Source organism: Sulfurospirillum sp. SCADC, from assembly GCF_000743525.1.
Taxonomy (GTDB): Bacteria; Campylobacterota; Campylobacteria; order Campylobacterales; family Sulfurospirillaceae; genus Sulfurospirillum.
In genome coordinates, this window is the sequence record NZ_JQGK01000010.1 from 1 (window position 1) to 103,436 (window position 103,436).

Consider the following 103,436-nt stretch of genomic DNA (forward strand, 5'->3'; position numbering starts at 1 on the left):
ATGTATTTTGATGGGGGAGTAATAAGTGCGATATTTTTTACTCAAATTTATAATAAGTCTTATTTTTTTAACAGTCAATCTTTATCTTTCTTTTGCGATTGCAGACATTTTTTTAGAGATAGATTTGCATTATTCTTTTTTTCACTATAGCTGGATGATTGTTATTTATTTATTAGGTTATTTTTATTTGCGCTTGATGACCAATCGAATGGTAACGGTTAATGCCATTACGTTATCGCTCAAAGCAAACTTTTTTGCATTAGCAGTTATTTTGATCGTGATTGCACTTGCAAAAATGAATGATACAACTTCACGGGCAATAGTATGTATATTTTATCTTCTTAACAATTTGAACGCTCTATGGTCTTACTATCTTAAAAAAGTTTTTTTTAAATTTCACTATTTTAGGCTACCTGTTTTTGTGATTTGCGATGATCTAGGACTGAAAAACATTCGAAAATGGTTTGCAAAGGGTAATCCCTTTGGTTACGATATCCAAGAAATCATCAATGTGACGCAACTTTCGCCTCAAGCGGTCAATGATGCGATAGACCAATTATTAGAAAAAAATTATTATGATTCTGCCGTTATTGATTTGGAAGATAATTCATTTTTTGATCTCAATGTTTTGGTTAATCATATTCAACGGCGTGTTCGTAAAGTCATTGTTTTGCCCAAAATGACAAAAGTTCCTATTATTAATGGAGAGCTTATTAGTTCGATTTATCATAAAGGAATGGCTTTTTATATAAAAAATAACCTTTTGAGTCCTGTGGAGCAAACGATTAAACGACTCTTTGACATGAGTGTCGCTTTTGTTGCGTTATTGCTAACAGCTCCTTTTTTAATATGGCTCTACAGCGTTGTGTATGTGGCAACCAAAGGTCATCCTATCTTTGCACATGAGCGTGTTGGTTTGGGGGGGGCGAAAGTTTAAAGTTTACAAGTTTCGCACGATGCACATTGATGCGGACGATCGCCTTGAAGAGCTCTTAGAAACCTGTGAAGAAAGTAAAGAAGAGTGGGAGAGAGACTTTAAACTCAAAGATGACCCACGCATCACCAAAATCGGTCAATTTTTACGTAAAACTTCGTTGGATGAACTTCCCCAACTCATTAACGTGTTAAAAGGGGAGATGTCTTTGGTAGGGCCTCGTCCTATCACAGAGGCTGAGATCCAAAAATACGGTGAGTATTTTGAGTATTTTACAGCAGTCAAACCTGGTATCACGGGTCTTTGGCAAGTGAGTGGGCGCAATGACATTGACTATGATGAGCGCGTTCAGCTCGATGTTTGGTACGTGAGAAATTGGTCTATAGAGCTTGATATACAGATATTGATTAAAACGGTTCTTGTTGTTTTGGGTAGAAAAGGGAGTTACTAAGAGCTCGGAAAGAATCATACGAAATCTTAGAAGTGTTTTGCAAAATTATTGATTTTTAAGAAATGAAGTTTGGTGGTGGCTGGAGACGGAATCGAACCGCCGACACGGAGATTTTCAGTCTCCTGCTCTACCGACTGAGCTATCCAGCCACGCTTTGAAGAGTTGAAATTATAGCTTAAAAACTTTAAGAGTAGCTTAGCCCTAGGCTAAAGCCAACTCTTTAAAGCGATCACCTCTGTGAGCGTAGGATTTGAACTGATCTAGGCTCGCTGCTGCTGGAGAGAGTAGGGCTACGGTTTTGGTGGTGTGCACGGCGTGAATCTGTTTCATTGCCTCTTCGATGACGAAGCATTTATGAAGTTGTATGCCTTCTTTTTCCGCAAAGGAAGCAAGTCTTTCGGTGTTCGTGCCAATGGCAAAAATCGTTATATGTAAAGGCTTCATAAAATCAAAAAGCTCTTGTAAATCAACGCCTTTGTCATCACCCCCTAGGACAATGAGGATTTCATCGTTTTTGTAGCGTTTGAGTGCTTCTATTGTGGCATCGACATTGGTTCCCTTGGAGTCATCGACCCAAAGACGTCCTTGTGTGTCATGAAACTCTTCGATTTTGTAATGATCGATTTTAAAGGTGTTCAGAAGTTCGTAATCGACGGTGTCTAAAAGAATTTTTTGAGCGCAGGTTGCAAGAACAGCATCGAGTAAAAACGGTGTTTTAAAACGTATGTTTGCGATGTCGATGTCCATCTGTTCTGCTAAATCTTCTTCGGTGTCGTACGCAATGACATGTGCGAGTGTTTTGAGATTCGCGTACGCTTTAGGAAGGATGGCAACACTGCCTTCGCGCATACGCGCAAGCGGAGAAAGTTTGGCGTCGATGTAGGCTTCCATACTTCCGTGCCATGTTAAATGGTCAGGTTTGATGGGAAGGAGCAAATAGATATCAGGTGCCGTTATTTTGGTGTAGTGAAACGTAAATGAACTGGTCTCCAAGACCCAAATAGGCGCGTTTGCGTCAAGCTCTGCTAGAGGTGTTCCGATATTGCCACCGGCTTGCGCACCTTGTGCTTGCAAAAGAAATTCGCACATTTGCGTTGTGGTCGTTTTCCCATTGGTTCCGCTGATCCAAATGGAAAATGGCATCGATTCTTTAAAAAAATCGTATTCACTGGTGACGTGAAGGGCTTTTTGAATGAGAGGGTGATGGGCCGGAAATCCAGGACTGGGGATCTCGACGCTACTGCTGTTTGGATCGAATTCTGAGGGAGGTAACAAGAGGTTACCCAACGCGTCTGTATTTTTACATGTAAAGTTGTCGTCAAAAATTTGACATTGCCCTGCAAAGCGTTTTGCGATGGCTTTGGTTGTTTTTCCGTGTCCGAAGAGTGTTATCATCTGATTTTGAGTGCCGTAAGTGCTAAAAGATTTGACATGAGCGCGATAATCCAAAATCTCACGATAATCTTGTTTTCTGGCCAACCTTTCACCTCAAAGTGGTGATGGATCGGCGCCATAAGGAAGATGCGTTTTTTGCGCGTTTTAAAACTTCCTACCTGTAAAATAACCGAAACCGTTTCTAAAACAAAGACAAAACCGATTAAAAGCAATAAAATTTCATTTTTAGAGATGATCGCCATGTAGCCGATGAACGCACCAATGCTAAGGCTTCCACTGTCGCCCATAAAGATCTCCGCTGGGTAGCAGTTAAACCATAAAAAGCCAACCAGTGAGCCCATCACAGCGGTTGCGACGATAACCACTTCACCACTGCCACCCACTTTTGGAAGGAGTAAGTAGCTGCTTAAAAAGGCGTTACCGCCCACGTAAACAAACACAGCCAGTGAGAGAATCGAAAGGATGGAAGGAACCGTTGCCAAACCATCCAGTCCATCTGTGAGGTTGACCGCATTGCTGGCTGAGATCATCACCAGTATCCAAAATCCAAGGGCTAGAAGTTTCATATCAAACAGCGGAAATTTGTAAAAAGGGACAAAAAAGGTGGTATCAAGGTCAAGCGCTATGTACAAAATCAATGCGATAATAGACGATGCGAGAATCTGTAAGCCAAGTTTTGCGCGAGGTGTCAGTCCTGCGGTGTTGCTTTTACCTAAAATTTTGGCAAGATCATCTTTCATCCCAATCAGTCCAAAAAGCAAAATACAAGCAAGGGCTGAGAGTACGAAAAGATTGTTCATACGCGCACACATCAGAACAGAAAGTGTTGCGGCACATAAAAAAACAATACCACCCATCGTTGGCGTCTTACTCTTTTGCTGATGAGTTTGTGGGGCGAGCGAGTAGATCGGTTGATTGGCATTGCGTGATTTGGCCCATTTGATAAATTTTGGCATCAAATAGATGGTCAAAATAAAGGCTAAAAAGAAGGCGACGCCTGCACGTACAGTGATGTATTGGAAAAGATTAATGGAGGTGAGTTTGTAAAGAGCATATAGCATGAATGTTACTTCCAGCTTCTAAGAGATATATTTTTATAAAAGCAACATTTTAGTAAGATATTGCTTATAAGCTTATAACAAAAGGTACCATTTTGAAACCAGAGGTTCAGAAAACCGTATTGATTATTACCGATGGCATTGGACACAATGTGAGCCAAACCGCCAATGCTTTTGCCGCCGCGCATAAACCGACGTATGACACACTTTTCAAGGATGTTCCTTACAACTTTATCGCTACTTCTGGGCTCAGTGTTGGGCTTCCTGATGGGCAAATGGGTAATAGTGAAGTGGGACACATGTGCATCGGCAGTGGGCGTATTTTGTACCAAAATCTAGTCAAAATCTCTTTAGCGGCAGCGGATGGTTCGCTTGCGACCAATCCAGCCTTAACCAAGCTTTTACATGTAAAGGGTGCGATTCACATTATTGGGCTTGTCAGCGATGGTGGCGTGCACTCGCATATCGATCATATCATCGATCTTGCGAAGATTGTGCAAGCGCAAAAAAAACGTGTGTATCTGCATGTGATCACCGATGGGCGCGATGTTTCACCTACTTCTGGGATTACGTTTTTAGAGCAACTCTTAGCCATTTGCAATGAAAATATTAGCATCGCTTCGATTTCGGGGCGATTTTTCAGTATGGATCGTGACAATCGTTGGGAGAGAGTTGAGCAGGGATACCGCGCGATGGTCGACGCGAAGCCTCAAACGGCTTTACATGTAAAAGCATATTTACAAGGCATGTATGACCAAGGTATCACCGATGAGTTTGTGGAACCTGTGGCATTTGAACCTTATAATGGCATGCACCGTAACGATGGTGTGATCTTTGCCAACTTTCGCAATGACCGTATGCGCGAGCTCTCGAAGGCGATTGGGTTTAGTGAATTTGGAGAGTTTTCGCGTACCCTAAACGGTGTGGCGTCCATCACCATGACCGAGTATGACAGCAGTTTTCCTTTTCCGATTATGTTTCAAGCTGATACGCCACACAATACACTGTGCGATGTGATTTCGCGCTTCGGACTAACGCAGTTTCATACCGCTGAAACTGAAAAATATGCGCATGTCACGTTTTTCTTTAATGGTGGCGTCGAAGAGCCAAAAGTGGGTGAGACCAGACTTCTGGTTCCCAGTCCTAAAGTCAAAACGTATGATTTGCAACCACAGATGAGTGCAGCTTTGGTCGGTGACGCGGTGTTAAAAGCGATGGATGAAGCGTATGATTTTATCGTGGTGAATTTTGCCAATGGCGATATGGTGGGACATACAGGCAGTTTAGAAGCGGCAACGCGCGCCGTGGAAGCGGTGGATCATGAGCTTGGAAGAGTGTTTAGGAAAGCGAAAGAGGCTAACTATTCGATCGTATTGACCAGTGATCATGGCAACTGTGAACAGATGTTTGATGATACGGGCGCTAGATTGACCAATCACACAACGTTTGAAGTGTACGGTTTTGTCATGGATAAACGCGTTCAAAACGTGCAAAAAGGTGGGTTGAATAATATAGCGCCGACCGTTTTAAAGATAATGGGACTTCCCATTCCAAGCGAAATGGATCAACCTTTAGTCGAGTTTTCTGGCTCGTAAGAGCCAAGCTTTAGTGCATAACGCAGCGTAGCCAAAAGAGCTTTGCTTTTTTGGCGTGTAAAAAATAAATTACATGTAAAAAGGAAATAAATGAAATTTAGTGGAAAAAATGTTTTAGTCACCGGTGCTGCGAGTGGCATTGGTAAAGAGATCGCCGTCACATTGGCAGGGTATGGTCTTAAAGTGTGGATCAATTACCGTTCACGCCCAGAACAAGCGGACGCCATTAAAGCAGAGATCGAAGCCAACGGTGGCGTAGCAGCTGTCATTGGTTTTGATGTCGCCGATGAAGAGGCGTTTGTGGAAGGTATTAAAACCATCGTTGATGCGGATGGGGAGCTCTCTTATTTGGTCAACAATGCAGGCATCACCAACGATAAACTCGCGATCCGTATGAAAAAAGAGGACTTTACCTCTGTCATCGACATTAACCTCACGTCTGCGTTCATTGGGTGTCGTGAAGCGCTCAAAGTAATGAGTAAAAAACGCTTTGGCTGTGTGGTGAATATTGCTTCGATTGTCGGTGAGACGGGCAATGCGGGACAAGTGAACTACAGTGCCAGTAAAGGCGGTTTGATCGCGATGACCAAAAGTTTTGCACAAGAAGGCAGTGCGAGAGATGTGCGCTTTAACGCGGTGACGCCTGGGTTTATTGCCACAGAAATGACGGATAAATTAAGTGATGAAATTAAAGAATCGTACACCTCAAAAATCCCACTCAAACGTTTTGGAAGCCCTAAAGACATTGCAGAGTCGGTTGCTTTCTTGCTCAGCAATAGTGCCAGTTACATCACCGGTGAAGTTTTAAAGGTCAATGGCGGCATGTACATGTAAACGGGAGTTTACATGTAACAAATTCAAATTAAAGGTTTTTTTGATAAAATAGTGGAAATTTTTTAAAGGAGCTAGTAAATGGCACTATTTGATGATGTAAAAGCGGTGGTTGTTGAACAATTAAATGTCAATCCTGACGAGGTAAAAGAAGATTCTAAATTCGTAGAAGATTTGGGCGCAGATTCTTTAGATGTTGTAGAGCTCGTTATGGCACTCGAAGAGAAATTTGACATTGAAATTCCTGACACTGACGCTGAAAAAATCGTCACTGTTAAAGATGCTATGTCTTACATTGAAGCACATAAATAATTTTATAACACACACAACCCGCCAAGGCGGGTTCTCCCTTCCCCACAAAGATCACTAAAGAGGATAAAAATTTGAAAAGAGTCGTTGTTACTGGTATAGGAATGATTAATTCATTAGGTTTGGATAAAGAGAGTTCTTTTAAAGCTATCGTTGAAGGTCAATGTGGCATTAAAAGCATTAGTTCGTTTGACACAGCCGAGCATACCGTAAAAATTGCTGGCGAAATTACTGATTTTGATCCGAATACGATTATGAATCCCAAAGAGGTTAAAAAAGCGGATCGTTTTATTCAACTAGGACTCGCTGCTGCTAAAGAAGCGATGGCGGATGCAAAGTTTGATGCAGCCTATGAAGCTGAATCCTTTGGTGTCAGTTCTGCTTCGGGAATTGGTGGTTTAGTGGTTATTGAGAAAAACTCCGTGATCGTTAATGGTGTAGGCCCTCGCAAAATTTCTCCTTTTTTCATTCCTTCAGCGCTTATCAACATGCTTGGTGGCATGGTTTCCATTGAATACGGACTTAAAGGACCAAACCTTTCATCCGTTACGGCATGTGCAGCGGGAACGCACGCGATCAGTGATGCAACCAAAACGATATTGACCGGTGGCGCTAAAAAGATGCTGGTTGTGGGTGCGGAAGCGGCGATTTGTGCTTCAGGTATTGGCGGCTTTGCTGCGATGAAAGCACTCTCTACCCGTAATGATGACCCTAAAAAGGCTTCTCGCCCGTTTGATGCAGAACGCGATGGCTTTATCATGGGCGAAGGTGCAGGCTCACTGGTATTAGAATTTTATGAGGATGCAGTAGCCCGTGGAGCTCACATTTACGCTGAAGTCGTTGGCTTTGGTGAGAGTGGTGATGCAAGCCATATTACTTCCCCAAGTTTAGATGGCCCACTTCGCGCGATGAAAGCAGCCTATGAAATGGCAGGTCGCCCGAAAATTGATTATATCAATGCGCATGGAACCAGCACTCCTGCAAACGATAAAAATGAAACGGCTGCCATTAAAGAACTTTTTGGTGAGAATGTACCACAAGTCAGTTCGATTAAAGGTCAAATTGGACATTGCTTGGGTGCCGCTGGAGCGATTGAAGCGGTTGTTTGTTTGATGGCAATGCGTGATGAGCTTTTACCTCCAACGATCAATTATGAAAATCCAGACCCCGATTGTGATTTGGATTATATCCCTAATGTAGCGCGCAAATGTAGAGCAGAATATACCATGAGTAACTCGTTTGGCTTTGGTGGAACGAATGGCTCTGTGATCTTTAAGCGTGTGTAAGGAATTGTAGTGGCGACTTATTTGGATTTCGAGAATGGGATTAAGCAGATTGATGAGGATATTTCCAACGCCAAAATCAAAGGCGATAGCCATGCTGTCGAGATTTTAGAAAAAACGCTCTCTAAAGAGATCTCTAAAACGTATAAAAATCTCAGTGAATACCAAAAGCTTCAGCTTGCGCGTCACCCTGATCGCCCTTACGCCTTAGATTATATTCGTGCTCTTTTACACGATAGCTATGAAATTCATGGCGATCGTAACTTTGCCGATGATGCCGCGATTGTCTCTTATATTGGGTACATTGGTGAGCGTAAAGTCGTTTTAATCGGTGAACAAAAAGGCCGTGGAACCAAAAATAAAATCAAACGTAACTTTGGTATGCCACATCCCGAGGGGTACCGTAAAGCGCTTCGCATTGCTAAAATGGCAGAAAAATTTGATCTTCCAATTCTTTTTTTGATTGACACTCCCGGTGCTTACCCAGGTATTGCAGCAGAGGAGCGAGGGCAGAGTGAAGCGATTGCAAAGAACCTTTTTGAACTAAGTCGCCTCAATACAAAAAGTATCTCTGTCGTTATTGGCGAAGGTGGAAGTGGTGGTGCTTTAGCAATTGGTGTCAGCGATAGGGTTGCAATGATGCGTTACTCTGTCTTTTCCGTTATTTCACCGGAGGGTTGTGCTGCTATTTTATGGAATGACCCTAGTAAGCAAGAAAATGCGACCAAAGCGATGAAAATTACAGCAGAAGATCTGTATCAGCTTAAACTGATCGATGCGATCATTGATGAGCCCCTCATTGGTGCGCACCGTGATAAAGAGAGTGCAGCCAAAGCACTGGGGGATTATTTCTTAAAATCTTTAGAAGAGCTTGATCAACTGAGTAACGAAGAGCGTATGGCGAAACGTTATGAACGCATTATCTCTATTGGAGCGTATGAAGAGCGCTAAGAGATAGATCTCTTAGCGGTTTAAAACTTTCTTTTTCTGCTATTTTACCAACCACGAACAAGCGTATGGCAATCGGTACAGGCATTGACGATATCTGAAAAGGCACTGTGTGCTTTTTTCATCTGTTTAAGCGCCAAATAGCTTTTCATCTCATCGGCAGCATTATCAATACGTTTTGAGGTAATGAGTGCTAGATTTTCCATCTGCTTTTTATTTTCAGGCAAAATAGACTTCAAAACATCGCGATTATGGTAGGCAGCGTTTTCTTTTTGCACAATGTTAACACCGTTTTGAATCAGCTCAAGATTGTTGTACAAAAATCCTTTTTGAATATTGGAGAGACCATTCTCCATGCTCAGCATTGCGATGGCATTCACTTTTTCAGTCTCAGAGGCGTAAAGAGAGCTGCAAAGAGCAAGGGAAGTGAGTAGTAGTGTGTAGTGTTTCATAATTTCCTCCTTTTAATGTTTTACATGTAACTCTCATTGATCGTAGCGGTTGCATATAGAAGGCATGGACTCCTAGGCGTATTCGTACCTAAGAGTCCCAAAGAGGCAATAACGTTTTTAGTGAACTTCTCTCCAGATTTTCACTTTCCAAGCATAGGCAAGGAGTGTAAAGAGCACCATATAGCCAATGAGTTTATACCCAAGGTCTTCTCTCTCAGCTTTTTTGCGATCACCCACTTTTTCCATATAGGCAATGACTTGGCTTTGAGCTTTTTCAGTCAAACCAACGCGAGGCATAGAAGTGCCTGCAAGTTGTTTTTGTGGATTGTTGATAAAGGTTGAAAGATACTCAGCACCTTTAGCACGAATCATGATAGAAAGATCAGGTGGTACGGTTCCCATATAGGCCATTAATGCCGCTTTATCGGTCGTACTCATCAATTTGTCATACTTCATATCATGGCATCGTTGGCACGCATCTGCATAGACTTGTTTGTCATCCATTGGAGCAACAGGAGCAATGCTTTGAAGGTACGCAACAATGTCTGCTACTTCTTGATCAATATCGCCACCCAAACCAAAGAACGCGATCATCGGGTGAGGACGAGACTCATTAAACTTATGCTCGACTTTAAGCGCTTTGGTTGGATCTTTAATCAACGCTGCGAGGAAGTTTTTATCATAGATCGCACCTGCCGTGCTAAGATCAGGTGGTACAACACCAAAGCTCGCAGAAGCACTGGCATTATCCATGGGTGCTGCCATACCTTGTGAACTCACACCATGACAGCCAATACAGCCCGCATTTAAGAAGGTTTCAGCCCCTTTGGCTGCATCGCCTTTTTTTGCAGAGACACCTAGGTCTTTAAAGGCAAAATCAGCGGGTGCTACATGAGGGTGCATTTGGGAATGCGCAAAAGGTTCAACACCCCAATAGACCACCGCCGTAAAGAAGATGACAACGGCTAATATCTTTAACTCTCTCATTTGCAACCTCCAGTATTACATTTACAGTTCGCTTCCATTTTCGTAATGATTGGAAGCAGAATAAATAAGACAAGAAACGTAATGGTCGCACCAAAGCCAACCCATGCGTTGTTACCCGTTGGAGGAAGTTTGCCATAAACGGTTAAAACGATCATATCGATTAACAGTAACCAGAACCAAACAAAAAAGAGCGGTCGTTTATGGGCAGGTGCGGTATGTTCTGTATTTCTATCCAAGAAAGGAAGCAACATAAAAATCACGTTTGCAAAACCAAACGCTGCTAAACCAATGTCCATCGCCGCAACGCCACCAATATCAAAGAAGAAACCACGAAGCACTTCATAACTCCATAAGAAGTACCACTCAGGGTAGATGTGCGCAGGTGTTTTCATATTGTTTGCAGGTTCAAAGTTAATAGGATCCATTGCAAAGTTAAAGTGGAAACAGACCAAATAGAAGAAAATGGTGAGTGCTACACCTACAACAAAGAAATCTTTGGAGAGGAACACTGGCCAGAATGGAACCACTTTAGATTCTACTTTTTTACCATCAAGGTATTTTTTAGCTTCTACATCAAAATCTAACTCTTCAGCCTCTTGGTTATTGACATGAGGTATTCTTAAAGAGTAGAAGTGAACGGCAATGAGTAAGAGAATAACCAGTGGCAATAAGAGTACATGTAACATGAAAAAGCGTGTTAATGTAGCATCTGCAACCAAGAAGTCACCTCTGATCCAAATAACTAATGATTCACCAATGAAAGGGATACCGCCAAAAAGGTTGGTAATAACTTGGGCTGCCCAGTAGCTCATCTGTCCCCATGGAAGCATATAACCGCTAAACGCTTCTGCTGAGAACATACCAAAAAGTGCCATACCGGTTAACCAGATAATTTCACGCCCTTTTTTGTACGAGCCATAGTAGATACCTGTAAACATATGGATGTAAATCACAAGGAAAATAGCAGACGCTGCAACACCGTGCATATGTCTCCATAACCAGCCATACTCTACCTCTTGCATGATGGTGTAGTTAACACTGTCAAAGGCGAGTTTAATGTCTGGTTTGTAGTACATTAAAAGGAAGATTCCTGATACGATAAGAATCATAAAGAGAACCATTAAAACAACACCCATTGCCCAAAGGAAGTTGATGTTTTTAGGAATCCAATACTCCGTCATCATCACTTTGATGAATTTATTAACGGCTAATCGTTGATCGAGCCAATCGATAAAGCCTGTCGCTTTTTTAATTTCTGCCACGTTTGTCTCCTTTACGCTTTCTTAGCTACCAGTTTTTTATATTCTGGTCCTTCTTCACCAAGAACAAGCTTCGCTCCATCTATTTTAAACGGAGGAATGTCCATTGGTCTTGGTGGTGGTCCAAACGTATTGACACCACTGGCATCAAACTCGCCACCATGACAGGCGCACTTAAATTGTTTTGTGGAAGGTGTCCATGTTGGAATACATCCTAGATGGGTACAAAGTCCTATCATTACGGAATAGCTACTACCACCAGCAACAACGTCACGTTTCTCATTTTTTGGCATATCCGCACTTTTTTTCAAAATGAAAATCGGCTTGCCCCTCCATTGGATCGTTTGGACTTCTCCCTCTTTCATAGGAGAGAGATCAACGGTGATGAATCCAGCAGATTGTACACTTGGAAGTGGGTCCCAAGTCTTTTTCATAGCGCCAAGGGCTATAACACCACCTGCCGCTGCAAAACCGCCGAATGCCATGCCTATAAAGTCTCTTCTGCTTGTTTCAACAGCCATTCTTTTTCCTTTCGTGTAGTTTAATTTGTGACAATTTTATCGCATCATTTATTAAGAATCTATGACATGTGTCAATTATGACAGATTTACGTCAATCTTGCGTCAATTATTTTTTTTATTATGTATTTTAATATATACATGTAAAATATCTAAAGCCGCGGGTGTAATACCGCTGATCTCACTGGCAGCAAAGAGTGTGGGAGGGCTGAAGCGTTGTAACTTCTCCACCACTTCGTTACTCAGCCCTGAAATCGAACTAAAATCCATCATCGCAGGAATCTTAACGTTGATCATCTCTTTCATCGTATCGATTTGATCTTTTTGCTTCTCAATATAGTTTTTATACTTCGCTTCGATGAGAATTTGCTCTTTTGCATCTTCGTTAAATGCGCTGAGCATCGGTGCTAACTTTTCGAGCTTTTCTACGGTAAATTCAGACCTTGCCACGATCTTTTGAAGTGTGACTTTATCGGTGATTTTCTCCTCACCAATACTCGCTAAAAAGGCGTTGTTCTCATTGGAAGGCGTGAGCGTCGTCTCTTCAAGGTAGGCAAGTCCTTCATTTAACTGCATCTGTTTTTTGACCACGTGTTCATGCGTTTGTTCATCGATTAGGCCAATTTTATAGCCATACGGTGTGAGCCTCAAATCAGCATTGTCTTCACGAAGCAGTAAACGATACTCCGCGCGCGACGTAAACATACGGTACGGCTCTTTCGTGCCTTTAGTGACCAAATCATCGATCAACACACCGATATACGCTTCATCGCGTCTTAGAATCAACGGCTCTTCTTCTCGTAAGCTCAATGAGGCATTAATGCCTGCCATCAGCCCTTGCGCCGCCGCTTCTTCATAACCTGTCGTTCCGTTAATCTGACCTGCGCAGTACAAACCTGAGACTTTTTTAGTCTCAAGCGTATGCCTAAGCTCGGTTGGATCAACATAGTCGTACTCAATGGCATACCCAAAGCGAACTATCTTTGCATTTTCCATTCCTTCAACCGAATGGATCATCCCCAGTTGTGTATCGGTTGGAAGGGAGGTGCTAAAACCATTGATGTAATACTCGGTCGCTTCACGTGTGTGGGGCTCAATAAAAAGATGGTGACGCTCTTTGTCACGGAAACGGTTGATCTTATCTTCGATGCTAGGGCAATAACGTGGACCTATGCCGTTGATTTGCCCTGTAAACAGAGGGGCACGGTGGAAATTGCTCTCGATGATCGTGTGCGTCTCTTCGTTGGTGTAGGCGATGTAACAAGGGAGTTGAAACGGTTTAAAGCTTGCGCGATCGGTTCTAAAGCTAAATGGCAGGGGATTCTCATCGCCTGGTTGAAGCTCCATTTTGGAAAAATCAATCGTTTTCGCATCGATGCGCGCACAGGTTCCTGTTTTAAGGCGTCCCATCATGATGCCCAGTGAACGGATAGAATCAGAGAGCTTGATGGAGGGAAATTCTCCGACACGACCCGATTCGTGTTTGTACTCGCCAATGTGAATCAGTCCTTTTAAAAAGGTTCCCGTGGTGATGATGATTTTGTGTGCGTGGTAGTGGTTGCCCATCGCCGTAATAACGCCGGTGACTTTTCCCTCTTCGGTAAGAATTTGCTCGGCAACTTCTTGAGCGACACTGAGATTTTCAGTGTTTAAAATGATGGTTCGCATATAGATGCGGTATCTGTCCATATCGATCTGCGCGCGACTGCCTCTGACCGCTGGACCTTTGGAGAGATTGAGCGTGCGAAATTGAATGCCCGTAGCATCGGTTGCGAGTGCCATTTGTCCACCAAGTGCGTCGAGTTCTTTGACCAAATGACCTTTGGCGAGTCCTCCAATAGCAGGATTACAACTCGCGGCGCCAATTTGTTCCGCTAAAATAGAGATAAGAAGGGTCTTATGCCCAAGCCTTGCGGACGCTAAGGATGCTTCAATGCCTGCGTGTCCACCACCAATTACGATAACGTCATATTTCATAATACTTATACCTTCAATACATACATAGTTTGGATCATTATACTATGAATTGACTGTATATTAGGCGTAGGGTTCACGTTAAAATTGCTACAATAGCTTAAAATAAATATTGGGTCAATTATGTTTGAAGAGAAGCATTTAGCAAAACTTATTTTTCTAACGCCTATTGTGACCATTGGGCTCTTAACGCTCTTTACACTCTCTTTTTTCATCTCAATAGAGCGTGCCAATCTGAATGTAGAGAGTCAGGCGTTAGAGCAAAAACTGTTACAACAGCAAAAAACGGTGTTGGTCAATGAAATTCAAAAAGTATTTCAATACTTTGAATACCACTTGGCAATGATGCACCGTACGATTGATTTGGAGTTAAAAGATCGCGTGGATGATGTGCATATGATGGGGATCAATCTCTTTGCGAAAGGCTCGCAGAACAAGTCCTTGCAGGTCTTGCGACAAGAGCTTTTGCTGATGCTCTCTTCTTTACATGTAAGCGGTCATCGAGGGTACTATTTTGTCTTGGATGCGAAAGGAAATATTCTTTATCCTTTAGAAGAGTTGGGGGATCGCATAGGACTTCAAAGTGCAGTCCATGAGGCTTTAAAACAAGAAGGATATGCTACCAGCGAAGTAGGGCGACCAAGGCGTGTGTATGTCAAACCATTAGCGCCTTATGGATGGAGTATTGGGGCGGCAGAGTATCTGGATATTGCGACTTCAAGGCTGAAAGATGAGATGATCTCGTGGAGCGAGTCTTTACGGTACGGTGAAGGTGGGTATATGTGGATACACACCACAACCCATACGCTTTTAGCGCACCCTTTTAGAGCAGAGAGTATTGGAAAAGATGACACACTGCTCAAAGATCAGTCTGGAAAAATGATCATCCAAACGTTTGTCAAAACAGCGTTGGAAAAAGAAGAAGGTGGTTTTGTAGAGTATTTTTGGCGTAAACCTTATGCGGAAACTCCGTCTAAAAAAATCTCGTATGTGGCACAGTTTAAGCCGTGGCATTGGGTGGTTGGGACGGGTGTGTATGGGGATGATGTACAAAAAGAGATTGCTTTGAAAAAAGAAGAGATGAAAGCGAAGATGGATCGCTATATCTTTGGTGTGATTGTGATAGCACTTGTCTCACTGCTGTGCGTGGGGTTTCTCTCTTTCTTGGTCACGAAGCAGATTAATCGTGCCCTTGAGAGTTACCGTGAACGGGTGCGTCATAAAACCGAAGCGCTCAAAGAGTTTAATGCCACACTGCGCTTTAAGATCACCAAAGCTCTCGAAGAGTCAAAGCAAAAAGATATGGCACTGCTTCAGCAGTCGAGGTTAGCGCAGATGGGTGAGATGCTGAGCATCATCGCTCATCAATGGCGGCAGCCTTTGAGTGAAGTTTCAGGCATTTTTATGGAGCTTGAAACCGCTTCAAAATTTGGACAAGCCGATACCAAACTGATCCAAGAGAGTGCCAAAGAAGCGGATAAACTCTTAAGCTATATGTCCCGGACAATTGATGATTTTAGGCATTTTTTTAAACCTTCCAAAGAAAAAGAGAGCTTTTGGATTCAAAAGGCGTGTGAGGAGGCATTTAGCTTAGCGCAAGCGGTTTTGAAAAACTCCCATATTGCTTTACATGTAACGATTTTTGATTCGCCTAAAATTGAAGGATACCCCAATGAATACGCCCAAGTTATTCTCAATTTGATCCTCAATGCGAAAGATATTTTGATGGAGCGAAAAATAAAGGAGCCGCAGATTTGGGTGGAGATAGGCCGCACACCAGAGGGCAACGCTTTGGTCTGCGTGATGGACAATGGAGGCGGCATTAACGAAAGCCATCTCAAAATGGTGTTTGAACCCTATTTCTCAACGAAAAAAGCTTCAAAAGGCAGTGGTCTGGGACTTTACATGGCAAAAATGATTATTGAGCAAAGTATGGGTGGAAAGATCGAAGTGGAAAATGACGCTTTTGGGGCAAAATTTAGGGTAGAGGTGTCGTGATGGAAGCATCCTTAGAAGCATTAAAGTCTATGAGCGTTTTATGTGTGGAAGATGAGGAGGGCATTCGTGCACGATTGGCAAAAACCCTCTCCTACTATTTTGGAACCGTCTATGAAGCCCGTCATGGATTGGAAGGGTTAGCGCTTTATGAGGCACACCATCCCGATCTGATCATTAGCGATATTGGGATGAATGGCATGAGCGGCGTGGAGTTGGTTGCAGCGATTCGCCAAAACGATAAACAAACCCCTATTATTATGCTCACGGCGTACAGTAAAGAGGAGTATTTGATGGAGCTCATTAATCTTAAGATTGATCATTTCATTCTCAAACCTGCCAATGCGGAGCGCCTTTTAGAAGGGATTACAAAAGCACTGGATGGCAAATTGCTTGGGCGCATCAAACTGGGGCGTGATCTTTTGTTTTCTCCCTTAGAGCGAAAACTGTTTTTGAACGAGTTTGAAATTAGCCTCAACAAGCGTGAAAAAGATTTTTTACTGTTACTGCTTCACAATCAGAAAAAAATCACAACCTATGCACAGATCGAAGATACCCTTTGGGATGGAAAAGTCATGAGCAGTGAAGCCCTTAAAACATTTATTAAAGAGTTGCGTAAAAAGGTAACAATAGAGTTTTTAGAGAATCTCCCACAAGAAGGGTATCGGCTTATTTTTTAAGCAATGTAGCTCTTTTTTCCCCACTTTTTCCCCACCACACTCTGTTAAGATGTGTTCAAAACTTTTTTAAGGAGTGCAGTATGTTACGAAAATTGGTTCTTCTTTCATGTACGGTTGGCGCCTTGATGGCGGCTACGATTAAAATGGATCTTAACGCCATTTATGGGGCAAACAACGTCCATACAAAAGGTGCTGAACAGTTTGCCGCGTTGGTGGATGAGTACACCAAAGGGAGTGTGAAAATTACGGTTCATGCGGGAGGTTCCCTCGTCAAAGGTAGTCCGCTTCAAGCGGTCAAAGATGGCACGGTTGCCATGACCGATATGTTTATCCCTTTCACGGCAGGTGGCGGTAAAGTGTTTGGCATTTCTGCGTTACCGTTTGTAGCAAATTCGTATGATGATGCGTATAAACTCTACCAAATATCAAAACCTGCGTATGAAAAAGCCGCCGCCACATGGAATCAAAAAATGCTCTACGCTGTCTCTTGGCCACCGAGTGGGCTTTACACTAAAAAGCCGATGAACTCTAAAGCAGATTTTAGTGATCTTAAAACCAGAACTTACGATAAAAACTCGGCTGATTTTATCACCATGGTGGGGGGAAGTTCTGTGGCATTGCCTTGGGGTGAAGTCTATTCCGCTTTGAGTACGGGTATGGTGAACTCTGTGGTGACATCATCAGCTTCAGGAAAAGATGGAAAATTTTGGGAAGTTTTGAGTGATTTTACGAAGATCAATTATGCCTATCCATTGCAAGCCGTGACGATCAATTTAGACTACTGGAAAAGCTTAGATAAAGCACAACAAGACGCACTTCTGAAAGCGGCTGAGACAATTGAAAAAGCGCAATGGGAAGCGAGTAAAACAGAAGATGCTGTAGCATTAAAATTGATCTCCGATAATGGCATTAAGATAAAAGAGGCAAGCCCTGAGCTTAAAAAAGAGTTGGATGTTGTTGCTCAAAAAATGCTGGATGCGTATCTGAGTGATGCCGATCCAATGATCAAAAAAATCTTTACTGAGTACAAAAAGCAATGAGACATCTTTTTATTGAGATAGCACGGAAGCTCTCCCTTGGGGGAGTTTTCGTTGCTTCAATTCTGTTAATTTCTCTTGTAGTTCTCATTTTGGTGGAGATAACCTTGCGCTATTTTTTTAACACCTCGACGATGCGTGCGGATGAGTACAGTGGGTATCTCTACTTAGCCCTTGTCTGTTTTGGTTTTGGGCACACGTTTTTACGCGATGGGCATATTCGTATTACCTTTTTGACGGCGAAGTTATCGACTAAAGCCTCTTCATGGGTTGATATGTTTGCAGGTCTTGTGAGTGTGGGGTTGCTGTTATTTATTTTTTATCGTACGGCATTGCTGACATGGGATTCCTACCAAACTGGCGTTGTGTCTGAGGGTGTATCGGCTACGCCACTTTTCATACCCCAACTGGCACTACCACTTGGTTTTGCACTGTTTAGTCTTGCTGTGATTGCATTTATACTGCAAAGGATGGGACCTCATGATTGCTGATCCACTGTTATTATCCGCTGTGCTGATTGGTGTGATGTTTCTCTTTTTACTCTCATCCATTTGGATTGGTGCGTCGCTTTTTCTCACCGGTATTTTTGGAATGCTTATTTATGATCATCACCTTCCTCCTGCGATTAGCATTATCAACAAGATAGGCAATTTACTGGCGGGTTCTATTTATGACTCTATGAATTCATGGTCGCTTGCCTCATTGCCTATGTTTATTTTAATGGGTGAGATTTTGCACTACTCCTCTATCTCCAATAAACTTTTTAACGGGTTAGTTCCTTGGCTTAGCAATGTTCCTGGGCGATTACTGCACATCAATGTCGCAGCTTGTTCCCTCTTTGCCGCAGTTTCTGGCTCATCGGCGGCGACTACGGCAACGGTTGGAAAGATTACATTGGATGAATTGCATAAAAGAGGCTATAGTAAATCTCTTGCCCTTGGCTCACTGGCTGGCAGTGGAACGCTAGGTTTTTTAATTCCTCCTAGTATCATTATGATTATTTACGGCGTTTTAGCCGACGTCTCCATTGGTCGACTGTTTATCTCAGGCATTATTCCTGGTCTTTTGCTGGCAACGTCGTATTCGCTTTATATTATGATGATAGCATTTTTGGATAAACGCGTTGTTCCTGCCGGCAAAGAACATTTCACCTGGGCGCAAAGAGTAGCCTCTCTTAAAGAGCTTTTCCCCGTACTCCTCCTCATTACCGTAGTGATTGGCAGTATCTATGCAGGCATCGCGACACCGACGGAAGCAGCGGCACTTGGCGTTTTCTTTTCAATGATCCTTGCGCTCTATTTTAAAAGCTTTAGTGTTGCTATTTTTAAAATAGCGCTTGCCAATACCATTAAAACCACGGTAATGATCAGCTTCATCATCGCAGGGGCAGGCTTTTTATCGCAAGTCGTCGGTTTTTTAGGCATTGCGCGTGCTATCAGTGAATTTATCGCTTCTATGGGATTAACGCCTTTGATGCTTATTGTGGTTATAGCGATCATGTATATCATTCTTGGCATGATGTTAGATGGCATCTCCATGGTGGTTATGACGCTGCCTATTGTCCTTCCTATTGTCACGTTAGCAGGGTTTGATGCGCTTTGGTTTGGGATCTTTTTAGTGTTTATGGTCGAGATGGCACAGATCACGCCACCCGTCGGTTTTTCACTTTTTGTCATTCAGAGCATCTCTGGTGAAAAAATAGGCTTTATTATTCGAGCAACAATTCCCTTTTTCCTTATAATGGTTTTAATTACGGCTATGGTAACATTGTTCCCAGAAATAGTCTTTTATTTACCCAATAGGATGATCGGATGAGTATAAAATTAAACTGTGATGCGGGTGAGAGTTTTGGCTCTTGGAAAATGGGGCTTGATGAGGCGATAATGCCTTTTGTGGATATGGCAAATTTTGCGTGTGGGTTTCATGCGGGCGATCCTTTGATTATGGATCGTTCTATTAAGTTGGCGCTGAAACATGGCGTGAGTATTGGTGCGCACCCTGCGTATCCTGATTTAATGGGATTTGGTAGACGAAGCATGGTTTGCTCTTTGGATGAAATCGAAGCGATGGTGATTTACCAAATTGGAGCCCTTCAAGGCTTCGTCACTGCCAATGGCGCAACACTTTCGTATGTCAAACCGCATGGCGGACTGTACAACGATATGATGAAAGATGAGCGCATTTTTAAAGCCGTCGCAACAGCCGTAGCGCGGGTAAATCCAAAACTAAAACTGATGATTCTCTCGATGGTGGATACTTCCAAGCAAGAAATGATTGCTAAAGAGCTTGGTTTAGAGCTGATCTATGAAGTCTTTGCCGATCGTGCGTACGATGAGAGTGGTTTGTTGGTGCCACGTACGCAAAAAGGTGCTGTGTTACACGATGTTCAAGCGGTGATCGAGCGGTTGAAATTGCTTCAAAAAGAGGGGCTTTTAGAGACTATTACTGGCAAAAGAATCGCTCTGAGAGCCGATACCTTATGTGTTCATGGCGACAATGAAGCTGCGGTTGCCATGGTAGAAACCCTTAGGAAAAGCATGTGAGTAGACGTTATGCCATTGCCTCAGAATCGTCCGTTATTGTCTATTTTGGAACCTCCATCGATCCTGTGATCTCCCAAGAGGTGCAAAAAGCCTATCATGCGCTCAAAGCCAAGGCTCAGGAGAGTTTTTACGAGATCATTCCTTCTTACGCATCATTGATGGTCAGTTACGATGTGATGCGTTTTAGCTTTGATGCGGTGTGTGAGATCATCGAAAACAGCATTCATCAAGCAGAATCCATCGCGGTGAGTGAGCCTAAAATTATCACGATTCCAGTCTATTATGGACGCGAGGTTGGGCTTGATTTGGAGCTATTGGCGCAGGAGAAAAACCTCAGTGCGGAGGAGATTATCGCTTTACATGTAAACGAGGTTTACACAGTCTATGCGATTGGGTTTGCCCCAGGCTTTGCCTATTTGGGTGAGATCGACGCGCGTTTAGCCACGTCTCGTTTAGCGAGTCCGAGAAAGGCAGTTCCCAAAGGCAGTGTCTCCATTGCTGATCGCCAAACCGCGGTGTATCCTACCCAAAGTCCAGGAGGCTGGAAAGTGCTGGGGCGAACACCCACCGCGATGTTTGATGCTTCGTATGATGGGCTTTCCCTTTTACATGTAGGCGATCACGTGCGTTATCAATCCATCTCCAAAGAGGAGTTTTTAAGCTTAGGAGGTGAGCTGTGAACGGTTTTATCGTTGAAAACGGTGGACTTCAAAGCTCGATTCAAGATGCAGGGCGCAGAGGTTTGAGTGACATTGGCTTGACGCAAAGTGGTGCGATGGATGAGATGGCGTTTGGGTATGCGAATTTTCTTGTGGGCAATGCGTTTAACACACCTGCCATTGAGATCGCCATGGGCGGTGCTTCGTTTAAAGCCAGAAGCGAGATGTGCATCGCTATTTGTGGGGCTAATATGCAGCCTACCTGTAACGGCCACAGCATCGCTTTGTGGCAGACCCATCTGCTGAGGCGTGGGGATGTGATTGCCTTTGATTTTGCCAACGAAGGGCAATTTGCCTACATCGCCGTTGCGGGAGGATTTCAAACGCCTTTTGCGTATGGAAGCTATTCTACCAGTTTGAAAGAGGGGCTAGGTGGGCTTGAGGGGCGTAAGCTCAAAACGGGAGATCTGTTGCACACTTTGGGAAATAGGTGTCCTATGGACAGACGAAAACTGGAGCGAAAATTTATCCCTAAATACCCTGATTCCATTACCGTGCGTCTGGTCAAAGGCTACCAAGAAGCGATGTTCGATACCAAAGCACAAGAGACATTTTTCAACAGCACTTACACGTTTAAAGGCGAGGGTGATCGCATGGGATACCGTCTCAGTGGCGAAAAAGTTGTGCCTTCCTCTACAGGCATTCTCTCTGAGCCTATCTGTTATGGTGCGGTGCAAGTGCCCAGTCATGGCGAACCGATTGTGCTCTTAAAAGAGCGACAAACGATTGGTGGGTATCCTAAAATGGGTTCTATTATCGCCGTGGACTGTTTTAAACTTGCCCAACTCAAAGCAGGTGGAAAAGTCAAATTTAAAGAGGTAAGTTTGAAAGAGGCGCAAAGGGCAACAAGAGCTTTTTACATCTTTTTTAAAGAGCAAGAAGCGTAATGCTTCTTGCCATTAGGTTCTAAAATTTCCTAAAACGTTGTTGAGTTTTTCGGTGAGGGCACTGAGATGTTCGGTCGCACTGCTGACCTCTTCCATGCTGCGTGTGTTGCTAACGGTAATCGTGTTGATCTCTTCGATTTTAATGACAATATCATCGATTTTCTTGCCCGTGTTAATGTAATCGTGCACGGTATTTTCACTTGAAACGGTTGCATTGTCCATAATCACGGCTGTTTCGTGGATGTTTTTTTCCACTTCCGTTGCAATCTTGGTTAGATTTTCCATGCTTTGTGAATTGATCTTCATGTGATCACTGGCGTCATTAATCGCTTGGACAATGACATTGATCGTCGCGTTAATTTCTGTCAGGCTTTTTTGCGTGCGCTCGGCTAAGTTGCGGACTTCATCGGCAACAACGGCAAAACCTCTTCCATGTTCACCGGCACGTGCGGCTTCAATGGCGGCATTGAGGGCGAGTAAATTGGTTTGATCGGCAATGTCGGAGATAACGCTCAACACCCCTTTGACTTGGTCGGCATCATTGCTCAGTTGTAAAATTTTATGTGCCAGTTCCACTTCCGTGCTTGCACTGGATTCTACCTGATTGGCAAGTTTTAAGATCTGATTTTTGGCATTGGTCAGCTTGGCATGCGCTTCGGCGATCTCAACTTCAGACTGTTTCGCCTTTTGCAAGGAGAGGGAGAGCTCTTCTTTGATGGTGCGTGACATGTCATTCGTTGCATTGACGATCAACGAAGTCTTTTCTGCACGTTTTCCTACTTCAAGGGCGGTGGAGCTAAGCTCATTGGCAACGGAGGCATTCTCATTACTCGAAGATTTTGCGATGCTCACGGTGTTTCTCACTTTATCGATGAAAAGGTTAAAGGCAATGGAAGCTAGACCTATTTCATCACCACTTTTGATCTCCATTTTTTTGGTGAGATCGCCATCGCCACTGGAGAGGTTCTCAGCACGCATCTTAAGCTCTTTGACAGGGTCAATCACCGATTTTTTAAGTGTAATAACCAGCATCGCCATAACCAGTATCGTAATGATGGACATCGTTATAATGAGTTTAATGACAGCCGATTGCGCTTCATGAACAACCGCTTTGACTGCTGTGATCTTTTTAGCGATTAAGACTTCGCCTGCTTTGCTTCCATCGAAGGCTTTTAGTTCATCTCGAACCACAAAGTAAGAGGGGGTAAAGAAACGACTCCCTTGGGTGGTGAGATCAAGATCTTTGATCTCTTCAAAGAGTTTCATGTCGGTGATCTCTTTTTTTTGTGAAAGGGCTGTATCTTTGGCAAGCAGTGCATCTTTAGCCGTTGCGCTGAGATTGAGCTGTTTTTTCTCGGTCAAAAAAAGCACGCTCGCCCCAATATCGTCTTTGGCGTTTTGAACCGCGGCATCAAAGGTGTCGATAAACTCGACTGAACCCAAGTATTCGCTATCTTTAACGATAGGCGCAACGCCTCGCAACGACATGCCTGCAACGCCCATTTCGATAGCGGTGAGTGGCTGTTTGGTCTCTTTGACTTTTTTGATGGTATGACGAAAACCAGAGAGATCATCGCCAAATTTTTTAGGCATCCACTCTCTGAGAAAACTTTTGATGTCGTGTGTGTGAATGTGAATCTGCGCCTCTTTAAAATCGGTCTTCTCTTTGTAGAGTTTGGTCAGCTCTGCTAAGCCTTTGATGGCAATGTCACGGTCCTTGTTGAGAAGCGCTTCGATGACGTAATAATTAGACGCAATCGTAATCGCGTTGGTCAGTGCAACGTCGTATTGAGTTTCGAGTTGGTTTTTGACATAGACACTCAGCTCTCCTTGCTCTTTAGCATACACATCTTTCTCGATGCCTTGAATGCTTAGATAGGAGGTAAAAAGTATGAGGATAAGCCCAATCAAGAGCCCTCCAAAGAGAGGAATGTAAATCTTTTGCGCAATGGTCCACTTCTTCATAACGGCATCTCCTGCAAGAACATTTTAAGTGATTATACTCATATTTTTTTAAGAAAATCTTTTTGAAATGCCTTTTTTAGGGCTTTTGCTCCCTTAGAATAGTTCAATGATAAAAGCGTTATAATAGACTATAGAAATAGTAAAAAGGTGTTTACTCATGTTTACAGGGTTGATTCGAGAATTTGCCGAAGTGGTTAGCTATAACGCTCCTCTTTTAACACTTCGTGCGACGTATAAGCCAAATATTGGCGATAGTATCGCGATTCAAGGTGCATGTTTGACCGTTGTCTCCCTTTTTGCTGGCGGTTTTAGTGTGGAGCTCTCGCACGAGAGTCGCTCTTTGCTGGCGGTTGAAAACCTCAAAGGCAAGGTGCACATTGAGCCAGCGCTTGCTTTAGGAGACCGTCTGGATGGGCATATGGTACAAGGTCATGTGGATTGCGTGGGTGTGATTGAGAAGCTGAATCAGAAGGAAAATGGGCTGGACATTGAGGTGAGTATTCCTTCTAAACAGCTGATTTATGTGATCCCCAAAGGGAGCATTACCATCGATGGCGTGAGTTTGACGGTCAATGATGTGAACGAAAAAAGTTTTCGTTTAACGATCATTCCTCACACCTTAGCGCAGACATTGATTGGCACCTATAAAATCGGACGCAGAGTCAACGTCGAGACCGATATGTTTGCGCGCTATTTGCATCATATGTTCTCTCAAAAAGAGGGACTTGACTGGAACAGCGTGGATCGCATTATGGCGATTTACTGATGCAGCATTTTTTTACCAACCGTTTTGAAGGGGTGAGCGAAGCGCCGTTTGCGAGTCTCAATCTGGGGTTACATGTCAACGATACGGCTTTACATGTAAACCAAAATCGCGCGAGAGTCAAAGCAAAACTGGGCGTTCCAAAACTGGTGTTTATGGATCAAGTTCATGGCGATAGGGTTGTGCAGATCCACAGTGGTGATGAATTGCCCGTGTGCGATGCGATGATCACCAATGTTTCAAACATCGCGCTTGCGGTGATGGTAGCAGATTGCATTCCTATTTTGTATTATGATGAGGTGCATCAGGCGATTGGCGTGGCACATGCAGGGCGTGCTGGAACGCTTTTGCAGGTTGGGCAAAAATGTGCTCGTGCGATGACTGAACACTTTGGTACGCGCCTGCAAGAGCTTAAAATTTGGATGGGACCTTCGATTCGTTCGTGCTGTTATGAAGTAGGATATGAGGCAACCCAAGGGCTTGAATCTTTTTTACATGTAAAGAATGGAAACTACTTTTTGGATTTGCAAAACGCGAATTTAGAGGCGTTTTTAGCGATGGGCATACCGAGGGAACATATCAGCCTCTCAGAGGTCTGCACCTGTTGTGACCATGCCTATTTTTCCTACCGAAGGGATAAAATCACAGGACGTTTTGCAGGAGTGATCGCGCTATGATCAACAGAGGATTATCGCACTACCAACGTGTGCAAAAAAGTGTTACTGAGCTTGAAAATAGGGCTTTTTTGGAAAAAATGATGGAAAAAGGAGCGCTGTATAACATCGCTTTTTTACAGAACAGGGCGTTGATGGAGATGATTTTAGCACTGCCTGAAGAGAAGATCGATGCGCAGCGTGTGGCTCACCTCAAAAAGCTCCTCTCGTGGCTTTGTCAGACACAAGAGGAAGCCAGAATTAGCTAATTAGCGTGCGCCACAACCGCATGTGTGTCCGCCACTAGGCGCTGCCGCTTCTTTAAGTGCGCAGAGAGCACCTTCGTAGTTTGGCTCTTCGGTAATTTCAGGGCAGATCTCTTTGTAAATGACTTTTCCCTCTTTACTGACCACAAAAATAGCGCGTGCGCTTAAGCCTTTAAGTGGGCCATCTGCGATTAAAACGCCATAAGCGCTGGCAAGTGCTTTGTCTCTAAAGTCACTACCGACTTGAAGGTTTTCAATGCCCTCTGTGGTACAGAAACGTCCCATCGCAAAAGGAAGATCCATGGAAGCAACGATGACGGTTGCATCAGAAATAGCCGCAGCTTTGGTGTTAAACGTACGTGTCTCTTGCGCACAGACGGCTGTGTCCAGTGAAGGAACGATGACGATGATTTGTGTTTTCTCGCTTGCGCCACCGACTTTGATCTCACTGAGGTCTTTTGCGACAAGTGTCACAACGGGTGCTTTATCGCCAACGTTAATGTCTGCGCCCAAGAGTGCGACTGGATTGCCTTTAAGTTTGGTTGATGCCATGGTGTGTCCTTTAGAAAAGATATATAGATGCGAAAATTATAGCTAACTCGGATAAATCAACTCTTAATTTAAAAAGTTAGAGAATTTGACTGAGAAAGCAATAGACTTTTTGCAAAACAGAAATAAAAAGCACCAAGGGTGCGTGGGCATTGCGCCAAGCATTACTCAGTGTTAACGTAGTTTTTAAAGCTTTGCTTTAAAAACGTGTCACAACGAGATTGAGCAGTACGCTTCGACTTTTGCTTCAAGGCTTTTTTCCAACTGATAGGTTTCCACCATCTGTGCCAGCAAAGCAGACGCTTCTTCCCTCTGCCCACGCTCAAATGTGGTGGCAATGGTTAAAATAAAAACATCTAAGGGCATGGATGTGTGGGCACTTAGGCGAGAATACGCTTTGGTGTGTGATGGCGTGTAGTGCATGGCGACGATCTTTTTAATGGTTTCAAACCCTTTGATCTGCCCTAAAATAATCTGCGCATCAAACCCTTGTCGCCTTAGATGAGAAGACTCTACATCATTCAGTGGTGCTGTTTTGGTGGCAATGTCATCGGGGATGCGCAGTTTCCCTAGGTCGTGCAAAAGCGCTGAGAGTTCAATGCTCTCTTGATCACGCAAGGAAAGTCCTGCAAAATGGGCAATATAACGCGCAAGGGAGGCTACATGTAACGTGCGCTCTTTGTGTATGGATTCTTTGGCATCGACGATTCCTGCAAACATTAAGGCTATTTTTTTCAGACTATCAAACGGAACCGCTTGAATATCGCCTTGATCAACCCAATCTTTGAAGTAATAAGGCAGCGCTGATGATTCTAAATAGTACCAAAAAAATTCCATCTGAGAAGCCTCTTTGAACGCATCATACAGCTGGGGTGAAAACATCGAAGGTGTGTGCTGTTGAATGATGGCGCGAATCGTCTCTTTTTCGTGATGCAGGTGCGCTCCAAATTGCGAACGCAGTGCATCGATGCGGTCTGAGAGGTAAATGAGATTGGCGTACAGTTTGATCTCTTCATCGATATGCGACGAAAATGCTTCCCAATGGGTGTGATGAAACGCGATAACATCGACAAAATCGCTGTATTGAGGCACTTCTTCAAGCAAACTAGCCCCTTTGGCGCAATGCACATACGAATCTTCCCAGTCCAATTGGCTCACAATCGCATGATGCACGTCCGTGGAAGAGACCCCACAATCATGCAGCATCGCCATCAGCATCACTTTATCCAGCTTTGATTGTCTCCATCCCAGTTGCTTACCGATTTCACAGGCAATGTACGCGACACGTTTACCATGCAAGATGTCATCAATTCCTACATAATCGAGTGCTTCTGAGAGAGCGTAGGTGAGTTCTCTTAGATTGAGTTGGTACAGCATCATGGCTCCTTGAAAGATCTTTTTAAAAGTCTATCCCTGTTGTGTTGCAATGGCGTTATATTTGTTATAATCACGCTTCATAAAAAGGATGCAAATGTACGTTTATCTACTTTTGGTGTTGTGTGTACTTTTTTGGTCTGCCAACTTTGTCTTAGGACGTTTTGTCGCAGGCGCCATCGAACCTTTGGAGTTGGCTTTTTTTAGATGGTTTGGGGTTTGGCTCATCATGCTTCCGTTTTTACTCTTACATGTAAAGAATATTTGGGCAGCGCTTCAAAGCCATTTTGGCATCTTAGCTCTTCTCTCAGCCCTTGGTATCGCGAGTTTCAATACACTTTTGTACGTGGGTTTACAGCACACGAGCGCAACCAATGCGCTGCTGATTAACTCCTCCATTCCCATCATCATTCTGTTTCTCTCTTCGCTGATTTTAAAAACCACCATCTCGCGCAAACAGATGCTTGGCATCGTGCTCTCAACGCTGGGTGTGATCTTTTTAGTGCTCAAAGGCAATGTGCTGAGCCTTCGCTCTTTAAGTCTCAATCCAGGCGATTTTTGGGTGATCGCCTCTTCTCTTTGTTGGGCGAGTTACAGTGTTTTGGTCAAGTTTCGCCCTCAAAGCTTAAGCAGTATGGAGTTTTTTATCACCACGGTGAGTTTGGGTGTGCCCATGTTGTTACCTTTTTACGTGGCGCAAGGGTATAGTTTCGAGCGTGAAATGGCGATTATCACACAGTACACGTGGGTGATTGCCTATGTGGTGATCTTTACATCGATTGTTTCGTATTATTTGTGGCACAAAGGTATTGCGTACATTGGAGCGTCTAAAACGGGGCAATTTACCCATTTGATGCCACTGTTTGGCAGTTTTTTAGCCTATATTTTTCTTGGAGAACGCTTGGAGTGGTACCATTTAGGTGGCGTTGTTTTGATCTTTGGTGGGATTTATCTCTGTTTACATGTAACGAAAAAAGAGCGTGTTACGCATTGATCGGAAGTTTTGGGTTGGGTTTGCCGATGTAAAAGCCTTGTGCATAATCAATCCCAATCGATTCAACACATTCAAGAACCTCTTTGGAGTGAACATACTCTGCAATTGTTTTGATATTGAGCTCTTTGGCAAAATTGACAATGGTTTTAACGATAATCTTGGTCTCTTCGTTTTGATGGATATTTTTAATCAAGCTTCCATCAATCTTAATAAAATCAACCCTAAGCTCCGTCAATCGTTCAAAATTGGAGTAGCCTGAGCCAAAATCATCAATCGCAATCTTCGCCCCATACGACTTTACTTGGTCAATAAATTTGGCAATCGCTTCATAGTTTTCAATACCATCGCTCTCCAAAATCTCAAAAATAACCCAAGGTCCTACATTAAACTCTTCGAGTTTTTCGATGATAAAAGTGGTGGTCACCAGGTTGGTCATATCGAGGTAAGAGAGGTTGATGGAGAAGCTATTGGAGGAGATTTGAAAGGTTTCAAATGCCTTTTGAATCAATGCCATCGAGAGTTTTGAGTAGATTTTTGAGTGCTTCGCAACGTCTAAAAACTCAGCCGGCATATAGTAGGTTCCATCCTCTTTTTTGATGCGCATCAGTGTTTCAAACTTCTCAATCTCATGGGTGTGAAGGTTCAAAATAGGCTGGAAAAAAGGGATGACATAGTCTTTGGCAAGTGCTTCTTTAAGGGTGTGGTTCATCATCATATTGTGATGGTACTCTGCTTCTTTGAGGCTGCTTTTTTCGTAAATCATAAAAGGCAAGCGTTTGTTTTTAGCCTCTTTACAAGCGATGGAAGCGAGTTTGAGGATATTCTTTTTACCTTGATGCGCGCCGATGGAAAGCGTTGTGTCGACTTCAACCTCTTCACAAATGATGCGATCTTTGGTGATTTTCATTGAGATTTTTTTGAGGTATTTTTTGAGGTTGTATTCACTAAAAGGCACTCGAATCAAAATGGCGTAAATGTCGGCTTCAAATTTATAGAGGGTGGCATCTACGGGTGGAAGATTGTTGAAAAGCCACTCACCGATCACTTTAAGAAAATTGTCGCCAAAATTGTGACCGTAAAAGTTGTTTGTGTTTTGAAATGAGTCAATATTGATAATAATCAACGTCGAATCAATGTTAGGGTCGAGCTTTTTGTTATCTTTTAAGAGTTTGAGTCGGTTGGGGAGTTTCGTGTTAAGGTCAATGTAGAGATTTTTGCGTAGCTCATTTTGTAAATGGGCATTGCTCTTTTGTAATTTTGTAACAAAAAAGAAGCACAGGGTACTAATGACACTCAAAAGTGCATAGGCAAGAAAGGTATAATGATACGAGATAGCGATATAAATAGGGCATAAGATTAGTGTTAGGAAAAATCCTGTTTTAAGATAGAGTTTTTTAGTATTCTCCAAACGCCTTCCCTTGACCCAATGATGCGTACACTTACATGTAGGGACGCACTTTAGCACAAAGGTTTTGAAAAAAAAATAAAGCCAACCGTTCTATCAGGTTCATCACAAAAAAGTCACGCTATAATAATATTTAATGACAAAAAAAGTTTCTGCCTTAATATGAGGCAAGCTTCAGTACCATAGCGGTTAGCGTAGTTTTTCAAGCTTTGCTTGAAAAGCGTGTAAAAAATATGAAAGATTAATATGAATAAACAACGTTGCGATCACTGCCATTTAGAATATGACGCCTCCGTGTTACTTCGCGATACAACTTTTGAAACTCCCAAATTTTTTTGTTGTAAAGGATGTCAAGGGGTTTATCACCTTTTAAAAGACGAAGGACTCGATACGTTTTACGCCAAAATGGGCGATGAAACAACCTTGGAGCCTCCCAAAATCAATTTGGATGATACCAGCCGTTTTGATTTGGAGGGTTTTATCTCCAAATACGTTAAAACCAATAAAGAGGGGTTGAATGAAATTGCCCTCATTATCGAAGGTATTCATTGCAGTGCGTGTGTTTGGTTGAACGAAAAGGTGCTCTCCAAACAAGAGGGCATTGTGGAAGTTTCCATCAACTACACCAATCACAAAGCCAAGATCGTGTGGGATGGCGCGGTGATTAAGCTCTCCCAGATCATTGAAACGATTCGGAGCATCGGGTACAACGCTTACCCATACGATCCTAAAAGTGGGGAAGAGCGCGCTACGGCCCAACGCAGAGAGTACTACTCCAAACTGCTCGTGGGTATTTTTGCGACGATGAATGTAATGTGGATCGCCATTGCACAGTATGCGGGGTATTTTACAGGCATGGAGCGTAATGTCAAAAGTATTCTCAATTTTGCGGAGTTTATCCTCGCCACGCCCACACTCTTTTACACGGGTTCGGTCTATTTCAAAGGGGCATATTATGGTTTGAAAAATCGTTATATTACGATGGATTTTCTCGTCGCCACGGGTGCGACTCTGACCTATGTTTTTTCACTCTACGCGATGTTCACACGCAGTGCTGAGGTCTATTTTGACTCGGTGACGATGATCGTCACTTTTGTCTTTGCAGGCAAATACTTAGAAGTGCTCACGAAGAAAAAAGCGGTTGATACGCTGGATGCTTTTGGGAGTGCGATGCCGAGCGAAGTGACCCTGATCAAAGGCGACGAGAAGATTTTAAGCAGTGTGGACTCGGTTGAAATTGGCGAGATCATTGAAGTTAGAGCCGGCGATAAAGTGGCAATTGATGGGGTTATCTTGGAGGGAGAAGGCTCGTTTGATCTCTCAAGACTTAATGGCGAATCGATCCCTGTTTTATCCCAAAAAGGCGATAAAATTCTCAGCGGTTCTATCTGTTTGGACAGTGTCATTCGCTACCAAGCGACCAATACCTTCTCCTCCTCAATGCTCTCCAAACTGGTTACCTTACTTGAAGATGCGATGAATAAAAAGCCAAAGATCGAAAAATTGGCGAATCAAATTTCAGGGTATTTCTCACGAACCATTCTTTTATTAGCGTTTTCAACCCTGATCTTTTGGTTTTATCAGAGTGGCTCTTTTGAGACAGGCTTGATCGTTGCCATTTCGGTGATTGTGATCGCGTGCCCGTGCGCACTCTCTTTAGCAACGCCTGTGGCAACCTTGGTAGGACTTGGTTTGGCAGCGAAGCGAGGCATTTTATTTAAAGAGGCGGGATTTATTGAGAGCATGGCAAAATGCGATACGCTCGTTTTGGATAAAACCGGCACGATTACCAAAGGCAAGCCTGAAGTGGTTGAAACCGCGTATGTGCAAAACTTTGATCGTTCCCTTTTGTACGCTTTGGTTTCTAGCTCCACGCATCCCATTAGCCAAGGCATTGTAAGCTTTCTGAAAGAATCCGCTGAGCCTTTACATGTAAAGCATTTAGAGCAGGTCAAAACCGTAGAAGCCAAAGGGGTGAAAGCTCTTTTTGAAGGCCATACTCTTGTGGGTGGCAATGCTAAAATGATGCACGAAGAGGGTGTTGAACTTCGCATCCCTCCAACACTTGAATCCTTAAGTCACTACTTTTTTGCCATCGATGGCGTTTTGGTGGCTATTTTTGGACTCAGGGATAGCTTGAAAGAGGGTGCACGTGAGAGCATCGAGGCGCTTAAAAAACTGGGTCTTGAGATCGTGATGCTCAGTGGCGATCATCTCAGCGTGACGCAAACGATTGCCAATGAAGTGGGCATCGAGACGTATGCAGCCGCTCTTTTACCGCATGAAAAGGCAGCCTACATCGAAGTGTTGCGCCAAAAAGGCAAAAAAGTGGTCATGGCAGGCGATGGCATCAATGACACGCTAGCCCTCTCTCAAAGTGAGATCGCCATTTCCATGGGCAGTGGCGCGGATGTTGCAGTCGATGTGAGTGATGTGGTGCTGACCAATGACAGTGTTAAGAGTTTGTATGAAGCCTTTGTGATAGCGCGCAAGAGCCTTCGCGTGGTCAAAGAGAATCTACTCTTTTCCTTGCTGTACAATGTCATCACCATTCCTTTAGCCATGAGCGGACACGTCATTCCTCTTTTCGCAGCACTGTCGATGTCGCTGAGCTCTTTGGTGGTGGTTGGGAATTCCATGCGTATTAAAAACGTTTTAAAAAGGTCGTAGCGATGGATGGTTGGGTTGTTGGTATGATGTTGGGAGCTTCCACACTCTTAGGCGCATTTGGTTTGTGGGCGCTTTTGTGGGGCATTCGTAGTGGTCAATTTGATGATCATAAAAAATTTATCGATGGTGCGCAGTTTGACAGTGAAGAAGCGTTGAGGGATGCGGTCATGATGGAGCGTAAAAAAGCGGATATTTTAAAAGAGAAGAAGCAGCGAGAGAGCAAATACGCCCCACCTGATTAATGGATAACTACAAGAGATTTGTTTTTAAGTGATTGATAAAAAGGAAGTTGAAATTCTGCCTCAAAGAGGCAAGCTTTAGTGCCTAGTGCAACGTAGCTACAAGAGCTTTGCCCTTGTAGCGTGTCATAATAGGCTTATTTATAGGAAGAAATCGTCGCAGCAACGGCTTTAAGATCGTCTTCGCTTAGACCACTTGCGATGGGTTTCATAACACCTTTCATTGGGCCACCCTCGCCATTTTTATACCCATTAACCGATGCAATAATTTTTGCTGCATCCCAACCGGCAATAATTTGTGATTTATTTAAAGCTGCTTTAGAAGCTTTGTCTCCATGACAGGAAAAACACTTCGATTTGTAGATCGCTTCGCCATCGGCTGCCATCAAACTTGTTACTGCCGCAATTGCTAAAATTGTGCAAATTTTTTTCACGTAGATACCCCTTTTAAGTTGTGTGTGAAAAATTATAACCAACCATACTTTAACCCTGCTTAGTTTTTCCCTGCGTATCGAAAGTTCTATTTTCATTTCTGTAAAAGTTGGGTATAATCGAGTCCATCTTACAGTGCATAGAGGTTCATGTGTTTCGAGGGATAGTCGTATGGATCTGTGTTTTAAGCGGTTTAATGGCTGCAACGCACAGTGTGTGTGAAGTGGAACGCACGGATACACAAAAGGCAAAAGAGTCGATTGAGATCATTCTTGCCAGTGAACCAACTAACACAACGTGCATGCTTCAGCTTGCCAATATTTACCTCAAACTTGGCAAAATTGCTAAAGGATTTGAAATCTTAGTGGATGCCTATTCGATTGATCCGCACAATGTTCAAAACAGCCGCATCGCAACGGTACTTCCTTTTGCGCTTAAAGTGACCAACCTTAAACAGCAAGCCGCAACAACCAACGATAAAGAGATTTGGAATAAATTGGGGGATGGCTATTATGAAATGGGCATTTTCAACGAAGCTGCGCAAATGTATAAAAAAAGTATCCAAGTGGATGGACTGCAACATATGATACGTCTTAAACTTGCCCTTTCCCTTCAAAAAAACTTACAAATTTACACCGCCATTGAAGAGGTTCAAAAAGTACTTGTCAAAGAGCCAACGCACCTTTATGCGAACTATTATATGGGAAAATTTTTAGCATACGATCTTAAAAACCGCGAAGAGGCAAAGCTCTTTTTTGCCAAGGCCAAAAGCTCATTGATCGCCCAAAAAGATGCTTTTGATTATTTAGAATACACCAATTTGCTCAGCGATATTACGAAAGAGTTGGGAGAGTAAGTGCAAAAGGCGGTTTTCCTAGATCGTGATGGTGTGATTAATGTCGATAAAGCGTATGTGTCAAAGATTGAAGATTTTGAGTTTTGTGAAGGTGTTTTTGAAACCTTACGCCATGTTCAATCGTTGGGGTATCTGCTCATCATCGTCACCAACCAGTCAGGCATTGGGCGAGGGTATTACAGCGAAGAAGACTTTCAAAAACTAACGGCTTGGATGCGCGAAAAGCTTTTACATGTAAACATCACAATCGATGCAGTTTACCACTGTCCGCATACGCCTGAGGCGAATTGTACCTGTCGAAAACCCAAAAGTGGCATGTTTAAAGAAGCCATTAAAACTTTTGATATTGATGTGACACATTCATGGATGATTGGTGATAAACCCAGTGACATCGAAGCGGCACATGGTGCTGGGATTGAGCAAACGATCCTTCTTGGAAATGCCCAATCGTCTCATGCTAAATATAGGGTTAATTTTCTTTTGGATACAATTAATTTCATTAAATAATAGGGTTAAACATGCATTATTGCGAAACAGATTTCAATCATAAAAGTATTTTGATTACGGGTGGGGCTGGATTTATTGGCAGTAACCTTGCTTTTTATTTTCAAGAAAATTATCCTACATGTAACGTCGTTGTCTTTGATATTTTTAGGAGCGAAGCTACATTCTCCAATGGCAATCTTAAAAGTTTTGGGCATTTTAAAAACCTCATAGGTTTTAAGGGTGAAGTTATAAGCGGTGACATCAATGATGAAGAAGCATTAAAAAAACTTGCCACGTATCAATTTGATTATATTTTTCATGAAGCAGCCATCTCCGATACAACCGTTTTAGATCAAGGCACTATGATCAAAACCAATGTGAATGCGTTTAAAAATATTTTGGAACTCGCTCAAAAAAGTAACGCAGTCGTGGTATATGCTTCCAGTGCTGCAACGTATGGGGATGCCGCCTCTCCTCAACGTGTTGGGTATGAGCAACCTCAAAATGTGTATGGGTTTAGCAAACTCGCTATGGATCATTTAGCCCGTGAATTTTCAAAACAAAATCCAACTATGAGTATTATAGGACTTCGTTATTTCAATGTTTATGGCCCAAGAGAATACTTCAAAAATACAACAGCTTCCATGGTTTTACAGCTTGGTCTTCAGATTTTAAGTGGTAGAACACCGCGACTTTTTACAGGGTCTGATAAAATTGTACGCGATTTTATTTACATTGACGATGTTATCCAAGCCAATATTAAAGCAGCAACATCGGGCAAAAGCGGTGTTTACAATGTGGGAACAGGAAAGCCTAGAAGTTTTCAAGACATCGCCGATATTTTGCAAAAAGAGTTAGAGACGAAGCTTGGAACAGAGTATTTTACCAACCCCTACAGTGCATATCAGATGCACACGGAAGCGGATATTTCCTTTACATGTAAAGATTTGGGCTATGCGCCACGGGTTAGTTTGGAAGAGGGTATTAAAGCGTATGTTCCTGAGATTCAACGTATTTTTAAAAGCGAAGTGAACCATGGATAGATTAAGAACGTACCAGCCTTCTATTTTAGTTATTGGTGATTTAATGCTCGATCATTACCTCTGGGGAAAGTGTGAACGTATCTCTCCTGAGGCACCGGTTCAAGTTGTAGATATTCAAAACGAGAGCACGGTTTTAGGCGGTGCGGGTAATGTGGTCAATAACCTTTTAAGCCTTGGTGCTAAAGTCAATGTTCTGAGTGTGGTGGGAGAGGATGAAAACGGCAAAGAGTTATTGTGTATGCTTGAAACCTTAGGGGCAGTTGTTAAAGGTATTGTACAGCAAACAGGACGTAAAACCAGTAAAAAAAGCCGTGTGATTGCCTCTCACCAACAAGTCGTGCGTTACGATAGCGAATCCAAAGAGGAGATCACTGAAACTTCAGCAGAAGCCCTTTTGGCGCAATGCATTGCTTGCATTCCCTCGGTCGATATTATTTTGCTCTCCGATTATGGCAAAGGTGTTTTGACACCAAGTTTTACATGTAAAGTGATTGAGTTGGCTAAAAAACATCAAAAGCCTATTTTTGTCGATCCTAAAGGGGATGATTACCACAAATACAGTGGAGCGACGCTGATTACACCCAATAAAAAAGAGGCGAGTATCGCAACCAAAATTGCCATAAACGATGATGAAAGTCTGCAAAAAGCAGGAAGACTTTTGAAAGAGAGTTTGGGTCTGGAATATGCGATCATTACACTCTCGGAAGATGGTATGGCGATTTTTGGTGAGCAATTTCTCAAAATGCCAACCGTCGCCCGTGAAGTGTACGATGTTACGGGTGCTGGCGATACTGTACTGGCAGCTTTAGGGTATGCGTATGCTTCTGGGCAAGGTATTCAAGAAGCAGCTTCTTTTGCCAATAAAGCCGCAGCCGTGGTTGTGGAAAAACTTGGAAGCGCAACGGTGACACTGGATGAAATTGATGCGTATGAGCATAGCCTTAGAAGTGCAACGGCTGAGAGTAAACTTAAAAGCATCGAAGAGATCACACGCCTTCTTCACACCAAAAAACATCAAAAAATTGTATTTACCAATGGCTGCTTTGACATTTTACATGTAGGGCATGTCAAGTACCTTGAGATTGCTAAAAGCTTTGGCGATGTTCTCATTGTTGGGCTTAATTCGGATGATTCGATCAAGCGCCTTAAAGGGCAAAGTCGTCCGATCAATCCGCTGGAAGATCGAGCATACATTTTAGCAAGCCTTGAGTCTGTAAGTTATGTGGTTCCTTTTGAAGAAGACACCCCACTTGAGCTTATTTCTGTCCTTAAACCCGATATTTTGGTTAAAGGGACTGATTACGAAGGCAAGGAAGTTGTGGGAAGTGACATTGCTAAAGAGGTGCGATTGGTTCAGTTTGTTGAGGGCAAAAGTACGACTAGAATCATTGAAAGGATTCAACAAAAATGATGGAGATGATTTACAACGAAATTCAGGCGCATAAAGAGGTCGTTGAAAAAACACTTGCGAATTTACAAAGCCATATTTATACCGCCTCTATCATTGCGATTGAAGCACTGAAAAATGGCAATAAAATCTTACTGTGTGGTAACGGTGGAAGTGCTGCGGATGCGCAACATATCGCAGCAGAGCTCAGTGGACGTTATAAAATTGAGCGGCGAGGACTTGCCGGAATTGCTCTGACAACCGACACTTCTGTTTTAACGGCCGTTGGAAATGACTATGGATTTGATCGTATCTATGATCGTCAAGTGGAAGCGTTAGCCAAAGAAGGCGATGTCCTCATTGGTATTTCGACCAGTGGGCATAGCAAAAATGTCGTACGAGCGCTCAGCCTAGCCAAACATATGGGGTGTCGAACTATCGGATTCAGTGGACGAGATGGAGGTGTCATGAGTGAATTTTGCGACATAAATATCATTGTCCCCAGTGAAGATACACCTCGCATTCAAGAGATGCACATTATGATCGGGCATATTATGTGTCAAGCAATCGATACCCATTTTAAAACAAATGTGTAGGGTGGACAAGCATTGCAAACCTACATTCGTGTTAAGATAACAGAACGAGGAAGTCGAAACAATCAAGAGAGTACCTTTAAAAAGCAGACACCTCACAGTCATGCTATTTGGGGAAAGTGCCAGTTTACGTTTGATCCACTCGATCAAAATTATGATTGGATTGTTGTCCTTGATGATATTGCTAGCATAGTCCCTCATAAAGTTGAGTCCTTACAGTGCCCTAGAGAAAATACCATTTTTGTAACGACGGAGCCTAGTTCCATTAGTTACTATGGTAGAGCATTTGCAAGACAGTTTCACTATCTCATCACCAACCATAATGCCAAAACATTACCGCATCCCAATGCAATTCGTTCACAAACTGGCAATACCTGGTTTTATGGCAAAACGTATGATGAAATCCTTCTTGTGGCAAACCCTGCTAAAACTAAAAAAATATCAACGGTCTGTTCCAATAAGCAACAAGGGCATACCATGCACAAGTTGCGGTATGAATTTACCCAAAAATTGCAAGAGGCGGTGCCTGAACTTGAGCGTTTTGGCAAAGGATTTAAGTGGATTGATCTCAAAGCAGATGCACTGGATCCGTATCAATTTCATGTTGCCGTTGAAAATCATATTGAAAAACATGTTTGGACCGAAAAGCTTGCCGATGCGTTTTTAGGATGGTGTGTCCCTATCTATTGTGGATGTCCTAATGTGTATGACTATTTTCCTAAAGAGAGCGTGATTCAAATCGATATTCACGATATGGAAGCCTCCATTGCAACCATCAAGGAAGTCATAGCGCAAGAGGGAGAATATGAAAGGCGTTTTGAAGCGGTGAAAGAGGCTCGAAGAAGGGTCATTGAGGAGTATAATTTACTTGCAATGATCGATAAAATCGTGCAAAACTCGGAACCTTCCATCTTTGTGCCTAACCAAAAAATCTATTCAAGAAGAGTGATGAGAGTGCGACACTTGAGCGACTTGATGCGATTCTTTTGGTTTAGAGCAAAAGGTTTTATGAAAACAATTCGTGCCTAAATAAGCGATTGCTTACACAAGATACGCCGACAATGTGACTAACGCTTGATCGATACAGATGTGATCAAAATAGTTATTGTGTTCCATTAAACTTTTCATGGGTGGTATGGGATTTGCATAAAATTGCGTATCATACACCACCGTTGACCACGGTCCATAAGGAGCTGTTCTTATCCAGTTCGTAGGTCCAAAAAGACCAATGGTCGGTGTTTTTTGAACAGCGGATAGATGCATCGGACCAGAATCGGTGGAAACCGTTAAGAAAGCCTCACTGAGAATTTTTTTGAGATCTTGAAGCGTCGTATTCCCTGCAACACTCTTTTTCTCTCCGACGATTGATTTTAATATCTCTTCAACGTATTCCTTCTCTGACAGGTCACCCGTTAGGATAAAGGGTAGATGAAATCGCTCATAAAGTAGGGCACTGATCTCGTGCCATTTATGGGCTGGAAGACGTTTGGAAGCCCACTTGGGGCTTGAACCACAATTTAAGACAATGTAAGAGCGCTTTTTAGGCACAAAGGTCGTATCTAGTGGGTTAACAAGCGACGTTTTTTGTGCAATTTCATATAAAATTGTGTTAATGTTTTGTGTCAGTACAATGTTGTCATGGTTGGCAATATGTGTAGCATTGGAAAGGTAATCAATCAAACGACTTCTATCGTTGTTTTGTAAATCAATCAACCAATCAAACTTCTGTTTTCGAATCTTCCAAATCAGTTTGGCCAGCGTGAGTGCTTTTTTATTAGATAAAATCATAAAATCATCAAATTCATCTTGAAGCAAAGCTTTGCCAAGAGGCGACGTAATAATGGTTGGCGTCTGTTTGAACGCTCTTAAAACAGGTAAACTCTCAGCAATATCGCCAAGAGCACTAAATTTGATAACAGCTAAATTCATCGTTTTAAATACCTTTAGAGTTGGTTAAGATTGTCGAAAATTGTATTAAATCAAACGTTACATGTAACGTTGATAGAATCATTTGGGTTATGAATCTAATGACTGATCTATCGTGTGAATAAAATGCTCAAAACGTTTTTGCGTCTGTTGATACAGCTCGCTAAAGGCTTGGTAGCCATTGGTTTGATACTGTTGCAATAATGCCGTGTCGTGGATCAGTTTTTTCATCGCCTCTGCCAAAGCTTCGGGGGTATTTGGACACATGAGGATTTCATGATCATTAAAAAATTCATACATCGTAGGGGTCGTCATCGTAATCAATGCCTTTTGACATGCAAGTGCTTGGTATGCTTTATTGGGAATCACTGAAAAAGCTTTTTGGCTATGGCCAAAGATACCAAGAACAATGTCGGCTTTTCGTATCTCATCGACCAGTGCTTGCTCATTCATAAAAAGACCATCCATTTTGACATTGCAAAGATGAAGGTTTTCATGTAACGCTTTCATTGCTGAAAACATTTGCCCTTTGCCAATGACCTGCGCTTGAAAAGCAATCTGTTCTTTTTCAAGCAGTGCGAAAGCTTTTAAGATAACATCAATACCATGTAAAGGGATAAAGGAGCCATAAAATAGAATACGTTTTGGTTCATCTATGCGCGGGTCTTTCGCAGGATAGTAAAGCGAGGTATCGGCTAAAACTGGTAATACAAAATGCTCTCCTTTAAAGGCTCCAAAGAGTTTTTGCCAATAGTCAAAATGTGCTTGTGTATCCGAAAGAAGATATTTTGAAAATCTAAAATTAACCCAATCTTGAAGGTATTTCCACCATGCTCTTGGATTGTATTTGCTAATTTTTTCTCTATCGTAGACGTAGGTGTCATAGTTTGAGATAAAAAAATCATTGACAATGCGGTTACGTTTAAAAAAATGTTTGAAAAACTGGTTCTTGGAAAAAGGCAATAACATAAAAATATCATTTTTACATGTAACATCGTTTAAGAGATGTTTAATAATATTAAAACGTGAATAATCTTTATTGTGTCTAAAAAGGTAGTGAAGCATGAACTATCTCCGATAAAATAAGCTTAGAGTTCCAAGTATAACCCATTTTGAATGATAACGACCTAAAATAAGTGCGCAGAACATTTGCAGGAGGTTTTTCAATCTGCTATAATTCCTGCACACAGTTAACGTGGCATAAAGGATACACATGGCAATAAATCGCGATAAAATTTTAGAATATCTGTTTTACCTACTCTCCCTTAGCTTTTTCATTGGAAAGTCTTATAAGGCTGTGACGGGGGTGATCGTTTTGGTTTTTTTGATTGATGTGATTGTAAAAAGGCGTTGGGATGTTTTTAATGATCCTATTTTTATTGCCTTGGCATGTTGGTGTTCATACATCTTTAGCAGTGCACTGTGGGCCGTAAATCCCTACAGTGCTATGCGTAGCGCACTTCAAGTTTTTTTATGGTGTTTACTTTATGTTGCCATCAAATCAACGTTTATAACCAAAGCCTATATCGATCGCTATATACGCGTACAAATGATCGTTATTTTGTTTATTGTGGCGAATGCCCTTATGCAATTTATCATTGGTTTTAATCTTTTTGGTACACCGATCCAAGCCTCACGTGTTACAGATTTGTTCGGGCACAACAGAATTTTTGCTTATAGCTTTCCTCTTTGGATTGGTTTTTTTGGTGCTTTATTGGCACTGAAGGGACAGAAAACAAAAGAGTACCTTCTTTATGGTGTGGTACTGATGGGTATGCTTTTGACAATGCCTTTATCGGGAGCACGAGGGCCACTTCTTTTACTTGCCATCTTTTTACCGTTCATTGCATGGGTCAGCCCGTATCGTAAATGGGCCTTTATGGCATTAGGGAGTTTTTTAGTCATCTCAGCGGTTGTCGTTTCGATGACGCCTCAATTGCAAGCACGCATCTTAACATTGGCTCATCCCTTTGAAGATCAAAAGCATACACGTGTTTCCATTTGGCTCACAGCCTTTGAAGAGTTTAAAGATAATCCCATTTTAGGGGTTGGTTTTAAAAATTTCCGCGATAGACAGTTTGAATATTACAAAGACTCTTTTGAAAGTCATGAGATCAATCCCAAAACGGGAGAAGGGCAGTTCCATGCGCATAGTCCGTGGATGGATATTTTAGCAGAACAAGGTCTTGTAGGAATTGCATTTGCTTTTTTCTTACTTTTTACAATTGCAAAAATAGTCTACCGCTCAGGTCCAGTTGTCTTAATTGGAAGTATGGGCGTGTGGTACTCTTTCTCGCTACTCAATAGCGGATTTTCGCTCTCAAGTGGAACATGGTCCTTCTTTATGATCTTATCGATTTCTGTTTTTGCGATGATTTTCAATTATCAAAAGGCGTATTTGCAGGAAAAGAGACCTTTATAAAGCCGAAGAGAATGTGGTGTAAATCGCCACATTTTTTTCCACCATTTGCTCCAATGAAAAATGTGTTTTGGCAAAAGCTTGAATCTGCTCTTTATCAAAGGGGTGGGTAAGCGCTTTTTGCATCAAAATGCAGAGTTCATGCGGCGCTTTGGGAGCAAAGAAAAATCCCGTTTCGCCTTCTTTGACATAATCTTGTGTTGCTCCAATCGGTGTTGCCAAAAGCGGTACGCCCATCGCAAGACTCTCCACATTCGCGCGTCCAAAGGTTTCAGGTTTAGTGGAAGATGAAATTGTAAGATCGGCTAGGGCATAGAGCTCTTTCATCTTGGATTGGCTTCCAAGAAAAACAATATCTTCCGCAAAGTCAGAATCAGCTACTAAACGTTGAAGCTCCTCATAATACGAGATACGCTTAGGATCAATACCGCCCACAAAAAAGAGTTTGATGTCATCTCTTTTTGCGCGAAGTTCTAAAAAAGCACGAATCGTCGTGGCTTGATCTTTCCAGTGCGTAATGCGAGCTACATGCAACATAACACGCTTTTGGGCTAACTGATGCTCGTGTTTAAAGGTCTCCATAAACGTTGTGTCTAATTCATGGGTGTTGAAGTAGTCAAAATCAATGCCTCTAGGAATGAGATGAATTTTAGAAGGCTCAGCATGAAAATGTTTGATGATGTGATCGATTAAAAACGAGCTCGCGCAGATAATCTGATCCGCTTTAACCATAATGGCGCTGTAGCGATTGACCGAGTTAAAGCCGTGTACGGTTGAGACAACGGGAAGGTGCAACAGTTTATTGGCAAAAAAGACCATCCAGGCGGGCACGCGACTTCTTACATGTAAAAGGGTAGGGTTGATTTTTTTAAGGGCGCAGTAGAGTTTCCAGATGCGCCAAGGAGCGCTCAGGATATTTTTTGAGCAGACATTGACCTTTACATGTAACGATCCATCTCGTTCTAATGGTTCGACCAATTTGCCGCCATTGCTGATCACAACACTCTCAAACCCTCGTTTGACCAATTCGCGTGAGAGCTCAACAACTCCTCTCTCTACGCCACCTTCATTGAGTTCGGGGATGAGTTGAACGATTTTCATGCGTTTACCTTTTGTGCGTAGTGGTGAAAGTCTATTTTTCGACTATTATGAGCGAGAGTGCCATCAAACAGATGCAGGTATTCTTCTTTTTCAAGGGTTTGGGTCATCGTGAAAAATTTATTGTTTTGCGTTTTTCCCAGTGGCAGTATCTCAACGCATGACGTTCCGTAACTGATTGCTTCGCTGATCATCGATGTGGAGTCAATCGTGATAAAAACGACCTCACACTGCGCTACAAAATCGGCAATGGGATTGATCTTAGTGTTTGAAAAAATCACACTGTACGCAAACGGGTAGTTTTCCACTAGCCTCTCGATCTCTTGGGGCGTTCTTGGCGATGTGGTGACAGCGATTTCATAGCCTTGAAACTGTTCAAAGATAAAGTCCAACTGGCTTTTGAGAAGAGTTTTATCCATCTTAAAAAGCGCGTTGTTCCCCCCGATAATAATTCCCACGGATTTGCCTTTAGGTACGAAAAGTCCTTTAGGTTCCACGTAACTAAAATTGGCAGGAAGTGCGATGATATTCTTTTGCTTAGGAGGATGGTCGTGTGCTTGCGCAAAGATCAGATCAAAATCATAACGGTAGCTTTGCGGCAACATCATTGTGACGGATTTAATGCCCAATGTTCGAGCGAGCGTTTTGTTCGCATAATACGTGCTTGAACCTGCAGAGACGAGGAAATCGTAACTTTGCTTTAGAGGCTGATCCAGTTTAAACAAAAAAGTCGTGTAGATTTTGAGGCGATCCAGTAGGTAAGAGAGCAGTTTGTACGCTTTACATGTAAAGTGCACAGAGCGTATCTCGTAGTGAGCTCCTAGGTGTTTGGCAAGGGCTATAGACTGGTTGAGGTGTCCCATGCGCCCATCACTTAATATGAGCAGGGTCACTTAAAGAGTCTCCATCGATCATGCATCCAAAACCACTGTTCGGGATACTCTTTAATGACCGCTTCGATGATGTCGTTGTAATGTTGAGTGAGACGTGCTATTTTTTCCACTTCGCTGAGCTCTTCTGGCAAAGCAATCTCTTGGGTTGAACCGATGATAAGCTTGTACCGTCCATCGCTTTGGCGAGCCATAAAGAGCGGAACAACGGAAGGGTTATAGCGAAGTTTAAGCAGTCCAATCGAGTTGATGGTATCGGCAGGATGTCCAAAAAAATTGGTTTTAATGCTACTGGCACCACCTGATTTTTGATCGATCAGCATCCCTGCGATTTTTTTTTGCGTAAATGCCTTTACGATGGCTATCATAGCTTTGCTTTTATGAGCCAGTGTGTTGCCATAACGTGTGCGAAAAGGGGTCGTGATGCGCTCTTCAATGAGGTGATTATTGCCTTTTCTCCCGATGACGACCATAGGATAGCCATGTTTAGCCAGAAAGTGTGCCAGCAATTCCCAGTTCCCAAAATGTGCGGTAAGAAGGAGTTTGCCTCTGTTGGCATCGTCAAAATAGAGCTTTAACTCATGAAGTGCTTCTTCATAGTTTGAAACCATGTCATCAATGTCGAGCCGTTGGTGCATCATAAGCAGTATTTCTGCAATGCTGATGGCAACATTTTGATAAATAGTTTTTGCCAATGTGTAGCGTTCATGTTCTGTTTTGTGGGGGTAGGCAAGGGCTAAGTTTTGAAGGGTAATGGCACGTCTTCGCTTATCGAGCGTAAAAAAAAGTGCTGCTAGGAGCTTACAAAACCCATAAATCAAAGGTATGGGCAACAATTTGGTTAAGAGTAGAACACCTTTGAGGGCGTAGTATTCCAAAAAAATTCTCATCTCATCACTTTCAAAATTGAATTAAGGTAAAATTAGACTTCTTTCATCACCCTTGAAAAGATAAAGAGTTTGTTCAGAGTGATGTGCTATGGACATGACTCTTTTTTCAATGGGTGATTAAAAAAGTCTATTCTATCTAAACTGAGCCAAAGAGGTACTTAATGATCTGTGTATTCGATATAGAGACCATCCCTGATACCACGCTAATTCGAAGTGTCCTAAGCCTTGAAGGAGACGATCATGAGGTTTCGCTTTTAGCGCAAAGTGAACAAGAAGCAAAGAGTGGAAGCAGCTTCTTACCGCTTTGCTTTCATAAAATTGTAGCGATTTCGGCTGTGATTGCTGATGATTTTGGCATCTTTCGCAAGGTGAGTAGCATTGAGGGAGTCAGCGAACATGAGATGATCAAAAGTTTTTTAGGCTTCATCAACAAACACAATCCAAAGTTAGTCAGTTTTAACGGGCGTAGCTTTGATATGCCACTTCTCATGCTTCGTGCTATGCAATACAATCTTACATGTAACGCGTATTTTGAGCAGGATAACAAAGAGCTCAATAAAAACAAATGGGAAAATTACCGTGCGCGCTACAGTGATCGCTTTCATGTGGATTTACTCGATCATCTGTGCGAATTTGGCGCCGTGCGTGGGCTTAAACTCGATCACGTCTGCTCGATGGTCGGACTTCCTGGCAAATACGATGTCCATGGCGATCAAGTGATGGAGCTTTATTATGCGGGTGAAATCGAAAAAATCAAGGAGTATTGCGAAAGCGATGTGCTTAACACCTATTGGCTATTTTTAAAGTATGAACTCTTAAAAGGGAACCTCATTATAGAGGATTATCAGCGTGCATTGGTTACAATGCAGGAAAATTTGCACGTCGATAAGTCTTATACAGACGTCTTTGGCATCGCAATTGAAGAAGAATTGTACAAGGAGAACCATTGAAAACGATTTTTAGAGAGTATGACATTAGAGGCATTTACGAAAAAGAGTTGAATGAGCAAACGGTTAAACTCATTGGGTATTTTTTAGGAAAGCAGATTGTCAAAGTGGGCAAAAATGTTGCGATTGGCTATGACGCGCGTTCACATTCACCGATTTTGTGCGAGTATCTTACGAGTGGTTTGAACAAAGCAGGGTGTAAAGTTTTGACGATGGGACTGGTTGCAACGCCGGTCAATTACTTTAGTAACTTTCAAAACTTCGATGGTGTGAACCCTAACGCTTCTATTATGATCACCGGTTCTCACAACCCAAGTGAATACAATGGTTTTAAAATCACGATTGATAAAAAGCCCTTTTTTGGCGAAGATATTTACGCGCTGGGTCGTGAAATTATCCAAAATTACGAGTTGGAAATCGAAGATGATTTAAGCTCTGCGTTTATCAATGCCAAAGAGCGTTATATCGCCTATCTTATCAAAGAGTTTGACCATCTTAAAGGCTTTAAACAGCCGTTTGTCTATGACTGTGGCAATGGCGTCGCAGGCGTTGTGGTGCAAGATGTTTTCAAAGCTTTAGGCTTTACATGTAAAGGTTTGTACACAGACCCAGATGGCACGTTCCCAAATCACCACCCCGACCCAACCGTAGAGAAAAATCTCAAAGATATTAAAAAAGAGCTTGAGGGTGAGTATGCGCTTGGGTTTGCGTATGATGGCGATGCCGATAGATTGGCGTTTTTGACGAAGCACAATAATGTCAAGGGTGACATTATGGCAATTCTTTTCTCCAGTGCTATGAAAAACCCAACCGTTATCGGTGAAGTGAAATGTTCGCAAGTGATGTACGATGAGATCAACAAGCGTGGCAAAGCGATTATGTATAAAACAGGGCATAGTAACCTTAAAGTGATGATCGCTCAAACCAATGCCGATTTTGCAGCGGAAGTCAGTGGTCACCTCTTTTTTAATGACCGTTATTTTGGTTATGACGATGCGATTTATGCAACACTTCGTATGATTGAAATGGTAAAAAATGGTTTGGATGTCGATGCTGAAATCGCCAAATTACCTGTGGTTTACTCCACCGAAGAGCTTAAAGTCGAGACCAATGAAAGTGATAAATTTCCCCTCGTTGACAAGGTCAAAGAGCTTCTTAAAAACCCTCCAAAAGATTTTCCTGCTATTAAAGAGATTGTCGATGTCGATGGTGTCAGAGTGATCTTTAACGATGGTTGGGGATTGGTCAGAGCGAGTAATACAACACCCGTTTTAGTGACTCGTTTTGAATCGACCAATGCGGATAACGCGAAATTGTATGAGAAAAAGTTGAACGAGCTTATTGCAACGGCGAAAGCAGAGCTTCACTAAAATGAAAGGCATTATCCTAGCAGGAGGAAGTGGAACGAGACTTTATCCTGTGACGCAAACGATCAGCAAACAGCTGTTGCCCATTTACGATAAACCGATGATCTATTATCCGCTTTCTGTCTTGATGTTGGCAGGAATTCGTGAAATCTTGATTATCTCAACACCTCAGGATATTGGCAAATTTGAAGAGCTTTTTGGTGATGGAAGTCATTGGGGACTTTCCCTTTCCTATAAAATTCAGCCGAGTCCCGATGGGCTTGCGCAAGCGTTTCTTTTAGGCGAAGCGTTTATCGGAAACGATAGTGTCTGCTTGATCTTGGGCGATAATATCTTCTACGGGCAAGGCTTTACCCCACTGCTTCAAAATGCAGCCAAACTCGAAAAAGGTGCGATTGTGTTTGGCTATCAAGTCAAAGATCCGCAACGTTTTGGTGTCGTGGAATTTGATGAAAATCAAAAAGCAATCAGCATCGAAGAAAAACCTAAAAATCCCAAATCTCCTTTTGCCGTCACGGGGCTTTATTTCTACGATAATAGTGTGATTGAAATCGCAAAAGCGGTTAAGCCAAGTGAGCGTGGCGAGTTAGAAATTACCGATGTGAATGATGCGTATTTGAAACGTGGAGATTTACAGGTAGAAGTATTAGGACGTGGATTTGCGTGGCTCGATACGGGAACGCATGAGAGTCTGTTGGAGGCTGGTTTATTTGTCCAAACGATTGAAAAACGCCAAGGTTATAAGATCGCTTGTTTGGAAGAGATCGCTTACAATTATGGCTGGATTAGCAAAGAGCAAATTTTAGAGATCGCTAAGCCTCTGAGTAAAAATGGATACGGTGAATACCTTAAGGAGTTGGTTAAATGAGTCAAAAGTACATCTTAGTTACCGGCTGTGCAGGGTTTATCGGCTCCAACTTTGTCCCTTATTTCTTAGATCAATACCAAGAGTATCACCTCATTAATTTAGACCTTCTCACGTATGCTGGAAATGTAGAAAACCTTAGCGAAGTGGAAGATGAACCGCGGTACACCTTTGTACAAGGCGATATTTGCGATCGAGCTTTAGTCGAATCCTTGTTTGAAAAATATTCAATCCAAGGTGTGATTCACTTTGCCGCAGAGTCGCATGTGGATAATTCCATCAAAAATCCAGGTGTGTTTATCGAGACCAATGTGAATGGAACCTTTACCTTGATTGACGTGGCGTATAAAACGTGGATGGAAAAACCCTTTGTGCTTAAAGAAGGATATGAGGAGTGTCGTTTTCATCATATCTCTACCGATGAAGTCTATGGAACATTAGGGGCTACGGGACTTTTTACAGAAACAACCAGTTACGCACCTAATTCTCCTTACTCCGCGTCCAAAGCAGGAAGCGATATGATCGTACGAGCCTATCATCACACCTATGGGATGAATACGGTCATCACCAATTGTTCCAATAACTATGGTCCTAAACAACACGATGAAAAACTCATTCCTACCATCATACGAAAAGCGCTAAGCAATCAACTCATTCCCATTTACGGTGATGGTCAAAATATCCGCGATTGGCTGTATGTCTTAGATCATTGCAAAGGCATCGACCTTGTTTTTCATGAGGGAAACAGAGGCGAGACCTACAATATCGGTGGACGCAATGAGCGCGATAATCTTTATATCGCGCATAAAATCTGTGAAATTTTAGACACTTTAAAACCCAAAGCGACCTCGTACAAAGAGCAGATCAGCTTTGTGGAAGATCGAGCAGGGCATGACAGGCGTTACGCCATTGATGCGACGAAGATTGAGACCAAACTGGGCTGGGAAGCGGAAGAAAATTTTGAATCGGGCATACTTAAGACGATTCAATGGTATTTGAAAAAATACAAAGCAGAGGCATAAATGAAGCGATTGATTCTCTCTTGGCTCGTTTTAATCAGTGCGCTGTTCGGTGCCAAGCCTGAGCTGATGCTTTTGCAAGAGTTGAAGGATCAAAATGTCTCTGGGTGGTTGATGAGTGAAAAGATGGATGGCGTGAGAGCCTATTGGGATGGGCAAAAACTGATCTCACGTGGTGGTATTGAACTCTCTGCTCCTGCTTGGTTTACCGAAGGATTTCCTCCTTTTGCGGTGGATGGCGAGCTTTGGAGCAAACGAGGCGATTTTGAAAACATCATCTCCATTGTCAAGAAAAAAGAGCCCCACGATGGCTGGAAAACTATCGCGTTTTACGCCTTTGATGTTCCCACTGAAAACGGTGGTTTGATCCAGCGTTTAGGAAAGTTAGAGTATTATCTCAAACTCAATCAAGCGGATTATCTTAGAATTGCAAAACAGTTTACATGTAAAGATAATGATGATCTCAAACGCTTCCTTACTGAGGTTGAAAAAAGTGGAGGAGAGGGCATTGTCGTGCGCAATCCCGATACCAAATACGTCGCCAAGCGTGACCCAAATAGCCTGAAAGTGAAAAGCTTTCAAGACGCCGAATGCGAAGTTGTGGAGCATCACAAAGGTGAAGGCAAGTACAAAAACAGCTTCGGCTCGCTTACATGTAAAACGGACAAAGGTGTGATGTTTGACATCGGCTCAGGTTTTAGCGAATCTGAGCGTAAAAATCCTCCTGTCATTGGCGCGAAGATTACCTATAAATTTCAAGAGATTACCAAAGGCGGAAAGCCACGTTTTCCTGTGTATATAAGAATGAAAGAAGAGATATAAGGATGAGAATTTAATGAAAATAGCCATAGTTGGAACAGGGTATGTCGGGCTTTCAAACGGTATTTTATTGGCACAACATCATGACGTGGTAGCCCTTGATATTATTCCTGAAAAAATAGAGATGATTAATGCCAAAATCTCTCCGATTGAGGATAAAGAGATTGAAGCGTATTTAAGAGAAAAACCACTTCGTTTTAGAGCAACGCTGGATAAAGAAGAGGCGTACGCAAATGCCGAGTTTATTATCATCGCAACACCAACAGACTATGACCCTGAAACCAATTACTTTAATACCAAATCGATTGAGAGTGTCATTAAGGATATTTTGACCTATAATCCGAGCGCAACGATGGTGATCAAATCAACCATTCCTGTGGGTTACACCAAAAGTATACGTGAGCGTTTCAATACTCAAAACATTATTTTTGCTCCTGAATTTTTGCGTGAAGGCAAAGCGTTGTATGACAATCTCTACCCTTCACGCATTGTCGTGGGAGAAAAGAGCGAGAGAGCACACACGTTTGCAGCCTTACTGGTTGAAGGTGCCATTAAAAAAGATATTGCCGTTGAGTTTACCGAATCAACGGAAGCGGAAGCCATCAAACTGTTTGCTAACACCTACCTTGCTATGCGCGTTGCCTTTTTTAACGAGCTTGACTCCTATGCGCAGATTCATGGACTGAACACCAAAGAGATTATCGAAGGCGTTTGTTTAGACCCTCGCATTGGGAATTTTTACAACAATCCTTCTTTTGGTTATGGTGGATACTGTCTGCCCAAAGACACCAAACAACTTTTAGCCAACTACAATGAAGTGCCCAATAATCTTATTCGTGCCATTGTGGATTCCAATAGTACGCGTAAAGATTTTATCGCAGATTCTATTATCAAAAAGCATCCAAAAGTCGTAGGCATTCATCGCCTTATTATGAAAGCAGGAAGTGATAATTTTCGAACCTCTTCCATTCAGGGTGTAATGAAGCGCATTAAAGCCAAAGGGATTGAAGTCGTCGTGTATGAACCTGTTTTAGAAGAAGAAAATTTTTTTAACTCTCGCGTAGTAAAGAATTTGGATGAGTTTAAAAAAATATGTGATGTCATTGTCTCAAACCGCCTCTCCTCTGAACTTGAAGATGTTGAAGAAAAAGTGTATACGAGAGATTTATTTGGTAAAGATTAAAAGGGAAAAATGTGACTAATTTAATACTCTGTGGTGGAAGTGGCACAAGGTTATGGCCACTCAGTCGTACGCTCATGCCAAAGCAATTTGTAAAATTATTCGAGCATAAGTCTCTTTTTCAGTTGACGATTGAGCGTAATAGCACTCTTTGCAGCGAGCAATTTATAGTTTCTAACAGTGAGCAATATTTTTTAGCACTCGATCAACTCGAAGAGCTTGGAAAATTCAACAATCGCTATTTACTCGAACCCATTGGTCGCAATACGGCTCCTGCTATTGCGCTTGCTTGCATGGCTTTAGATAAAGAAGAGATCGTACTGGTAACGCCAAGTGATCATTTGATTAAAGATCAAAAAGCCTATAAAAAAGTGATTGAGGAAGCTAAGATTTTAGCCAAAGAGGGTTTTTTAGTGACCTTTGGTATCAAACCCACCTTTGCTGAGACAGGATTTGGATATATAGAAGCAAGTGGCACCGATGTGAAAGCTTTTCATGAAAAACCTGATTGTAAAACGGCAGAGGCGTATCTTAAAGCTAGAAATTACTACTGGAACAGTGGTATGTTTTGCTTTAAAGCCGGTGTTTTTTTGAGTGAACTTGAAGCGTATGCACCGCAAATTTTTCTTACATGTAAAAAAGCGTATGAAAATGCGAAGAGTGATGGCATGATTCGTATTCTTCATGATGATATGCTTTCTATTCCTGAAGATAGCATTGATTATGCAGTGATGGAAAAAAGTCAAAAAGTGAAAGTGGTTCCTAGCGATATAGGCTGGAGTGATGTAGGAAGCTTTGATGCGCTTTGCCAAGAACTGGACAATGATGCGAGCAATAATTTTATTATGTCCTCTAAACATGTAAGCCTGATTGATGTGCACGATTTGATTGTGATCGATACCGAAGATGCACTGTTGATTAGCCATAAAGGGAGTTCTCAAAAGGTCAAAGAGATTGTAAATGCGCTTAAAAAAGAGAATGTTGAACTCACGACAACGCATAAAACGACGCATCGTCCTTGGGGAACATTTACCGTATTAGAAGATAAATTAGGCTATAAAATTAAAAAAATTATGGTGAAGTCAGGCAAACGTTTGAGTCTTCAAAAGCACTTTCACCGAAATGAACACTGGATCGTCGTGAGTGGAACAGCAACGGTTCAAGTCGAAGAGAAGATCTTTCTTGTGAGAGAAAATGAATCGACTTATATTAAGGCTGGAGAGATTCACCGTCTTGAAAATCAAGGCAAAATCCCACTGATTCTTATTGAAGCACAAGTGGGCAGTTATACAGGTGAAGATGATATTGTAAGAATAGAAGATGATTATAAAAGGGGAAATGTATGAATCAAAAAGTTGCACTTATTACAGGGATCACAGGGCAAGATGGCAGTTATTTAGCAGAATTTTTGCTCAAAAAAGGCTACATCGTTCATGGTCTAAAACGACGAAGTTCACTTTTCAATACTGATAGAATCGACCATCTTTACCAAGACCCCCATGTTGAAAATAGAAACCTTATTTTGCATCATGGCGATATGACCGATAGTATGAATTTAACGCGTATCATCCAAGAAACGCAACCTGATGAGATTTATAATCTTGCGGCGATGAGTCACGTGGCTGTTTCGTTTGAAACACCTGAATACGTAGCCAATGCCGATGGTACAGGAACGCTTCGTATCTTAGAAGCGGTGCGTCTTTTAGGGTTAGAAAAAAAGACAAAAATCTACCAAGCGAGTACCTCAGAACTCTATGGTAAAGTGCAAGAAACGCCTCAAAAAGAAACCACACCGTTTTATCCGAGAAGTCCTTATGCCGTAGCTAAAATGTATGCCTATTGGATTACAGTAAATTACAGAGAAGCGTATGGGATGTTTGCCTGCAATGGCATTTTATTTAACCATGAAAGTCCTGTACGTGGTGAGACCTTTGTCACCCGTAAAATCACACGTGCGGCGAGTAAAATCGCCCTTGGATTACAAGATAAACTCTACCTTGGAAACCTCAATGCCAAACGTGATTGGGGGCATGCAAAAGATTACGTGCGTATGATGTGGATGATTCTCCAAGCAGACGAACCCGAAGACTGGGTAATCGCTACTGGTCAAACAACAATGGTGCGCGATTTTGTGCGTATGGCATTTGGGTATTGTGGCATTGAACTTGAGTTTAAAGGCGAAGGTGTCAATGAAATGGGTGTCGTAAAATCGTGTTCCAATCCACTTTATCAAGTAGCAATTGGTAAAGAGGTCGTGGCGGTTGACCCACGCTATTTTAGACCAACCGAAGTCGATCTGCTTTTAGGAGACCCCAGTAAAGCAGAGCAAAAATTAGGATGGACAAGAGAACACAATCTTGAAGATTTGGTTAATGACATGATGAAAAGTGATCTTAAATTGATGACCAAAGATGTTTACCTCAAAGAGGGTGGCTATAAAATTATGAGTTATTTTGAGTAATGAGTAAGATGATGGAAAAAACGTCTAAAATTTACGTCGCAGGGCATCGCGGTCTTGTGGGTTCTGCTATTGTTAAAAACCTTACATGTAAAGGGTATACAAACATCATCACCCGAACCCATGCTGAGCTTGATTTGACCAATCAACAGGCCGTTTTAGAGTTCTTTGCGCATGAAAAACCTGAGTATGTTATTTTAGCTGCTGCCAAAGTAGGAGGCATTGTTGCGAACAATACGTTAAGAGCTGATTTTATGTATGAAAATATGCAAATTCAAAATAACGTGATTCATCAAAGCTATGTACATGGCGTCAAAAAATTGCTCTTTTTAGGCTCTACATGTATTTACCCTAAAAATGCACCACAGCCAATGAATGAAGACGCTTTGCTCACAAGTGAGCTTGAATATACCAATGAGCCTTATGCAATAGCCAAAATTTCAGGTATCAAAATGTGTGAGAGTTATAATCTTCAATACGGGACCAACTTTATCTCTGTTATGCCTACGAATCTCTATGGGCCTAATGATAATTTTGATCTTCAAACATCGCATGTTCTTCCTGCACTTATTCGTAAAATTCATGAAGCAAAACAAAAAGGCGATAAAGAAGTCGAGATTTGGGGAAGTGGAAAGCCAAGACGAGAGTTTTTATACTCTGAAGATATGGCAGATGCGTGTGTTTTTATTATGGAAAAGGTTGATTTTAAAGACGTTGTGCAAGGTAAACAAGAAGCTCGTAATACACACATCAATATAGGGACAGGCACAGATGTCAGCATTCAAGAATTAGCGGAATTGATTCAAAAAGTTATTGGATATGAAGGAAAGCTTGTTTACAATACCTCAAAACCAGATGGAACTATGTTAAAACTCTGCGATTCTTCAAAATTGCATGCTTTGGGATGGAAGCATAAGATGGAATTGGAAGAAGGTGTCAAAACAGTCTATGGGCTTTTTGTATTGCAAGGACTACAAAAATGAAAGTATTACTATTAGCAGGTGGATTTGGTACGAGACTTTCTGAAGAGACTGATATTCGCCCAAAACCTATGGTAGATATTGGGAGTAAACCCATTTTATGGCATATCATGAAAATATATTCTCATTATGGTTTTAATGAGTTTGTAATACTGCTTGGCTACAAAGGTTATTACATTAAAGAATTCTTTGCAAATTATTTTTTACACCAGAGTGATGTTACGATAGATATGTCTGATGGATCTATGCAAGTACACAATAATTCCAGTGAACCATGGAAAGTCACACTTCTTGATACAGGACTAGATAGTATGACGGGTGGACGTGTTAAAAAAGCTCAAGATTTTATTGGTAATAAGCCTTTTATGCTGACCTATGGTGATGGTGTTAGTGATATTAATATTGAAGAACTTGTCAAATTTCATAAATCTCATGGGAAAGCCATGACAATGACAAGTGCACAACCAGATGCACGTTTTGGCGCTCTCAATATTGCAGACAATAGCCAAGTAACACATTTCCTTGAAAAACCAAAAGGTGATGGTGGATGGATTAATGCAGGATTTTTTGTATGCGAACCTAAAGTATTTGATTATATTACGGAGGGAGATAGTACTATTTTTGAGCAGTCTCCTCTTCAAAACTTAGCTAAAGATGGTGAAATTTTTACATTCAGGCATAATGGTTTTTGGAAACCAATGGATACTTTAAGAGATAAACAAGAATTACAAAAGCTTTGGGATAGTGGCAAAGCCCCATGGAAAGTTTGGTAATGCAACATCTTTTTGGTGGAATTTATAAAGATAAAACTGTTTTAGTCACAGGGCATACAGGCTTTAAAGGTTCTTGGCTTGTTTACTGGCTAAAACAAATGGGGGCTAATGTTATAGGCTACTCTTTATCTGCTCCTACAACTCCCAATCATCTTGAACTTTTAAATTTGGATATAGTCTCTGTTCTAGGAGATATAAGAGATTTAGAAAAGCTTGATCACACATTTGCAACCTACAAACCAGATATCGTTTTTCATCTTGCTGCACAAGCACTGGTCAGACCTTCTTATTCAAATCCAATAGAAACCTATGAGACTAATGTCATGGGTACCCTTAAAGTCTTTGAGGTGTGTCGTAAACATCAGGTCAAAGCCATTATGAATATCACGAGTGATAAAGCCTATGAGAACAGAGAGTGGGTTTGGGGATATCGAGAAAATGACCCAATGGGTGGGTATGATCCTTATAGTGCATCAAAGGGGTGTGCCGATTTGCTAGCAAACTCTTATCGAAACTCCTATTTTAATATCAATGACTATAAAAAATCGCATCAAACACTGCTTGCAACGTGTCGAGCAGGGAATGTCATTGGTGGTGGAGATTGGGCTCAAGATAGGCTGATGAGCGATATTATGCTCTCTGTTTCACAAGGGAAAAAAGTGAGCATCCGCAATCCGAAAGCGACCAGGCCTTGGCAACACGTGCTTGAACCACTTAGCGGCTATTTACAGGTAGGGCAAAAACTGCTTGAAGAGAAAGTAGCATTTGGAGAGGCTTGGAATTTCGGACCAAGTGATGAAGGAAGTATTTGCGTTGAAGAGGTTGTTTTACATGTAAAACAGCATTGGGATAAAATTGACTATGAGATCAATCAAGTACCGAATCAGCTTCATGAGGCTAATCTTTTGAAATTAGATTGTTCAAAAGCGCATATAAAGCTTCATTGGAAGGACGTTTGGGAGAGTGAAAAAACATTTGAGAAGACTGTAAAATGGTATAAAGCCTTTTACGAAAAAAATGAAATTTTGACGCAAGAAGATTTAGAGAATTACATTAAAGATGCTACATGTAAAAAGATTGAGTGGACATTATGAAAATTAATGACACATTCATAAAGGGTCTTAAAATTATAGAGCCCAATATTTTTCGAGACAGCAGAGGTATGTTTATCAAAACATTTACCGATAGCTTTTTTCAAGAGAATGGATTAGTCATTGATATTAAAGAGACCTATTATTCTATTTCGCATCAAGATGTTATAAGAGGGATGCACTTTCAAATTCCTCCTCATGAACATATTAAACTCATTTATGTACCTTGCGGCAGTATTCTTGATGTTGTTTTAGATATTAGAAAAAACTCTCCGACCTATGGTCACTATTTTTCTACAGAGATCTCTGCCTCTAATGGAAAGGTTTTGATCGTACCGAAAGGTTTGGCGCATGGTTTTAAATCTTTAGAAAATAACACCAATGTTGTGTATATGCAAACCACAGGTTATAGTCAAGAACACGATTGTGGCATCAAGTACAATTCCTTTAATTTTGACTGGAAATGTACTGATCCAAAAATGTCAGAGCGCGACAATGCTTTTGCTCCCTTTGACGCATTTGAGTCTCCTTTTATCGACGAGTAGTATGGTATGAAAATTTTAATAACAGGTGTCACGGGTTTTATAGGGCAGAACTTGACAAAATGCTTACTAGCGCATAATAATTATAATTTATATGCGCTTGTTAGGTCTCAAAGTGATATTTTACAGATAGATAAGAGAATTACATTATTTGAATACGATTCAGATATAGAAAAATTGATTGCTTTTTTTAAAGATGAAAAATTTGATGGAGTTGTCCATTTAGCCTCATTGTTTTTGGCAACACATCGCCCTTGTGATATTCATCCGTTGGTTCACTCCAATATTCAATTTGGCACAGAACTATTAGAGGCTTCAAAAGCCACTAATGTGAAATGGTTCATTAATACAGGAACATTTTGGCAAAATTATCACGATGAGCCTTATAACCCTGTCAATTTATATGCTGCAACAAAAGAAGCATTTTCAATGATAGCGAAGTATTACACTGAAACTTCAAGTCTTGTTTTTTCAACACTTAAGTTATGTGATACATTTGGTAAAGATGATACCCGAAATAAAGTATTTAATCTTTGGGATAAAATCTCAAAAAATGGCGATACTTTAGAAATGTCAAAAGGTGAGCAGCTTATTGATATATCGTATATTGATGATGTCGTGTATGCGTATGAGCTTTTAATTGGGCATTTAAATTCTGATAACTGCCAAGAGTTTCAAAATAAAACATTTGCAGTGACATCCAATGAAAGAATGTCATTACACGATATCTCAAAACTTTTTGAGGAAGCAACCTCAAAAAAACTCAATATCGTTTGGGGTGCTAGAGATTATCGAGAGAGAGAAGTGATGATACCTTGGACTCAGGGAGAAGTTGTTCCTGGTTGGATACAACGTCATACGTTACGAGATGCAATTAAAAAAACAGTTGGGAATAATTAGAATGACGAAAGAACAACAGCTAAAACATGAGATTTTAGAAAAAACAAAAGAATATTATGAACTTGTGCATAAAAAAAATCAAACTAAACCGTTTGTTGAGGGAGAAAGTCGCGTTAATTATGCAGGTCGTGTCTTTGATGAAAAAGAGATGATCAATCTAGTTGATAGCTCGCTTGATTTTTGGTTAACGTATGGGGATTACTCTAAAAAGTTTGAAAAAGAGTTAGCAAAGTTTTTACATGTAAGATGGGCATTCTTAGTCAATAGCGGCAGTTCTGCTAATTTGCTCGCCTTTTATGCACTCACGTCACCATTGCTCAAAGAGAGACAAGTCAAAAGAGGTGATGAAGTCATCACTGTAGCTGCTGGGTTTCCTACAACTGTAGCTCCGATCGTCCAATATGGTGCAGTACCTGTATTTGTAGATATGGAACTCACATATGCAAATATCGATGTCACAAAACTTGACCTTGCCCTTAGTCCAAAAACAAAAGCTGTTATGATCGCCCATACTCTTGGAAATCCATTTAATCTAAGAGCGGTAAAAGAGTTCTGTGACAAACACAACCTTTGGCTTATAGAGGATAACTGCGATGCTTTAGGCTCTACTTATGAGGGAAAACCTACTGGAACTTGGGGAGATATAGGGACAAGTTCATTTTATCCTCCACATCATATGACGATGGGTGAAGGTGGAGCTACTTATACGGACAATCCTCTGCTCAAAAAGATTATGCTGAGTATGAGAGACTGGGGGCGTGACTGTTGGTGTGAAAGTGGTGTTGACAATACTTGTGGATGTAGATTTTCTCAAAGTTTTGGGACTTTGCCAAAAGGCTATGATCATAAATACGTTTACAGCCACTTTGGATTTAATCTAAAAGTTTCAGATATGCAAGCAGCGGTTGGTGTGGCTCAGCTCGAGAAATTCCCAAGCTTTGTGATAAAAAGAAAAGAAAATCAAAAGAAACTCTATGATGGACTTAAAGACTTAAAAGAACTCCAACTTGTAGAAACGCAACCAAACGCAGACCCTAGCTGGTTTGGATTTATGATGACACTTGCAGATAATGCAAAATTCACACGAAATGAGATAGTAGAGTTTTTAGAAGACAACAATATCCAGACTAGAAACCTCTTTGCGGGAAATATGACACGACACCCGATGTTTGATAGCATGGTGCTAAACACAGATTATAGAATAGTTGGCGAACTGAGTGTGACCGATAAGATTATGACTGATAGTTTTTGGATAGGTTTGTATCCTGGTATGGGTGATGAGGCTATAGGGTATATGGTTGAGAAGATTAGAGAGTTTGTAAAAAGCAAGTAAAGGCAAAAAGATGATAAAGCAATTTTCATTTGAAAAATTTGGACCACTTAGCGAAGTCAAAAGTAGCTCACTATCAAATATAAACTTGATAATCGGTTCAAATAGTGTTGGAAAAACATTTTTACTCAAATCTTTATATTCTCTTGTTCGTTCGCAAGAGGAGTATAATAAAGGTGATGATAGAAGAGAATTTGATGAAGTATTGAGCGACAAGCTTTATTGGACTTTTCAAATCGAAAAATTGAGTGATTTAGTTCAAAAAGGTAGCGGAAGTAGACTTAAAGCATCTGTGACTATGAGTGATAATACTAGCTTAGCTTTTGAAATAGGACAAGACACAAACAAAAAAATATCATCACTTCATAATAATCTTTCAAAAAGAGAAGCGAACTCAATTTTTTTACCTCCAAAAGAAGTTCTAACACTTTCAAAAGTGATACTAAAGTCAGGATTGCAAGATAAATCTTTTGGATTTGATGCTACTTATGTTGATTTGGTTTTGGCTTTACAAAATCCAACTCAAATGGGAAGAAACTACGAAGCATTTAAAACTTCAAGAAATAGTCTTGAAAAAATGTTTCAAGGTAAAATAGAGTTTGATACAAGTAGCGACAAATGGATATATAAAAAAGGGAATAGTAAGTTTTCTATCAATACAACAGCAGAGGGAATTAAAAAAATTGCCATACTAGATACTCTGCTTGGAAATAGATATTTATCTCCATCATCTGTGATATTTATAGACGAGCCAGAATCGGCATTGCATCCTGTAGCGATAAGCCAATTGCTAGAAATAATTTCTATCTTGGCAGAAAAAGGGATACAGTTTTTTATGGCTACACATTCGTTTTTTGTAGTCAAAAAACTTTATCTAATCGCGAAGAAAAAGAATATAGATTTACCAATATTTTTACCCAATGAAGATGATGGATGGAAGCAAGAAAACCTCAAAAATGGAATTCCAGACAATGAAATAATAAACGAATCCATAAGGTTGTTTGACGAAGAGCTAGAAGTTGGAATAGATGGATAGAGTTAATATCGTAGAATCTGGAGTGACTTTTGGTGCATTTAAGCAAGATAATGTATTTCTAATAGAAAAGGTTCTAACAGATCTGGACTATGGTGATGGTATAAATAAAGTAGAATTTATTCTCAAACATAAAACTGGTACATCTTCTGTGATTTTTTTAGAAGCAAAAAGTTCTATCCCAAAAGAGTCTGATGGTTTTTTTGAGGAGATTAGACGTAAGATGATTCACTCTTTGACTCTATGGGTTAGCACTATTTGTGGAAGACATTCTTCTCTTAAAAACTCTTTGGCAAAAAACCTCAAGAGTAAAGAAGATTTATTGTTGCCGATTAAACTAATACTGGTCATACCAAAACTTCCAGATGAATTGTTAGAACAAATAAGTCAAAAATTTAAAAAGTCTTTGGAGATAGAGCGAAAAATATGGGATATCAATTACTCTCATATTATGGTGTTAAATGAAAGCAGAGCAAGAAAATATAAGTTGATAGGAGCAAATATATGAAATACTTAATAACAGGTGGATGTGGATTTTTAGGTTCAAACATTGCAAGTAAGATTTTAGAACAAGGCGATGAACTTATAGTGTTTGATAGCCTTTATAGATATGGTAGTTATCAAAACAAAGAGTGGCTAGAGAGTCAAGGTAAGTTTATCTTCATTCATGGCGACATACGAAACACTAACGATGTTGAGCGAACTATAAAAACTCATAAACCTGATGTGATCTATCATCTCGCGGGTCAAGTGGCGATGACTACCTCTATAGCTGATCCTAGAATGGATATGGAGGTAAATGTAGGAGGAAGTTTTAATCTCTTAAACGCAGTGAGACTCTATAGCCCAGAGAGTACAATTATCTACTCGTCTACAAACAAAGTCTATGGAGACTTAGAGCAATTCACATACAAAGAAACGCAGAGTCGATACGAATGTATAGAGAAGCCAAATGGCTTTGATGAGAGTGTAAATCTTGACTTTCACTCTCCTTATGGAACTTCAAAAGGAAGTGCAGACCAGTACATGCTAGACTTTGCAAGAATTTATGGCATCAAAACAGCAGTGTTTAGACACTCATCTATGTTTGGAGGAAGACAGTTTGCCACTTATGACCAAGGTTGGCTTGGATGGTTCACTCAAAAAGCAATTGAGATAAAAACAAATACTCTAAAAGAACCATTTACAATTTCAGGAAATGGGAAGCAAGTAAGAGATTTACTATATGCAAGTGATTGTGTAGATTTATACTTAAAAGCTTCACAAAAGATAGATACCATAAAAGGACAAGCTTTTAATGTAGGTGGAGGGATACAAAACTCATCTTCACTTCTTGAACTTTTTAGTTTCCTAGAAACGGAACTAGATATCAAGATGACCTATACACAACTACCTCCAAGAGAATCAGACCAAAGAGTATTTGTAGCAGATATATCAAAAGCAAAAGAGTTAATAGGTTGGGAACCAAAAGTTTCTAAAGAAGAAGGTGTGAGAAAAATGATTGAGTGGGTGAGCAAATGAATAGTGAAATTCCATTAGTTACTATTGCGATTCCAACATACAATAGAGAGATTCTATTAACAAAACTTGTAAATTCAATACCAAAAGACATTAATATATCTATTAGTGATAATGGATCTTTCTTGCCTGATAAGTTCAATGAGCAATATGAAAACATTTCTATTGTTAAAAATGAAATTGTTTTAGATATTTTTTATAATTGGAATGCATCGATAAGAAATATTGATGAAAGTTGCTATCTAGCTATTCCGTCCGATGATGATTTATATAATATTGGATCTTTTGAATTTATTAAACAAACTATCAATTCTTTAGATGATATAGATGTGTTTATTTTTGGAAATAATTTTATAGATGAACATGATAATGTTATTGGTAGTTATTGCCCAAAAGAATTAAAAGTTTATGATTATCCAGAAGGATTGAACGAGTTTTTATACGGTGTTAATGTAAGAATGCCTAGTGTGTTTTTTAAAAAAAGTTTTCTAGATAAAATAGGTTATTTTGATGAAAAGAATTTTACTCTAACTGCGGCAGATAGTGAATTAATTCAAAGGTCATTATTGCTTGGCAAGGTTGCTTTTATTCCCAAAATAGTCTCTTCTTATAGAGTTTGGAATGGAAGTTTAACTGATCAAAAAATTGCAACTAATCATTGGATGAATGAGATTGATATTTGGACAAATAAAATAATTGAACTTGCAAAGAGTAAACTTACAGATGCTCAAAATACTTTTGATTGGGGAAAATATAAAGATGAAATTTATGCTAGAAATCTTTTAGCAGGATTAAATAATTTATACAAAAATAAAAAATATTCAAAAGTTTCTGATTACTTTTTATCTTGTAGATATCCTAAGAATGCAATGTTTAAAACAAAAATAAGAATTTTTAAGACATTGATATTATCAAAAATAAAGGCTTTGTTTGTTAGCTAAAAATTTTTCTTATTCAATAATATACAAGATATTAGGATTATTAATTTCTCTAACACTCGTACCATTATTGATTAATGTTTTAGGTGTGGAAAAATATGGACTCTGGGTTGCATTTACATCTTTACTAGTATGGATTGGTCTGTTTGATTTTGGACTAGGTTATGCTTTGAAAAATACGGTTTCTAAATCATTGGCTAATAACACAATTGAAGAAGCACAGCTTGAAACATATCAAGTTTTAAAAATTACATTCTTTTTTTCATTTATTCTTTTGATGCTTTTTGTATTTTTATTTTCATTTATTGAGATTTTAGCTGATAATATTTATCTTTCATTAATCCTATTTATTCCATTTATTTTGATGTTTCCTATTAAACTAGGTAGTCCTATATTGCAAGGGGCGAGAAAGATTGCTTTAGAATCAGGACTTTTGTTTTTAAGTACTTTATTGTTTTTTATTGCTATTTTAACAGTAAATTTTTTTGAATTAAAACTAGAAATAGTTTACCTAGCTATTTTATTTGTTGCAAGTTATATGTTATCAACCTTTTTAATTTGGTTATCAGCAATGAAGATTGTCGAAATTAGTTGGATTGATTTTAAGTATATTTCAAGGAGTAAACTTAACTTTTTTAGAATCAAAATGGGCATCAAATTTTTCGGTTTACAACTATCTTCTTTAGTTCTTTATTCAATGGGAACAATAATCGTTTTTGCTTATTTAAATGCAATAAGTGCAGCACATTTTGATGTAATAAATAAAATATTTCTTGCAGGATTGGGTGTTTTTAATATAGGTATAGCAGTGTTTTGGCCTGAAATTAGCCATAATTTTGAAAAAAAAGATTTTCATACAATTCTAAAATTATATTTTATCATGATTGGGTTAGCAATTATTTTTTTCATTTGTAGCATTGCGTTCTCATTTGTAGCTCCACAAATTATTTCACTTTGGACAGATAGTAAAATAAATGTATCCCAAAGTGAGACAATTTGGTTTGCTTTGTTGGTTTCTATTCAGGCCATTGCTTATTGTGGCGCAGTTGTTTTGAATTCTTTTGAAAAAATTACATATCAACTTTTTATATCAATAGCAGCAACAATTATAATGCCACCTTTATCAATATGCTTAATAAATAGCAATTATGAAATTTCTTCTATCCCAATTGCTGCGTTTATTTTAACAATACCTGCAGCACTATATTGCAATATACATGCATATAAATTAATTAAACAAGGAATATTACTAAATGATAAAACAAATATTAAATAAACTTTTTTATAATCCATATCGATTTATTAAAAAATACCAAAATATTCTGCTTGCTGAGAATACAATTCTTTTGAAATCGTGTACATTTAGGTTTGATGGCAAAGACAAACAAAATAAAGTAAGTATTGGAAATAATACTATGGTTGGATGTAGTTTCATTTTTGAGTCAGATGAAGGTGAAATAGAAGTAGGAAACAATACCTTTATCAATGGTGGCACAAGTTTAATTTCAAGAAGTAAAATCACCATCGGAAATAATGTGACAATTGCATGGGGATGTACTTTGTATGACCATAACTCGCATTCGCTAGATTATCGTGAACGACAAAAAGATATAGAACGACAAAATGATGACTATAAAAACGGTAGAAATTTTATATATTCTAAAGATTGGAATGTAGTCAAATCAAAACCAATACATATAGAAAATAATGTTTGGATTGGTTTTGATAGTGTAATATTAGCAGGTGTTACGGTAGGCGAAGGAGCAATTGTGGGAGCTAGAAGTGTTGTTCGGCAAAATGTAGAACCATGGACAATGGTAGCTGGAAATCCAGCAGTTATTGTTAAAAGGCTTAGAAATGAATAAAAAAATATTAATTACTGGAGCTAAAGGTTTTGTAGGCTCAAATGTAGCTAAACATTTTAAGGCTTTAGGATATGAAACTTATGGTATCGGTCATGGTGGATTATCTGTAGAAGAGTCAAAAGAGATAGGACTTGATTTTTGGAAAAAAGATAATGTATTTATCAAGGCTATTTTAGAGTTTGAACAAACTTTTGACGTGATAGTTCATTGTGGGGGTAGTGGTTCTGTTGGTTTTTCGATTGACTATCCTTATGAAGATTTCAAAAAAACAATAGATGGAACTTTAGAGGTTTTGGAGTATATGAGAGTGTATAATCCAAATGCTCATCTCATCTATCCATCAAGTCCTGCTGTTCAAGGTGAACATCCTGATACTCCAATACAAGAAGATTATATTGGAAAACCAGCATCGCCATATGGTTATCATAAAAAAATTGCAGAGGATTTGTGCCAGAGTTACTCAGAAAAATATAATTTAAAAGTATCGATCATAAGACTTTTTTCAGTGTATGGAAATGGACTTAAAAAGCAGTTGCTTTGGGATGCTTGTCAAAAGATAGAAAATGCTAAAGAAAAAGTTATTTTTTGGGGAACGGGTGAAGAGACAAGAGATTTTATCCACATAAATGATGTTTTATTTTTATTTGATATTTTATTGAAAAAAGAAGATAGATTTGTACTTATAAATGGTGGAACAGGTAATAAATATAATATTAAAAATGTAGTAGAAATGATAAGAGATCAAATAAATCCATCAATTAGTATAGCGTTTAATAATCAAGTAAATACAGGAAATCCAATATATTATTGGGCAGATACTCAAAAACTTAAAAACTATGGTTTTAAAGCAGTTAAAGGTTTTGAACAAGAGATAAAAAATTATGTAGAGTGGGCAAAGGATTTAAGTGATTAACGTTGGATTTATAGGTGCTGTTTCAAAAGAGTGGATGGGCGGATTTAATTATTTTAGAAATTTACTTTTTGCACTTGATTCTGTTGAAGAAAAGAAATTAAAAATATTTGTATTTATAGGAAAAAAAACAGATACTGAAATTAAAAGTATGTTTAAAGAATATGCTACTGTAGTTGAAGATAGAATGTTTGATAGAAAAAGTCTAAAATGGTTTATGATGAAGATAGAGCAAAAAGTATTTAAAACTAATTGTTTACTTGAAAATGTATTAAAAAAATATCGTATTCAAGTACTTTCACATGCATCAGTTACAAATTTAAAAGATATAAAAACAATAAATTGGATACCAGACTTTCAGCATTTACACTTGCCACAAATGTTTTCAGAAAAAGAAATAAAAAATAGAAATATAAATTTTAGGAAGATAATAACAAAAAGTGATGCAGTTATCCTTAGCAGCTATGATGCTTTAGAAGATTTAAAAAATTTTGCACCTAGCCATGAAAATAAAATAAAAGTTTTGCAGTTTGTTTCGCAACCAGACTCAAGGTATTTTGAATTGAATGATGATGATAAAAAACGTTTATTAAATAAATATGACATAGAAGATGGCTTCTTTTATATGCCAAACCAATTTTGGAAGCATAAAAATCACATGGTTGTTTTTAAAGCTATAAATGAACTTAAAAAAGAACATATAGAAATTTGCCTTGTATGTACAGGACATTTGGATGATTATAGAAATAAAACTCATATTGATGAAATAAAAACATTTGTAGTAGAAAATGATTTAGAAAAACATATTCGATTGTTGGGTTTGATTGATTATGAAGATGTATTTTCACTTATGAAGTTTTCTAAAGCGGTGATAAATCCATCTCTTTTTGAGGGATGGAGTTCTACGGTGGAAGAGTGTAAAAGTGTAGGAAAAAATATGATTTTATCAGACTTGGATGTGCATAAAGAGCAGTATCCCGAAGCAATATTTTTTGAAAGAAATAGTGTCGAAGATTTAAAACATATTTTGATGAATTATAGCATCCAAAATATTAATAAGATAGGGAGTTTAGAAGAAAGAACTAAAAGTTTTGCTGAAAAATATGTCAATATAGTTGAAGGAGTTTTATTCAAGAGGTTGTTTGATTAAGATGCATAAAGATATCAAAGACTCAATAAAAGCCAGACTTTATGATATAAAATACACTCCTTTTTTGGCTTCGTATTTTTTCTTTTTTGTCTATTTTAATGCAAAGTTGTTTTTAATATTTTTTGATCCAGAGTTAGCTATAACACAAAAAATTGAGATGATGAGTTATGATATCGTAGATAGATATACTCCACTGTATTGGGCATTGGGATATACATTGGTTTTTCCATTGGCTCAGGCTGTTTTTTATTGGGCTACTTTACAATATAGAAGACTTATGAACTATATACAGCAACAAATTCAAGATAAAACACCGCTTCTTCAAGAAAGGGCGAATGAAATACTAAGAGAAAATGCAGAGCTACAACTTCAACTAGATAAAAAAATTGAAGAATTAGATACTATCAAAAAAAGATACGAGACAAAAGAAGCTAGTTTAATCAAACAATATGAAGATAAAAGTAAAGAGTTAGAAAGTGGTTTTGAAAAAAGAATAGCACAAGATAATGAAAAACTAAAAAGTGAACTCATCGAAGCACAAAAGAAAGTAGCTGATAGAGGTGGAGAAATAGAGCAGCTTAAAAAGCAAGTTGCAAGTTTGGAAGCAAAAGTAAACCAGACTCAGAAGCATGCAGAAGCAACTAAAAAGCCAAAAACTGGCTTAGAAAAAATAGTAAATGATGTTCAAAATAGACAAGAAGATGAATTTTATAAACTAATATCATTGCTTGAAGAGGATGAAAAAATTATCTTGAAGTCTTTTTTTGAAACAGATAGCAAGATGAATAAAAATCAGTTTAAGGAAATGGTTTTTAAAAATAAAAATACTAAAAAAGTTACTTCAGAAAAAGCGATACAGTCTTTAGTTGCCAAGAAAATTATCTTAGACAATTTTGGTGATGTTGGTTTAACTGAGCTTGGACTAAGAGTGGTTGATGAGCTTTTTAGAGAGAAATCCCAATGAATAAAACTCAATACAAAATATTTTTAAGCAGCCATCAAAAAGAGTTTGGGAAAGAACGAAAAGCTCTTAAGGCGTATATTGAAGGCGATGTATTGCTTAGAAAGTTTTTTGATATTTTTATTTTTGAGGCTTCACCAGCAGTGGATAGTACTTCGCAAGAGCTTTATCATAAAGAAGTAGAAGCTAGTACTATATATATTGGTCTTTTAGGAGATAGATATGGGGCACAAAATTTTATACTAACGGTGCAAAGTGAAGTTGTAAGAAAACGATTTGAAAGCATCGCAGAGCTTATAGCTGAAGTATATTCTAGCTTGATCGCATTTTTAGAGAGCATGGGTAAACTTGGCAATGTGCCATTTGATAAAGCTTTTTGCGATGGAGCTACATGGGATGATATTGATTCAGATAAAGTTGAAACATTTCTTGAAAAAGCAAAAAATGCTAGAAAGTTTGCTATTTCATCTGCTAATCCAAAAGAAAAAGTTTTGAAACAAATGAATTTAGCATATGAAAATCGATTGACAAATTCTGCTATTTTGCTTTTCGGTAAAGCACCACAGCGATTTTTCATAAGCTCAGAAGTCAAATGTCTTCATTTCCATGGTAAAAATGTAGCAAAGCCTATCCCATCGTATCAAATTTATAAAGGTTCACTTTTTGAGCTTGCAGATCAAGCACTCGATTTTGTTATGTCAAAACTCAATCGCAATATTGGGACAAGAGAAAAAAGTAACGATGTTGCCGTAAACTATGAGATACCAGCAGCAATTTTAAGTGAAGCCATTATCAATGCTATTGCGCATCGAGACTATACGAGCAATGGCAGTATCCAAGTGATGGTATTTAGTGATAGAGTGGAGATCTGGAATCCTGGGTATCTCCCTCCAAATATGACGATTGCGGATCTTTTTTCTGAACATAGCTCTATTCCCGCAAATCCTCTTATCGCAGAGTCATTATTTTTAGCACACTATATAGAAAAAGTAGGGAGCGGAACAGTTGATATTATAAGAATTTGTAAAGAAGTTGGACTTTCTTTACCAAAATTTCAGATACAAGGTGGGAACTTTGTATTTATCGTTTATCGTCCAAGTATTGAGGCCCAAGTTGAGGCCCAAGTTGATTGCAACGAAACAGAAATAAAAATTTTAGAATTTTTAAAAGAAGAAAACCTTTCTTCCGCTCAGCTGGTAAATAAACTAGGTTTAAAAAGTTTATCTGACGGACTCAAGCAAGCTCTAAAACATTTACTAGAAATGCAACGCATAGAATTAACGATTCCAGATAAACCAAAAAGCTCAAACCAAAAATATAAAATGAGAAAAAGAAATGACTGACTTAATTTTAAATGAAAAAGAAGATAATTCAAAATTGTTTTTATCCGAGGGTGAAAATAGAAAAGGTGAGGGTGGACAAAGGACAAAGGGGCATTTTAAAAAGTCATATGAGAAGAAGCCACTTATCTCTGTCATAACAGTGGTTTTTAATGGTGAAAAGTATCTCGAAGAGACTATAACAAGCGTAATAAATCAAACTTATGAGAATGTTGAATATATTATTATTGATGGGGGCTCAACAGATGGGACTTTGGATATTATCAAACGATATGAAGATAAAATTGATTATTGGGTAAGTGAAAAGGATAATGGGATTTATGATGCTATGAATAAAGGGATAAAACTATGTCAAGGCGATATTATCGGTATAGTGAACGCAGATGATTTTATTTACACGGATACTTTACAAAAAGTTGTAAATGAATTGAAGCTCAATGATAACTTTATGTTTACATTTTCCGATTTGGATTTAATAGATGAACATGGACTCAATAGTGGTAGAGTAAATTCGCTTGGTGTGGAACATTGGAAGTATAAATTATTTGGACATATGCCATTTTTACATCCAACAATGTTCATTAAAAAAGAGATTTACCAAAAAATTGGTCTTTATGATTTATGCTACAAATTAAGTGCCGATTATGATTTTACGTTGCGATTAATAGAAAATAAAATAAAGTTTAAAAAACTAAATTTTGCAACTGGAGTGTTTCGTCTTGGCGGACAAAGTGGTGGATTGAAGTCATATGTTGAAAATCATAAATTGCTTTTAAACCATAAAGTTAATCCAATTCTTGTATATATAAATACAGCTATTTTATTGATAAAACTTTATTTCAGAAAGATATTTCATTAATGGTGTCTATAATAATTCCCTGTTATAATTCCGAATTTACAATTTTAAGAACTTTAGAATCAGTAATCAACCAAACATATCAGCATTATGAAATTATTATCATTGATGATGGAAGTGTCGATCAAACACGTAGTGTTGTAGAAGAGTTTTTTGAAGGGCAGAAGCAGTCTTATCAGTATTTATATCAAGAAAACACTGGTCCATCGGCTGCTCGCAATAAAGGAATAAAAAACTCCAAAGGTGAATATATAGCCTTTTTGGATGCGGATGATGTTTGGCATCCAGAAAAGTTAGAGCTATGCCTAAAGGTGTTTGAGACTCAGCCTATAGGTGTTCTTGGACATACGTATAGTTTATCGGACAATTTTGGTAGAAGATATTATGGTGAAACTATTGAAAAAATATCTTCGCTCAATTTACTGCTTAAAAACTTCGCAGTTACCCCTAGTATCATTGTTAAAAGAGAAGCGATGCAATTGTTTGATGAAACGATGAAATATGCAGAAGACCATGAATTGTGGCTAAGAATCTCATTTATAAATCAAGTAGGTTTGCTTGATTTGCCTTTAGTTAAGCTAGGGAGAAAACCTCTCTCAGATGGAGGATTGAGCTCCAATAGATGGGCTATGAGAAAAGGTGAGCTTAGAATGTATTTTAAAGCTTCAAAATATAAAAAATATTTATTTTCAATATTGCCTTTACTTTTTTTATTTTCTTTGGCAAAACATCTTAGGAATATTATCAAAGGTGGTTTTTAATGCAAATTAGCAGAGAAAATAATTTTGATTTAATAAGATTGATTTTGGCAATTTTGGTTTTTTTTGCTCATTGGAATATCCTAACAGCTCAATCATTTAGTTTAATCATTTTTCATTTAAGCGGGTATGCTGTAGATATGTTTTTTATAGTGAGCGGATTTTTGATTTTTTGGAGCTTTGATGTCGACCAAAATAAAAAACACTTTTTCATAAAACGTTTTTTTAGACTTTTCCCATTGTATGCTATTTTAATTTTTTCTCAGGCTCTATTTTTTTTGTTTTTTGCCGACAATAATGTTGTGCAAATAGCAAAGTATTTTTTCTCAAATATTCTATTTTTAAATTTTTTGAATCCTTCGGTCGGTGATATGCTAAGCCATTTGCAAGTAGATGCAATTAATGGCAGTTTATGGACAGTGAAAAACGAAGTTATCTTTTATTCGTTAGTTCCGATGATTTTTGTACTTTATAAAAAATTTGGTACATATTTTTTGATTTTTTTATACCTATTGTCAGTTATGTATCTGTTGGTTGTTGATTATTTTGGTAATGTGAAACTTTTGGTCCAATTTCCAGCGCAACTTCGTCTTTTTATAACAGGAATTCTATTATATATTTTTTTTGATACGATTAATCGCAAAAATATTTTTATTTATTCAGGAACAAGTTTCATATTAATAGTTTTATTTGGAGAAAATTCATATTTTCATTACTTATTTTATCCAATATTTTTAGGGTGTCTAGTGGTATTGCTTGCTTTTTTTCTTAAAACTTTTGAAATACATGTTGATTTTTCATATAGTTTTTACATTTTACATTTTCCTGTGATACAAATATTTTTATATTTTAAAATTAATTCAGGCAACCCACTATTTTCTTTTATGACATTATTTGGCTTGGTGCTATTTTTATCATATATTTCAGAAAAATATATAGAAAAAAGATTTATTCAAATTGGAAAAAATATTATTCAAAGAAATTCCCATGGTCCAAATTAATGCCTCAATAGTTCTTTATCATAATGATAAAATTCAGCTCTTGAAGGCTATAGAAAGTTTTTTAAATACGAGTTTACATGTAAAACTTTATTTGATAGATAACTCTTCAGACGATAACTTAAAAGAGCTGAAAAATATAGATGAACGTATAGAATATATATTTAATAATGCCAACGTTGGTTATGGTGCTGGGCATAACATTGCAATGCAACAATCTATCAAAGATTGTGTTAGCTATCATATCGTATTAAATCCAGATATTTATTTCCAAAAGGGTGTATTAGAAGGACTTTATGAATATATGCAAGAAAATAAAGAGGTGGGACATGTAATGCCAAAAGTGGTATATCCAAACGGTGAACTACAAAAACTTTGCAAACTTTTACCCACTCCACTTGACCTTTTTGCAAGAAGATTTATACCTTTGAAATCTGTCATACAAAAGATAAATTATCGCTATGAGCTTGAGTTTTTCAATTATGAAGAAATTGCGGAAATACCTTTTTTATCAGGCTGCTTTATGTTTTTTCGAACCGACATTTTAAAGCAAAACTGTTTGTTTGATGATGATTTTTTTATGTATCTTGAAGATGCGGATCTCACAAGAAGAATTGCTCGACTCTCGAAAACCATCTATTATCCAAAAGTGACTATTACCCATGAATACCAACGAGGTGCACATAAAAGTAAAAAACTTTTATGGATTTTTATTAAATCAGTATTTATTTATTTTAAAAAATATGGTTGGGCTATTGATAAAGAGAGGGAAATAATGAATGAAAAAACTTTAAAAGTCTTAGGGTATTATAAAAAATGAGACTGCTTTTAACTGGTGCAAATGGTTTTGTCGGTAGCTATTTTTTCAATAACTATAGTAGCACATATGATATCCTTAAATTTTCTTTTTTGAAAGACGACTTTGAGTCATTACATATAAAGGAGATAGAAGTCGTTTTACATCTTTCTGCATTAGTGCATCAGATGGATGGGGCAAGTGCGGATGAATATGAAAGAGTCAATGTTTCTAATACACTTAAGTTAGCAAAGAAAGCAAAAGAGTTTGGTGTGAGACAGTTTGTCTTCATGAGTACGGTGAAAGTGTATGGAGAAGAGAGTGATGAGGTGTACACCGAAAACGTTACATGTAAACCACAAGATGAATACGGGAAAAGTAAACTAAAAGCAGAAAAAGAGCTTCAAAAATTAGAAGATGATAATTTCAGAATTTCGATTGTACGAACACCTATTGTTTATGGTTATGGTGTGAAGGCCAATTTAAAAAACCTGATGGGTTTGGTGGACAAGGTTCCATTATTGCCTTTTGGAGGCATTAACAATAGACGAAGTTTAACCTATGTTGGCAATCTTTGCGCATTACTAGAGTGTATCATCCAAAAAAGACAACGTGGTGTTTTTCTGGCAAGTGATGACAAAGCACTCTCGACAACGCAGCTCATAGAAGCGATTGCAAAAGTTAAAAAAAGAAGCTGTTGGCTGGTTACACTCCCTTTTTTCCCTGAGCTCTTAAAATGGCTAAAACCTTCATTTTACAAGAGACTATTTGAAAGCCTTGAAGTGGATAACCAAGAAACGAAACGCCTTCTCTCATTTGAAAATCCTTATACTGTAGAAGAAGGAATAGGTTTTATGGTGCATGGAGAAAAACAGTGATTTATGGAATACTTTTTTTAATGTCGCTTGCTTTGACCTATCTTGTTCGTATCATAGCATTAAAAAAATCACTGTTGGTAATTCCAAATGAGCGTAGTTCACACTCTAGCCCTACACCACACGGGGGAGGAATAGCGATTGCGATCAGTTGGTTCCTTGGGCTAATGTATCTTTTTACATGTAACAAAATAGAAGCATCGCTTTTTTATGCGCTCATGGCAGGAAGTGCGCTTTGTGTGGTGAGTTTTTTAGATGATATTTATGAGCTTTCTCCCAAAGTTAGACTCTTTGTGCAAGCTAGTGTTGCGCTTTTTGGATTGTACATGCTTGGGGGACTCTCTCAAATCGATAGTGGGATTTTTATACTTGAAAATCAGTTTTTCACCAATACTTTTGCCTTTTTAGGCATTATGTGGTGTATCAATCTTTACAATTTTTTAGATGGAATTGATGGCTATGCCGGAAGTGAAGCTATTTTTTTAGGTACCGCAGGTTGGCTTTTGTTTGGAGGAGACCATTTTTTAGTTTTAGTAGCTTCTGTTGCTGGATTTTTAGTGTGGAATTGGCATAAAGCAAAGATTTTTATGGGAGATGTAGGGAGTACGCTTTTAGGATATACGATAGCAATTTTTGCTTTGTATTATCAAAACAAGGGTGTTTCTATTTTTATTTGGCTGATTTTATTTGGTCTTTTTTGGTTTGATGCCACACTTACGCTTTACCGAAGGTATAAAAACGGTGAGAGGCTAAGCCAAGCACACCGCAAACATGCCTATCAGCGTCTGGTGCAAAGTGGTTTAGGGCATGATAGCGTTGTTTATTTTGCACTGAGCATCAATCTTGTTTTATTGATTTTAGGGTATAGTGCATCCATTCAACCGAGTAACACGATGGGGTATTTTATGGTCGCATTTTTAATACTTTACGGTGCTATGAAAATGGTCGATAAACGAAAGAAATTTGCATAATGTTTGCTGCTGATAAACGTATTTTAAATATTTTAGTCATCATTGTCCTAACGTGCATCACGTTTATTTGGACGTATTGGATTTTTCACAATGACGTGCAATTTGAAGTCATCGGTGGGGTTGTCTTTGTGCGCATTTTAGCTTCCATCTTTCTTTTTAAAGATTATTCGCTCTCTTGGTCTAAAGTGACGCAAAAAACTTTTTTACTCAAAAGTTTGGTCTATATCGCTGCTTTTTGTGTCTATGCACCGCTTTTTTATACACATGTTCGCATAGCACTGATGCTTTCAGAGCTTTTCTTTTATCTTTTCTCCATTACGTTTGTTATGTATGCCTACTACTTTTTGATTAACCGCAGTCGGGTTGAAAAAGACAAATCACTCATCATCTACGGTGCAGGAAAGTCTGGCCTAAAACTGGAAGAAGAGTACCGCAATAGTTCATACCAAATACGCTATTTTATCGATGACGACAAGCGGTTGCAAAAACGTAGTATCGATAGTGTAAAGATTATCTCACAACAAGAGCTAAAAGAAAAGTTGGGTGAAAACAAATATGACCTTCTCTTGATTGCTATTCCATCAGCGAGTCCTAAAATCATCAATGCCATTTACGATGAATGCAAGCCATACTTTCACGAAATAAAGATTTTACCATCTTTAGATACCATCCTCTCCGATACTTTTTTATCCAATCAACTCAAAGAGATGACCGTTGAAGACCTTTTAGCAAGACATCCAAAAGATCTTGACAAGGTTAAAATTTCAGAGTTTATTCATGGTAAAACTATTTTGATAACAGGGGCTGGTGGGAGTATAGGAAGTGAGATTGTGCGTCAATGTCTCAAGTATAATGCCAAAAAACTCATCTTAATCGACCATAGTGAATTTAACTTGTATCAACTCCTAGAAGAGCTTAAAAGTAATAAACTTATACCGGTGATGCAAAGTGTTTTAAATGAAACTTTGATGGACAAAACTTTTGAAACACATAAGCCAGACATCGTTGTGCATGCTGCAGCCTATAAACATGTTCCTTTGGTAGAATCCAATGTGGAAGAGGGCATTTTAAACAATGTCTTAGGAACCAAAATTTGTATTGATCTTTCGATCAAGCATGAGGTTCAAAAATTTATTTTAATCTCTACCGATAAAGCGGTACGACCAACGAACGTTATGGGAACGACCAAACGTATTTGTGAACTGTACGCTCAAAATGTGGATGCCAAAGAGACACATATCGTCGCGGTTCGCTTTGGCAATGTCCTTGGCAGTAGCGGTTCAGTTATACCCAAATTTAAAGCGCAAATCGAAAAAGGCGGTCCCATTACGGTGACGCATCCTGAAATTACGCGTTATTTTATGCTCATTCCCGAAGCGTGTGAATTGGTACTTCAAACAGGGGCTATCGGCGAGAACGGAGAGCTTTTTATCTTGGATATGGGAGAGCCGGTTAAAATTGCAGATTTGGCACAAAAAATGATTGACCTCTCAGGTAAAAAAGAAATTTTAATTGAATTTACAGGGCTTCGTCCTGGCGAAAAACTTTACGAAGAATTGCTCATCCATGAGAGTGATAAAAAGACAGCGTATGAGTCGATTATGGTCACAAACAAAACACCGTATGCGATTGAAAAACTCTGTATTGATATAGAAGAACTCTTTACATGTAACGATAAAATAGCCAAACTCAAAGAGATTGTTCCTGAGTTTAACCATAATGCACATTAGGGATCGGTATGAACTATTTAAGTAATAAAAAAGACGTCTACATCATCATAAGTCTCATTATATTGGCTTTTGCCTTTAGTTTTTGTGTGCGTTTGATTTGGGTCTATCAATTTAGCGACTATGAAAGTTTTAAATTTGCTGGGCAGTTTATGATTAATACGAACGATGGCTATTTTTGGGCGGAGGGGGCAAGAGATCTTTTGAGTGGCATTTTTACAAAGCATGATCTCTCCCCTATTTCAGATGCAACGCCTTGGCTTACCTATCTTGCCGCAAAGATACTGCCTTTTTCATTGGAAACGATCATCTTTTATATGCCTGCAGTACTAGGTTCTTTCATCGTGATTCCTATCATTCTCATTGCTTACCATTTCAAAATGATCGAGATGGGGTTTTTAGCAGCGCTTCTTGCGTCGATCGCGGTGAGTTATTACAACCGAACGATGATCGGCTATTACGATACCGATATGCTCAATATTGTTTTCCCTACATTTCTGTTGTGGTCACTGATTTTAGCCTTGCGGACGCAAGAAGAAAAATACCTTTTAATCACAGCCTTAGAAATTATTGCTTATCGTTGGTGGTATCCTCAAAGCTACTCGTTGGAATTTTCTTATTTTGGCTTGATTTTAGCGTATGCGTTGATTTTTGATCGCAAGAATCTTTTTAATGTTAAACTCTTAACGATGATGCTTTTTGCGATGATGGGATTACCAAGTTTAGTACGATTCGTGATCGTTATGGGCGTTTATGTGAGTTTTAAAAAGAAGCATTGGGATAAATATAGTGGGTATTTTCTAGCATTAGCGATAGGACTCTTTTTTCTAACAGGAGGATTTGCACCGATTTGGGGTCAGCTCAAAGGCTATATCTTTAAAGATGCAATTGAGCTGAATACCGATGTGCTACCACTGCACTTTTTCTCCGTCATGCAAACTGTACGCGAAGCGGGGCAAATTGACTTTGTGACCTTTGCAGAGCGTATTAGTGGACATACCATCACGTTTATCCTCTCTCTTGTTGGGTACGTTTTGATGGTGAAAAAATACCCTGCGATGCTTTTAGGCTTGCCACTGTTAGGACTTGGCTTTTTAGCCCTTTGGGGAGGTCTGCGTTTTACGATTTATGCTGTGCCAGTGTGTGCCTTGGGTATGGCATATTTGCTGTTTACATGTAGCGCTTATATCACAAGAGTATTTAGCAATGAAAGGCTTGGAGGGCTTGTTAAATCGAGCTTTGTAATTCTCACCAGTCTTGGTGTTTTATACCCAAATCTTTTACATGTCATCGATTATCGTGTGCCAACGGTGATGAATAAAACCGAAGTAAAACAGCTTGATTCGCTTCGCAAAGTTGCGAGCAGAGAAGATTATATCGTTGCATGGTGGGATTATGGTTATCCCTTGCGTTACTACACGGATACTAAAACATTGATTGATGGGGGTAAGCATAGTGGTGATGTCAATTTCCCTGTGAGTTTTATGTTGACCCATGATCAAGAGAGTGCGGCAAGACTGGCGCGTTTGGAAGTAGAATACACCGAAAAAGCATTTATCACAGCCGAAGAGAATGAGACCAAACCTAAAGAGCAACACTCTAAGATTATCAATAACACGGCTCAAATGACCTTAGATTATGGTTTTCGTGATGCCAATGATTTCCTTGACGCGCTTCAAACGCCGCTTGCATTACCCACTAAAACACGTGAAGTCTATTTTTATTTGCCATACCGTATGATGAGTATTTTCCCAACGGTCGCGCAATTTAGTAGTATGGATCTAATGAGCGGAAAGATGACGCGCCAGCCTTTCTTCTTTCAAACCTCACAGTTTAAAGACACAGGTTCTCTGCTCAATTTCAGCGGCGGTGTTGTCTTAGATAAAGCCAAAGGAATGCTTAAAATTGGCAACCAAGAAGTGCCTGTTAAAAACTTCATCCAAACAGCGTATACACCTGAGTTTAAACTCATTAAAGAGCAAAATATGATCCATCCCGATGGGCTTTTTTCGATTATTTACATGCAAGCGTACAATACGTTTTTGATTCTTGATGAAGCGATGTTTCATTCGACCTACATTCAACTCTTTGTTTTGGAAAATTATGACGAACGATTTTTTGAACCGATGAGTTTAGAGGCATACGCTAAAGTGTATCGGCTCAAAATTTAGTTACAATACGAAAAAAATAAAAGGTAAGCGAGATGGTTATTCGTGAGATTCAGCAATTTTCTGAAGTGAGAACCAGAGCAAGAGCGTATTTGTGCTATCTTTTTACGCGCAATATCCCTAACCGTATGCCTGAACCCAATTTGGAAGTCATCAGTGCAAGTTTAGATAAAATCGTCCATGAAGTCGAAGAGTTTGAAGCCCTTTATTTGCTGGATAACAAAGGCGATCAGGTCATCAATAACATCACCGATGATCCGCACCGCAAAGGAGGACTCGGTCAAAATCGTAGTGGAAAGTCCTATTATTACCGAGCTGTGCGCGAAAAACGCTGTGTCTTAAGCGATCCCTATCCTTCCATATTGACCAATGATTTAACGGTGACAGCGTCGTATCCTATTTATGATGAACAAGGAATTTTAAAATTTATTGCCTGTATCGATGTCTCGTTGGAGCATATCTTAAAAATTGCCCACCCTTCATCATTGCAGTCTGTTTTTGGAAAAAGCTCCCAAGTGATCTACACTATTTTTTCCCTCTCTTTGCTTGCAATCGCGCTTCTATTGCTTTTCAATGGAATGCGCAGTCTGTTTATGCACGGATTTCAATTTGATCTTCTTGATATTAAAGCGATGTTTGAATCCACCATTTTAGTGACACTCTCTTTAGCCATTTTTGATCTCGTGAAAACGATCTTTGAAGAGGAAGTTTTAGGTCGCAATGAAAAAGATGAGAGTGGAGGCATGCACAAAACGATGGTGCGTTTTTTAGGCTCTATTATCATTGCTCTTGCGATTGAAGCTTTGATGCTCGTCTTTAAATTTGCGATTATTGACGCGGCGCATATTTTGTACGCGGTTTACCTGCTTGGAGGCGTGACATTTCTCCTCTTTGGACTTGCATTTTACCTTAAATCCATTCCGCAAAAGAGAGATTCATGATAGGTTTGATTGATTACCATATGGGCAATCTCAGAAGTGTGACCAATGCGTTTGAAAAGCTTGGTGTCGCGGTTGAAATTGTCAAAGATGTCGATGCTGTGTCGAAGTTCGATAAGATCATTTTACCAGGAGTCGGTGCCTTTAAAGATGCGATGGACTGTCTCAAAGAGCGAAATCTTGACGAGGCAGTAAAAGCATTTGCCGCTTCGGGTAAACCCCTATTAGGCATTTGCCTTGGGATGCAACTGCTGTTTGAAAGCAGCGTTGAGTTTGGCGATTGTGCAGGGCTTGGTTTGATCGAAGGCGAGATCGTGAAATTTGATACGTCACGGTTTGATCAGCGCCTTAAAGTACCTCATATGGGTTGGAACCAATTACATGTAAAGAAAGAGACTCCTTTGTTTAAAGGAATGCCTGAGTCGTTTTACCTCTATTTTGTGCACAGTTTTCATGCGCGCTGTGATGATCAGTACACGATTGGAAAGACCATGTATGGCTATGAATTTCCCAGTGCCGTCCAAAAAGAGAACGTTTTTGGCTTTCAGCCTCACCCTGAGAAATCCCATGCCAATGGGTTAGCAATTTTAAAGAATTTTGTGGAGTTATGATGGATATTTTACCAGCGATTGATCTTAAAGATGGCAAAGCCGTACGCCTGACCAAAGGGCTGATGGAGAGTGCTAAAATTTACTCAAATGAGCCTTGGGAAGTGGCAAAAGTGTTTGAAGAGATGGGCTCACAATGGGTGCATCTGGTCGATTTAAACGGAGCTTTTGCTGGCGAGCCTCAAAACCTTGAACAGATCGAAAAAATCCGTCAAAATTGCCATTTAAAACTGGAACTGGGTGGTGGAATCCGCGATGAGGAGACGATTCGTCGTTATGTAGATTTAGGGATTGACCGTGTTATTTTAGGTTCCATCGCCTTGAAAAAACCCGCTTTTGTCAAAGAGATGGCGCAAAAATACCGTGTAGTGGTTGGAATTGATGCCATTGATGGGTATGTCGCGGTAGAAGGTTGGGCTGAAAAATCCACGATGAAAGCGACGGATCTGGCACGTGCATTTGCAGATGTTGGCGTGGAAGCTATTATCTGTACCGATGTAGGACGTGATGGAATGCTTAGTGGCGTCAATCTTGAGTTTACACTTTCAATTGCAGAAGCTTCAGGTATTGCCACGATTGCGAGTGGAGGATTAAAGAATTTGGACGATATTATAGCGTTGAAACAGAGCCAAAAGGTTGCTGGTGTCATCGTAGGAAAAGCATTTTATGAGGGGAGCTTAGATTTGCGTGAAGCTTTTGCGTATACCGCTAAAGAATCACTTTAAACTAAGTTCAAACTAAACTTGGTTAGAATTTAAACCATAGCAATAACTTAAACGATAAAAGGAGTGACATTGAAGCTGCTTGTAGTAGATGATAGCTCGACAATGCGCCGTATTATTAAGAACACCTTACAACGATTAGGATTTGATGACGTTTTAGAAGCAGAACATGGTGTAGAAGCTTGGCAGATCATGGAACGAACTCCTGATATTAATGTGCTGATTACTGATTGGAACATGCCTGAGATGAATGGGTTAGATTTGGTTCGTAAAGTTAGAGCTGAAAAAAAATATGAAGGTATGCCAATCATCATGGTCACAACCGAAGGTGGTAAGGCAGAAGTGATTACAGCGCTGAAAGCGGGAGTCAACAACTATATCGTTAAGCCTTTTACCCCACAAGTTCTTAAAGAAAAACTTGAGGATGTTTTAGGTTAATTTGAATGGAAAAAACCTATAACGAACTTCAAATCACCCCTAGCAGTGAATACTCACTTTTTCTTGATTTTATTCTAAGCCTCAGCGATGAGGCTATTGAAGAAGCCAATGGTACGATTATCGTACGCAGTGAGGAAGACGTAGCGATGCTTCTTTTTGGCGTAGAGACGTTTTCCAAAGAGCTATCCGAAGCATTAGGCAAAGAGATCACACTTGATACGCATCTTTTGGTAAAAGAGAATGAAGATTGGATAGCGCAGTACCGAAACTCGGTACAACCTTTACATGTAAACGATTTTTACATTCATCCAAGCTGGGTGGAGGGCATTGCGGACAAGAAAAATATTATTATTGATCCTGCGCTTGCATTTGGTTCAGGACACCATGAAACAACGTATGGTTGTTTACTGTTATTGCAAAACTATGTCAAAGAAGGCAATGAACTTTTAGATGTGGGATGTGGTAGTGGTATTTTAAGTATTGCGGCACGCAAATGCGGTGCCATTGTGGATCTGTGCGATACGGATGAGCAAGCGACCGATAGCGCAACGGAAAATTTTAAGCTCAATCACGAAAGTTTTCATCGCATTTGGACCGGTTCGGTTCAAAAACGCGACAAAGAGTATGACATTGTTGTTGCCAATATTATTGCAGATGTACTTATTATGTTAGCCAGTGACTTGCAAAGAGCAGTCAAAGAGGGTGGATTATTGATCCTCTCTGGCATTTTAGATAAATACGTCGATAAAGTAGAACATAGGTTTTCTTCGATGAAATTGGTTGAAAAGTATCAAAAAGAGGAGTGGTTTACACTCGTGCTACAAAGGAATTAGATGAGTCAAAATAATCAAAACGATAACAAGAACGAAAAGAAAAATAACTTTTTTAATCAAAATCCGCTTTTAATGTTCGCAATTTTTGCGATTGTCATCGTCGTTTTATTTAAAAATTTTACGACGGTTTCTGACCCTGCTGTGGGTGCTACGTTTAGTGGTCAAAACAGCGCGACTAAAAACATTAGTTATTATGAGCTCAAAGAGCTGATTCGCAATAATCAAATCAGTTATGTTGCCATTGGTCAAACCACGATCAAAGCCTTTTCGCCTGAAGGTGCACAAAAAACAGTGTATGTCGTGAAAAAAGTAGGCGAAGATAGCACCCTTATTCCATTAATGGATGAGAAAAAAGTGGGCTATGGCGGCTATAATGAATCGAACATTCTCACGGAAATTCTCTTTTCATGGGTTTTGCCTGTCTTTGTCTTTTTTGGTATTTGGATGTTCTTGGCAAACAAAATGCAAAAAAATATGGGTGGCGGAATTCTCGGTATGGGAAGCAGTAAAAAGCTTGTCAACTCTGAAAAACCAAAAGTGAAATTTGAAGATGTTGCCGGTGTGGAAGAGGCAAAAGAGGAGGTCAAAGAGATTGTTGATTTCCTTAAGTTTCCGGATCGCTACATGAGTTTGGGTGCAAAAATTCCTAAAGGTGTCCTGTTAGTAGGCCCTCCAGGTACGGGTAAAACCCTGCTTGCCAAAGCGGTGGCAGGAGAGGCAAGTGTGCCTTTCTTCTCTGTTTCAGGTTCAAGCTTTATCGAGATGTTTGTGGGTGTGGGTGCAAGTCGTGTAAGGGATCTTTTTGAAAATGCTAAAAAAGAGGCGCCTGCGATTGTCTTTATCGATGAGATTGATGCGATTGGTAAAAGTAGAGCCGCGAACGGTATGATGGGTGGGAATGATGAGAGAGAACAAACCCTCAATCAACTGCTCGCTGAGATGGATGGTTTTAGCTCCGATAAATCACCGGTTATTGTCCTTGCCGCAACCAATCGCCCTGAAGTGTTAGATGCAGCACTTCTAAGACCAGGTCGCTTTGATCGACAAGTTTTGGTAGACAAACCTGACTTCCAAGGAAGACGTGATATTTTAAAAGTGCACAGTGCAGATATTAAATTGGATAAAAATATTAACCTTGAAGAGATCGCGCGTTTAACCGCAGGTCTTGCAGGAGCAGATTTAGCCAATATCATTAATGAGGCTGCCTTGTTGGGTGGTCGTAAGAAAAAAGAGTATGTTGAGCAGATCGATCTTGTTGAAGCGGTTGAGAGAGCCATCGCTGGTTTAGAGAAAAAGAGTCGCCGTATCAATCCTGAAGAGAAGCGCATTGTAGCGTACCATGAAAGTGGTCATGCTTTGATTGCTGAGACGACCAAGGGCGCAAAGCGAGTTTCGAAGGTTTCGATCATTCCAAGAGGACTTGCAGCCCTTGGTTATACCCTCAACACACCTGAAGAGAATAAATTTTTAATGCAAAAACATGAGCTCATTGCTGAAGTTGATGTCCTTTTGGGTGGTCGTGCGGCGGAAGAGGTTTTCTTGGGTGAAATTTCAACCGGTGCTGGCAATGATTTAGAGCGAGCAACGGATATTATCAAATCCATGGTCAGCATTTACGGTATGAGTGATGTGGCAGGACTGATGGTCCTTGAAAAACAACGTAATGTCTTTTTAAATGGTGGAACAACCAAAGATTACAGTGACAAAATGGCTGAAAAACTGGATGAACACATTAAAGAGACGCTTCAAGCGCGTTACGTGATTGTGAAAGAGCGTTTGGAAGAGTATCGTGAGTGTATTGAGCGCATTGTGGCAAAACTGAGTGAGTATGAGACGATTGATGGCGTTCAGTTGCGTGAAGTCATTGAGGCATTTGAAGTGGAATTTAACATTCCTTCAAAGCTCAAAGCTCCCCTCGTGAGGCACGAGTCAAAAATTTCTGAAGAAAAATCTAAGACTGATGCGTAACGGGTCGTTTACTTCAACACATATTATTGCGAAAGAGGGATGGAACCAAGTCGTTTTAGCGTTTATGGTTTTCCTCCTTTTTTATGCACTCTCGTTTTTATCATGGGTGTTTTTTTTGATTTTTGCAGGAACACTTTATAGCTACCGCAATCCTGAACGTATTGCTGAAGAAGACGATGTGCGCTGTTTAATTGCGCCATTGGATGGTAAGGTCACTGACATTTCAAAAATAAGTTTGAGTGATGGCAGTGAAGCATTGCGCCTTGTCATTCGAAAATCCTTTTGGGATGTGGGTGTTTTACGCGCACCGCTTGGCATGGAAATTTTAGAGGTCAAAAAACGTTTTGGACTCTTTATGCCCTCCACATCGCCTCTTTTTGCCTCGATGGCTGAACGTAAAGGGCTTACATGTAAAAGTGCTTTTGCTCCTATCAAAATGGTGATAAGTGCGGGTTTGTGGAGCCAAAAGATTACACTGTTTTCCAAAATAGGCGCCTTTAAAGCGGGTGAACGATTGGGCTTTTTACGCGATGGAGAGGTGGCACTTTTACTTCCGCTTGATACGCGCATTAAAGTTTCATTAAGTGATGAAGTCAAAGCAGGGTCAAGCGTATTAGGCTATCTTGCGTACAAGGATACCGATGATCGACAATAGCAATGGCAATAAACTCCAACTGATCTATATTTTCCCCAATCTTTTTACCGCAGCAAGCGCTTTTTTAGGGGTGATTAGTATTATTGCTTCCGCCAATGGACAGTTTGAAAAAGCCGCCGTTTATATTTTGCTCTCTCTTATTTTTGATGGACTGGATGGAAGAGTTGCTCGTATGACCAATGCGACGAGTAAATTTGGCGCTGAGTTTGACTCTTTGGCGGACATTGTCGCTTTTGGCGTAGCACCAGCCATGCTGTTTTACTTCAGCGTGGGGCATATGTATGGGAAACTGGGTTCTTTGATGTGCGCGATGTATGTCGTGTTTGGCGCGATTAGGTTGGCTCGTTTTAACATTATGATTGGTGTCTCCGAGCCTTCTGTTTTTATCGGCGTTCCCATCCCTACGGCGGCGGTTGTTGTTTCCATGTGGATTTTGCTCTACCGTGAACATACCTTTATGCACGGCATCGAATGGATTATGCTCATTGGTTTGGGTGTGCTCTCGTTTCTCATGGTGAGCAATATTCGCTACCCAAGTTTTAAAAAGATCGATATGCACAAAGCGCATTTGATCAAAATTCTGGTCTACTTGATTCTTGTTTTTTCAATGCTTTATCTCTATCCGATTGAGGTCGGAACGTTCTTAATTACTGCCTATTTAGCGTATGGGTTGACTCGTGGTATTTATAACTTCGTCGTTGCCAAATTTCATAAAAATTAGTATAATACGCGTACTTTGAGGTAAAGTTACTTTACCTCGCGTATCTTACTTGAAGGAGCGGCGATGAACAGCGTTGATGTTGGCATTATGAAATCGATCAAAATTTTACCCAAGATAGAGATTAAAAACGCTCTCCTGCAAAACCTCCTCTGCTTCTAATCCCTTTTTTACTTTTCTAATTTTTCAAACAAATAGACTAAGGAATAACCTATGAGTAACCCTAAAATTATCATTTTTGATACCACTTTACGTGATGGTGAGCAGAGCCCTGGGGCTTCTATGAATACCGAAGAGAAGATTCAGATTGCATTGCAACTTCAAAAATTGGGTGTGGATGTCATCGAAGCAGGATTTGCTGCGGCGAGTCCTGGCGATTTTGATGCGATTGCACGCATCAGTGAGGCAGTTAGCAAGAGTCGTATCTGTTCACTTGCTCGCGCACTGGATCGTGACATTAAAGCAGCCGGTGAGGCGGTCACCAAAGCGAAGCTGAACCGCATTCACACTTTTATTGCAACCAGTTCGATTCATATGGAATACAAACTCAAAATGACGCCCGAACAAGTGATCAAAAAAGCGGTGGAAGCGGTTCAGTATGCCAGAACATTTTGTGACGACGTCGAGTTTAGCTGTGAAGATGCAGGACGCAGCGATGTAAGCTTCATGAAAGAGGTGTTAGATGCCGTCATCAACGCAGGTGCGACAACGCTGAACATCCCTGATACCGTTGGATACCGCTTACCCACAGAGATGGGAGCCATCATCAAATCGTTGAGCGAGTTTGTAGGGGATCGTGCCATTATCTCTGTGCACAATCATAACGACCTAGGTCTTGCTGTGGCAAATTCGTTAGCGTGTATTGAAAATGGTGCGCGTCAGGTGGAGTGTACGATCAATGGCTTGGGTGAGCGTGCTGGAAATGCGGCGTTAGAAGAGATCGTGATGGCACTTCGTACGCGTAAAGATCATTTCAGTGGCTACGAGACAAACATTAACATCAAAGAGATTTACCCAACGAGTAAGCTCGTTTCATCGATTACGGGTATTGAGCCTCAACCGAACAAGGCGATTGTGGGTAAAAATGCTTTCTCGCATGAGAGCGGCATTCACCAAGATGGCGTGTTAAAACACACTGAAACCTATGAGATTATGAGTGCCAAAGACATTGGTTTGGATAAAAACTCAATCGTTCTTGGCAAACACTCAGGGCGTCATGCGTTTAAAGATAAACTAAGTACGCTTGGATATGAACTGAAAGATGAAGAGATCAATGAGGCGTTTGAGCGTTTTAAAATCTTAGCCGATCAGAAAAAAGAGATTTTTGATGATGACTTGCGTGCACTTGTCGCGGAGGAGATCACAAAAATTCCTCAGGTCTTTGACTTGGTGCGCTTACAACTCTCTGATTGCGCACCTGGAGGTGTTCCGAGTGCGGCTGTGACTATTTTACATGATGGCAAAGAGATCACCGACGCGGCGATTGGCAATGGCACGATGGACGCGATCTTTAAAGTGATTGATCGTGTGTGTGGGGTGAGTGGTGAGCTTAAAGATTATAAAGTAGACGCCGTTTCACAAGGCAAAGATGCGATGGCAAGAGTTTTGGTTAAGGTTGTGTTTGATGAGAGTAAACCTGCGATTATGGGGCATGGTTTAAGTGTCGATACGATGCTAGCAACCGCTAAAGCGTACATTGGCGCACTCAACAGTTATATCTCGATGCGAGATAACTTACGAACCCTTAAAATGAGTCAAGAAGAGGGTATTTAGCCTCTCAAAAATCTTTACATGTAAAGGTTTTTTCCTTTACATGTAAGCTTATCGTTGAATCGCAAAACTAAAATAATCTGAGATAAAACCAATGTTTCCGATGCTTCTATACTGCGCATTGGCGGCTTCAAAATTGCCTACTTCTTGGTAAAGCAATCCAAGGGCGTATTTACTCTCCACATTGCTTGGATCGGTGAGCTTTGAGAGTTCCAAAAGCGCAATCGCATTTTCACTGTGCCCTGCACCAATCGCTGCAACCGAGGCTAGAAAAATCGTATGGGTGTCTTTTTTATGATAATCATCAATGAGTTTATTGTAAAGGGCAAATGCCTCTTCAAAATTGTTGGTGTAAATCTCCATGTACGCCAGTGTTTGCATGATGGAGGGAATATCGATAAGCTCTTCTTCCATTTTCACCCTGACACTGTCGCGTTTTTGATGCAATAATCCTCCAATTTGAAGCAGTTTGATGTACTGCTCTTTCACAATTTTAGGACCAAAATAGAAGGCATCATAGTCCAAAGGAAGGCGATTAAACTCCATTTGAATCGCTTTAGCATAATTTTTAATATCTTGTTTTTGATGCTTCACATTAAACGCAATGATATTGGAAATAATATCTTTGGGAAGCAGTGCTTGAAGTTTTTGCGTACCTAAACGGTAGATGCGCTCATTATTGAGTTTTTGTGCGGCGATGATGTTGAGCATAAGACTCAGCGGACTATCTTCTTTCTCTTTTTCAATCCAACGTGTGAGGGAAAAGTGGTTGCCATCGGTGAGGTGAATGAGTGAGGCGTACAGGTTATCTTTTTCCAGTGTCTGATTTTTGTTAATACTCTCTTTGACATCTTCCGAGAGTTTGGTGATGTCCTTACCGATTAAATTTCCACTCATTAAAGCAAAAACACCGGCAAGGTAGTTGTTGCTATCAAGATGGTAACTTTTAGAGAAGTTTTTATAGGCTGCAGCATAATCGCCCATTTGTGCGTAGGTAAGGGCTAAATTGTAGTGCAAAATGGAGTGATTTTTATACTCTTCCACCATTTTTGCAAAAATATCATTGGCTTCGTAGACATGAAAATCGAGTGCTTTTTTAATCCCTTTACTGATCGCAATATTGACTTTAGAGATCGTAGAGCTCGCTTTAAGATAAGAGAGGGCGGGTCCGATTTCATCAATAAAAATATTCATACTGCCCTTACGAATGTAATCAATCGTCTGCTTCGCATCAAACACTTTATACGGAGCATAGTAAAAAATAAGGCTATAGGTATTTTCATCATTGAAAAAGAGCTCTTTTTCAAACTCAAGTTGCGCTTTGTCCACATCAAAGAGCGACGGTTTTAAAATAGCGTGCATTTTATAGATGGGTTTGGCATCTGTATCACGCACTTTATAAACTTCACCCATCAGCGAAGCGACATTGCCGAGGTTGCCCATTTTATTTTCAACCATCGCCAATGCCATTTTAATTTTGGGATTTTCGCGGTCATTTTGCAGCGCTTTGAGCAAGGATGTTTTCGCTTTTAAAAACTCGCCTAGTTTGGCTTGTAAAAGACCAAGGGTAAAATAATCGCTCATTTTTTCGATCTTTTCAAGCGTGGAGAGGGCATACGCATTGTAATTGAGCGACGCTAATATTTTAGAAGAGAGGTACTCTTGATCTTCTTTGTAAAAATCATTGCTTGGATGCGATACAGCACTCAGTGCCTCATAGTAAAAATCTTTATAGTAATGCACCAGTCCTACATAATAGGAGTAGAGTGGGGCGTTACTCTCCTCAGGAAGATACGCAAATGCAAGATCGATGTAATAGGTAAAAAGTGTATTATCTTTCATCTCCAGTGCACATACGGCAGCATTAATCGCGCTAATGGTACGGTGTTCTTTATTTTGAATCGCTTTTTTAAACGCTTCTAGGGCTTCTGGAAAGTTTTGTTCTTTCAGTTTTGCGACACCGATGTTGTAGTAAGAGATGGCTTCATTGAACGTGGCAATTTTTTCATAGATTTTAAGAGCGTCATCTTTATTGCCTTGCTCATACAGAAGATGCGCTTTTTTGATCATGCCTTCCAATTTTGAGGGCGAAAATTGTTCTTTAATCGCGGGTTTTTCCACCACTTGCGCTATAGCTACAGGTGCATTGGCAGCTCTGTTTTTAGTGTTGATGATGATCACGATGGCAATGATGATTCCAAGAAGAAGTAGCGATCCCAAAATAAGTAAAATCAGCAATTTTTTCTTGGATTTTCTTTTTTGCTCATCCTCTTCATTTTGGATGACAGAAGCGGTAGCTGTTTCTTCAGCACCTTCCTCTGTTATCGGCGCAAATCCCTCATCTTCGCTTGTGCTTAAGGGATCCGCTTCGAGGATAACGACTTCTTCTGCCATCTTACATGTACTTTTTCAAAACGTCTGGGATGGAGACAGTACCATCTTCCATTTGGTAGTTTTCCATAATCGCAATCAACGTTCGACCCACTGCTAAAGAAGAGCCATTGAGGGTGTGTACTAAACGGTTTTTACCCTCGTCTTTAAAGCGGATTTTCGCCCGTCTGGCTTGGAAATCAAAGGTATTCGAGACGGAGCTAATTTCACGGTAGCGGTTTTGCCCTGGAAGCCAGACCTCAAGATCTACTGTTTTGGCGGCACTAAAGCCAAGATCGCCACCGCAAAGCATCAAGTGCCGGTGTGGAAGCCCCAGAGAAGTAAGCAGGTCTGAGGCGCAGGAGAGCATCTCTTCAAAAACGGCTTCACTCTGTTCAGGTGTCGTGATGCAGACCAGTTCTACTTTATCAAATTGGTGTTGGCGAATCATACCGCGCGTGTCTTTACCCGCACTGCCAGCCTCTTTTCTAAAACAAGCAGAATAGGCAGTCATTTTAAGAGGAAGCTCTTCTTTGGTTAAAATCTCATCTCTAAAAAGATTGGTCACAGGCACTTCCGCCGTTGGAATCAAAAAGAGCTCTTCGCCATCGATTTTAAAGAGATCATCTTCAAATTTAGGCAGTTGTCCTGTTCCCATAAGCGTTTCACGATTCACAATGTAGGGGACAGCAACTTCAACGAAGCCTCGTGTTCGGTTAAAATCAAGCATGTAATTAATCAAAGCGCGTTCAAGTCGTGCAGCTTCATTTTTCAAAACACTGAAACGACTCTTTGCCAGTTTAACGCCACGTTCAAAATCGATCCAGTTTTGCGCACTGTCAATATCCCAATGCTCTTTGGGTGTAAACGAAAACACTCTTGGCTCAAGGACGCGCTTAAGTTCCACATTGTCATTCTCATCTTCACCCTCAGGTACCAAAGGGGAGGGCATATTGGGGATGATAGTGGCTAACGCTTCCAGTTTCTCTTCTAATGCACGTACGATCTCTGTCGCATCGGCTATTTTTGCTTTATTTTCTGAGAGTTCCGCTTTAAGAGAGCTCACATCTTTTCCCTCTTTTGCGTACACACCAAAGAGTTTACTTTTAGAATTTTGTTCTGCTTGAAGCGGCTCTAAAACAAGACGCGCACTTTTAAGTTCCAACGAAATCGCGCGAAGCTCTTCTAAAAGGCTCTCGTCCACTTTTTTCTTTCTGAGGCTTTGTGCAACGCTTTCAAAATCATTTTGTATGAGTTTAATATCTAACATGCTTTCCCTTAACGATAAATTCCAACAAGATCACGAACCACACGCATTTTCTCAGAGGCAATGGCGCGCGCTTTACGGGCTCCCTCATCCAAGATAGCGAATACTTCCTCTTTATGCGCGACATAATAGGCTCTTTTTTCACGTGCTTCAGCAAAATAATCCCAAATGAGTGCACTGAGGTACGCTTTAAAGTGTCCATACCCTTCGCCACCTTTTTGGTAGCGCGCCTGCAATGCAACTACTTCGTCCTTTTCCAAAAAGAGTTTAGCCAACGCAAACACGTTACATGTAAGATAATCTTTAGGCTCTTCCATTGGTGTTGAGTCAGTCACAATGCGTGACGTCGCTTTTTTGAGCTCTTTTTCGGTGCAGAAGATGTCGATCGTGTTGCCATAGCTTTTGCTCATTTTAGCGCCATCAAGACCTGGGACGGTTGCGACCGTGTCATCGACTTTGAAGTCAGGCACTTTAAAGATGTCTCCAAACTCATTGTTAAATTTAATCGCGATATCGCGCGTAATTTCAACGTGTTGAATCTGATCTTTACCCACAGGAATCACTTCCGCATCGTAAAGCAAAATATCCGCTGCCATCAAAACAGGATAGGAAAAGAGTGAGTGATTGGCGGCGATGCCTTTAGCGACTTTGTCTTTGTAGCCGTGTGCGCGCTCCAACAGACCCATCGGCGTGTAGCCTGAGAGAATCCAGTAAAGTTCTAACACCTCTTTGACATCGGACTGTGCCCATAAGGTCGCTTTGGTCGGGTCAATTCCCAGACTCATAAAATTAATTGCCGCATCAAGGGTGTTATTTTTGAGTGCCACGCCATCTTTTAACGAGGTGAGGGCGTGGTAGTTGGGGATGAAGATAAACAGATCGCTCTTTTCTTGAAGATCGACCATTTGTTTGATCGCACCAAAATAGTTACCTATGTGAAGTGCACCAGAGGGTTGAATGCCTGTTAATACTCTCATCAATCTGTCCTACTCTTTTTCTGTTTTTAACTTTAGTACTGCAATGATCTCTTTGACAATCGCTTCAATGGTTCGCTCTTCCACATCGATGATGATGTCCGCTTTATCTTCGTACAACGATGAGCGATCTTTAAAGAGCGCTCTGGCTTTAGCTTCATCACTCAATAAAGGGCGTTTTGCCAGCTTAAGATCGGCATTTTCATGTTCACGAAGGCGTTTGAGAATGCCATCAAACGAAGAGCGAAGGTAGATAATCGTTCCAATGTCATCTAAATTATCGACCTTGAAAAAACCGCCACCGGTTGAGATAATGGCATTTTTGACATTTTTCTCCAGCCATTTAGCCGTTTTTTTCTCCAGTTTCCTAAAGTATGCTTCGCCATCTGTATCAAAAATAGTCTTGATTTTTCGGTTTTCCATACTCTCAATCAAATCATCGGTATCCAGCCCAAAACGTTTGGTTTTTTTGATCAGCGCTCTGGAAATGGTACCTTTGCCCACACCCATAAAGCCAATCAAAACGACATTTTTATTTTTAAGATTCAGCACCGCTATTTTCCTGTTCGTTATCTCGCTCACCTTTAGCTCGTGGGTAAAGCAAAATAGGAGAGCCTTCTAGATTGAAATTCTCACGCAATTTGTTGGCAAGGTAGCGTTTGTAGCTAAAGTGCAAGGATCGTGGTTTATTCATGACCAAAGCGATGCGCGGTGGTTTGGTGAGGTATTGGGTTGCAAAGTAAATTTTAACGATTTTGGAGTGATCACTAGGTATCTGATGCCGAATCGTTGCATTTTTGATGACCTCATTGAGTTGACGCGTTGGGATATGCTGTGAATAATTTGCATAGACCGATAAAATCATATCTTTGATTTTTGCAACACGTTGTTTACTTTTGGCGGAAACGGTGATTAAGGGCGCGTAAGAGAGAAACTTAAAACGGTCTCTGACTTCGGCGGTGATTTTTTCAAAATCGGCGAGGGGATTGTCCCATTTATTGAGCACGATGATACATGCCAAATGGTTCTCTTCGACAAGGCCTGCGATGCGCTCATCGAGCTCTAAAAAAGGCTCACTTGTATCTAAAACAAGCAGGGCAATGTTCGCACGCTCCAACATCTCTTTGGTGCGCATCAGGGCAAATTTTTCAATGCCTTCGATTTTTCCACGACGACGCAGTCCTGCGGTATCGACAAAGTTGAGGATTTTATCTTCATATTCGATGCTCTCATCCACAGGGTCAATGGTTGTTCCTGCCACACTGCTTACGACGGCTCGTTGTTTTCCAACAAGGGCGTTAAGCAACGAGCTTTTACCGACATTGACACGTCCGATGATTGCGATATTGATTTGATTGGTCTCAACCTCTTCTTGGATTGCTTCAAGCAGAGGCTCTTCTTCATCGTCAACGACGCCTTCATTGTCCCAGTATTCATCCTCGTCATCAAAAGCATCCTCTTCGCTCTCCTCTTCTGCTTCGCTAGGAGGTGGGATAGCGCCTTCAACTGAGGGAAGAAGCTCGCCGATCCACTCCAAAAGGGCACTCACGCCACGGTTGTGTGAAACAGAGATGGGGAAAACACATTCGGCTCCAAATTCGTCAAACTCCCACGCACGCTCCATCTCTTTGTCATTGTCAATTTTATTGATGACCAAAGCGATCGGTTTTTTACGCGCTTGAAGGGAGTAAAAGATTTTTCTCTCTTCATCACTGGGTCGCATTTTGCCATCAACAACCATGATGATAATGTCGGCTTTCTTAGAGGCTTCCATCGACATAGTATGGACATTTTCAAAGAGTTCTGTGGATTTATCAAGTCCGCCTGTGTCTAAAAGAAGGCATGGTTTTTCGGTGATATAGACTTGATGCGATTTGATGTCGCGCGTTGTTCCGCTAAAATCAGACGTAATCGCGATGCGTTGTTTCGCGATACGGTTAAATAAAGAGCTTTTTCCCACATTGGGCAGCCCGATAATGGCAATTTTTTTCATAGTAACCTTTAGTACATAATTGACTTGATTATATCCTGTGTTTGCTGTTATTTTGGTAAACTCTCGACATAGAGCGTCTAAGAAGGGAAGGCGAACGGTGCACCGTTACGTGCGATGATCTCCATGATTTTAAAATTGGCATTTTAGTTTACATGTAAAGTGTCGTCCAATCATGGCTGAAGATTCATCTACGCTCCCTCATCAAGATCGAAAAATCAACGGATTTTAACACAGAATTGATTAAGATAACACACTTAGGATCGATCGGAGTTAGTTTGAGACAGTTTATTGGCGGTATAAACAAAGGTGTTTTGTTTATGCTGATCTCCTCGTTTAGTTTTGCGTTTGATGGTGCTTTTGCGAAGGTACTCAGCCAAAGTATGGATTCAGTGGAAGTGGTCTTTTTTCGCAATGGCATTACCATGTGTATTGTGGCACTGAGTATCATCAAGCTTCCCATCAGGCAAGTGGGTGGAAAGCCTTGGTTACTCCTTTTTCGAGCCCTCATTGGGTTTGCTTCCATGTTGGTTTTCTTCTACAATATCGCTCATATTCCTCTCGCCGATGCGATCACGTTTTCCAGGACCGCACCTATTTTCACCGCTATTTTGGCGTTTTTCTTTTTGAAAGAAAAAATCGGTTGGAAAGGATGGGTGGCGGTTTTTATCGGCTTTATTGGCATTGTGTGTGTGATGAAGCCCAACGGTTTGATGTTCTCTAAAACCGATCTTTTTGGACTGTTTAGCGGTCTTGGAGCCGCTCTTGCGTATACGAGTGTGCGAGAACTGAACCGCGTGTATGACACGCGCATCATTGTCTTAGCCTTTGTCTCAACGGGAACGTTTTTCCCTGCACTTTTTATGGTGTTAAGTGAGTATTTTCACACACCGATGTTTGATTTTATGTTAGGAACGTTCATTGCGCCTGTAGGAATAGAGTGGCTTTATATTGTGTTAATGGGCTTTTCAGGTGCCATTGGGCAAGTCTATATGACCAAGGCGTTTGCGACCACGAAAGCGGGAATTGTAGGAGCTGCTGGGTATTCGATTATCTTCTTTTCGCTGATTATCGGCATGATTTTAGGAGATGGTTTACCTGATATTATTGGACTATTTGGTATACTCTTAGTCGTTTTAAGCGGAATCATCGTAGCAAAGGAGAAAGAGTGATTTTAATCGCAGGACCATGTGTCATTGAAAGTAGAGACAACCTGTTTAGGGTTGCGGAAAAATTAGTAGGGTATCACGAAGATCCAACCATTGATTTTTACTTTAAAAGCAGTTTTGATAAAGCCAATCGTACGAGTATCGATAGTTTCAGGGGTCCTGGAATGGACGAGGGGTTGAAACTTTTGGATGAGGTGAGAACGCAGTTTGGCTACAAACTCTTAACCGATATTCACGACTATACTCAAGCTAAGCCCGTGGGCGAAGTCGTTGATGTGCTTCAAATCCCTGCATTTTTGTGTCGTCAGACTGACCTTTTAGTCGCCGCCGCACAGACCAAATGCGTGGTCAATGTTAAAAAAGGGCAGTTTCTAAATCCTGCGGATATGCGCTATTCGGTCAAGAAAGTGCTTGATACCAGAGGTGTGAAAGAAGAGGGTTATGAAGCCGCTAAAAAAGCAGGCGTGTGGCTGACAGAGCGTGGCAGTACGTTTGGATACGGCAATTTAGTCGTTGATGCGCGTAGTTTTGGCATCATGCGTGAGTTTGCTCCTGTCATTTTTGATGCAACCCATTCGGTGCAAATGCCAGGAGCTGAAGGGGGTAAAAGTGGTGGAAAACGTGAGTTTGTCCGTCCGCTTTCACGTTCTGCCGCAGCGGTTGGCGTGGATGGTTTCTTTTTTGAAACCCATTTTAATCCGTGCGAAGCGCTGTGCGATGGACCTAATATGCTAGATCTTGATGATTTGGCTTTGGCGATTAAAGATATTAAGGCGATTCAAGAGAGTTTAAAGGCATAAGATGCAACTGATCCCAACGCGCAACATCCTCCTTAATCAAGGAACAAGCGAGCAAAAAAGGCAAGAAATCAAGGAGTATTTTCTCAAAACCTACACGGTGTATGAGAAGCTCTTTGAACTAATGAGCGATGATGAGAGTTATTACCTTACGGCTGACCCATTGCGTCATCCGCTTGTCTTTTATTTTGGTCATACGGCGACCTTTTTTATCAATAAACTCGTGCTTGCCAAATTAATTGATAAACGTATTAATCCGACATTCGAGTCGATTTTTGCGATTGGTGTGGATGAGATGAGTTGGGATGATCTGAACCAAGCGCACTACACATGGCCTCGCATTGCTGAAATTAGGGCGTATCGAGAGCAGGTCAAAGCTAAAATCTTAGAACTCATTGACACGTTGCCACTTTCCATGCCTATTTCGTGGGAAAGCCCGTTTTGGGCGATTTTGATGGGGATTGAGCATGAGAGGATTCATCTTGAGACGTCATCAGTGTTGATTCGTCAATTACCCCTTGAACATGTTGTACCAAACGACTTTTGGAAAGTCTGTCCGCTAGATACGCCTGTTGTGGAAAATTCGCTTTTACATGTAAAGGGAACAACCCTTCGTTTAGAGAAGAAAAAAGACGATGCGCTGTACGGTTGGGATAACGAATACGGTTTACATGTAAAAGAGGTCAAGGACTTTAAAGCGTCGAAATTCCTTGTCTCAAATGCTGAGTTCTTGGGCTTTATCGAAGACAATGGTTATGAAAATGAAGCTTTCTGGAATGAAGAAGGGTGGAAGTGGAAAACGTATAAAAATGCCACGATGCCTCTGTTTTGGCGCAAAGATGATGCAGGTTATAAACTTCGTTTAATGGCGGAAGAGATCGCCATGCCGTGGAGTTGGCCAGTGGAGATTAACTACCTTGAAGCCAAAGCGTTTTGCAATTGGAAAAGTGCGAAAGAAAGTAAGTCTATTCGCCTTCCAATCGAGGAAGAGTGGTATGTTTTACGTGATTTACATGTAAAGGTTGAAGAGCCGTTTTGGGATAAAGCACCTGCGAATATCAACCTAGAATATTTTGCCTCAAGTGTGCCCGTAGATACCTTTGCCTTTGGCGATTTTTACGATGTGATCGGCAATGTATGGCAATGGAGTGAGACGCCGATGAATGGGTTTGATGGCTTCGCTGTTCATCCTCTTTACGATGATTTTTCTGTCCCGACGTTTGATGACAGACACAACATCATCAAAGGCGGTTCGTGGATCAGCACGGGCAATGAGATTATAAGAGCTTCACGTTACGCCTTTCGTCGTCACTTTTACCAACATGCGGGTTTTCGCTATGTCGAATCCAACGAGCCTGTGGAAACGCATTCGGTTTTTTACGAGACAGATTTTGCACTCTCAAAAATCTGTGATGCTCATTTTGGAGACAAAGAGAACAACTACTACGAAGCAATGGCTCAGTTTTGCATCGCGCTTGGTGGAAACAAAGACAAAGCCCTTGAAATTGGCTGTGGAGTGGGTCGGGGAACCTTTGCACTTGCGCGTCATTTTGCAATGGTTCATGGCATTGAATTCACGGCACGCGTTGTCAGACTTGCAACCAATTTTAAAGAGAGTGGCAAACTCAAATATGCTTTAAAAGAAGAGGGTGAACTCGCTCTTTTTATCGAGAAAAATCTGAGTGATTTTGACATTGTTCCAAAGATTCAAAAAGTAGAATTTTGGCAAGCCGATCCGCACAATATGAAACCGTATTTTGATGGTTACGACCTCATTTTAGCCAATGACATACTCGATACCTTGTACGATCCTGCGCTTTTTTTGGAGAAGATCAAAGAGCGTTTGAACCCTCAGGGATTTTTGGTCATTGCAAGCAGCTACGATTGGGATGAAGCCAAAACACCTCGTGCTAAATGGCTTGGTGGCATTAAGAAAAATGGCGAAAAATACAGTACATTTGACGCTTTAAATGAGCATTTATCGCCCTTTTTTGATTTACATGTAACGCCTGTGGAGATGCGCTTGAGTACCCATGAAAGTGCGCGAAAAGAGGTTGTTAAATCTTTACATGTAAGCGTGTGGAAGAAAAAGTAAATTGTCACGCGATTATTAGAATGTTAGACTACAATTCTCTCTTTATTTTAAATAAAGGGAGAGGTATCGTGACGCAAGATATTCAACGCATTAAAACTATTGTTGCCGACCCAACGCCACTAGGTCTTTTTGGTTTGGCTATGGTGACACTGGTTGCTTCATCGCAAAAATTGGGGTTGACGCTTGGTCTTTCGCTCGTCTTACCTTGGGCTATCTTTTTAGGCGCTTTTGTTCAGCTTATTGCCTGTTTTTTTGACTTTAAACACAATAATACGTTTGGGGCGACTGCCTTTGGTGCGTATGCGTTTTTTTGGTTTGGCGTGGCGTTTTCGTGGATGGTTAAACTGGGACTTTTGGGTGAGGTTCTAGCGTCTCAAGCCGATGGCAAGCAACTGGGTGTTGCGTTCGTTGGGTATCTCATTTTTACACTTTTTATGACCATTGGTGCGGTAGAGACCAACAAGGTTTTACTTGCGATTTTTGTTTTGATCGACCTTCTTTTTTTAGGGCTGATTGGTGATACTTTTGGCTGGTTTCATGGTGCGCATACGCTAGCCGCTTATGCAGAACTTGGCATTGCATTTCTCTCGTTTTATGGCTCTGGAGCAATTTTACTCAATCATCATTTTGGAAAGTCATTTTTACCGATTGGTAAGCCTTTAGGCATCTTTAAATAGTCTATAAACCGCTTCTAATCAAAGTGTAACGAAAAATAGTGTATTATGAGAGAAAGTAAAAAAGGAACGTTTATGAATATTATTGAAGGAAAACTCTCCCTAAATGGTAAAGAAAAAGTGGCGATTATCAACAGCCGATTTAACCATATTATCACCGATCGTTTAGTTGAGGGTGCGAAAGATGCGTTTATTCGTCATGGCGGCGATGAGAAAAATTTAGACCTTATTTTAGTCCCTGGAGCGTATGAAATTCCTTTGGCATTGGACAAAATCTTAAGTAGTGGCAAGTATGACGCTGTTTGTTGTGTGGGTGCGATTATTCGTGGCAGTACGCCTCATTTTGACTACGTTGCAGCAGAAGCAACCAAAGGCGTTGCTAATACCGCATTAAAGTACCAAAAACCCGTCACCTTTGGTGTTTTAACCACCGATAATATTGAACAAGCGATTGAGCGTGCGGGCAGTAAAGCCGGCAATAAAGGCTTTGAAGCCATGACAGGTTTGATCGAACTCATTAGCCTTTACAAACACCTATAAGGAAACGCTTTGGCAACACGACATCAAGCACGAGAGAGTATTATCACCCTTTTATACGCAGAAGATATTGGAAATTCTGGCATTGAAAAATTTATAGACGAACTTTTTGAAGAAAAAAAGATTCGAAATCAGCAAAAAGAGTTTGCCCTTGGTTTGTACCATGGCGTCAAAGAGCATTTAGCCATCATTGATGAAGCGATTAATCTTCATCTCAAAGAGTGGAATCTGAGTGAAATTGGAACGCTTGAACGTGCCATTTTAAGACTGGGCGCGTATGAAGTTTTGTACTCAGAACTCGATAACGCGGTCATTATCAACGAAGCGATAGAGCTTGCAAAAAAACTGTGCAACGAGACAAGTCCTAAGTTTATCAACGGTGTTTTAGACGCGATTTCTAAAGATGGAGAGAGCCAATAATGAAGGTGTGCGTTGCACTTGATTTACCCAATCGTGCTGAAAATATCGCACTGATTCAAAAGCTTAAAAGTGAAGATGTATGGCTTAAAGTGGGGCTTCGCTCTTTTATTCGAGATGGCGAAGCACTTCTTCATGAGATCAAAGCGATCAACCCGAATTTCAAGATTTTTTTAGACCTTAAAATTCATGACATTCCCAACACGATGGCAGACGCCGCAGAGTCGATGGTTGCTCTTGGTGTGGATATGTTCAACGTTCATGCTTCTAGTGGCGTTAAAGCGATGCGTATGGTCATGGAGCGCGTCAATACATTGCCAAATCCACCGATCGTTTTAGCCGTCACAGCCTTGACCAGTTTTGATAACGCCTCGTTTGAAGCCATTTACCATGCGCCTATTGCACAAAAAGCGGTTGATTTTGCTAAAGATGCGTACGAGAGTGGTTTGCATGGAGTGGTCTGCTCTGTTTATGAAAGCTTAGCGATTAAAGCGCAAACGACGTCGTTCTTTTTAACGCTCACCCCAGGTATTCGTCCTTTTGGTGAGAATAGCAATGATCAAGAGAGAGTCGCTGATTTGGAAATGGCGAAAGCACAGCAGTCTGATTTTATTGTAGTCGGTCGACCGATCTACCATAGCAATGATCCGCTGGGCATCGTAAAGAAAATTATTGAAAATATTTAGACACTAAGAGGGAAGAATGTTTCAGAAGATATTGTTAAGTATCGTGTTGTTTTTTGCCTTTAGTATCGTTGCTTTTTTTCTGCTGATCAAAGTTATTGATTTTAACGAATACAAACCTCGCATTCAAAAAGCGATTAAAGAGAGTACAGGCTATGACGTGATGATTCGTGGTGACATCACACCTTCACTTTCTCCTGCAGGTGTAAGTATTTTTGATGTTGAAATCACCAATCCATCGTATCATCCAGAGGCTCCTTTTGCAAAACTAGGAAGTTTTGATGTGGCACTTGATCTCTCCGCTTTGTTGAAAAAAGAGTTTAAAGTAAGACATATTGCCATTGATAGTCTCAGCTTGATGATCGAAAAGACACAAGGGGGCATGTTTAACTATGAGTTGCCTTTTATAGCAACGAATAGTGATAAAAAAGCTAACGACGAAAATGCAACGCTTGAACAAGAGGACGATGGTTTTCCTCTTGTTCATGTTAAAAAAATTAAATTTAGCAATGCCAATATTGTGTATATTGATGCGAACAAGAACACGCAGCTTGTGTTTGAAAAAATTGATTTAGACATCAATCACATTAATTACGAACCATTAAAACATCGTCTTCAAGCACTCTTTTTTACGGCGGAGACGCATATTGATAAGATTCAATACGGTCGTTATAGTCTCAAAGATGTATCAATGTCTTTTGAGATAAAAGATGCCATTGCTGTAAGTGAAAACCTTCACTGTACACTCTTTGACACACCTCTACACGGAAGTGGTAAATTTGATTTAAGTGGTAAACAGCCTAAAATTTCGGTTAAGAGTAAGATTGTTGGATTAAAGTTGGCGAGTCTCTCTCGTGAGCTACTCAATCAAGAATTGCTTGAAGGGAGTGCGAACGGCGATCTTAAGCTCTCTTTCTTTGTAGGTGATTCGCACACCTTTAAGAGTACTCTCAATGGATTTGTTCAACTGTATGGGACAGACGTGACGCTTAAAGGCTATGACGTCGATAAAATCGCGTTAATGCTTGATCCAACTCAGCGTTCAAAAGGGTTTTCACTTGGCAATCTTATCGCTGGAACAACAGGCGCTTTTAAAGGAGGCAATACGCTTTTAAAAGAGATCAATACCAAAATTGACATAGGCTATTCTGAAATACAACTCAGCGACGTGGCACTAAGCAGCGCAACAAATCGTATTGCAATGAAAGGGGCTATCAATATGGTTGATGAAAAATTTATAGACCTTAAAGCAGCACTTTTAGATGAAAGGGGATGCGCAACGTTTGAGCAAAAAATGAGTGGATCTTTTGCCAAACCTTCTGTAAAAATTGATGAAGCATCCATAACAGCACTTAGCAATGTGGTACTCTCTTTATCAACGAAGTCTAAAACAGCACCCATCACACCCAAAAAACATGATGAGAACTGTACGGCTTTTTATGAAGGAGTTGTTAAGCATCCTGCGCTAACAACAACGCCTTTAGGGGAATAAATTTTGCTTTTTTAGATCAAATACAGATCTAAAAGGAGTACCCAATGCATTTAATTGAAGGTGTAGAGCTTGTTGTTATGCTGAAAAACAAAATTGAAGAGGCGAAAAAAACAGATCAAGCCAGCGTGCAAAAACTTCAAAAATTGCTCGAAAAGCTTTTAAAATCACAAGATGCCGCCTATATCTAAGCGATAAACGGCTTAAGAAAGCGCTCTTAAGCCGTTTATTAGATACTTTTGATATACTTGCACTCTACTTTTTACATGGACAGATGGGTGAGCGGCTGAAACCACATCCCTGCTAAGGATGCGTCGGGGTAACCTGACCGAGGGTTCAAATCCCTCTCTGTCCGCCAGAAACCCCAAAACCCTCACAAATACAGCTTTTTGATTACAATGACTCATTAAAAAAGTCAAAGTGTCCAACAAGTGTCCAACAAAAATATCTTTTCAAGAGAAACAATGTTTATTATTTTTCCAAAAGAATAAATAATATACCAACAAAAATATCTTTAAAATCAAGTGACTTAGAGTATTGTATAATACTGAGAAATAAGATTTTAAGAAGTTTAACAATGAAAAAGCAAGAAGAAAAAATCATTGAAAAAATACTAAAAAAACAAGCAATCACACAACAAGAAGCCCAAATTATATACACAAAAGAGCAATTAAAAGAGTTAGATGCTCAGCATGCTCAAATGCCACAATTAGATTCCCAAGACAAAGAAGAGTACTACAAGGAACTTTTTAAGGAAGAAATAGAAATAGAACAAAAAATTAAAGAATTAGAGCAAAACAAAGACAATCAAATATTAGAAATTGTAAAAAATCTACAACACATACAAACACCAACACCACCAAAGGTTAGCCATTTTGATTTAGATACACAGTTTGAAAAATACCTACAACACAAAGAAAAACATGAAAAAATAAGCAAAAGCTCACTAAAAGCTTATGCAGCAACATATAGATATTTGGAATATTTCACAACAAAAAGCACTATTTTTAATTTTGCTTTTTTCAAGGAAATACAACAAAAATTACAACTACTACCCAAAGATTTTTTTAAACATGAAAAATACTACAAAAGCACTTTTGAGGAAGTCTTAAAATTACAAAAAAAAGAACCATGTGAAACACTAAATACAAAAACAATAAACAACCACATGAGCAATTTTAAAAGTTTTTTTGATTATTTGCTCTATGAGGAAATAATTCAAGACAACCCATTAAGCAACATAAAACCCTTACAAGAACAACAAGAAACCCCCAAAGAGGAATACACTACACAAGAACTAGAACTAATCTTTAAAAGCAATATAGAGCAAGATTATCTTAATATGTGTAAAGTGGCATTATATGCAGGACTAAGAATTGAAGAAGTGCTAAGTATCAAAAAAGAGGATATACAAGACAATTTAATACATATCAATTTGCAAGATAAAACAACAAAAAAGCACACCAGAATCATTCCAATTCACAAAAACCTACAAAGCACCATAAATGAGCAAATTAAAAGAAATAGAGGCATATATCTATTCTTTGAAGGCAATGAAAATCATGGAGCAAGGAACATAGGAAAAAGGGTTAATAGAAGATTAAAAAGTATTGTAAATAGTGATTTTAAAACTTTCCACTCTTTGAGAAAAAACTTTTCACAAGAACTTGAACTAAGCACCAATGCAGAGGATAAAATCAAAAAATACTTGATGGGTCACTCTCTCTCAAAAGATGTCACACACATGGTGTACAATAGGGGAAAAATGAATGTTGAAAAGTTGGTAGATTGTATCAATCAAATCACATTTGATTACTAAAACATATACCTGTATGACATAAGCCCCACACTTTGTGGGGCCCACTAAAGATTAAAAGTAAACTCAAATTCCCATGATACCAATCCTTATTAAAATACTCTACATTAAAAACTAAAAAAGCCAAAAACATACTTCATTCAAAAAAATTATTCAAAAAAAGAAAATATTTTAAGTTTTTTTCAAAATCAATCTACAATTAAAAAAAGGGAAAAAATATTGACATTTTCCCTGTATCTTTTTTCCTTTTTATGTGTGAAAAAAGGAAAAAGGGAAAAAAGGAAAGGATGAAAAATGCTAAAAATACTAAAAAAGTTTTTTGAAAAGTTATTCAAAAAAACAAAACCAAAACAAACAGAAGAAGAAGTTCAAAAAAATACAAAATCATGCAGATGGTGTCATAAAGAAATCAATGGCCCAACTCAAAAAAAATACTGTAATGAAAGTTGTAAGAAAAAACATTACTATTTTTTGAAAAAAATAGAACTAGAAAAGGCAAAAAGAGAAGCACTTGCATTTAAATAGCTTAAAAAGGTTCAAAATATAAGTAAAAAACATAACACCTTATGCCATTAACCTGACTTTTTTACATTTCACTGTAAATTTCACTCAAAGTTTCC

At 40.0% G+C, this 103,436-nt stretch carries 102 protein-coding genes and 2 tRNA genes; 81 read left to right on the top strand and 23 right to left on the bottom strand.

Annotated features, from left to right (window positions below):
• Positions 1-25 precede the first annotated feature (25 nt).
• On the top strand, positions 26-937 hold the full coding sequence (locus JU57_RS13740) for a sugar transferase (RefSeq protein ID WP_051906706.1): 912 nt from the start codon (positions 26-28) through the stop codon (positions 935-937).
• A 19-nt stretch (positions 938-956) separates the two neighbouring features.
• The gene (locus tag JU57_RS13745; protein ID WP_051906708.1) at positions 957-1,385 is read left to right on the top strand and encodes a sugar transferase; all 429 of its coding nucleotides are present in this window, start codon (positions 957-959) and stop codon (positions 1,383-1,385) included.
• A 73-nt stretch (positions 1,386-1,458) separates the two neighbouring features.
• Here JU57_RS13745 and JU57_RS07465 read toward each other — a convergent pair.
• The 3 genes from JU57_RS07465 to mraY all read right to left on the bottom strand — a co-directional run bounded on the left by JU57_RS07465 (position 1,459) and on the right by mraY (position 3,841).
• Positions 1,459-1,534, bottom strand: a tRNA-Phe gene (locus tag JU57_RS07465).
• Between the two features lie 52 nt (positions 1,535-1,586).
• Entirely contained in the window at positions 1,587-2,780 is a 1,194-nt protein-coding gene (murD, locus tag JU57_RS07470) for a UDP-N-acetylmuramoyl-L-alanine--D-glutamate ligase (RefSeq protein ID WP_037959316.1), read from the bottom strand.
• On the bottom strand, positions 2,777-3,841 hold the full coding sequence (gene mraY / locus JU57_RS07475; protein WP_037959093.1) for a phospho-N-acetylmuramoyl-pentapeptide-transferase: 1,065 nt from the start codon (positions 3,839-3,841) through the stop codon (positions 2,777-2,779). The genes murD and mraY overlap by 4 nt, the downstream gene beginning before the upstream one ends.
• A 92-nt stretch (positions 3,842-3,933) precedes the next feature.
• Here mraY and gpmI point away from each other — a divergent pair, with 92 nt between their 5' ends.
• From gpmI to accA, 5 genes are all read left to right on the top strand, one after another.
• Positions 3,934-5,433, top strand: a complete 1,500-nt coding sequence (gene gpmI, locus JU57_RS07480; RefSeq protein WP_037959099.1) for a 2,3-bisphosphoglycerate-independent phosphoglycerate mutase — start codon at positions 3,934-3,936, stop codon at positions 5,431-5,433.
• A 90-nt stretch (positions 5,434-5,523) separates the two neighbouring features.
• The gene (gene fabG, locus JU57_RS07485; protein WP_037959102.1) at positions 5,524-6,267 is read left to right on the top strand and encodes a 3-oxoacyl-ACP reductase FabG; all 744 of its coding nucleotides are present in this window, start codon (positions 5,524-5,526) and stop codon (positions 6,265-6,267) included.
• A gap of 78 nt (positions 6,268-6,345) precedes the next feature.
• Positions 6,346-6,576, top strand: coding sequence for an acyl carrier protein (gene acpP, locus JU57_RS07490; protein WP_025345613.1), 231 nt, complete (start codon positions 6,346-6,348; stop codon positions 6,574-6,576).
• Between the two features lie 71 nt (positions 6,577-6,647).
• A complete protein-coding gene (locus tag JU57_RS07495; protein WP_037959104.1) occupies positions 6,648-7,859 on the top strand; it encodes a beta-ketoacyl-ACP synthase II in 1,212 nt (403 codons plus the stop codon).
• 9 nt (positions 7,860-7,868) lie between these two features.
• The gene (accA, locus tag JU57_RS07500; RefSeq protein WP_037959106.1) at positions 7,869-8,807 is read left to right on the top strand and encodes an acetyl-CoA carboxylase carboxyl transferase subunit alpha; all 939 of its coding nucleotides are present in this window, start codon (positions 7,869-7,871) and stop codon (positions 8,805-8,807) included.
• Between the two features lie 44 nt (positions 8,808-8,851).
• Here the strand turns inward: accA and JU57_RS07505 are convergent, their stop codons facing one another.
• The 5 genes from JU57_RS07505 to mnmG form a co-directional block, all read right to left on the bottom strand.
• Entirely contained in the window at positions 8,852-9,256 is a 405-nt protein-coding gene (locus tag JU57_RS07505; RefSeq protein ID WP_037959108.1) for a hypothetical protein, read from the bottom strand.
• 117 nt (positions 9,257-9,373) lie between these two features.
• On the bottom strand, positions 9,374-10,243 hold the full coding sequence (locus JU57_RS07510; RefSeq protein WP_037959110.1) for a c-type cytochrome: 870 nt from the start codon (positions 10,241-10,243) through the stop codon (positions 9,374-9,376).
• Positions 10,240-11,505: a cytochrome bc complex cytochrome b subunit gene (locus tag JU57_RS07515; RefSeq protein WP_037959113.1), complete on the bottom strand. Its 1,266-nt coding sequence runs from the start codon at positions 11,503-11,505 to the stop codon at positions 10,240-10,242. The genes JU57_RS07510 and JU57_RS07515 overlap by 4 nt, the downstream gene beginning before the upstream one ends.
• An 11-nt stretch (positions 11,506-11,516) precedes the next feature.
• On the bottom strand, positions 11,517-12,023 hold the full coding sequence (gene petA / locus JU57_RS07520; protein WP_037959115.1) for a ubiquinol-cytochrome c reductase iron-sulfur subunit: 507 nt from the start codon (positions 12,021-12,023) through the stop codon (positions 11,517-11,519).
• A 102-nt stretch (positions 12,024-12,125) separates the two neighbouring features.
• Complete coding sequence (mnmG, locus tag JU57_RS07525) at positions 12,126-13,997, bottom strand: tRNA uridine-5-carboxymethylaminomethyl(34) synthesis enzyme MnmG (RefSeq protein WP_037959118.1); 1,872 nt, start codon at positions 13,995-13,997, stop codon at positions 12,126-12,128.
• 120 nt (positions 13,998-14,117) lie between these two features.
• Here mnmG and JU57_RS13750 point away from each other — a divergent pair, with 120 nt between their 5' ends.
• From JU57_RS13750 to JU57_RS07565, 8 genes are all read left to right on the top strand, one after another.
• On the top strand, positions 14,118-15,992 hold the full coding sequence (locus tag JU57_RS13750; RefSeq protein ID WP_051906710.1) for a cache domain-containing protein: 1,875 nt from the start codon (positions 14,118-14,120) through the stop codon (positions 15,990-15,992).
• Positions 15,992-16,669 (top strand): response regulator transcription factor, encoded by a 678-nt coding sequence (locus JU57_RS07535; RefSeq protein WP_037959120.1) that lies wholly within the window; start codon positions 15,992-15,994, stop codon positions 16,667-16,669. The genes JU57_RS13750 and JU57_RS07535 overlap by 1 nt, the downstream gene beginning before the upstream one ends.
• 80 nt (positions 16,670-16,749) lie before the next feature.
• Complete coding sequence (locus tag JU57_RS07540) at positions 16,750-17,709, top strand: TRAP transporter substrate-binding protein (protein ID WP_037959121.1); 960 nt, start codon at positions 16,750-16,752, stop codon at positions 17,707-17,709.
• A complete protein-coding gene (locus tag JU57_RS07545; protein ID WP_037959123.1) occupies positions 17,706-18,197 on the top strand; it encodes a TRAP transporter small permease in 492 nt (163 codons plus the stop codon). The genes JU57_RS07540 and JU57_RS07545 overlap by 4 nt, the downstream gene beginning before the upstream one ends.
• Entirely contained in the window at positions 18,187-19,521 is a 1,335-nt protein-coding gene (locus JU57_RS07550; RefSeq protein ID WP_037959125.1) for a TRAP transporter large permease subunit, read from the top strand. The genes JU57_RS07545 and JU57_RS07550 overlap by 11 nt, the downstream gene beginning before the upstream one ends.
• Entirely contained in the window at positions 19,518-20,249 is a 732-nt protein-coding gene (locus tag JU57_RS07555; protein ID WP_294876581.1) for a 5-oxoprolinase subunit PxpA, read from the top strand. The genes JU57_RS07550 and JU57_RS07555 overlap by 4 nt, the downstream gene beginning before the upstream one ends.
• Positions 20,246-20,929, top strand: a complete 684-nt coding sequence (gene pxpB, locus JU57_RS07560) for a 5-oxoprolinase subunit PxpB (RefSeq protein WP_037959129.1) — start codon at positions 20,246-20,248, stop codon at positions 20,927-20,929. Before JU57_RS07555 ends, pxpB begins: the two co-directional genes overlap by 4 nt.
• On the top strand, positions 20,926-21,855 hold the full coding sequence (locus JU57_RS07565; RefSeq protein ID WP_037959132.1) for a biotin-dependent carboxyltransferase family protein: 930 nt from the start codon (positions 20,926-20,928) through the stop codon (positions 21,853-21,855). Before pxpB ends, JU57_RS07565 begins: the two co-directional genes overlap by 4 nt.
• Before the next feature lie 12 nt (positions 21,856-21,867).
• Here JU57_RS07565 and JU57_RS07570 read toward each other — a convergent pair whose 3' ends face one another.
• Positions 21,868-23,820: a methyl-accepting chemotaxis protein gene (locus JU57_RS07570; RefSeq protein WP_037959135.1), complete on the bottom strand. Its 1,953-nt coding sequence runs from the start codon at positions 23,818-23,820 to the stop codon at positions 21,868-21,870.
• Between the two features lie 157 nt (positions 23,821-23,977).
• Here JU57_RS07570 and JU57_RS07575 point away from each other — a divergent pair, with 157 nt between their 5' ends.
• Genes JU57_RS07575 through JU57_RS07585 form a run of 3 tightly spaced genes read left to right on the top strand, consistent with a single transcriptional unit; the run spans position 23,978 to position 25,505 of the window.
• The gene (locus tag JU57_RS07575) at positions 23,978-24,586 is read left to right on the top strand and encodes a riboflavin synthase (protein ID WP_037959138.1); all 609 of its coding nucleotides are present in this window, start codon (positions 23,978-23,980) and stop codon (positions 24,584-24,586) included.
• On the top strand, positions 24,586-25,260 hold the full coding sequence (gene pgeF, locus JU57_RS07580; RefSeq protein WP_051906711.1) for a peptidoglycan editing factor PgeF: 675 nt from the start codon (positions 24,586-24,588) through the stop codon (positions 25,258-25,260). The genes JU57_RS07575 and pgeF overlap by 1 nt, the downstream gene beginning before the upstream one ends.
• Complete coding sequence (locus JU57_RS07585; RefSeq protein ID WP_037959144.1) at positions 25,257-25,505, top strand: hypothetical protein; 249 nt, start codon at positions 25,257-25,259, stop codon at positions 25,503-25,505. The genes pgeF and JU57_RS07585 overlap by 4 nt, the downstream gene beginning before the upstream one ends.
• Here the strand turns inward: JU57_RS07585 and tpx are convergent, their stop codons facing one another.
• Both tpx and JU57_RS07595 read right to left on the bottom strand, forming a co-directional pair.
• A complete protein-coding gene (gene tpx / locus JU57_RS07590) occupies positions 25,506-26,054 on the bottom strand; it encodes a thiol peroxidase (protein ID WP_037959147.1) in 549 nt (182 codons plus the stop codon).
• 207 nt (positions 26,055-26,261) lie between these two features.
• Positions 26,262-27,428: an HD domain-containing protein gene (locus tag JU57_RS07595; RefSeq protein WP_051906713.1), complete on the bottom strand. Its 1,167-nt coding sequence runs from the start codon at positions 27,426-27,428 to the stop codon at positions 26,262-26,264.
• Positions 27,429-27,522: 94 nt separating this feature from the next.
• Between JU57_RS07595 and JU57_RS07600 the strand changes: the two genes are divergently transcribed.
• Entirely contained in the window at positions 27,523-28,419 is an 897-nt protein-coding gene (locus JU57_RS07600) for a DMT family transporter (RefSeq protein WP_037959150.1), read from the top strand.
• On the opposite strand, the gene JU57_RS07605 is transcribed toward JU57_RS07600, so the two are convergent.
• A complete protein-coding gene (locus JU57_RS07605; protein WP_037959152.1) occupies positions 28,409-29,827 on the bottom strand; it encodes a GGDEF domain-containing phosphodiesterase in 1,419 nt (472 codons plus the stop codon). The two genes, JU57_RS07600 and JU57_RS07605, sit on opposite strands and share 11 nt — an antisense overlap.
• 243 nt (positions 29,828-30,070) lie before the next feature.
• Between JU57_RS07605 and JU57_RS07610 the strand changes: the two genes are divergently transcribed.
• The gene (locus tag JU57_RS07610; protein WP_037959157.1) at positions 30,071-32,494 is read left to right on the top strand and encodes a heavy metal translocating P-type ATPase; all 2,424 of its coding nucleotides are present in this window, start codon (positions 30,071-30,073) and stop codon (positions 32,492-32,494) included.
• Between the two features lie 2 nt (positions 32,495-32,496).
• Positions 32,497-32,736 carry a cbb3-type cytochrome oxidase assembly protein CcoS gene (ccoS, locus tag JU57_RS07615; protein WP_037959159.1) on the top strand — a complete coding sequence of 80 codons (240 nt, stop codon included), beginning with the start codon at positions 32,497-32,499 and terminating at the stop codon, positions 32,734-32,736.
• A gap of 134 nt (positions 32,737-32,870) precedes the next feature.
• Here the strand turns inward: ccoS and JU57_RS07620 are convergent, their stop codons facing one another.
• Entirely contained in the window at positions 32,871-33,167 is a 297-nt protein-coding gene (locus JU57_RS07620) for a c-type cytochrome (protein WP_037959167.1), read from the bottom strand.
• A 149-nt stretch (positions 33,168-33,316) separates the two neighbouring features.
• Here JU57_RS07620 and JU57_RS07625 point away from each other — a divergent pair, with 149 nt between their 5' ends.
• The 6 genes from JU57_RS07625 to JU57_RS07650 are packed head-to-tail and all read left to right on the top strand — an operon-like array spanning position 33,317 to position 38,559.
• Positions 33,317-34,021, top strand: a complete 705-nt coding sequence (locus JU57_RS07625) for a tetratricopeptide repeat protein (protein WP_037959170.1) — start codon at positions 33,317-33,319, stop codon at positions 34,019-34,021.
• Complete coding sequence (gmhB, locus tag JU57_RS07630; RefSeq protein ID WP_037959174.1) at positions 34,022-34,528, top strand: D-glycero-beta-D-manno-heptose 1,7-bisphosphate 7-phosphatase; 507 nt, start codon at positions 34,022-34,024, stop codon at positions 34,526-34,528.
• 11 nt (positions 34,529-34,539) lie between these two features.
• Positions 34,540-35,550 carry an ADP-glyceromanno-heptose 6-epimerase gene (gene rfaD / locus JU57_RS07635; RefSeq protein WP_037959176.1) on the top strand — a complete coding sequence of 337 codons (1,011 nt, stop codon included), beginning with the start codon at positions 34,540-34,542 and terminating at the stop codon, positions 35,548-35,550.
• Complete coding sequence (gene rfaE1, locus JU57_RS07640; RefSeq protein WP_037959180.1) at positions 35,543-36,961, top strand: D-glycero-beta-D-manno-heptose-7-phosphate kinase; 1,419 nt, start codon at positions 35,543-35,545, stop codon at positions 36,959-36,961. Before rfaD ends, rfaE1 begins: the two co-directional genes overlap by 8 nt.
• The gene (gmhA, locus tag JU57_RS07645) at positions 36,958-37,533 is read left to right on the top strand and encodes a D-sedoheptulose 7-phosphate isomerase (protein ID WP_037959183.1); all 576 of its coding nucleotides are present in this window, start codon (positions 36,958-36,960) and stop codon (positions 37,531-37,533) included. The genes rfaE1 and gmhA overlap by 4 nt, the downstream gene beginning before the upstream one ends.
• Before the next feature lie 12 nt (positions 37,534-37,545).
• Positions 37,546-38,559: a glycosyltransferase family 10 gene (locus tag JU57_RS07650; RefSeq protein WP_051906714.1), complete on the top strand. Its 1,014-nt coding sequence runs from the start codon at positions 37,546-37,548 to the stop codon at positions 38,557-38,559.
• Between the two features lie 12 nt (positions 38,560-38,571).
• On the opposite strand, the gene JU57_RS07655 is transcribed toward JU57_RS07650, so the two are convergent.
• Both JU57_RS07655 and JU57_RS13755 read right to left on the bottom strand, forming a co-directional pair.
• On the bottom strand, positions 38,572-39,459 hold the full coding sequence (locus JU57_RS07655; protein ID WP_037959185.1) for a glycosyltransferase family 9 protein: 888 nt from the start codon (positions 39,457-39,459) through the stop codon (positions 38,572-38,574).
• 87 nt (positions 39,460-39,546) lie between these two features.
• Positions 39,547-40,521 carry a glycosyltransferase gene (locus JU57_RS13755; RefSeq protein ID WP_051906716.1) on the bottom strand — a complete coding sequence of 325 codons (975 nt, stop codon included), beginning with the start codon at positions 40,519-40,521 and terminating at the stop codon, positions 39,547-39,549.
• 148 nt (positions 40,522-40,669) lie between these two features.
• Here JU57_RS13755 and JU57_RS07665 point away from each other — a divergent pair, with 148 nt between their 5' ends.
• Positions 40,670-41,878 carry an O-antigen ligase family protein gene (locus JU57_RS07665; protein ID WP_037959189.1) on the top strand — a complete coding sequence of 403 codons (1,209 nt, stop codon included), beginning with the start codon at positions 40,670-40,672 and terminating at the stop codon, positions 41,876-41,878.
• Here the strand turns inward: JU57_RS07665 and JU57_RS07670 are convergent.
• From JU57_RS07670 to JU57_RS07680, 3 genes are read right to left on the bottom strand one after another with little or no spacing between them, the layout of a single operon-like run.
• Entirely contained in the window at positions 41,873-42,976 is a 1,104-nt protein-coding gene (locus tag JU57_RS07670; protein ID WP_037959192.1) for a glycosyltransferase, read from the bottom strand. The two genes, JU57_RS07665 and JU57_RS07670, sit on opposite strands and share 6 nt — an antisense overlap.
• Complete coding sequence (locus JU57_RS07675; protein ID WP_051906718.1) at positions 42,973-43,866, bottom strand: ELM1/GtrOC1 family putative glycosyltransferase; 894 nt, start codon at positions 43,864-43,866, stop codon at positions 42,973-42,975. The genes JU57_RS07670 and JU57_RS07675 overlap by 4 nt, the downstream gene beginning before the upstream one ends.
• The gene (locus tag JU57_RS07680) at positions 43,863-44,753 is read right to left on the bottom strand and encodes a lysophospholipid acyltransferase family protein (RefSeq protein ID WP_037959195.1); all 891 of its coding nucleotides are present in this window, start codon (positions 44,751-44,753) and stop codon (positions 43,863-43,865) included. Before JU57_RS07680 ends, JU57_RS07675 begins: the two co-directional genes overlap by 4 nt.
• 161 nt (positions 44,754-44,914) lie before the next feature.
• On the opposite strand from JU57_RS07680, the gene JU57_RS07685 reads away from it, so the two are divergent.
• The 41 genes from JU57_RS07685 (at position 44,915) to JU57_RS07885 (ending at position 86,541) form a co-directional block, all read left to right on the top strand.
• Positions 44,915-45,703 carry a 3'-5' exonuclease gene (locus JU57_RS07685; protein WP_037959199.1) on the top strand — a complete coding sequence of 263 codons (789 nt, stop codon included), beginning with the start codon at positions 44,915-44,917 and terminating at the stop codon, positions 45,701-45,703.
• Positions 45,700-47,070, top strand: coding sequence for a phosphomannomutase/phosphoglucomutase (locus JU57_RS07690; RefSeq protein ID WP_037959201.1), 1,371 nt, complete (start codon positions 45,700-45,702; stop codon positions 47,068-47,070). Before JU57_RS07685 ends, JU57_RS07690 begins: the two co-directional genes overlap by 4 nt.
• A 1-nt stretch (position 47,071) precedes the next feature.
• The gene (gene rfbA / locus JU57_RS07695) at positions 47,072-47,935 is read left to right on the top strand and encodes a glucose-1-phosphate thymidylyltransferase RfbA (protein ID WP_037959204.1); all 864 of its coding nucleotides are present in this window, start codon (positions 47,072-47,074) and stop codon (positions 47,933-47,935) included.
• Positions 47,932-48,954 (top strand): dTDP-glucose 4,6-dehydratase, encoded by a 1,023-nt coding sequence (rfbB, locus tag JU57_RS07700; RefSeq protein WP_037959207.1) that lies wholly within the window; start codon positions 47,932-47,934, stop codon positions 48,952-48,954. Before rfbA ends, rfbB begins: the two co-directional genes overlap by 4 nt.
• Complete coding sequence (locus JU57_RS07705; RefSeq protein ID WP_037959210.1) at positions 48,955-49,773, top strand: DNA ligase; 819 nt, start codon at positions 48,955-48,957, stop codon at positions 49,771-49,773. It begins immediately after the preceding gene.
• 13 nt (positions 49,774-49,786) lie between these two features.
• Positions 49,787-50,953: a nucleotide sugar dehydrogenase gene (locus JU57_RS07710; RefSeq protein ID WP_037959215.1), complete on the top strand. Its 1,167-nt coding sequence runs from the start codon at positions 49,787-49,789 to the stop codon at positions 50,951-50,953.
• Positions 50,954-50,964: 11 nt separating this feature from the next.
• Complete coding sequence (locus JU57_RS07715; RefSeq protein ID WP_037959218.1) at positions 50,965-52,296, top strand: mannose-1-phosphate guanylyltransferase/mannose-6-phosphate isomerase; 1,332 nt, start codon at positions 50,965-50,967, stop codon at positions 52,294-52,296.
• The gene (gene gmd / locus JU57_RS07720; RefSeq protein WP_037959221.1) at positions 52,293-53,411 is read left to right on the top strand and encodes a GDP-mannose 4,6-dehydratase; all 1,119 of its coding nucleotides are present in this window, start codon (positions 52,293-52,295) and stop codon (positions 53,409-53,411) included. The genes JU57_RS07715 and gmd overlap by 4 nt, the downstream gene beginning before the upstream one ends.
• A gap of 11 nt (positions 53,412-53,422) precedes the next feature.
• Positions 53,423-54,391, top strand: coding sequence for a GDP-L-fucose synthase (locus JU57_RS07725; protein WP_037959335.1), 969 nt, complete (start codon positions 53,423-53,425; stop codon positions 54,389-54,391).
• Positions 54,388-55,161, top strand: coding sequence for a glucose-1-phosphate cytidylyltransferase (gene rfbF, locus JU57_RS07730; RefSeq protein ID WP_037959222.1), 774 nt, complete (start codon positions 54,388-54,390; stop codon positions 55,159-55,161). The genes JU57_RS07725 and rfbF overlap by 4 nt, the downstream gene beginning before the upstream one ends.
• Positions 55,161-56,255, top strand: coding sequence for a CDP-glucose 4,6-dehydratase (gene rfbG / locus JU57_RS07735; RefSeq protein ID WP_037959225.1), 1,095 nt, complete (start codon positions 55,161-55,163; stop codon positions 56,253-56,255). The genes rfbF and rfbG overlap by 1 nt, the downstream gene beginning before the upstream one ends.
• Positions 56,252-56,797, top strand: coding sequence for a dTDP-4-dehydrorhamnose 3,5-epimerase family protein (locus tag JU57_RS07740; protein ID WP_294876623.1), 546 nt, complete (start codon positions 56,252-56,254; stop codon positions 56,795-56,797). Before rfbG ends, JU57_RS07740 begins: the two co-directional genes overlap by 4 nt.
• A 6-nt stretch (positions 56,798-56,803) precedes the next feature.
• The gene (locus tag JU57_RS07745) at positions 56,804-57,694 is read left to right on the top strand and encodes an NAD(P)-dependent oxidoreductase (protein WP_037959228.1); all 891 of its coding nucleotides are present in this window, start codon (positions 56,804-56,806) and stop codon (positions 57,692-57,694) included.
• Position 57,695: 1 nt separating this feature from the next.
• A complete protein-coding gene (gene rfbH, locus JU57_RS07750; protein WP_037959339.1) occupies positions 57,696-59,027 on the top strand; it encodes a lipopolysaccharide biosynthesis protein RfbH in 1,332 nt (443 codons plus the stop codon).
• Between the two features lie 10 nt (positions 59,028-59,037).
• On the top strand, positions 59,038-60,060 hold the full coding sequence (locus JU57_RS07755) for an AAA family ATPase (protein WP_037959230.1): 1,023 nt from the start codon (positions 59,038-59,040) through the stop codon (positions 60,058-60,060).
• Positions 60,053-60,565 carry a hypothetical protein gene (locus tag JU57_RS07760; RefSeq protein WP_037959231.1) on the top strand — a complete coding sequence of 171 codons (513 nt, stop codon included), beginning with the start codon at positions 60,053-60,055 and terminating at the stop codon, positions 60,563-60,565. Before JU57_RS07755 ends, JU57_RS07760 begins: the two co-directional genes overlap by 8 nt.
• Positions 60,562-61,578 (top strand): GDP-mannose 4,6-dehydratase, encoded by a 1,017-nt coding sequence (locus tag JU57_RS07765; RefSeq protein WP_037959232.1) that lies wholly within the window; start codon positions 60,562-60,564, stop codon positions 61,576-61,578. Before JU57_RS07760 ends, JU57_RS07765 begins: the two co-directional genes overlap by 4 nt.
• Positions 61,575-62,516 carry a glycosyltransferase family 2 protein gene (locus JU57_RS07770; protein WP_037959234.1) on the top strand — a complete coding sequence of 314 codons (942 nt, stop codon included), beginning with the start codon at positions 61,575-61,577 and terminating at the stop codon, positions 62,514-62,516. Before JU57_RS07765 ends, JU57_RS07770 begins: the two co-directional genes overlap by 4 nt.
• Positions 62,506-63,789 carry a hypothetical protein gene (locus JU57_RS07775; protein WP_037959236.1) on the top strand — a complete coding sequence of 428 codons (1,284 nt, stop codon included), beginning with the start codon at positions 62,506-62,508 and terminating at the stop codon, positions 63,787-63,789. Before JU57_RS07770 ends, JU57_RS07775 begins: the two co-directional genes overlap by 11 nt.
• On the top strand, positions 63,767-64,378 hold the full coding sequence (locus JU57_RS07780) for an acyltransferase (RefSeq protein WP_037959238.1): 612 nt from the start codon (positions 63,767-63,769) through the stop codon (positions 64,376-64,378). The genes JU57_RS07775 and JU57_RS07780 overlap by 23 nt, the downstream gene beginning before the upstream one ends.
• Positions 64,371-65,291 carry an NAD(P)-dependent oxidoreductase gene (locus JU57_RS07785; protein WP_037959241.1) on the top strand — a complete coding sequence of 307 codons (921 nt, stop codon included), beginning with the start codon at positions 64,371-64,373 and terminating at the stop codon, positions 65,289-65,291. Before JU57_RS07780 ends, JU57_RS07785 begins: the two co-directional genes overlap by 8 nt.
• A complete protein-coding gene (locus JU57_RS07790; protein WP_051906720.1) occupies positions 65,284-66,438 on the top strand; it encodes a glycosyltransferase family 1 protein in 1,155 nt (384 codons plus the stop codon). The genes JU57_RS07785 and JU57_RS07790 overlap by 8 nt, the downstream gene beginning before the upstream one ends.
• 1 nt (position 66,439) lies before the next feature.
• On the top strand, positions 66,440-67,402 hold the full coding sequence (locus JU57_RS07795) for a hypothetical protein (protein ID WP_037959243.1): 963 nt from the start codon (positions 66,440-66,442) through the stop codon (positions 67,400-67,402).
• Positions 67,399-68,742, top strand: coding sequence for an ATP-binding protein (locus tag JU57_RS07800; protein ID WP_037959244.1), 1,344 nt, complete (start codon positions 67,399-67,401; stop codon positions 68,740-68,742). The genes JU57_RS07795 and JU57_RS07800 overlap by 4 nt, the downstream gene beginning before the upstream one ends.
• The gene (locus tag JU57_RS07805) at positions 68,735-69,598 is read left to right on the top strand and encodes a glycosyltransferase family 2 protein (RefSeq protein WP_294876640.1); all 864 of its coding nucleotides are present in this window, start codon (positions 68,735-68,737) and stop codon (positions 69,596-69,598) included. The genes JU57_RS07800 and JU57_RS07805 overlap by 8 nt, the downstream gene beginning before the upstream one ends.
• A gap of 2 nt (positions 69,599-69,600) precedes the next feature.
• A complete protein-coding gene (locus JU57_RS07810) occupies positions 69,601-70,356 on the top strand; it encodes a glycosyltransferase family 2 protein (protein WP_294876642.1) in 756 nt (251 codons plus the stop codon).
• Entirely contained in the window at positions 70,356-71,354 is a 999-nt protein-coding gene (locus tag JU57_RS07815) for an acyltransferase (RefSeq protein WP_037959250.1), read from the top strand. Before JU57_RS07810 ends, JU57_RS07815 begins: the two co-directional genes overlap by 1 nt.
• Positions 71,341-72,171: a glycosyltransferase family 2 protein gene (locus JU57_RS07820; protein WP_037959252.1), complete on the top strand. Its 831-nt coding sequence runs from the start codon at positions 71,341-71,343 to the stop codon at positions 72,169-72,171. Before JU57_RS07815 ends, JU57_RS07820 begins: the two co-directional genes overlap by 14 nt.
• Positions 72,168-73,025: an NAD-dependent epimerase/dehydratase family protein gene (locus JU57_RS07825; protein WP_037959254.1), complete on the top strand. Its 858-nt coding sequence runs from the start codon at positions 72,168-72,170 to the stop codon at positions 73,023-73,025. The genes JU57_RS07820 and JU57_RS07825 overlap by 4 nt, the downstream gene beginning before the upstream one ends.
• Positions 73,022-73,993, top strand: a complete 972-nt coding sequence (locus JU57_RS07830; protein WP_037959257.1) for a glycosyltransferase family 4 protein — start codon at positions 73,022-73,024, stop codon at positions 73,991-73,993. The genes JU57_RS07825 and JU57_RS07830 overlap by 4 nt, the downstream gene beginning before the upstream one ends.
• Positions 73,993-75,723, top strand: a complete 1,731-nt coding sequence (pglF, locus tag JU57_RS07835) for a UDP-N-acetylglucosamine 4,6-dehydratase (configuration-retaining) (RefSeq protein WP_294876650.1) — start codon at positions 73,993-73,995, stop codon at positions 75,721-75,723. The genes JU57_RS07830 and pglF overlap by 1 nt, the downstream gene beginning before the upstream one ends.
• Positions 75,724-75,731: 8 nt before the next feature.
• Entirely contained in the window at positions 75,732-77,891 is a 2,160-nt protein-coding gene (locus JU57_RS07840) for an STT3 domain-containing protein (protein WP_037959261.1), read from the top strand.
• 32 nt (positions 77,892-77,923) lie between these two features.
• Positions 77,924-78,829, top strand: coding sequence for a PDC sensor domain-containing protein (locus tag JU57_RS07845; RefSeq protein ID WP_037959264.1), 906 nt, complete (start codon positions 77,924-77,926; stop codon positions 78,827-78,829).
• Positions 78,826-79,437: an imidazole glycerol phosphate synthase subunit HisH gene (hisH, locus tag JU57_RS07850; protein ID WP_037959266.1), complete on the top strand. Its 612-nt coding sequence runs from the start codon at positions 78,826-78,828 to the stop codon at positions 79,435-79,437. The genes JU57_RS07845 and hisH overlap by 4 nt, the downstream gene beginning before the upstream one ends.
• The gene (gene hisA / locus JU57_RS07855) at positions 79,437-80,159 is read left to right on the top strand and encodes a 1-(5-phosphoribosyl)-5-[(5-phosphoribosylamino)methylideneamino]imidazole-4-carboxamide isomerase (protein ID WP_037959269.1); all 723 of its coding nucleotides are present in this window, start codon (positions 79,437-79,439) and stop codon (positions 80,157-80,159) included. The genes hisH and hisA overlap by 1 nt, the downstream gene beginning before the upstream one ends.
• Positions 80,160-80,228: 69 nt before the next feature.
• The gene (locus JU57_RS07860; protein WP_025345547.1) at positions 80,229-80,594 is read left to right on the top strand and encodes a chemotaxis response regulator CheY; all 366 of its coding nucleotides are present in this window, start codon (positions 80,229-80,231) and stop codon (positions 80,592-80,594) included.
• Positions 80,595-80,599: 5 nt separating this feature from the next.
• Entirely contained in the window at positions 80,600-81,427 is an 828-nt protein-coding gene (locus tag JU57_RS07865) for a 50S ribosomal protein L11 methyltransferase (RefSeq protein WP_037959271.1), read from the top strand.
• Positions 81,428-83,395: an ATP-dependent zinc metalloprotease FtsH gene (gene ftsH / locus JU57_RS07870; protein ID WP_037959274.1), complete on the top strand. Its 1,968-nt coding sequence runs from the start codon at positions 81,428-81,430 to the stop codon at positions 83,393-83,395.
• Positions 83,388-84,050, top strand: coding sequence for a phosphatidylserine decarboxylase (locus JU57_RS07875; protein ID WP_037959277.1), 663 nt, complete (start codon positions 83,388-83,390; stop codon positions 84,048-84,050). Before ftsH ends, JU57_RS07875 begins: the two co-directional genes overlap by 8 nt.
• Entirely contained in the window at positions 84,037-84,771 is a 735-nt protein-coding gene (gene pssA / locus JU57_RS07880) for a CDP-diacylglycerol--serine O-phosphatidyltransferase (protein ID WP_037959281.1), read from the top strand. Before JU57_RS07875 ends, pssA begins: the two co-directional genes overlap by 14 nt.
• 210 nt (positions 84,772-84,981) lie before the next feature.
• Entirely contained in the window at positions 84,982-86,541 is a 1,560-nt protein-coding gene (locus tag JU57_RS07885) for a 2-isopropylmalate synthase (protein WP_037959284.1), read from the top strand.
• A 48-nt stretch (positions 86,542-86,589) separates the two neighbouring features.
• Here the strand turns inward: JU57_RS07885 and JU57_RS07890 are convergent, their stop codons facing one another.
• The 5 genes from JU57_RS07890 to der are packed head-to-tail and all read right to left on the bottom strand — an operon-like array spanning position 86,590 to position 93,142.
• Positions 86,590-88,932, bottom strand: a complete 2,343-nt coding sequence (locus JU57_RS07890; RefSeq protein WP_037959286.1) for a tetratricopeptide repeat protein — start codon at positions 88,930-88,932, stop codon at positions 86,590-86,592.
• 1 nt (position 88,933) lies between these two features.
• Positions 88,934-90,178, bottom strand: a complete 1,245-nt coding sequence (gene serS, locus JU57_RS07895) for a serine--tRNA ligase (RefSeq protein WP_037959289.1) — start codon at positions 90,176-90,178, stop codon at positions 88,934-88,936.
• 8 nt (positions 90,179-90,186) lie between these two features.
• Complete coding sequence (gene trpS, locus JU57_RS07900) at positions 90,187-91,152, bottom strand: tryptophan--tRNA ligase (protein WP_037959292.1); 966 nt, start codon at positions 91,150-91,152, stop codon at positions 90,187-90,189.
• 9 nt (positions 91,153-91,161) lie between these two features.
• Complete coding sequence (locus JU57_RS07905) at positions 91,162-91,698, bottom strand: shikimate kinase (protein ID WP_294876685.1); 537 nt, start codon at positions 91,696-91,698, stop codon at positions 91,162-91,164.
• Complete coding sequence (der, locus tag JU57_RS07910) at positions 91,688-93,142, bottom strand: ribosome biogenesis GTPase Der (protein ID WP_037959294.1); 1,455 nt, start codon at positions 93,140-93,142, stop codon at positions 91,688-91,690. The genes JU57_RS07905 and der overlap by 11 nt, the downstream gene beginning before the upstream one ends.
• 275 nt (positions 93,143-93,417) lie before the next feature.
• Here der and JU57_RS07915 point away from each other — a divergent pair, with 275 nt between their 5' ends.
• The 12 genes from JU57_RS07915 to JU57_RS07965 all read left to right on the top strand — a co-directional run bounded on the left by JU57_RS07915 (position 93,418) and on the right by JU57_RS07965 (position 103,341).
• Entirely contained in the window at positions 93,418-94,311 is an 894-nt protein-coding gene (locus tag JU57_RS07915) for a DMT family transporter (protein WP_294876667.1), read from the top strand.
• Positions 94,308-95,108, top strand: coding sequence for a 3-deoxy-8-phosphooctulonate synthase (kdsA, locus tag JU57_RS07920; RefSeq protein ID WP_037959297.1), 801 nt, complete (start codon positions 94,308-94,310; stop codon positions 95,106-95,108). Before JU57_RS07915 ends, kdsA begins: the two co-directional genes overlap by 4 nt.
• A gap of 1 nt (position 95,109) precedes the next feature.
• Positions 95,110-97,200: a 5-histidylcysteine sulfoxide synthase gene (gene ovoA, locus JU57_RS07925; protein ID WP_037959299.1), complete on the top strand. Its 2,091-nt coding sequence runs from the start codon at positions 95,110-95,112 to the stop codon at positions 97,198-97,200.
• 68 nt (positions 97,201-97,268) lie between these two features.
• Complete coding sequence (locus JU57_RS07930) at positions 97,269-97,877, top strand: GPR1/FUN34/YaaH family transporter (protein ID WP_037959353.1); 609 nt, start codon at positions 97,269-97,271, stop codon at positions 97,875-97,877.
• A gap of 72 nt (positions 97,878-97,949) precedes the next feature.
• On the top strand, positions 97,950-98,414 hold the full coding sequence (gene ribH, locus JU57_RS07935; RefSeq protein WP_025345531.1) for a 6,7-dimethyl-8-ribityllumazine synthase: 465 nt from the start codon (positions 97,950-97,952) through the stop codon (positions 98,412-98,414).
• Positions 98,415-98,423: 9 nt separating this feature from the next.
• Complete coding sequence (gene nusB / locus JU57_RS07940; protein WP_037959302.1) at positions 98,424-98,831, top strand: transcription antitermination factor NusB; 408 nt, start codon at positions 98,424-98,426, stop codon at positions 98,829-98,831.
• The gene (gene pyrF / locus JU57_RS07945; RefSeq protein WP_037959304.1) at positions 98,831-99,514 is read left to right on the top strand and encodes an orotidine-5'-phosphate decarboxylase; all 684 of its coding nucleotides are present in this window, start codon (positions 98,831-98,833) and stop codon (positions 99,512-99,514) included. The genes nusB and pyrF overlap by 1 nt, the downstream gene beginning before the upstream one ends.
• A 16-nt stretch (positions 99,515-99,530) precedes the next feature.
• Positions 99,531-101,003: an AsmA family protein gene (locus JU57_RS07950; protein ID WP_037959308.1), complete on the top strand. Its 1,473-nt coding sequence runs from the start codon at positions 99,531-99,533 to the stop codon at positions 101,001-101,003.
• Between the two features lie 44 nt (positions 101,004-101,047).
• Positions 101,048-101,191, top strand: coding sequence for a hypothetical protein (locus JU57_RS14080; protein ID WP_294876677.1), 144 nt, complete (start codon positions 101,048-101,050; stop codon positions 101,189-101,191).
• A 77-nt stretch (positions 101,192-101,268) separates the two neighbouring features.
• Positions 101,269-101,358 (top strand) — tRNA-Ser (locus tag JU57_RS07955).
• Positions 101,359-101,577: 219 nt separating this feature from the next.
• Positions 101,578-102,819: a tyrosine-type recombinase/integrase gene (locus JU57_RS07960; protein WP_037959310.1), complete on the top strand. Its 1,242-nt coding sequence runs from the start codon at positions 101,578-101,580 to the stop codon at positions 102,817-102,819.
• Between the two features lie 291 nt (positions 102,820-103,110).
• Positions 103,111-103,341: a hypothetical protein gene (locus JU57_RS07965; protein WP_037959313.1), complete on the top strand. Its 231-nt coding sequence runs from the start codon at positions 103,111-103,113 to the stop codon at positions 103,339-103,341.
• The last annotated feature ends 95 nt before the right edge of the window (positions 103,342-103,436 follow it).

Excerpts from the sequence above, each read along its gene's own strand:
- rfbA (WP_037959204.1), top strand. The coding sequence starts at position 47,072 with ATGAAAGGCATTATCCTAGCAGGAGGAAGTGGAACGAGACTTTATCCT.
- JU57_RS13755 (WP_051906716.1), bottom strand. The coding sequence starts at position 40,521 with ATGCTTCACTACCTTTTTAGACACAATAAAGATTATTCACGTTTTAAT.
- ribH (WP_025345531.1), top strand. The coding sequence starts at position 97,950 with ATGAATATTATTGAAGGAAAACTCTCCCTAAATGGTAAAGAAAAAGTG.
- trpS (WP_037959292.1), bottom strand. The coding sequence starts at position 91,152 with ATGAGAGTATTAACAGGCATTCAACCCTCTGGTGCACTTCACATAGGT.
- JU57_RS07670 (WP_037959192.1), bottom strand. The coding sequence starts at position 42,976 with ATGAAAATCGTTCAACTCATCCCCGAACTCAATGAAGGTGGCGTAGAG.
- JU57_RS07815 (WP_037959250.1), top strand. The coding sequence starts at position 70,356 with ATGCAAATTAGCAGAGAAAATAATTTTGATTTAATAAGATTGATTTTG.
- serS (WP_037959289.1), bottom strand. The coding sequence starts at position 90,178 with ATGTTAGATATTAAACTCATACAAAATGATTTTGAAAGCGTTGCACAA.
- JU57_RS07585 (WP_037959144.1), top strand. The coding sequence starts at position 25,257 with ATGATCAACAGAGGATTATCGCACTACCAACGTGTGCAAAAAAGTGTT.
- JU57_RS07770 (WP_037959234.1), top strand. The coding sequence starts at position 61,575 with ATGAATAGTGAAATTCCATTAGTTACTATTGCGATTCCAACATACAAT.
- pgeF (WP_051906711.1), top strand. The coding sequence starts at position 24,586 with ATGCAGCATTTTTTTACCAACCGTTTTGAAGGGGTGAGCGAAGCGCCG.
- JU57_RS07595 (WP_051906713.1), bottom strand. The coding sequence starts at position 27,428 with ATGCTGTACCAACTCAATCTAAGAGAACTCACCTACGCTCTCTCAGAA.
- JU57_RS07960 (WP_037959310.1), top strand. The coding sequence starts at position 101,578 with ATGAAAAAGCAAGAAGAAAAAATCATTGAAAAAATACTAAAAAAACAA.
- JU57_RS07840 (WP_037959261.1), top strand. The coding sequence starts at position 75,732 with ATGAACTATTTAAGTAATAAAAAAGACGTCTACATCATCATAAGTCTC.
- JU57_RS07755 (WP_037959230.1), top strand. The coding sequence starts at position 59,038 with ATGATAAAGCAATTTTCATTTGAAAAATTTGGACCACTTAGCGAAGTC.
- rfbH (WP_037959339.1), top strand. The coding sequence starts at position 57,696 with ATGACGAAAGAACAACAGCTAAAACATGAGATTTTAGAAAAAACAAAA.
- rfbG (WP_037959225.1), top strand. The coding sequence starts at position 55,161 with ATGCAACATCTTTTTGGTGGAATTTATAAAGATAAAACTGTTTTAGTC.
- JU57_RS07610 (WP_037959157.1), top strand. The coding sequence starts at position 30,071 with ATGAATAAACAACGTTGCGATCACTGCCATTTAGAATATGACGCCTCC.
- JU57_RS07725 (WP_037959335.1), top strand. The coding sequence starts at position 53,423 with ATGGAAAAAACGTCTAAAATTTACGTCGCAGGGCATCGCGGTCTTGTG.
- JU57_RS07780 (WP_037959238.1), top strand. The coding sequence starts at position 63,767 with ATGATAAAACAAATATTAAATAAACTTTTTTATAATCCATATCGATTT.
- JU57_RS07535 (WP_037959120.1), top strand. The coding sequence starts at position 15,992 with ATGGAAGCATCCTTAGAAGCATTAAAGTCTATGAGCGTTTTATGTGTG.
- JU57_RS13750 (WP_051906710.1), top strand. The coding sequence starts at position 14,118 with ATGTTTGAAGAGAAGCATTTAGCAAAACTTATTTTTCTAACGCCTATT.
- gmhA (WP_037959183.1), top strand. The coding sequence starts at position 36,958 with ATGATGGAGATGATTTACAACGAAATTCAGGCGCATAAAGAGGTCGTT.
- rfaE1 (WP_037959180.1), top strand. The coding sequence starts at position 35,543 with ATGGATAGATTAAGAACGTACCAGCCTTCTATTTTAGTTATTGGTGAT.
- JU57_RS07820 (WP_037959252.1), top strand. The coding sequence starts at position 71,341 with ATGGTCCAAATTAATGCCTCAATAGTTCTTTATCATAATGATAAAATT.
- pyrF (WP_037959304.1), top strand. The coding sequence starts at position 98,831 with ATGAAGGTGTGCGTTGCACTTGATTTACCCAATCGTGCTGAAAATATC.
- JU57_RS07875 (WP_037959277.1), top strand. The coding sequence starts at position 83,388 with ATGCGTAACGGGTCGTTTACTTCAACACATATTATTGCGAAAGAGGGA.
- JU57_RS07805 (WP_294876640.1), top strand. The coding sequence starts at position 68,735 with ATGACTGACTTAATTTTAAATGAAAAAGAAGATAATTCAAAATTGTTT.
- JU57_RS07785 (WP_037959241.1), top strand. The coding sequence starts at position 64,371 with ATGAATAAAAAAATATTAATTACTGGAGCTAAAGGTTTTGTAGGCTCA.
- JU57_RS07505 (WP_037959108.1), bottom strand. The coding sequence starts at position 9,256 with ATGAAACACTACACACTACTACTCACTTCCCTTGCTCTTTGCAGCTCT.
- JU57_RS07655 (WP_037959185.1), bottom strand. The coding sequence starts at position 39,459 with ATGAATTTAGCTGTTATCAAATTTAGTGCTCTTGGCGATATTGCTGAG.
- JU57_RS07845 (WP_037959264.1), top strand. The coding sequence starts at position 77,924 with ATGGTTATTCGTGAGATTCAGCAATTTTCTGAAGTGAGAACCAGAGCA.
- JU57_RS07665 (WP_037959189.1), top strand. The coding sequence starts at position 40,670 with ATGGCAATAAATCGCGATAAAATTTTAGAATATCTGTTTTACCTACTC.
- JU57_RS07825 (WP_037959254.1), top strand. The coding sequence starts at position 72,168 with ATGAGACTGCTTTTAACTGGTGCAAATGGTTTTGTCGGTAGCTATTTT.
- hisA (WP_037959269.1), top strand. The coding sequence starts at position 79,437 with ATGGATATTTTACCAGCGATTGATCTTAAAGATGGCAAAGCCGTACGC.
- JU57_RS07600 (WP_037959150.1), top strand. The coding sequence starts at position 27,523 with ATGTACGTTTATCTACTTTTGGTGTTGTGTGTACTTTTTTGGTCTGCC.
- rfbB (WP_037959207.1), top strand. The coding sequence starts at position 47,932 with ATGAGTCAAAAGTACATCTTAGTTACCGGCTGTGCAGGGTTTATCGGC.
- JU57_RS07540 (WP_037959121.1), top strand. The coding sequence starts at position 16,750 with ATGTTACGAAAATTGGTTCTTCTTTCATGTACGGTTGGCGCCTTGATG.
- JU57_RS07685 (WP_037959199.1), top strand. The coding sequence starts at position 44,915 with ATGATCTGTGTATTCGATATAGAGACCATCCCTGATACCACGCTAATT.
- JU57_RS07795 (WP_037959243.1), top strand. The coding sequence starts at position 66,440 with ATGCATAAAGATATCAAAGACTCAATAAAAGCCAGACTTTATGATATA.
- fabG (WP_037959102.1), top strand. The coding sequence starts at position 5,524 with ATGAAATTTAGTGGAAAAAATGTTTTAGTCACCGGTGCTGCGAGTGGC.
- ftsH (WP_037959274.1), top strand. The coding sequence starts at position 81,428 with ATGAGTCAAAATAATCAAAACGATAACAAGAACGAAAAGAAAAATAAC.
- JU57_RS07950 (WP_037959308.1), top strand. The coding sequence starts at position 99,531 with ATGTTTCAGAAGATATTGTTAAGTATCGTGTTGTTTTTTGCCTTTAGT.
- der (WP_037959294.1), bottom strand. The coding sequence starts at position 93,142 with ATGAAAAAAATTGCCATTATCGGGCTGCCCAATGTGGGAAAAAGCTCT.
- JU57_RS07745 (WP_037959228.1), top strand. The coding sequence starts at position 56,804 with ATGAAAATTTTAATAACAGGTGTCACGGGTTTTATAGGGCAGAACTTG.
- JU57_RS07965 (WP_037959313.1), top strand. The coding sequence starts at position 103,111 with ATGCTAAAAATACTAAAAAAGTTTTTTGAAAAGTTATTCAAAAAAACA.
- JU57_RS14080 (WP_294876677.1), top strand. The coding sequence starts at position 101,048 with ATGCATTTAATTGAAGGTGTAGAGCTTGTTGTTATGCTGAAAAACAAA.
- JU57_RS07575 (WP_037959138.1), top strand. The coding sequence starts at position 23,978 with ATGTTTACAGGGTTGATTCGAGAATTTGCCGAAGTGGTTAGCTATAAC.
- pglF (WP_294876650.1), top strand. The coding sequence starts at position 73,993 with ATGTTTGCTGCTGATAAACGTATTTTAAATATTTTAGTCATCATTGTC.
- petA (WP_037959115.1), bottom strand. The coding sequence starts at position 12,023 with ATGGCTGTTGAAACAAGCAGAAGAGACTTTATAGGCATGGCATTCGGC.
- JU57_RS07890 (WP_037959286.1), bottom strand. The coding sequence starts at position 88,932 with ATGGCAGAAGAAGTCGTTATCCTCGAAGCGGATCCCTTAAGCACAAGC.
- mnmG (WP_037959118.1), bottom strand. The coding sequence starts at position 13,997 with ATGAAATATGACGTTATCGTAATTGGTGGTGGACACGCAGGCATTGAA.
- JU57_RS07865 (WP_037959271.1), top strand. The coding sequence starts at position 80,600 with ATGGAAAAAACCTATAACGAACTTCAAATCACCCCTAGCAGTGAATAC.
- JU57_RS07765 (WP_037959232.1), top strand. The coding sequence starts at position 60,562 with ATGAAATACTTAATAACAGGTGGATGTGGATTTTTAGGTTCAAACATT.
- rfaD (WP_037959176.1), top strand. The coding sequence starts at position 34,540 with ATGCATTATTGCGAAACAGATTTCAATCATAAAAGTATTTTGATTACG.
- pssA (WP_037959281.1), top strand. The coding sequence starts at position 84,037 with ATGATCGACAATAGCAATGGCAATAAACTCCAACTGATCTATATTTTC.
- JU57_RS07545 (WP_037959123.1), top strand. The coding sequence starts at position 17,706 with ATGAGACATCTTTTTATTGAGATAGCACGGAAGCTCTCCCTTGGGGGA.
- JU57_RS07800 (WP_037959244.1), top strand. The coding sequence starts at position 67,399 with ATGAATAAAACTCAATACAAAATATTTTTAAGCAGCCATCAAAAAGAG.
- JU57_RS13745 (WP_051906708.1), top strand. The coding sequence starts at position 957 with ATGCACATTGATGCGGACGATCGCCTTGAAGAGCTCTTAGAAACCTGT.
- JU57_RS07885 (WP_037959284.1), top strand. The coding sequence starts at position 84,982 with ATGAGTAACCCTAAAATTATCATTTTTGATACCACTTTACGTGATGGT.
- murD (WP_037959316.1), bottom strand. The coding sequence starts at position 2,780 with ATGATAACACTCTTCGGACACGGAAAAACAACCAAAGCCATCGCAAAA.
- JU57_RS07760 (WP_037959231.1), top strand. The coding sequence starts at position 60,053 with ATGGATAGAGTTAATATCGTAGAATCTGGAGTGACTTTTGGTGCATTT.
- JU57_RS07555 (WP_294876581.1), top strand. The coding sequence starts at position 19,518 with ATGAGTATAAAATTAAACTGTGATGCGGGTGAGAGTTTTGGCTCTTGG.
- JU57_RS07680 (WP_037959195.1), bottom strand. The coding sequence starts at position 44,753 with ATGAGAATTTTTTTGGAATACTACGCCCTCAAAGGTGTTCTACTCTTA.
- JU57_RS07550 (WP_037959125.1), top strand. The coding sequence starts at position 18,187 with ATGATTGCTGATCCACTGTTATTATCCGCTGTGCTGATTGGTGTGATG.
- mraY (WP_037959093.1), bottom strand. The coding sequence starts at position 3,841 with ATGCTATATGCTCTTTACAAACTCACCTCCATTAATCTTTTCCAATAC.
- tpx (WP_037959147.1), bottom strand. The coding sequence starts at position 26,054 with ATGGCATCAACCAAACTTAAAGGCAATCCAGTCGCACTCTTGGGCGCA.
- JU57_RS07710 (WP_037959215.1), top strand. The coding sequence starts at position 49,787 with ATGAAAATAGCCATAGTTGGAACAGGGTATGTCGGGCTTTCAAACGGT.
- hisH (WP_037959266.1), top strand. The coding sequence starts at position 78,826 with ATGATAGGTTTGATTGATTACCATATGGGCAATCTCAGAAGTGTGACC.
- JU57_RS07740 (WP_294876623.1), top strand. The coding sequence starts at position 56,252 with ATGAAAATTAATGACACATTCATAAAGGGTCTTAAAATTATAGAGCCC.
- JU57_RS07705 (WP_037959210.1), top strand. The coding sequence starts at position 48,955 with ATGAAGCGATTGATTCTCTCTTGGCTCGTTTTAATCAGTGCGCTGTTC.
- gmd (WP_037959221.1), top strand. The coding sequence starts at position 52,293 with ATGAATCAAAAAGTTGCACTTATTACAGGGATCACAGGGCAAGATGGC.
- ovoA (WP_037959299.1), top strand. The coding sequence starts at position 95,110 with ATGCAACTGATCCCAACGCGCAACATCCTCCTTAATCAAGGAACAAGC.
- ccoS (WP_037959159.1), top strand. The coding sequence starts at position 32,497 with ATGGATGGTTGGGTTGTTGGTATGATGTTGGGAGCTTCCACACTCTTA.
- rfbF (WP_037959222.1), top strand. The coding sequence starts at position 54,388 with ATGAAAGTATTACTATTAGCAGGTGGATTTGGTACGAGACTTTCTGAA.
- JU57_RS07510 (WP_037959110.1), bottom strand. The coding sequence starts at position 10,243 with ATGAGAGAGTTAAAGATATTAGCCGTTGTCATCTTCTTTACGGCGGTG.
- acpP (WP_025345613.1), top strand. The coding sequence starts at position 6,346 with ATGGCACTATTTGATGATGTAAAAGCGGTGGTTGTTGAACAATTAAAT.
- JU57_RS07570 (WP_037959135.1), bottom strand. The coding sequence starts at position 23,820 with ATGAAGAAGTGGACCATTGCGCAAAAGATTTACATTCCTCTCTTTGGA.